We start from the raw sequence: 113083 nt of genomic DNA, 5'->3' as shown, positions 1-113083 counted from the left end.
CACGCCACCAGATTCGGATCGCGGTAGTCCTGGTACATGTACTCCGCAGGCAACAGCCGGAGAAACACAATCGCCCAATAGACGATGAACGCCACATCGGTCAGCCAGAAAAACACGAACAGCCTGGGCGCAGTTCTGCTCATTCGGCCGTCATTCCCGCGTCTTGCTGCGCTTTTGCAGGCTGCTGGGCATGGGCGCCGTCACCGAGATTCAGCAGGACGCAGCCCACGATAATCAGCGCGACCGCCACCACCTTTTTCACGGTAAACGCATCCTTGAAGACGATGACGCCGATCAAAGCGATCATCGCCGTTCCCAGCCCGGACCAGATCGCATACGCGGTGCCCACTTCCATTTCTTTCAGCGCCAGGCTCAGCGAGGAAAAGCACAGCACGTAAAACACAAACATCAACACAGTCGGAATCGGCCTGCTCAGCCCTTCCGACAGCTTCATCGAAGTTGTTCCCGCCACCTCCAGCAAAATCGCCAGCAGCAAATACACCCAACTCATTTTCCCGTTTCCCCTCTCGTCGCTGGCGCAGCCAATACGCCGCCGAGCAAAATATCAATCATCGCGTCCAGCGCCTCCCCGATCGTCATCTGATGCCGACCGGACAATTGCTGGTCAATCAGTTGATCGAGCGCTCCCGTGTACATCAAAATCAAAATCGGAAGCTGAACCGGGCGAAACACGCCAGCTTCGACGCCCTGCTCAAGCAGCACGCGGACATGCTCCCACTCTTCCTGGTAGACTTCCTCCACCATTTTCCACTGCGCGGGATAATAGCGCTTCAACTCGTACCAGACGCGCAAATCCGTCCGGGCAAAGCCGCTCGGCACCAATGCCAGCAGCTCGCGCATCTTTTCCGTCAAATCCAGGTTCGGATCATGCAAAATCCGGTCTTCGCTCGCCTTCAATTCCTCGATGCTGTCGGCAATGAGCCTGGCGATGAGCACCTCTTTGGAAGGAAAGCTCGCGTACAACGTTTTCGTGCTGATCCCCGCCCGCCGAGCCAAATCCGCCATCGTAAAGCGAATGCCTCGCGTCTCGATCTCCTGTTGGGCGCATTGCAAAATTCGCTCCTGCATTTCCGCGTGAACCCCCTCGCACTCGTAAAACAAGGAAAATATTTTGTTTTCTATATTTTCCTATGGCTACAAATAGCATACTCACCTGCTCCCCTGATGTCAACTGCCCTCAAACCAGGCTTGGTGCAAAGCCGCAATTCCCGGCTCGATCTGGTCGAGCGCAATGCCGGAAAAGCCGAGAAAAAACTCCTTGGGCATCTCCGCTGGCGGCGTAAGCCACGTAAAAGCCGCAGACGATGCGCGAATCCCCGCCTGAATCGCCAGCCGCTTCAACTCTTCCTCCGGGCGCTCGCTGTACACGCGCAGCAAGACGTGAAAGCCCGCATCCGCCCCGATCACGGACGCCCGCTCGCCGAAATGCTTATGGACCGCCGCCAGCAAGGCGTCGTGCTTTTTGCGATACAGGCTGCGCATTTTGCGGACGTGCTTTTCCAGGTGGCCTTTTTGCATAAAAATCTCCATCGTCCGCTGATGCAGCCGCGACGCGGATTGTTCCAGCAACGTGTCGTGCAGCAGGGTGAAATACGCGTCCAGCAAGGAAGGCGGCAGCACCATGTACCAGATGCCGAGCGCCGGAGCCATCACCTGCGCGAAGCCGCCCATGTAAATGACATTGGTCTGCGGCAACAGCCCTTGCAGGGCGGGAATCGGCCTGCCGTGGTAGCGAAACTCGCCATCGTAGTCGTCCTCGACGATGTAGCCGCCGACGCTTTGCGCCCAGTCCAAAAGCTGCAACCGCTTGGATACAGGCATAATCATCCCGCGCGGAAATTGGTGCGAGGGCGACATGACGGCAAGGCGCACCCCTGATTCGTACAGCTCGTCTACGCAGATTCCGTCTGCTGCAAGCGAGATCGGCACCACTTCATACCCGTGCTGGCGAAACGTATTGGCATACAGCAAATAGCCCGGATTTTCCACCGCGATCCGCTGAAGCTGCGGCCGCAGCATCAGACAGATCAGCGACAGCAGCCCAAACTGGTCCGCGCCAATGACGATCTGATCCGGCGTGCAGACGACGCCGCGGTACCTGCGCACATAATCGGCAATTTGCTGGCGCAATCCCGGCTCGCCCTGCGGATCGCCGTAAAAAAGCTCCTCCTGCCGCTCGCCGCCAAGCACCTGATTGTACAGCCGCCGCCAGAGCGTGTGCGGAAACAGCGAAAAATCGTTTTGCGACATGTGAAAATCGTATCGGTACTTGCGGTTGTCACGCAGGAGCGGTCTGCTCCATTCGGGCTGTTCGGACACCCCTTGCCCTTTTGGCGTAAGCTCGGGGTCAGGCAGCTTCTCCACGAAGTAGCCGCTGCGCGGCCTGCTTCGGATGAACCCTTCGGCCAAAAGCTGCTGGTACGCCATTTCCACAGGCGTCGTGCTCAAGCCAAGAGCATCTGCCAGCTTGCGCACGGACGGCAGCCGCGTTTTTTCTGCCAGCCTGCCTGCAATGATTTCGTTTTTGAGGAACGTGTACAGTTGCACGTATTGCGGTTCGTTTCCGTTTTCGTCCCATTTGGGCGTCAAGAGCATCGGTCATCTGTCCTTTTGATTTTAGCAAAACTGTGCATTTTCAAGTATACACTTGTTCGCTATGCTGGTGAAAAATGAAATCTGACAGGGAGGACACAAACGATGTCTACTCATCGAGAGCACCATGCTTCCGTCCGTTTTTTGCAGGGAGAACGCGTCTATCTGCGCCCGCTCGGACAGGACGATGTCGACTTTTACTACCAATCGCTCTACCACCCGGAAACGCGCAAACTGACAGGAACGCAAAAGCACTACACCCGCGAGCAAATCGCGCAATATCTGGCAAGCAAAGCACAGGATTCGTCCAGCGTGCTGTTGGCAATCGCCTTGTGCGAAAACGATCAGCTGATCGGCGACGTGCAGATCGGCGGCATCGACACGTACAACCGCAACGCTTTCATCCGCATTGCCATCCATCAGCCTGCGTATCAGAGCAAAGGGTACGGCAGTGAAGCGCTGCTGTTGATGCTCGACTACGGCTTCGGCATTCTCAACCTGCACCGCATCGAGCTGAACGTGTTCGCTTACAATGAACGTGCGATACGCGCTTATGAAAAGCTCGGCTTCCAGCGGGAGGGAGTGCAGCGGCAGGCGCTTTATTACGATCATCGTTATCATGATTCGATTCTGATGTCGATGCTGGCTGGTGAGTATCGGGAGAAGTATGGGAAGTAGAAGGCAGGGGAGACGTCCAAGAAGTACGGGTTCCACTAGTGTTTTATAATCGGAAGCTTGGCTATATCAACGTTTCTGACAGACAAAAGGGGCGTCTCGAAGTCGAAATAGCGACTTTTGAGACAACCCCTTTTCTCGTTTGTATCTTAGTGGATTGTTGGATTTACAAGTGAAGTTTGTCCCCATTTCGTCCCCCATTCCTGGATTTGTTCGAGAAATGCTCTCCCCGTCTTAATACACCACTTTCTTGCAAGAGTTACAGCTATCTATATTTAGGACTATTTGTCAACTTTCCCCATCAGGTCCTCTTAAGCTTACTAGCCACTCGCCTGATACTTTTTTCACCATGAAAGTTTGTTCTTTTTCTCTTATGATTTTCTGGACGCTGTTTTTCAGACTAGTATAGCTTATTAATACTTTCACCTCGGTTTCCGTATCATTTATTGCAGTTGCTTCATCAATTTTAAAATCGACTATTCTCGAATCCGCAACCGAACGTAAAAAATCCTCGCGCTCTGGGTAATAGCTATCAGCGTTCTTATAAACATACTCATATGCTGGCTCGCCTTGTTTATTTTTGATTAGAGTTAAATAACGTTCAATTGTATTTTCCGGTGTATTGTACCAAAAAAAATAGTATGCAAGAGATGCAAGCAGTAAAGCAATGCCGGTAATTGAAAAAAATATTAAATTGATTTTTTTCATCATATTGGAATTTGATGTATTTTTTTGCGAACTCAAGGAAATCCACCTCTTCCATTTATTTATAATATTGTAATATAATTCTAGTATACTATTTTATTTGAAAAGGAGATAGGATTAAATGAAATTTGTCAAAAAAGCAAAGATGGCTACTTTAACAACCCTATCCATACTTGCCCTTGTCATGCCTGTTGACGGTGCTCTTGCAAAAGGTGGAAAAGACCACAAAGAAGAAACAACCACCTCGAAAAGCATCGTAAAACCTATGATGTCAGAAATATATCAGTGGTCAGCTGATTTTGAGGTACGTAGTTACTTTCAAATTAAAAAAACGCTGGTGTTAGATTATAGAGAACGTGGATTGAAAGTTGAAGCCAACGCAACTACAACAGGCTTGTGGGATTCTTACGAAGTTCATGTCGAAGAATTCGATGAAGATACAGGAGATTGGTTCGTTGTTGACACCGTAGACTTAAGCGACGGAAGAGACACCGCCTATTTTGCTGATCTTGAGCAGGCTACTAAATATCGTATAAGTATTGAAGGATCTGTTGAAGGGACCGTATGGGTATATAAATTAGTCGATTAAATTATCGACTATCGCGCTGTATCGCGACGCATTAATTAGGCTACACATTCTACTTAAAAACTTTCGTGGAAGTTGAGTTGCCGAAATCCCCCCTTCTTGCTAGCCCTGATTGCCGGGGGCTACATTATTTCACGACTATATGCGACTATGGGTACACCGATATATCGTGTTCAAATATGAAAACTTGCTATGAAGAGCTTGCCGAGAGGTTAACAATCTGCTTTAAGAAATTGCGAGTTGCCCATCGTTGACTTGAAGCGGCTCGACAGCCAGACGTTGGAAGTCTCGTACCATTACTCCTGATTTTCGCACGAAACGGTCAAGGGGCTGTCTCAAAAGTCGATGTATCGACTTAGAGATGCCCCTTTTGAATTTCAAAAACCTTGACAAACCAATGTTGCCATTTTGGTGCCTCTGGCATATTGGGACTTTTTGGACAGCCCCATCTTTTTTCCCGTGCCCTACTCATCCGCCCAATCGAAAAACCCGGACAACAAACTCTCCTGCCCGGCACTACCCATAACCTTCGCTTCCAGCCGAACTATCCGCTTTTGATACGCCTGCGCCTCGGCCTTGGAACGGTTGCGCAAGAGCGTGCCCCGCTTTTTCCACTGCTCGTAGGCTTGCCGCGTATAGCGGAGCGCCTTTTCCGCGTCGCCGAGCTGGTGCTCGCACAGCTTGGCGGCCTCGATGTAAACCTCTTCGGGGACATAGCCGGACGATGCCATGCACGACTCCCAGACATGCAAAGCCTGCCGCCAGTCCTTCTGCTTTTTGTACAGGTGGCCGATGGCAAGCCTTGCCCGATTGCTCCAGGCATGGCCGCTGTCCGCTACGAAGCGGTAGCCTGCCAGCGCTGCTTCCTGGTCGCCCAGCGCGTCGTACCATCTGGCAATTTCAAAGCGTTCCTCCGGGGAGGCGGCCACGTCGGGCTGATCCGTCAGCAGCCGGGTCATATGGATGTAGAGCGTAATGAGTGAGAGGACGTCTGTCTCGTTATGCCGCAGCACCCCTGCGATCACGTCAGGGTCCTGCGAGTGCAAAAAATCGAAGTAGCGCACAGGCGCGAGGTAGCCGGGCAAATCGTCCTCGCGGAAAACGTCCAGCTTTTCCTGTTCGATGATTCCAAGGCGGCACGATTCCAGTTCGGCCTTCCACAGTCGGCGCGCACCGTGCAACAGGTCCAGGTGACCAAAGACAGGCAAGGCCGGAACCTGGTCGCGCACCAGCGTATGCCTTGTCCGCACCTGCGGCCAGTCGAACGACTTTCCGTTGAACGTTACGAGATGCGACGATTTTTCCGCCTGCGCGAGAAACGACTGGTACAAGGTCGCTTCCGCATGGGGGGCAGGCAAAAAATGCTGGCGCACGACAACCTCTTCTCCCTCCAGGCGGCTGTAGCCCAGCAGGAAAACAGCGTTGCCCGCTCCACCGGACAGCCCGGTCGTCTCCGTGTCAAAAAACAGCAACTCTTCTGCCTTCCTGCCCGCCGCCGACAGCGGATGCTCCCTGCCGGACGCCTCCCAGATAGCGATTGCCTCGTGCAACTGGGCAAAGCTGTAGGCGCCGTGCCGCTGGCTGATCGGGTAGCGCACCTCGCGAATCATGACGTGCTCTTCGTCCCAAAAGTAGGGGGCCGCCTGCAAGGACTGCCATCTGTCCGCAAAGGGAATGGGCGGTTTTTCGGGTTCGGACGGCATAGGCGCGGGCTGTTCCGACGGCTGTCCTGCCGAATGTCCGGCCGGCTGCTCGGCCTGCTCTCCTGCCGCGGCAGGCTCGTTCGCCACCTTGCCTGCGTCCAGCGACATGTGCCCCTTCATCCGTTGCAGCCTGGATTTAAGAGACATGAACGCTTCCCCCTTGGGCGACGCGCAGCAAGGTCATGGCCAGTTCCTTGCTGCCGTCGTCGGTCGCGCCGACGCACGACGGACAGCCTGACGCACACGGGCAAGAGCTGATGAGCCGCTCTGCCTGGGTGAGAATCGTCTCCATTTCCTTGTACACTTGCTCCGACAGGCCGATGCCGCCCGGATAGCGGTCGTACAGGAAAATCGTCGGCTCCTGCGAGTGGACGGCCTTGCGCTGGGGAATGACGTGCAGGTCCAGCGGGTCGCACATGACAAACAGCGGGGCCACGTGCTGGAGCACATGCGCGAGGCCGACCAGCCCCCGCTCCACGTCCTCTGTGCCGATCTCCTCCAGAAGCGAATCGGAAAAGCCGATCCATGCCGCGTTCGTGTGCAGCTCCTCCTCCGGCAGATGAATCGGACCGGAGCCGATGTTTTCATGCGTCTCGAACTTGATCTTTTTGAAAATCGTCGCCATCGCGTGCACGGAAACTTCCCCGTAGGCGAAAGCGCTCTGCCCGTGGCGGCGGGTCTGGTCCTGCTCCAGCACCTTGAGCTGGACGGCGAGGTTCGCATCGGTGTAATAGTCGACCTGCACTTCCCGGACGTACGCCTTCTTTTCCTCGTAGTCGAGCTTCTCGACCTGGTACTGCGTCCCTTGGTGCAAGTAAATAGCTTCCTCGTGCAACAGCGTCATCGAGCTGAAGCGGTCCATTTCCCCGATGACCCGCTCGTTGCCCCGCTCGCTGATGTCGATGATAACCACGTTTTCCTGCGAGGCCGACCGCAGGCTGATGTTGTGCGCCGGGAATGAATCGTTCATCCAGAACCATTTGCCGCGCGAATAGTGCAGCACTTGCTCCTCGGTCAAAAACTCCAAGACTTCCGTAATTTCCGCACGGCCAAACGTGTCGCCTTCGCGAAACGGCAGCTCGTACGCCGCGCATTTCAGATGGTCGACCAAAATGATGAGGTTGTCGGGGTTGATCCGCGCCGTCTCCGGACTGCGGTCAAAAAAGTACTCCGGGTGGGCGATCACGTACTGATCCAGCGGCGTCGAGCTGCCGACCATGACGACGACCGACTCGCCCTGACGGCGGCCTGCCCGGCCCGCCTGCTGCCACGTGCTGGCGACAGAGCCGGGATACCCGGTAATGACGCACGCCTGCAATTGTCCGATGTCTACGCCCAACTCCAACGCGTTCGTGCTGACTACGCCCATGATGTCGCCGCTCCGCAAGCCGCGCTCGATCTCCCTGCGCTGGCTCGGCAAATAGCCGCCGCGATATCCTTGAATCGTCTTCGGGCCGAGCTTGCGCTTAATCAGCTCCTGCAAGTACGTCAGCAAAATTTCCACGCGGACGCGGCTTCGCGCAAACAGGATCGTCTGAATGCCGTTGGTCAAAAACTGCTCGGTAATGTCCCGCGCCTCCAGCGTGGCGCTGCGCCGGATGTTGAGCTGGCGGTTGACCACAGGCGGGTTGTAGAAGACGAAATGCTTGACGCCGGACGGCGCTCCGTTGTTGTCGACCAGCTCTACCTGTTCCTCCGTCAGCGCTTCCGCCAGTTCGCGCGGGTTGGCGATCGTCGCCGAGGTGCAGATGAACTGCGGCGCGCTGCCGTAAAAGGCGCAAATCCGCTTGAGGCGGCGTATCACATTGGCGACGTGGCTGCCAAAGACGCCGCGGTATGTATGCAGCTCGTCGATGACGATGTATTTCAAATGCTCGAAAAACGAAACCCATTTGGTGTGGTGCGGCAAAATGGCGGAGTGCAGCATGTCCGGGTTGGTGATGACGATATTGCCCGCCTTGCGCACCATTTGCCGGATGTTGGCCGGAGTGTCGCCATCGTACGTTTCCGATTTGATCGACAGCCCCATTTCGGTAATCAGCTCGTGCAGCTCTGCTTTCTGGTCCTGCGCCAACGCCTTGGTCGGAAACAGGTAGAGCGCGCGCGCCTGCGTATCCTCTGCCAGCGTCTGGAGAATCGGCAGATGGTAGCACATGCTTTTCCCGGAGGCAGTCGGCGTGACCGCGACGATATGCTTGCCCGCTCGCACATGGCGAAAAGACGTTTCCTGGTGCGTGTACAAAGAGGCAATTCCTCTTCGCGTCAGCGCTTCCCGGATGCGCGCATCCATCTCCTGCGGAAACGGAACCGTTTTGGCCTCGCGGGCCGGAATGACCCGCCAGTGGGCGATATTGTCGCGAAAACGCTCGTCTGTTTTCAAATGCTCCAAAATACTTGCCATGTCTTTTTTCATCTTCACCAGGCTCACCTTCTTGCCCTTATTCTACGAATGGACGTTCGGGTTGTAAACCCCTTCGGACGTTTTGGCCAAAGCGACTTTTCCCGGGAGACAGGCCAGGTGAGACGATGGCTTGGCCCGTCCAAAAGAAAAAGCCGCCAGATAAGCCTGGCAGCTTCTTTTCTTGCCCCTTTATTTCTTCGCTTCGCCGAGAATTTCAAAGATCACTTCCGCATTGTGCGTATTGTCGATCAGGCCGGAAAATCTTTCTTTCCATGGACCGTACGCGTACACGTTGACGTCCTCGCCTGTGTGGCCGCCCGTTGTCCAGCCGGTGAAGGAGCGTTTGTCAAAAATCGCTTCGATTGCGTTGTCGATCTCGACTTGCTTCTTCGTTTCCGCCGCCTTTTTCACGGAAGCGATCTCCTCTGGCGTCAGTTGCAGGTCGATGTACTTTTTCAACGTTTCTTCCACGCTCGCGCCTTTGGCGATTCCCGCGGCGATGAAGTCAGGCGTGCGCTTCGCCGCCTTGATTGGCGCGACGAGGAAGTTGTACTCTTCCTTCGCCCCGACAGACAGCCCGCCCGTGGAGTGGTCCGCTGTCGCGACAACGAGCGTGTTTCCATCCTTTTTCGCGAAGTCAATGGCAGCCTTGAACGCCTTCTCGAAGTCTTCCATCTCGCTCATCGCCGCCACGATGTCGTTGTCGTGACCAGCCCAGTCGATCTGGCTGCCTTCCACCATCAAAAAGAAGCCTTCCTTGTTCTTGCTCAACCGCTCAATCGCGGCCTTTGTCATGTCTTCCAGGGACGGGGTTTTGTCCGTGCGGTCGATCATTTTGTCCATTCCGCCTGCTGCGAACAGACCGAGAATTTTGTCATTTTTGTCGCTCAGCAGTTCCTGCTTGCTCGTGACGTAGCTGTAGCCGTCTTTTTTGAATTCTTCCGTCAGATTGCGGTCCTTGCGCACGAAGTTGTTCAGGCCGCCGCCCAGCAAGACGTCGACGGAATGCTTGCCGTCAATGCGCAAGTCGTAGTAGTCGTCGGCAATCGCGTCCATGTTTTTGCGGCTCTCATCGTGCGCGCCGAACGAAGCCGGGGTCGCGTGCGTAATTTCCGAAGTAGCCACCAGGCCAGTCGATTTGCCGACTTTTTTGGCCCGCTCCAGTACTGTCTCTACCTCTGATTTGTCGTTGTCGACCGCAATCGCGTTGTTGTACGTCTTCACGCCGGAAGACATGGCGGTCGCCGCAGAGGCGGAGTCGGTGATGTTTTGCTTTTCGTCTTCGGCATAGGTCATTTGCGCCCCGACCAAATATTTGTCAAACTCGGTCGGCTCCATGACAGGAGTCGCCGGGTCGTCTTTCATGTAACGGTAAGCCGTTGTATAGGACGTGCCCATGCCGTCGCCGATCAGGAAGATGATGTTTTTGACCTGGGCGTTGCCCGCTTTATTTTCTGCCGCCTTGACCAGACCGGAATTTCCGCCAAACAGCGCCGTCGTCAGGGCCAGGGAAGAGATGACAGCTACTGGGACAAGCTTTTTCGGGAATGTGCGAAACATTTTGTACCTCCTGCAAATAGGAATGTTCATAAGCATGTCACCAATCATACTCTTCTTCTGTTGAGCTCGGACGGGCTTTGTGTAAAGAAATGTAAGCGATTGGTAAAGGCGGCGTTAACAAACGGGCTGCGCCTGGTCTTGGCGAAAACGCCGCTGTTCGTCCACGAACTCGACGCTGTACGTTTGCGCCGCGCGCGGAACATACAGCTCGATGCTGTCCGGCTGCACAAGTCTGTAGCCGCTTTTGGAATAGAGCGAGCCGGAAAACGCGTCCGACACTGCCTCCAGCCGGAAGTCTGCCTCGTTCTGCGGTTCCAGGCCCATTTGCCTTGCCAGCGCCTGGTAGGCATAAAAAGCGCCCTTCGTCGACCAGTAGTAGAGCGCCTGGTCGTCCATGAAGCCTTGTCCCGCAAAACCGGACATCGCCCGCTAGAACTGCCAGGCCACAGGCAGGCTCTCGCATTCGAAAAATACCCCGCCGATCAGTACGACCACAAGCGTGTAGATGTGGCCGACAGCGGCATGCGCCTTTTGCAGCAAGCCCAGGCAGCCATTTTTCCAAGATGATGAACTGCCATCTGCGCCAAAACTCCGAAATGCTTTTGGACATGTACGGATAGCGGAAGTTTTCCATAAAGTCAAAGCCGAACATTTTCCCCAGTCCGCGCGCCATGTCCGAGTAGCCGCTGAAGTCAAAGTAAAGCTGGAAGGCAAATGCCACAATGCCGAGCCAGGCGAGAAAAGTCGTCAGCTCGTCGGTCGGCGTCGCTTTCACGTCGGACCACAGCAGCCCGATGTTATTGGCGAGCAGCACTTTTTTCGCCAGTCCTCTGACCAACAGCGCCGCCCCTTCGCCGAATGGCCCGATTGTCGCCATGCGGGCGACGAGCTGCCTCGCGATATCGCCGATTCTCTCCCTCGCTTTTTGGAAACGACTCGCAATGCAATCCTTGCCTACCTAAAGAGCGTACAGGGCCGAGATCAAGATCAGATGCAGAACGAATCGACACGGCGTAAAAAATGCATAAAAACGACCAGACAAAAAAAAGCGCAGAAACGTGTTCTGCGCTTGAATGCTATTCGTTTTTCGGAAGCTGGAAAAAAAGCTCGACGCCTTCTTCCATATTGCACACGCCGAACGGCACGTCATGCAATATTTTTTTGCAGATAGCCAGCTCGAGGCCGGTTCCTCCCGTGGAACGCTGGCGAGACGGCTCTCCGCGGAAAAAGTGGCCCTATATTTTTCTGTATTTTTCCGGATGCTCCTCGGGAATACGGGCGCCTTTGTTCTCGATGCTGACTCGTGCCATCTTGCCTTCGTCGCGGATGGAGACGACGATCGCTTCCAGCACCGCATAACCTTCGTTTTCGAAGTAATCCTTCATGATTTCCCGCAAAATCGGTTCGTCCTCGACTATCAGGATGTTTTTGTTCATGTCTGTTCTCCCCGTGTCATGTTTACCTGACATGGCTCAGTCTTTCTCTGCGATCAGCGCCGACAAGTGATGGATCAGCACGCGCTCTACCTTCGGCCCGTCCAGGCGCTTCGGCTCGAGATAGGCGTGCAGCGCAAGCCCGTCGACCAAGGCGTAAAGCCGCTCTGTCTCCAGCTCCTTGTCCGTGTTTGCAGGCAGCAGTCCGGACTGTTCGGCATAGTCCATGAGCTTTTGCAGGCCAGGGTAAATGCCGTCGTACTGCGCATCCAGACCGCCCGGCTTATGGCGGAAGTAGGCGGTAAAGGCGAACCAGACCTCCATTTCCGCCATCTTTTCCCGATTGGTAGGCACAAGTTCCAGAATCGTCTTGATAAACTTCTCTCGCGGCGGCAAATCAAGCGAAATAATCTCGCGGATGCGAGCCGTCGCCCTCTCCTTCACGAGCTTCATCGAATACGCCAGCAGCTCGTCCTGTGTGCTGAAATAATGCCGCAGCGCCCCTAGCGACAGCCCTGCCTCTGCCGCGATATTGCGAACCGTCGCTCCCTCCATTCCCCGCTCGCTGATGACCCGCCAGGTCGCTTCGGCTATTTGTTCTCTTCGTTTTTCATGATCGATTTGTTTTGGCATAGCTGTATTTTACCAAGCCCGAACGGGACGAGCAATTAAATAATACACTTGTATTAAATAAAAACAGATGATAAAATCTTTTTACAATACATCTGTATTAAAAAAGGAGAGCGTAAACGTGAACTGGATCGCGTGGATGATCGTTGCCTGTGAAATTGGTTTTTGGGTCGTGATTGCTCTGGGGTTGGCCGTGCGGTATGGCTTGGGAAAAGAGCGGCTGGGGCTTTTTATCCTGGCGCTGACTCCCCTGGTCGACCTTGTTTTGCTGGCCGTGACCAGCGTGGACTTGTACCGGGGCGCAACCGCGACCATGGCTCATGCGCTGGCTGCTGTCTATATCGGCGTGTCGATCGCTTTTGGCAAAGGCATGATTCGCTGGGCGGACGACAAGTTTTTGTACTATGTGAAAAAACAGCCACTGGCGAAAAAGCCGAAGCTGTACGGGATGGCTTACGCCAGGTCGTATGCCAAAGGCTGGTTCAAGCACGTTTTCGCCTACCTCATCGGGGCGGGACTGCTGCTCGCGATGATCTTTTTTGTCGGGGATGCCTCGCGGACCGGGGCTTTGGAGCGGGCGATGCTGCAATGGGCGGTTGTGCTCGGCATTGACCTTTTGATTACCGTCAGCTTTTTTGTCTGGCCCAAACGGAGCAAAAGCGCCAGCTCTTGACGGTATAACCGTCGACGTCCAGACAAAGCCAAAGCCAGGCTGGCACAAATACGATGATGCAGGAACAGCGAAACCAGTGTGCGCGCGGCACAGGGACGCTGTTCCTTTTTTGCATAAAAGCCAAGCCAGCGGCCATACACATGGTGAGTGGCTGCGCCAAAAGCAGACGAAACTTGTCGTAAAGATGAGGGAGGTTGGTCGGAAATGACCTCACACAAAAAGGGAGAGCGCATCCCGGAGCCGATGCGGGGAGACGGTACGGGGTGGGTCGATCTCGGGCCGCGCAACATCGAGCGGGATCGGCAAAATCCGAACATGCTCGTGCCGCCCGTCACCGATGCAGGCTTGCTGCCGAATTTGAAGTTTTCCTTCTCCGACGCCACGATGACGCTGAATCACGGCGGCTGGTCGCGCGAAGTCACCGTGCGCGAGCTGCCGGTTGCCACTACGCTCGCTGGCGTGAACATGGCTCTGACGCCAGGCGGTGTGCGCGAGTGGCAATACTACATTTCCGGCCAGGCTCGCATGACCGTTTTTGCCGGAAATGGAACAGCCCGCACGTTTGACTACCGGGCGGGCGATGTCGGCTATGTGCCCTTTGCGACAGGGCATTACATTCAAAATACGGGAAACGAGACAGTCTGGTTTTTGGAAATGTTCAAAAGCGACCGCTTCGTCGACGTCTCGCTCAACCAGTGGATGGCGCTCACGCCGCACGAGTTGGTCGCTTCCAATCTGAACGTAGGCCCGGAGTTGCTGGACGCCTTGCGCAAGCAAAAATGGCCCGTCGTCAAATACCCGGGGTACGGCTACGATCCGGACAGGGGGTGAGCCTCGCTTTAGACGGCCGGATTCGGCCGGATGTCCGGCCCGCTCACATATTCAGTACGCCCATGGATTGGATATGCTGCTTCGTCTCCTCTGTTCCGCATTCGTAAATGGCGCTGTATATTTGCTTCAGGCAGTTGTCGTATTGATCGTTTTCCTCGTCAAAATGATAAGGAATCGCGACGACATGCCCGCGCAAAAAGGTGCCAAACTCATACTCGGTCCTTTCCTCAAACAAGCTTTTCAGCGCGTGAACCTGGCGATCCGTCGCTTCAATCTCGAACTCGTACCCGGAGTCGCCCTGATTTTCCATGATCGTCCCTGCCTGAACAGATACGTAATACCTTTTTTTGTCCATTGTGTTACTCTCGCCTCCCCAACGCTAATATACGAGTACGGAGATCAGCAATATCGCGAGCAGCACCGCAAACGCCCCCAAGTAAAACAGCATCCCCACATTCCCGAGAACTTTGTGCTTGACGGTCGTCTGACTGATGTTGTTGTCCACTTCCTTCGTCTCCTGGCGTTTGGCGTAGCGGATGGTCAAAAACAGCCCTACCAAAAAAATCAGGCCAAAAATCGCATAGTAAATGCCTGGATAGTGGAGCATTTCCCTTCCCCGCTTCCTCTTCTGATGATTGTTTATAGTTTGCGAGAGTCCGGGTTTTTTATGCATGCGGGCGGGAAATGCCGTCTCAGTCTTACCGCATGAGCTGCTGCACGCCTTTTATCAGGCGCCAAATTTCCTCTTCTGTGTTGTACGGAGCGATTCCGGCGCGAATCCAGCCGCCGCTGTGCGCAATTCCGGCCAACTCCGCCAGGCGGGAGGCGTAAAAATCGCCGCTCGCGATAAAGACGCTGTGCTGCTCGGCCATTTGCAGGCATGCTTCTTCCGGCGCGAGCTTGTCCAGACGAAAGGCGACAGTCGGCGTTTTCGCCACGCCAGCGGCTGCCTGATAGAGCGTTACGCCTGCGATTTGTCGCAGCTCGTTGCGCATCAGCTCAGCCAGACGGTTTTCGTACTGCTCCAGGTTGGCAAAAGCGGAAACGAGCCGCTCGCGGCGATTGCTCCCTGTCCCGAGCGAGGCGATAAAGTCGATGGCGGGCGCGATTCCTGCAATGCCTTCATGGTTTTGCGTCCCCGTTTCCAGCTTGTCCGGGATATAAGTTGGGGCTTTGGCCTCCTTCTCATTGCGTTTTTCCTCTGTTTTCGTCTGCGTGAGGCCGTCACTTGCGGCTTAGCTTTTGCAAGCGTCTGTACAGCGTAGCGACGCTGATGCCCAAAAACTCGGCGGCCTTGCGCTTGCCCTCGGTGCTTTTTCCGAAACGCTGCACCGCCTGCAAAATGAGCTGTTCCTCGGTTTTTTCCAGGGAAAGCTCTGCCGCCTGTGGCGCCGGAGTGGCAGAAGCAAGCGGTGCAGATGGCGTTGCCTGGCTCTGCGACTGTGTAGCCAGCCCTTCCTCGCTCGTCCGGCTTCCGCGAATGATCGCAGGCAGGCTGCTGATCGTCACGAGGTCGCCAATCTCCAGATTCACGATGTACTCCAGCGTGTTTTCCAGCTCGCGTATATTGCCGGGCCAATGGTAGTCGATCAGGCATTTCAGCGCCTGCGCCGAAAAGAGCTTCGGCTCTTTGCCGAGCTTGTCCGCGAACAGCTTCAAATAGTAGTGGATCAGGTCGTACAAGTCTTCTTTGCGCTCGCGCAATGGCGGGACGTACAGCGGAATGACGTGCAGCCGATAGTACAAATCTTCGCGAAACTGGCCGCTGACGATCATCGCGTCGAGGTCCTTGTGCGTCGCGGCAATCAGCCGGACATCGACCGGGATGCTTTCCGAGCCGCCCACCCGCTCGATGCGCCGCTCCTGCAGGACGCGGAGCAATTTGGCTTGCAAAAACGGCGGCATGTCGCCAATCTCATCGAGAAACAGCGTGCCGTTCAAGGCCAGCTCGAACCGCCCTGCCTTGCCGCCTTTTTTCGCCCCCGTAAACGCCCCTTCCTCGTAGCCAAACAGCTCGCTTTCCAGCAACGCCTCCGGTATCGCTGCGCAGTTGATCGCGACAAACGGCCCGTCGCTACGCGAGCTGGCCTGGTGGATCGACTGGGCGAGCACTTCCTTTCCGGTGCCGCTCTCCCCGCGAATGAGCACGGTCGAGTCGCTTTTCGCGATTTTTCTGGCCGAGTCTTTCAAGGCGATAATCGCCTCGCTGTTCCCGCGAATGTCCGCAAACGTATAGCGCGTGACGTATTTGCGGTTTTTTTCCTGCTCCGTCTCCATCTGCTGCCGCGTGAACTGCAAGATCGCGCCCTCCGGCTTTTGGTCGATGTACAGCGGGTGCAGCCGACAAAGACACGGAAGGCGTTTGCCGCTCCCGTCCACGATCTCGACCGGAAAATCGCGCAGCGGCTTGCCTTTTTTGACGAACCCGAGCAGCTTGGACGTAGCGACGAACGCCTGCAAGCTTTTCGTCAGGAGAACAGCCAAAGAACGCTGCCAGACGTGCTCAGCCGCCTGATTGGCGTGGATGACATGCCCCGTCGCATCGACGACGAGAATCGGCACAGTGATGAGCGACAGCAGCCCTTCTACCTCTTGCAAAAGCAGTTTTCTCTCTTTGCTCTCCTGTTCTGTCATGGCTATGTTCCCCGTTCTTGCTAATTTTCAGATTTATTATACAGAATAGCTTATACCGTTCGCTCGTACCAGTGGAAGTGTGAGACAACAAGCATGGTGCAGGTCGTCATCGCCGCGCTGCTTGTATTTTTCATTTCCATTTTCCGCTTATTTCATTTTTTTCGGAACTGGAAAAGCACCGCCACTAGGCGGTGCTTTCCCATTATTCCATCCGAAAAACCGGGCCTCTCGGCACAAACGGCAAATGTTTTCCTTTTGGCAGCATGAAAGCATGGCTGCGCGTGATGCGGAGCCGATCGCACTCCCCGTCCGTGATGACGAGGATCGGGCCGTCCTTCGGGAAATCGGCGGCCTTCTCCAACAGGTCGATGCCTGGCTGCAAAACGGTTCCGCCGCGCCCTTTGACGCTGACGCGCTCCGCGATATCGTCCGGGGAGAGGTAGCCGGCATCGTAAGCCTGTGCGTCGCAGAACACAACACGCGCATACGGAACGTCGCGAGCCTCGCTGTAGCTCGCAATCGCTCCCAGCGCCTTGCCGAGCAGCTTGCTGTCCATCGAGCCGGACGTGTCAATGACGACGCCGAACGTGCGCGCGAGCTGGTCCGTCTCCAGATGCGCCCAGGCAGGACGGGCGATGTCCGGCGTCGACGATTGCCTGCGGCTGGCGCGGGCATACGTGCGTCTTTTTTCCAGCGGCGGAAAATGCTCGTCGAACCAGCGCGCGAGCTGCACATCCCACGGGATCGGCGGCTGGCCGAGAGCGCGAATTTCTTCCACCAAGCCGGCCGGCAAAAGCCCGCGGCCCCGCTCCTGGTGATAGATCAAGCCTTGCGACATCGCGCTGCGGTAAAAGTCGTCCAGCGTCGTCCCCGGTCCCTTTTCCCAAAAGCGCGGGTCGTCCCCGTCCAACATATCGCCCATGCCGATTCCTCTGAGCGTGTACAGCTTGCGGTACGTCCGCATATCGGTCACGATCCGGTCGTAGATGGCCTCTGCCGACAAACCCTTCAAATCGGGATCGTACAGACCGCCAATCTGCGGAAAGCGCCCGACGCCAAGCTCCATCAGCCATTGATTGATGACGTAGTCGCAGCTCACGTTCCAGTAGTACGGGTCCCGTCCCTGGCAGCGCTCATGGTGCCGCAAGCCCGCATGCAGCAGCTCGTGGGCCATCACGAACTTGCATTCCTCTTCGTCCAGCCCTGCCGCCGGGTTGATAAAAATCTCCTGCGAGGTCACATCAATGGCGGCCACCGATATTTGCAGCCGCTGGCAAATGAGCGAATCCTCAATGATCGTGAAGTGGCTGGCGAGGGAAGCGAGCAGCGGGTAGTGATTGATGAACCAGCGCTTCGCCTTTTGCGCGTCCGACAGCTTGCTTTCCTCATTCCCCAGCGCATCCGCATACCCGCCCGCCACGCTGACCGCGCTCTGCACGGCCTGCGACAGCCCGATGCCCAGGAGCCGTTCCCAGTTCACGTCCCGCTTGTAGCTGTAGCGGACGTATTTGTCGGAAAACAGCATATCCGGCTGTCTTTCTCCGCCTGTTCCAAACAGCTTCATCTGCTCGGGCACGCCGTGCTCGACAAACCACTTGTACAGCTCCTCTTCGCTTTTTCCCGCCAGTTCCAGCGCGTACGCCATCTCAGCGGGAGGCTTGCCCAGCTTCATGTCCTTCAAAAAGCGGGTGACGTAGTAGTCGCAGGCGATATTCCACAGCGCGGGCTGCTCTTTTTCCACAAAGTGCCCAAACCCTAGGTGCAGCAAGGCATGTGCGAGAACGTAAATCCATTCCTCCACCGCTCCCCTGCGCTTGGGGTGTACGTGAATGCTTCCGCTCGCGGTCACGACGGCCCAGCCGTTCTCCGGGCACAAGTTGTTTTCCGCGCGAAAAAAATGGGCACGGGAGCAAAGCGGCCCAAACATCGGGTGATGCGCCAAAAACTGCACTGCCTGCTGGTAGTTTTGCGTCGCCGAGTCGCTCTGCCCTCTCTGTACTTTGGCCATCGGCTACTTGCCCTTTCTGTCCATCGCCAGCCGCGGCAAGTCGCGAATGACCTCGACGACAAACCAGTCCGGCAAGCCGTCCCCGTCCTCGTGCCGGGCGACGACCATCTGCGCCATTTCCAGCGAGATCGCAGACAAGTCTTTGAGCAGAGCCTTGGCCCGATGCGCAAACCGCTTGTGCCCATCGCTCACGGAAGCTTTGTCTGGCGGCAGCTCTTTTTTGATCTGGGCGCGGAACGAATCGGCGAGGAAATACAGCACGTCCCGGTCCTCCGGCGCACTCGGGAACGACGCCTCGCCCTCCAGAATGCGGTTGAGCTGGTACTTGCCCTGAAGGTTTTTGTGAAAAGCCTTGAACTGTGCGGCATGCTGCGGCGTCAGGCAGCCGTAGGCGAGCACCCCGACGATCTCGCTGGTCAGCCCTTCGCCAAATTCGTGCAGCGCATCCGAGAGCATATGCCAGGAGCGCGGCGTGGAAAACGGCTCCTCCGTCTTGGGCGGCTGCGACCACAAATAGTCGGGACGCACCTGCAAAAATTGCAGCACGTACGGATGAATCCCGTTGGCGTACGCCCAACTCAGCCACTGCTCATGGGAGACGAGAAGCTGCACATGGAACATCCGGTTGATGAGCGCGGACGACATCGGCTTGACAATCGCGCTGTCCTGGGCGCGGTTCCCCGCCCCGATCACAATCGAGCCTTCCGGCAAGTGGTAATCCCCGATTCTGCGCTCGTGAATCAGACTGTAAAACGCTTTTTGCACCTCTTGCGAACACGCATTCAGCTCGTCGAGAAACAGGCAGTACGGCTCTTCCCGCGCGATTTGCGTCGGCGGGCAAAACCTGCTTTTTCCCTCCACGATCTGCGGAACGCCGATAATGTCCTCCGGCGCCAACTGACTCCCCAAAAGGGAGACGCAGGGCAAGCCTACCTGCTGGGCGAACGCTTCGACAAGGGCAGATTTTCCGATCCCCGGCGCTCCCCAAATAAAGACGGGACGCGCCACGGCTACGTTGAGCAGCACGTCCATTAGCTGATGTTGCGTTACGTTAATAGCTAAATTCATGTAAGTACCTCTCTTGTTTGTGTAATCGTAGCGGCAATCGACCTCTTTTCCTCGTTTTTTTCCATTGACTATAAGCGACCGTCACACCACAAAGATTTCCTAATTTTACAAGATATTTGAACAGCGGGCAAGAAAAAACTACGCCTGATAAGCCTCGACCAAAATGCTCATGTAATCGTCCGCCGTAATCGTGCGGACGTTGCTTGGCGTCGAGCCGTTTTGCATCGACAGCTCCACGATGCGGGGGAAGTCTTCTTCGCGCACGCCGGGCAAGTCTTTCAGCTTGGGGATGTGCAAGCTGCTTGTCCACTCGGCAATGCCCGCGATCAGCTTGTCTACTGCAACCTCTTCGCTGTCGGCATCTGCGGCAAAGCCCATGTAGCGGGCGAGATCCGCGTGCATCGGCTTGTTTTCCGCAGCATTGAAGCGCAGGACGTGCGGCAAAAAGACGGAGTTTGCCACTCCATGCGGCGTATCGTACAACCCGCCTAACGCTTCGGCCAGGCAGTGAACAGCCGCCACATCCGCAGAGCCAAAGCACAGTCCCGCAAGCAGGCTGCCTTCGAGCATCGCGTGCCGGGCCGCTTCGTTTTGCCCGTCTGCGTAGGCTGCGGGCAGAGCGGACACAATCGTCTGCATCGCTTTGGCCCCGAGCGCTTGCGAGATCGGATTCGTCACCTTGCACGTGTAGCCTTCGATGGCGTGAACGAGCGCGTCGACTCCGGTAGCAGCGGTGACGGCAGCAGGCACGCTGTACGTCAAAGCCGGGTCGAGCACGGCCAGGACTGGCCGCAGCGCTGCGTGCTTGAGCGTCATTTTCCGGTGCGTGGCAGCCTCCGTAATTACGGCAGAGCGCGTCACTTCCGAGCCAGTTCCCGCTGTCGTCGGGACGCAGATGATCGGCGCGATGTTTTCATAGGCCAGTCGCCCGTCTGCGTAGTCGGCGGGCGTTCCGCCGTTTGGCCCGCACAGCGCAATCGTTTTGCCCGTATCCATCGCGCTGCCGCCCCCAATCGCTACGACCATGTCGGCGGCTGTGTCGCGAAACAGGACTGCCCCTTCCAGACATTCCGTATCGCGCGGATTTTGGCTGAGCCGATCAAACAGCGTCACTTGAAAACCGGCTGCCGTCAGCGCCTCCTGGATCGGCGCGACCAGCCCTGCCTTGATGACCCCCGGATCGCTGACCAGCAGGACAGACGTGCCTTTTTGCAGATCGTGCAAAAGCTTCGGCAGCTCCCCAGCTTTGCCTGTCCCCATTTCGATGCGTGTAGAGCAATAATAGCTGTATGCGTTCATCGTATCGCCTCCCTTTTCCCCATCATACTAGCTGAAAGAGCCGCGAGCCAGAAAATCGCAAAAAGATTCGCGCAATAAGGCCGCAGCGACTGTAACGTTCCTTTTTTTTCCACGTCTCATAGGCAAAAGGGGGAATAGACAGATGAAAAACATCGTAAAGGCAAGTGGCATGACCGTTTTGGTTGCAGCCTTGATCGGCTGCAGCTCGACTGGGCAGCGCGCCGCGGAAAACAACGGGTCCCATCCGCAGACGGCGGCAAGCCCGCAACAAGCGGCGAGCGAATCATCCGCGCTCAGCCGTACCATGCAAGATGCTTCGCTCCCAACTCCAATCCCGTCGCGCACAGATGATATGTATTTTCAAAACTACGGCGCAAACCCGTTCGTCTCCGCCGCAGAAGACCGTCTCTCTACGTTTGCCGCAGACGTAGACACCGGCTCCTACACCGTCATGCGCCGCTACATCCACGAAGGCACCTTGCCGCCGCCGGACGCTGTTCGCGTGGAGGAATTTATCAACTACTTCCCCGTCGCTTATCCGGCTCCCACAGACCGCACGTTTTCCATCGTCACAGACGGCGGGCCATCGCCTTTCCATCCCGGTCACCAGCTCGTCCGCATCGGGATCAAAGGCAAGGAAATCGCAAGCGACGACCGCAAACCCGCCCGGCTCGTCTTCGTCATCGACGTCTCCGGCTCGATGGCGCGGAAAACCGCCTGGAACTGGTGAAAAAAAGCTTGAACGTCCTGGTCGACCAGCTCCAGCCAGACGATACGGTCGGCATCGTCGTCTACGGCTCAAACGGGCGGGTCGTGCTTCCCCCGACTTCCGCCAAGCAGCGGCCAGCGATTTTGTCCGCGATTGCCGAGCTGAAACCCGAAGGCTCCACCAATGCCGAAGAAGGACTGCTGCTCGGCTATGAGCTGGCCTCCCGCTCCTTTGAACGCGGAGCGATCAATCGCGTCATCCTCTGCTCCGACGGGGTAGCCAACGTGGGCGAGACGGGCGCGGAAGGAATCTTGCGTTCTATCGAGGACTTTTCCCGCAAAGAGATTTATTTGAGCACCTTTGGCTTCGGGATGGGCAATTACAACGATGTGCTGATGGAGCAGCTCGCCGACAAAGGCGAAGGCAACTACGCTTACATCGATTCCTTTTCCGAGGCCAAACGGGTGTTTACGGAAGCGCTGACAGGCAAGCTGCAGACGATCGCCCGCGATGTCAAAATCCAGGTGGAGTTCGATCCGGCCAAGGTCGACTCGTATCGCCTGCTCGGCTATGAAAACCGCGACGTCCGCGATGAAGATTTTCGCAACGACAAAACAGACGCGGGCGAAGTAGGAGCTGGCCATACCGTCACCGCGCTTTACGAGATCAAGCCAAAAAAGGCGGCGGATACGGCCCCGCTGGGCACCGTGCGCATCCGCCACCACGACGTAGCGACCAATCGCGTAGAAGAAACCAGTCAGCCCGTGCAGGTGCAGACGACATTGTCGCCCGAGTTGAAATTTCTCGCTTCTGTCGCCGAGTTTGCCGAGATTCTTCGCGAAAGCCCCTGGTCAGAACGAAGCTCTCTGCACGATGTGCTGGAGCTGGCAAAGGCAAACGCCTCCGGCGAGGAGCAGCGCGAATTTGTCCGGCTCGTTGAAAGCAGCCTGGCTCTCCCCAAACATTAAAGCGAAACGACGCCCGTCATCCCGGAACGGAGGTCGCCTTTTGGATTGTCCACGAGAATTTTCACCGTGTACGTATTCGTGCCAGCATCTGCCTTTGGGCTGATCCGCGCTACCTTGCCCGGAACGTGGCGCTGAAGCACTTCGACGAATACATCGGCTTTCTTGTTCAGGGAAAAACGGGCGAGCTCTGCCTCCGATACGCCGATCACGACATACAGTTGGTCTGTGTTCACCACGCTCATGACAGGCATGCTCGCGTTTGCCAGCTCGCCCGGCTGGATGCTTTTCATGCTGATGTAGCCTTTGATTGGGCTTTTCAGCGTTGCATTGTCCAGTTGATACTGGGCATTTTGGACAGCGGCCCGCGCCTTTTGGACACCCGCCTCATACTGGGCGAGCTGTTCCTTCGTCGGGCCGTTTTTCGTCTTGTCGTACAGCGCCTTCATCTGCTCGACATTGGCTGCGAGCGATTGCAGCGTCGGCTGCGTCACTCCTTGCCGGGCCAGCCTCAGCTCCTCCTGGGCACGGACGTACTGGGCTTCTGCCTGCGCCAACGCTGTCTGTGCGTCCTCCAGGCTTTGGCTGGAAAGCCCCCCTTGATCGTAGAGCGTCTTTGCCCGGGCCTGCTTCGCTTTGGCGGCATCGTAGACCGATTTCGCCGATTGCGCCGCCGCTGCCAGTTGCGCAAGCTCCTCCGGCCGCTTGCCGTTTTTGACGTCCTCGTACTTGCTTTGCGCCTGCTGCCAGCCCGCTTTGGCGTACTGCAAGTCTTCCACCCGCGCTCCTGCCTTCGCTTCCTCCCATTTTGCCTGCGCCGAGGCGAGTTCGGCTTTTGCCATTTGCAGGCTCGCTTCCAGCTCGACCGTCTCCAGCGCCAAAAGCGGCGTGCCCGCTTCTACCCGATCGCCCGTATCGCGGAAGACGGCGGCCACTCGCCCTGCCGTCTTGGGATAAATCGTGACTTCCTCGATGCCGACCATTTTCCCGCTGAACGAGTGCGTACCCGCTTCCTCCCCTGCTGCCTCTTGAGCAGAGGCTGGCGTTGCAGGTGTTAAGGCTGTGGGCTGCACCGAGCCGCAGCCTGCCAGGCAAGCAATCGCCGTACTTCCTGCCAACGCCGCCATCCATTTGCGCCAATTCATGCTGAAACCCTCCTGATTTATGATATGGGGAAAAATCGCTTTAATCCGGTACTGCGGACTTTGCCGCCTCCTTGCCTGCTTGCATGGCTGCCTTGTTTTCTTTTACGGTCAGCATGGTCAAAAACGCCGCCACCAGCACGAGCACGGCCATAAGCAAGCTGTCCTGCAGCGCGGCGACTGCCGCGTATTTTTTTACGAGCTGGCCGAATAGCCCGCTGGCCGCAGCATACGCCTCCGTCCACGACAGCCCTTTGGCCGCGTACATTTGCTGCCACTGGGACAACGCCTCCAGCACAGGCTGCCGTGTGGCCGTCACTTGCTCGCTCATCTGTGCCGCATGCACCGCGCCTCTGCGGGAAAACAGGGAAATAAGTCCGGCAATCCCGATCGAGGTCGCGACCTGCCGGGAAATATTCGTGATGACCGAAGCCGCAGGCACTCGCGCTGGCTCGGACACGGCCACCAGCGGAATTTGCATGGACGTCATCAGACACATGCCCAGTCCGGCCCCGCGCAAGGCGAGCAGCCAATGAATCGTCGTCACATTCGTGTCCAGATCGACCTGGCTGAGAAAATAGCCGGGCACGATGCACAGCACAAGCCCGCCGACAATCAGCGGCTTCAGACCGATGCGCGTCGCCAGCATGCCGCATAGCGGCGTCACCACCCCGGAAGCGAGCGCCTGCGGCAGCATCATCAGCCCGGTATCCATCGCCGTTTTGCCGAGCATGTTCTCCGAATAGATCGGCAGCAGGTAGATCACACCGAAATTGCCGACCATAATCAGACTGTTCACCAACAGCCCGAGCGTAAACGGACGGTTGGCAAACAGGCGGACATCGACCAGCGGATGAGCAGTCGACAGCTCGCGCATGACGAACAGGCAGCCGCCTAGCAAAGCACTCATCAACAAGGAGACGATGTAAAACGAGTCCCAGCCCTTTTCCTCTCCTTTGGTGACGGCGAGCAGCAGGCTGACCAACGCAATCGCCGACCAGACGAAGCCCGCCAGATCAAACGGCTGCTTGCGGTTCGCTTCGCTTTCCTGCAAAAAACGCCAGACCAGAAGCATCGCCAACATCCCGAACGGAATGTTCACCGTAAAAATGAAACGCCAGTCGAGCTGCTCCACGAAATACCCGCTGAGCGTCGGCCCGACAGCGGGAGCGACGAAAACCGAGATGCCGAACACTCCCATCGCTGGCCCCATTTTTTCCCGCGGCACGACAAGCTCGATCATCGACTGACCGATCGTCATCATCAGTCCGCCGCCCGCCGCCTGGATGATCCGTGCGGCGATCATCGTGGCGTTGCTGACCGCCAGGCCGCACAACAGCGAGCCGAGCGTGAACAAAAACAGGCTGGCGAGGTAGCTTTTTTTGATCCCGAACCGGATGCCGAGAAAGCCTGCCAGCGGAATGACGGCGGCCATCGTCAATGTGTAGCTGGTCACGACCCATTGGATTTCTTCCGTCGACGCCCCGAACACGTTCATCATTTCCGGAATCGCTATGTTGACGATGCTCGTATCCAGCACCGCCATGAACGTGCCCAGCACAATCGCAAAAACGCCCGGCCAAAAATTTTCCTGTGGACTCATCAGCTACACATCCTTATCGCACATGGATGGACACATGGGCATTCAAGCCTGGCTGAAAATCGTACGGTCCTTCGTCAAACGTGATTTTCACGGCAATGCGCTGGCTCACCTTCGTAAAATTGCCGCTCGCATTCACCGGGGGCAGCAGAGAAAACGTCGACTGCGTCGCTTCGCCAATCCGGTTGACGGTCCCGCGAAACCGCTGGCCCGGGTACTTATCCAGCTCGATGTCCACTTGTTGCCCGACCTGGACATAACCTGCCTCTGCTTCCTCCACGTGCGCCTCCACGTACAGTTGCCGTTTGTCTACGACCAGCGCCACGGTGTTGCCTGCGCCCACCACTTCGCCTTCCTTGGCGACTTTTTGCAAGATCACCCCGCTGATCGGCGAGCGGATCATCAAGCTTTCCACCTGGGTAGGGCTGGCGGCGTTGAGCTGCTCCTGTTCTGCCACGATCTGCTCCTTCTCGACCTGGCTGCCCACATCCACGCGCACGTTTGTCAGCTTTCCGGCCTGCTTGGACGCGATCTTGTATATCTCTCCAGTGACTACCGCATCCTCCGTCTTGACGTAAAAATAGCTCTGGTAGCCGTAGTAACCCACGACCGCCGCCACGATCAAACAAACGACGGCCACGATTGCTTTTGGATTCAGCTTTTTCTTCTCCATGTCTGCTTTCTTCCTTTCAGATTTCACAACAAACCGACTGTCGGTTTGCAGTAGAGCAAAATAGCAGGCATACACACCATTGTGCTGCCCTCTTTTGTTAACCTTGCTTTTTCAAAAAGTAATGCTTCACAACGGGACGGACAAAAATAGTCGCGGCAAGCCCGATGATGTTCCAGATGTTGACCAGCATGACGCCCGTATCTCCGGAAATGACAGCGAGCGCAAACAGCACGGAGCAAATGAGCGACAGCCCGAACGCGACTGCCCAAATCAACGTCAGCCAAAAGTTGGAGGCCAGAAACAGCGGATGCGAAGTAAACTCGGCGGGCACCACTTTTTTTGCATATTGCAGCGTAAACGGCTTTTTGATGCACAACGACCAGGTGGCTGCCACAGCGAGGATGGCGTACATGAACAGTTGGGTAAAATCAAACAGGTGAAACGCAGGGAACAAGAGGGCAATCCAGAAACCGCAAAAGAAGTAAAACACCTTGATCGCAATGATCGTCGTTACTTCGCCAAACTTCTTTTTCTGAAACAGGTAGATCAACAGCGCGAGCACAAACCCGATGGCGAAGCCGAGCGCAGGCGGCTGCACCTGAAATGCGACGAAGAAAGGAATCAGGTCAACAAAAATCCAGAACAAGGTCATGAACACGGGACAACTCTCCTTATGAATGTAGGATGAAAAGCATCATGATGGCTTGCTGATGATCTAATAATAAAAACCGACCGTCGGTTTGTAAAGAACTTTTTTCCAACTTTTTCTCCCGCTCATGTTTTCAGGCTCTGTCTGTACTTCACCAGCAAATAAGCGGCGATGCCGACCGCGCAGCCGATCAGCAAAAACGTCAAGCCGTAATGCCGGATGTAGACGACTACCTTGTACCACTCCCGCTCCAACATTTTTCCCAGCAGCAAATAAGTCAGGCTCCACAGCAGCGCTCCCGTGTAGGCAAAAGCGGCAAACTTGCCGTACTTCATCGCAGACATCCCCGCCAGGTAAGCCGTGATGTGGCGCACGCCCGGCAAAAAGTAGCCGACGATCAGCAAAAAGGGACCGTACTTGGCGAACAGCTTTTGCGTCGACTCGATTTTTTTCGGGGTGATGTAAAGATTCGGCCCCACTTTGAGCAGAAGCGGCAGTCCCCATTTGCAGGCGATCGCGTAGCTGATCGTGATGCCTGCCGCCGCGCCAAAAAAAGCGCTCAGCACAGCAAACGGCATCAGCAGCATTCCCCGCGATACCGCGTACCCTGTGTACGTCATCAGCACTTCATCGGGAATCGGCAGCCCGATTACGCCAAGCGCAAGCGAGAAAAAGACGCCCACATATCCGTACTTCATCACAAAAAGGTCCAGATGATGTTCCACGGCTACCTCCACAAAACGTTTTCCTCTTCCATTGTATTCTCCCCCTACTGCTTGTCATTCTGGCTTTTTTTCCTCGGCTCGACTTGGCGCGGCACGACACGGCTCGGCTTTTTCCCCGTAGAAAAAGACAGCCTGTTTCCGCTCGCTCGTTTGCGCAGGATTCGGCTGTCTCTTCTTTCTATATTTCCTATTCTATGCCCAACTCATCAGGCGGACGGCTTTTCCTCGTCCGAATCGGCAGGCGGCTGGCCGTTTTTCTTTTTGTTCAACAGCTTTTTCACCAGGCCGCCCAGCGCTCCCAATGCGACCACAATCAAAATCCAGCCTTTTTTCGCAAACGCCAGAATCAACGCCAAAAGCCCCAGCTTCTTCGCGGCGGCTACGCCCAGTCCGCCGAGAATCAAGCCTGTCAGCCCAAACTCGGCGACCTTGTCCGTCTCCGCGTTAAAGTCGGTGTAGCGATGCCCTTCCTTGACCACGAAGTTTTTCAAGATTTTGTCCCGCAACGTCTGCTTGTCCTGCACGAGAGACGGAACATCGGTGACCAGAATGAAGGAGACATGGCCCGTTCTCGTCAACACTTGCAGCTTGTAGTTCAAAAACTGATCTTTTTGCGCGGTCTCGGCCAGCATCGAGTATTCCAGCTCGTGTGTGGCGGCATTGTAGGACGGCTTTACGTTCCAGCCGATGACGTGGAACTGCTCCTCCGGCTTGCGCTGCTTGTTTCCCTCTTCTGTGCCGTCCTTGTAGCTTTGCAGCAGCGCTTCGGCATCAATCTCATTTTGCTCGTCGTCGCTGATGTGTCCCGTGTCCTCGTATTCGATGAACAAGGCCCAATTCTGATTATCTTCAATCGGGTGGACGCTCCCGATCTCGTTCATGGTCGGGATGTCCCCATGCTCCTGCTCCATTTTGATCGTGTCGTCTTTGTTGAGAAAAATCATGTTTTCCGGAACCGTGAAGGAAAACTTCCCTTCCATCTCGACCTTCGTTCCGCTTTCCACAATATTGTAGTTCCCTGCTGCACTCGCAGGGAGCACGGCCGCAAAAGCGAACATGCATGCAAATAAAGATGATAGCCAGGCTTGTCTTCTCATGCTAAACCCCTCAATCTTTTTTTTCACGAACCCCCTCATTTTACCGGGATTATTTTCCTATTACAAAGATGATTTAGAAATTACAGGGAAAAATGAATCGTATTTCCTGGATATAAATGGTTAATGATTTGTTTTTTTATTACTTTCGCCTCAACTTTTGTAGGGCGGATTGCGTGCAGGCAGACCGCTCCTGTCTGTCCCCGGGCAAAGGCGCAAGACGGCTTTTTGTCCTCGTATAAAACAGCCGTCCCGCGAAGAAAAATAGCACTATTCACCAGATTGCCCGCTCGCCGACAGGAGGATAAGCATGCTTCGTTCCGCGAGAAAAATCGTTCCCTGCTCGTTTCGTTTCTGTTATGTTGGCCGAGCCTGCCAATCCGCAAAACCGCTATTTTACCGTGCAAATGCTGGATGTGTACACGAATACGTTTCGCAACGTCTCCAACCGCTCAACCCGGCAAGAGGCAGCACGCTACTTGCTCGTGGGTCCGAACTGGATAGGAAATCCTCCGCCGCATACGCCCGTGATTACGATCCCGCCAGCTTCCGCAAGCAGCAAGTCTGGCCAGCTATTGAACAAACGAAGACTTTGGAGCGTTGAGCAGCAAATCAGGTTTGCGTTCAGCCTGAACAGCGAAAAGGCATTGTCTCTCTTCCGCCGACAATGCCTTTTGCTTATATAATGAATGGATTTAGTAATGGGCAATTCCCAAGGAGCGGTCATCGCTTTCGATACAGTACTGAAACGCCCTGTCCGGATTAGGGGTATTGTACGTAGTCAGCAAATCCTGGTAGGAGCCTGCATACTTCACATTCCCCGCATGAAGAATGAAAATTTTGCAATCGATAAATTCCAGCTCCTGCAATTGATGAGTCGACATCATAACGGTGTGCCCGGCTTTTTTGGCTATGCCCGCAATCTTGTTCAATATTTTTAATCTGGCCGAAGGGTCAACCCCACTCGTAGGCTCATCAAACAAATAGAAGCTTTTGTTGATCTCGGCAAACAAGGTGACGAGCAGCCACTTCCTTTCGCCAACAGACATTTGCCCAAACTTCCGATTCCAAAGCTCCCTGACCAGTTCTCTTTCTCGGTCATCCAGCAGAGACAAACACATCTCCGGATTTTTATCGAACGCTCTGTCCGCTATATGTAAAATAAGTCGCGCAATGTCCCTGCCTTTCAAAATGGGGGAAAAGTACAAGCTTTGCGTTTGATATACGATTTCTTTCGCTTGAGGGATTCCATCAATCGCGCCTTCCTGAATCGCTAACACTCCCGTCAGCAAATCAAAAAGCGTTGTTTTCCCTGCCCCATTCAGGCCAATGACCACATTGACCTTATCTGCCTCCAGTTTCATATTCAGTTGATTGATCGCTTTCTTTTCACTCTTCGGGTAGGAAAACGATATATTTTTTAATTCGATCATCTGTTCTCCACTCTTTCCTGTTTTAGATTAGGTTCTTCTTACGGTTGAAGCGATTTTTATTTTCGACCATGCAATGACCCCAATCGCGATGTAGACCAGCGAAATGACCAAAAGAAACAGGTGGTTACTATTCAGGTGAAGGTTATTGGTCAATGCATCATAGGTAAACACGGAAAAGCGAAACACATATTCAACCGGATTTAAATAGTAAAGGATAGTAGTAAAAAAATCGGTAGACTCGCCACGATAGATAGCCAAATACGTCGCCGGAAAAATCAGCATATTGACAAGCGTATAGGCAGATGAAGCCCTTACCGACAAGCTTGCAATCGAGAGAGACAACATAAAAAGCGGGAGTAAAACGACCAAATAGGTACACGTAGCAGTGAAAAACAGAAGAAAAATAGGGTAATCAAAGACGATGGAAATAACAACCGTAAACAAAGCGAGACTAACCAGCCCAAAAACAATTTGACTGAGTAAAAGTCCCACGATAATAGGAACTTTTGAGCCGCAGATGAAGACAAAGCTTTTCAGGATGCCTAACTCTCGAAAATCGGTTAATCTTAGCCCAATCCCGTTAAACACTACCAGCACTGCAGAGAAGGCCCAAAAACTGGCGTAGTAATAAACAGCTTTCGAAACATCCGGCTTGGCGTGGAACCAACTGTAATTGATAGAAAAAAACAACAACAGAGGCAACAGGATCGACCAGGCTAACGCAATTTTTTCATCGATCATCGACTTGATAAATACGATAAAAAATTCGTATGATTTTCTAAGCATTCGGTTCCTTTTCCTTTCTCTTTTTGATTTTTTTACATTTTCAGGCGTAATGAATCCTTTAGCAAACCATGTAAGTGTTTCTTATGGGAACGGTATCAGCTTGTTCAGGTTTTTATATATAGATCGATCAAATTTTCTGGAGAAGCGATATTCTTGTGGATCAAGTAAGGCAGTATTCATATGCGGATAACAATCAGGTGAGAATACTTTAACAACCTTTGTGTTGAATTCCATTGTTTCAGGAACACACGTTGCGTAAACAGAAATATCTAGATCATTTACCACTCTTTGAACTCTTTCAATGAACGTGTCTTTTTGAGATGTTTTCGTTAAGGGAATATTCTCCTCAAGCTGCCTTTTATTATCAGTCAAGAATGCGTATTCTTCTCGAAATTTCTCTGGGCTTAATGAGTTACAAAAGTCATAATACAAGTCGCCGTCTATACTTTCCCCCTCGTTCTCCCTTCCCCAAAAACCAGTCATAAATTGAAAATACTCATTCATGGCTCGATTAACCGCATCTAACAGATTCCAATGTGCCCCTGCCCCAATACTGAAAGACTCTTTTCCAAAACCTAAAGCTAGTACGACATGGACGTCATCCGTTATTGAAATATCAACCAAGTAAAACTCCTGAATTCCTTTATATGTCTTGCTCATTTGTATAATATTGTAAACACTTTGTTTTTCCAATAATTTTAATGATAGTAATCTTCCTGCTTTCTTAGTTAACCATGTATGTATTAGCGACTGTCTTTCGATAAATTCTAAAAATGCTGCTTCTATTGCATAAGCACTGGAAGTATGTGAAGCTACTCCACAAGTATCACTGAAAGAGCTATGCATATCTTTATCTTTAAAAACCGGATGGCCATACTCTAAAATGACAAAATCCAAAGGTATTTTTATTGTATCTCCAGTTATTAAATTAAAGGCTTCTGTGCTGGCGCTACCATTTTCCTGAATTGCCTTCATCCTTGGGGCAAAAAGCGCTAGCCTTTCAAGGTGTTCCCCAATTGCAGCAGCCATTGCTTTCCTGGTGTTATTCTTCACTGAATTTCCATAGGCAGCTTTGTGTATTGCACAATCTACATAACAATTGGAATACCCGCACTGAAATATTCCTTTGTTTATCCATATTCGATTTGCCACAAAAGCATGTCCATGATTGGGACTATTCGTTACATAATACATGGAAAAGCTCCTTTATAATATTGGACACGTTGGTATATGATTCAAAGTATCCTGAGTTAAATTAACTGTATACCTGTTCACATCTCTATCAAGATCAATATACGTTTTCAGTGCAACATGATTATAGAGATTAGGCGAATATGCTTTAATGATAATTAGATTTTTATTTACGGTTTGATATAAAACTGTAGTGTGCAACTCTTTGACCCAAACTGGTAAATTTTTCACAATCAGATCAGTTTCTACCTCGGCTTCAGACAGCGTGATATCTTCGTCCACTTCTTGATAAGTATCCAGCTTGTTGAACAGTTCAAGGTGTTTTAGACATTCGCTATCAGTTTGGGCTTTTAGGACAATCGCCGTGTACGAACTCGGTTCAAGCCCTTCTAGTTGGTATCTATAAAAATAGTCATCATAAACGTTTTTTAGTAAATATGCTTCTGACAAGCCCTTGTGAATAGCATTCGAAAGAGAAATACTTGAGCCTACTCCTGTCATAAAAGTAAAGGGAGTAATGTGATTTGCATTCTTTGCAAAAACAAATACTACTTTTAATGGTTTAAATGTCTCTTCTACGTATGCTTGTACTTGATATCCTTCTGCTTGAAAAAGACTAACGTATATAGAATAGTGTTGAGATAAATCAATTTTTTTCCCTTGTCTCCCATACCAAAAAAGAAACGTTGAATTTTTCTCTAATAATTCTTTAATTGCATTTGATTGAGCCAACTTACTATTAAAGTGTGCTGCTGTACCCGTGGTATCACAAACGATAGAATCTTCCTTGCATAGTTGCGTAAATCGTCTAGGAATCTTTGCAACCTTACTATTCATTATGTCAAACGATTCTGCCAAACCCTCAATGGCGTCCCCTCTAGCTCCAATTACTAATGCTCTGCGCTCTATTGATTCAGAAAACGCCTTTAAAACTGACTTTCTTTTTCTTTGAGAAATAGCGCCACAATCTACTGGTCCTATTCCACCGTCTTCCCTCCTGAATGTTCCGATTCTTGAAGTCGCTAAATAAACTGGTCTATTGTTGAAGAGTGAGTCCTTATAACCAAAGTTTCTTTTCGACACATCAAATATCATTTCTTTCACCAAACCACTGAATTAATGTTACTGGCGCTAATCTTGCGTTTAAGCCAGATAAATGAGTCAAGGCATTGTCATTAAACCCCGCAAAACAAAATTCACCTAAGCTACTGTCAAACCTACTTAATGTCTCCCTGAAACTCTGACACATTGCGCCAATTTCAATTAATGCGTATCTGTACCCTCGTTTTCTGTATTTGGTGATAGCTCTTTTTAAATCAATGGCATAGCCAATAGCGATTTTAGAAAATAAACTTCGGTCAGAAGGGTTAATTTGATTGATTACTAAATTTAAAAGTTCCTCATCGTATTCTTTAAGTAAAATCAGTTCATTTTTCGAGGAATGAAACAAATAGCATCCTTTAACAGAAATCCCTTTTAAGACACCTTCGTCAAATACATATACGAGCGGTAAAACCGGATACAAGCCTCCAGCAGAAGGATAGTTCTTGGTTAAAGTGTTGGAAAATCTGCCGAATGAGTCTCGAAGGATGATCCCAAAATCATCCGTATTTATGTTCCAATTCTCTTTAAATGTTCGGCAGCTCCTAGTACGTTCAACAGTTTTTTGTTCGATTTTAAATTGGAATGATTTTTCGTAATACTCCGGTATAATATCTGTAAATTCCACTAATTCCATCCACTCTAGTAGCTCTTCCTCATATTCATACATTATTTCTGATATCCAGCATCCTTCCTGATGCATCTTAACAACTTGATCCAATAAACTATTAGAGAGAACTTCTGCTTGTAAATGATTCGCAAAATCATTCTTTCTTCTCTGCTCTACTAATAAATCTTCACTTATGTTATTCATAACAATCACACAACTCCCAATGAATCGAAGTATCTTCATATATTTTAAAATTATCCAGTTTCATGACCATCGCTCTATTAATATCTTCATGATGAATTTTTGAGTAAGTAAAATCATGAAAAAGTAATTGCATACGCTTAATCAAACATGATGCAATAATAACTCGTTGGCTATTGGTTAAAGGAACGCCGATTTTGATGTCTTCCTCCAGAGAATAAAGCATGTCAATGACTTGCTGATAAGTTAAATTATCAGCACTTCCAATTCTCATATGCGATTCAATATGACCTATATGGCAACAATGACATGGATTAACCCAATTACGGTTATAAAGCGAGTCCATATAAAATTTATTGTTGTATATATAACTCATCAATAAATAAGAGTTGCTTGATTCCATATGTCTATCCCTGATTCTTTTTCCTAAACTTTTGTTATAGGGATTTAGAAATACAAGGGATAATTCATTTTCCTCGCAAGGCTGCATGTCATCAACTGAAAGTGACGTGATTGCCAGATTCTCTTGAAAATCTTCAACTAATGTATTCATTAATATTGACCTTAAAAAATCATCATTGGTCATAATAGTAACGGAATCTATTCGGAGCATTTTTTCTTTCACTGTACGTATTAACCCATTGCTTGCTAGAAAACCAATAACCTCCTCTTTTTCTTCTTTGAAAATTTGTTCAAGCACAGACTCTGAAATTTCTTTCTTGCCCGTTCGATCCCACGATTGAATTAAATCAATGAGATCTTTATCATGAATCTTCATTACTCCATTTGCAGTTTGAACTACTACATCTCCATTCTGTAAGGAATGACACAGAAATCTGTTGATCCGATAATTAGAAGTCATATTAATTCACCATCATTTTATTTTTTGTTCTACTCTTTTAAAAGTTATGTAGATAGCCAAATTCAAAATAGCGGGTAACTATTGTTGTCAATAAGCTCCATTTTGAATTTGGCTTAATAAACTTCATGTGGAAACGATGTCTTCCCCAGTAAAATAAGAATTATCGGTTATTTTTACCGATAGTGGCAGCACCACTACTTGAAGAAGAGGAAGAAGCGCACAATCGGCCCCCCTTATTTTTATCTGTCAGAGATTGAATAGTATTGAAATTTGAACCAACCCCAAACTTCGAAATTCCTAACATGCCTCCATCCCCAATGATTTCCTTGTTTGCTCCGCGAACAATTTCTTTCTCCACGCTTCTTACACCCCTAATAAAAGTTATTGATGGATAAAAATACCACCAACTAAATAGTAAAAAAATACTCTCTTTTTGTCAATAAAAGAAAAATAAATTAATAATTGATTCATCACCATAACCCGTGCTAGACATTGAAAAAACGCAGATGTTCCTTTATCGTGGGAGTTGTCGAGACAACCACTGAAAAGGAGGAAATCTGCGTTGTGCCTTGATTTTAGCACAGACTTTATCAGACTTCCATCATTCCATCTCACACATTGGGAAAAAACAAAGGAAACGGATTGGATCGCTGTTCTGGAACCGCATTCTGCCTGTCATCTTTGTCCGATCTGCCTCGGAGCCAGTACCAACCATGCACGTCCTGGACGGCGTATTCTTCGTCATCGTTTCGTTCCTGCTTGGGGGACCGTCTGGGTATCCGTTCCCGTGTATCGCCAGCGCTGTGCGAGTTGTGGGCTTACATGGACAGTGGAATGGAACGGTATCCCGCCTCGAGGATCCGTCACCTCTGCTTTTCAAGAGATGGCGGTGGATATGTGCCACAGTCGGGATTTGCTCTCGGTTGCCAAGCAATTGAGTGTGGCCTACTCGACACTTGAACGCTGGTACTACCAACTGGCCCCCCAACGCCTTGCTCAACCAAAAGAACATGAAGCTCCTGAAGTGGTCTGTCTGGATGAGTTTGCTCTGCAAAAAGGACATAAGTATGGCGTGAACCTCATGGATGCTCAAACCGGTCATATCTGGCAAGTCACAGAAGGACGTTCACGTGAACAAGTACGAAACGCGCTGCAGCAATGGCCTTTTCGTAAGGTTCCCCAGGTAGTTGTCACGGATTTGGCTCCAGGAATGGCTGAAACCGTACGCCAGGTCTGGAAGCATACCCTTGTGGTAGCAGATAAATTTCACGTGATCCAGCTTTTCTCTAAAGCGTTGGAAGCTACCCGAAAACGCACTCATGCTCGTGGAACACATCGTCGGGGCAGACATGAGCAACGCCTGCTCCATACGATCCCTGACAAGCTGAAGCCCGAAGAGCTTCAGGAACTGAAGATTTGGTTAGCAGAAGATCCACATCTGGAACGACTCTACTTTGCGCTTCAAGACATAAGAACCGTGTATGCCGTTGAAACCCAAGAGGCAGGGGAGGAAGCGCTTCAGAAATGGATTGTCGACCATCTCTATTCTCCGACTCCTGCGGTTCGTTCCATTGCCAAAACGATTGTCCAGTGGCAAGAGCCCATTCAGCATTATTTTTCCTTTCGGGTAACGAATGCCAAGATTGAAGGGACACACAACAAAGTGAAGGTAATCAAACGAAGAGCCTACGGCTACCGCAATCTAGAGAGATTCAAGATTCGCATTAGACTGGAGTGTAAACCGGCTACATAACTACGAAAAACTGCGATAGAGGGAGATCAAGCACGTTTTATGGTGAAGAGCTTAATAATTACAAATTTTTAACTCACCTTTCTTCTTACATAAAAACAGCCAGCCTCGCAGGAATGACTCCCCTGCGACGCTGGCTTTCTTCGTTACTTCTTCAAATCCTCAATCGACGTAATATCCATATAAGTCGGCACGGCCAGGCCCAGCTTGGTTCCTTCCAGGTTTGGTCCGAGGTCCTCTACGTCTTTGCCGAGCTTCTCCATGTAGTCCGCATGTGTCGTTGGCAGCCATGCGGCAACCATGCCGTCCACGTCGCCGTTCGCTACGCCTACCCACATCGGGCCTGCTTCGACCTGGCTCAGCTCCACTTTATAGTTCAGCTTTTGCTCCAGGACAGTTTTCACCACGTTCGTGCTGGCGATCTCGGAATCCCAGGCTACATAGGCAAGCGTCAGCTTTTGGCCGTTGACAGGCTGAACGCCCTCGACCCATTTGTTTACGGTCGCCTCGTTGTTTTTCACCCACTCGGCTGCTGCTTCCTCCGGCTTTTTGCCGTTTTCGATGTCCAGCATGACTTTTTCCATGTCAGCAGGCGTCCAGGCAAACTTGTCGAGGAAAGCGTAGGCGCTCGGCTGTTCTTCCTTCAAGCCTTTGCGCACGATCGTGTGGATTTGCTCGTCTTGTCCGTAAATGCCTTTCGGGTCTTCCAGGTACTTCATCTCGAACTTGGAGAACATCCAGTGCGGTGTCCAGCCCGTGACGATAATCGGCTTCTTGTCCTTGTACGCTTGCGTCAGGGCAGCCGTCATCGCGGCACTGGAGCCTTCCACCAGCTCCCAGTCTTTCAGCTCGTATTCGCTGAGGACTTTTTCCGTCGCCTTCATCAGTCCGGCACCCGGGTCGATCCCGATAATTTTATGGTCGACAGTCGCTCCTACGCTGCCGGATGCTGCCGAGCCAGTGTCGCCGCCGGATGGTTCATTGCCTTGTGGAGTTCCAGCGCTTGAGCAGCCCGCCATCACCATACTGAGTCCCAGTGCGACGGCCAATCCTTTCCAGGTTGCTTTTTTCATGAAAACCCCTCCTACGCTTTTTTTCTCTTTCCTACCCCTTGCGTGATGCGGTCCAGCAAAATCGCCATAATGACGATCGCCAGTCCCGCCTCGAAGCCTTCTCCGATCTTGATCTGCGTCACGGCGCGATAGACGTCCGCGCCAAGTCCTTTCGCTCCAATCATCGAAGCGATGACGACCATGGACAGCGCCAGCATGATGCTTTGGTTGACCCCCGCCATGATCGTCGTTTTCGCGATCGGCAACTGCACCTTCGTCAGCTTTTGCCAATAGGTCGAACCGAACGCCTCTGTCGCCTCAATCAAGTCCGCCGGCACCTGGCGAATACCCAGGTTGGTCAGGCGGATCGTCGGCGGCATCGCGAAAATGACCGAAGCGATAACACCCGGCACCTTTCCCAGACCGAAGAAAAAGATCGCGGGAATCAAGTACACAAATGCAGGCATCGTCTGCATAAAATCGAGCAACGGCGTCACGACTCTTTGCACGGATTCACTCTTCGCGCACCAGATTCCCACGGGAATCCCGATGATGATCGAGATGAGCCCGGCGGTCAGCACCAGCGCAAGTGTTTCCATTGAATGCTCCCAATAACCCAGGTTTTGAATCAAGAGAAGTCCAATGAAAGTAAAAAGAGCGATAGACAGCTTCCCGGCGCGGTACGCCAGCAACGTCAGCAAAATGATAATCACCCAGAACGGCAGTCCAGTCAAAATCAGATTGAAGAAATCGACCGTCCCGCCAATGCATGTCGAAATAAAATCGAACAAAAAGCCCAAATGCTCATCCAGTCCGTCTACGATGGTTTCTACCCAGCTATCGAGGGGCAGCTTCGGAAAAAGTTGATCCATCATTCATCCACCTGCCCTTCTTCATTTGCCGGCAGCGGCGATTCCTGGTTCACTTTTCCTGCCAAACCGCCCAGTACGGCGCCTTTTACGATGACGCCCAAAAGGCGATCCTGTTCACCTGTCACCGCCACCGGAATATCGGAAAAAGCAACCAGGTCAAACAGTTCATTGAGCAGCGTCTGCGGGCCGACTTTCGGCACTTCTGTGCGCAGTACGCCTTCCAGCGATTTTCCTTGTGCCTTCGCTTCGCTGACGGCGTCTGCGGTCAACACGCCCAGGAGCGTTTTCTTCCTGTCGACCACGTACAGGCTGGATACGCCGCGGTCCCGCATCATCTGCAAGGCGACGCGCGGCCCTTTGTCCAGGGTGATCGTCTCTGCCCGCTTCATGACGTTCTCCGCAGACAACACCTTGGAGCGGTCGACGTCTTCCACGAAGCGCTCCACGTATTCGTTGGCCGGATTGGTCATGATTTCTTCCGGCGTGCCGATCTGCACGATGGCGCCGTCCTTCATCAAGGCGATCCGGTCCCCGATCTTCAGCGCTTCATCGAGGTCGTGCGTAATGAAAATAATCGTTTTTTGCATCGTGCTTTGCAATTCCAGCAGCTCATCCTGCATGTCCTTGCGAATAAGCGGGTCCAGTGCGCTGAATGCTTCGTCCATCAGAAGCACATCCGGCTCATTGGCAAGTGCACGCGCCAGACCGACGCGCTGCTGCATTCCCCCACTGAGTTGATCGGGATAGCTTGCTTCCCAGCCTGCCAGACCGACCAACTCCAGTGACGCTTTTGCCTTGGCTTCGCGCTCAGCTTTGGGCATTCCCTGGATTTCCAGGCCATACGCTGCGTTTTCCAGGACGGTCCTGTGCGGAAACAGGGCAAACTTTTGAAACACCATCCCGAGCTTCTTTCTTCTGACCTGCTGCAACTGCTCTGTGTTCATGCTGACGATATCCGTACCGTCAATCAGGATTCTGCCTTCTGTCGGCTCAATCAGCCGGTTCAAGAGTCGAACCAGCGTCGACTTCCCGCTACCCGAAAGCCCCATGATGACGAAAATTTCGCCGGCATGCACCTCAAAACTCGCTTGGTTCACCCCAAGGGTAAGACCCGTTTCCTTCAATATTTCCTGTTTGGTCTTCCCCTGTTTCACCTGGGGCAGTGCGCGTTGGGGCTGTCGTCCAAAGATTTTGGTCAAATTCTCTACTTTGATCTTGGGCATATGGTCACCTCCAACTGTTACGCCCGTATCCGGACTGTTCATTACCCTTACAATTGTAACCAGCCCTGTTTTTTACCTCAAACTGGATGAGACTCGATAATCGGGCATTTTCAGCGTTCAGAAAAAACTTTACGTACTTTTCTTTCTGTATTCGCAGTATATCTCGTATATACTGTTTGATATCTCCATTTACTTTTTGCTTGCGGAAACGTACAATTCTAGTCAGGTAAAATGACTAGAGGAGCTGCTTTTTTCAAAATGGAAACGAATCAGGAAAAAATCCTCGAAAAGGCTCAGGAACGCGTGATTGAAACGTTGGCCCGCAACATGGATTTGTACGGCATCACGATGTCGACCGGGCTGTTGTATGGCACGCTGCTGTTTCAGGACAAGTCAATGACGCTGGATGAGATGGGAGAAGCGCTGGGAATGAGCAAGACCAGCATGAGCACCGGCGTTCGCACCTTGATGGACTTAAATATGGTAGAAAAGATATGGAAAAAAGGAACGCGCAAAGACCACTACGAAGTCAATCTGGACTGGTACCAAAACTTCATTGATCTGTTCTCCGTGAAGTGGCGCCATGCCAGCGAGCAAAACGTGCACAGCCTGAAAAAATCGCTACACGAGCTGCGCACCCTCCAGCAGTCCGAGGATTTGTCCGATGAGCTGAGGGCGCGCGTCGAGCTGAGCATCAGCCGGATTGAAAACGGCCTGGAGTATTACTTGTGGCTGTCGCGACTGATTGACGCCTTTGAATCCCACGATATTTTTCAGTTTGTACCAAAAAAAGAAAGCGATTCGTAAAGCAGCTTGGCGCAGCGAAAAAGACTCATTCCTTGACTGGCAGTCAGTAAGGGGTGAGTCTTTTTTTGATGTGACCGATGGAAAAATCTGAATATTGGCAGCGGTTGTGTTACAATGACGAAAGCGGGCACGACGCAAATGACTGGCCCAGCCTGACTCCGAGAAAGGAGCGGATCGTGATGAACAAGCAAACAAAGCGACTTTTTCATACATGCACGAAAAAAACAAACGTGGAAATGGGGGGTCTGCTTCGTTAGCCCCCCGTTATTTTGAGGAGGAACAGGATGATTCGCAAAACAGCGCTTCTGATTGTTGATGCACAGACAGGGATTGTCGATGGCCCGGCGATTGGCCCCGTTTTTCAAAACGCCGCGCTCGTCACGACGATCAAAAAGGTCAGGAAGGAAGCGTGGAAGCGGGCGATTCCGGTCCTGTACGTGCAGGATACCGATGTCGCCGAAGCCGGGGCTGACGCTTTCGCCATCCACCCGGAGCTGGCGCCGCTCCCGACCGAAACAGTCGTCCTGAAGCAATCCACGGATGCTTTTCACGGAACCGATCTGCATGACCAGTTGCAGCTTCTCGAAATCAACCATCTCGTCATTACGGGTTGCAAAACGGAGTATTGTGTCGACAGCGCCTGCCGCAGAGCGACGACGCTCGGCTATGACGTCACGCTCGTCCGGGACGGGCACTCGACGACTGACAATGCCGTATTGGCCGCCGAGCAAATCATCGCCCACCACAACGCCTGCCTGCATGGCCTCGGGAACATTGACCCGTTCATTTTGGTGCGCGATTCCACGGAGGACCTGTTTACTCCTACGCACGATACGTACCGCTAGCCACTCCTGGCTACGCCGAAGAAACCGTCCGGACAGGACGGTTTTTTTTGCTTGCTTTCCGGCTGCGGCAACTAACAGGCTCAGCAGCCCCGCTTCGATGGAGGCAGTGAATCATGATAATTATAGAAGAAACAAATACGCTCTATCCCAAAGGAGGACTCCCCCTTGTCTACGTCACTTCTGGTTTCTCATGAAGTCGTCATTCATGCCGCGCCCGAAAAAGTCTGGGAAGTCTTGATTCATCCGCATTTTATCAGGCAGTGGGACGACGTACCGGAAGACTTCGGACAAGCGCCGCTGACGCTCGGAAGCGTCATGGAATGGCCGGCTATGCCAAATTGACCGTCGCCGAATTTGAACTGGCCGAGCGCAGCTAGACTGGCCTGTCCTTTCGGCGCGAACTCGTTGCAAATAAAAAAACGGGCGCGCCCTTGTGGCTGCATCCCGTCTTTTGGCCCTTACTCCCCTTTGCGGATAATCTCCTGCACTCTGCCGACTTGTCCATCGGTCAGGCGCACCTTGATGCCGTGCGGATGCGTACTCGAATTTGTCAGGATGTCCTTGACGATTCCGCGCGTCCGCTTGCCTGTGCGCTGATCCTGCTTCAACACGATGTCGACCTCCAGGCCAGGGGCAATGTCTTTGCGGTTTTTCCCGTTCATGGCAGTCCCTCCTTTCCTCGTTCGATGACTTTTTCGTTCTTTGTCCCACCTATGATATAATCGACAAACAAAACTTTTCTCATCGGAGGAATCCATGCTTACTTTTGAAGAAAAACTGGCGATCATTGAATCATTTCCACAACTGACCCGAAACAACGTCTCGCTCAAGCGGGTCAATTTTCACTACGAGGCAAGTCTTCACGACAAAAAGACAGTCGTTTACCATCTGCATCCGAATGGCAACGGCTTCGTATTCGCAGGCTTTTTGAAGGGCTATCCCAAAGACGACAAAGGCTACGTCAACATTCGCGACTTCTCCGCAGAGGAATTGCGCACGATCATCGAGGCTTCCATCCAGTCGCTCTCTGTCAAACGCGAGCCGCAGCCAAAGGCGGAAGCAAACGAGCCACTCGAGCAAACCTGGGTCGACAAGCAAAATCGCACGCTGCTTCTGCAGCAGGAAGACACGCTGTGGAACGTCTACCACGGCATGAACCTGGAGGCTTCCTTCGAGTCTTACGTAGAAGCCGAACAGTATCTGAAAGAAGAAGGCTTTTCCTTGCGCAACTAGCTTGTAACAGAGTTGTCACGGCCTGCCCTTTTCCTTCCTCCAAACGCAATCCTTTCATTGGAGAACCCCTCCTGATATGGTACACTTCCACCTAGTTAGATGTACAATACCTTTTATGAGCCTGGCCCGACAGTCTTTGCGACTGGCTCGGGCCTTCCCGAAAAACAGGGGGATAATGCGGCATGATGAAGTATAGAGACACACTTCTTTTTCAAGTCCACAAGCAGTTTGAAGCCTGGCTCGCACAGGAGGGGCCGGTCTCCCACGAAGAGCTGTACCGCTTTGTTCACTCGTTGAGAGGCACAGCCGGAACGATCGGTCTTGCCGATTTGTCCGAGCTGGCGCAGACGCTGTTGGAGCAGTTGGACCAGCAGGATGCGAAACCTTGGCCAACGCACGAGTGGCGTGACTTTTTGCAAGAGCTCATCGCCTTGTGTTACGAGCATCGTCCCGAGCAGGAAATTCTTTTGGAGGACCCCACGCTACCGCAAGAGTCTACCTACGACAATCAGCCTCTCCTGCTCATTTTAGACGACGACGTGACGTTGCTGATGTACCTAAAAGAATATTTGGAGAAGCAAAACTGGTCCGTCATCGCTACTGTTTATCCTCACAAGGCACTCGACTACTTCCACGACCTCAACCCGGATTGCCTGATTCTCGACCTGAACATTCCCGAAACAGGCGGCTTTCAAGTCATGCAAACGCTCAGTGAAAAAATTAAAAAGCAATACGTCCCGACGACGATTATCAGCATTGACTGCGATCGGGAAACGCGCCTGCGCGCTTATCGGCTGGGTGCCGACGATGTCATGTGCAAGCCGCTTGACCTGGAAGAACTAACCGTCCGGCTGGAAAGACAGCTCAGAAGAAAACGGTGGATGGATAAAATTTTGTTTCTCGATGAATTGACCGGCGTGTACAACCGCAATTGCCTCGCGGATACGTACCAGAAGCTGCTTGCGGATTCCATGCGGAGCCACGCGCCCTTTTCGCTGGCCTTTCTGGACATCGATCATTTCAAAAAGGTCAATGACACTTACGGGCACCTGGTAGGCGACGTCGTACTGAGCCGCTTCGCCGCGTTCATCCGGGGAAGCGCGGAGAAGCAGGACGTCTTTTTCCGGTATGGCGGGGAAGAATTTATTCTGCTCATGCCGCGGACGTCGGTACAGGAAGCACAGTTGCGGCTGGAACGAATGCTGCGCGATTTTCGCGACCTCTCCTTCGAAGCTTCCGAAGGGACGTTTTCGCTGAGCTTTTCCGCTGGCGTCGTGCAAATTGAGGATGCGCAAAAGCCGCTCGCCTACTGGATCGACGCTGCGGATACGGCGTTATACTCTGCCAAAAATGCGGGGCGCTGCCGGATTGAAGCGGCTGTGCGCAGCGCTGATCCGGATACGCGCACGGTGAAGCTGAAAGTCGCCATTATTGACGATGATCCGCTGATCTGCGCCGTCCTCGCCGACTCGGCGCGGGCAAGCCTGGACGGCTGGATTCACTCGGACATCCGGACGTACCACGAAGGGGCTGCCTTTTTTGCATCTTCCTGGCATCAGGGGCCGGAAGCGTATCTCATCATTTTGGACGGGATCATGCCGCAAATGGACGGGCTGGACGTTCTGCGGCGCATCCGCAACCTGCCGAACAGCAAGCAGTACACGGTGCTCATGCTGACAGGCCGCAGCGGCGAACAAGATATTGCCCAAGCCCTGCAGCTCGGCGCTGACGACTACATGACGAAGCCTTTCAGCACGAAAGAGCTGGAAGCGCGCATCAAGCGGCTAGTCAAGCGAATGATGTAGGCAATATCAGATGGAGGAAGAAAAAATGGCAATGATATTACTGGCTGAAGATGAAGCCGTACTGCGGATGCTCATTGGCGATACGCTGGAGGATGAAGGGCATCTGCTCGACATCGCCTGCGACGGTGAGGAAGCGCTGCAAAAAATCAGCCACAATCAGTACGATTACTCATTTTGGATTACATGATGCCCAAGCTGACCGGCTTTGAGGTGTTGACCCGGATGAAGCAGATGACGGACAAGCAAGCGGTGAAGGTTCTCATTCTTTCCGCGGAAAGCCAGCATGCGGAACAGGAAAAAATGCGCGCCGCCGGAGCCGATGACTTCATGCCCAAGCCGTTCAGCCCGCTGGAGCTCGTCCGCAAGGTGGGGGACATGCTCGCATGACTCGGCTTCGGAAATACGTCCGTGAAAGCATCACGCGCCGATCGAATCGTTTGTCGCCAATTTTTTCAGCAATCTGTTCCCGACCGCTTTGCTCAGGGAGAAACGCCGCAGTTGAACGGCCTGGAACGGGCGGATGAGATCGGCAAGCTCTCCCGCTCGCTCGACTACATGATGCGGCAGATTCAGCACAAGGAAGAAGCGCTGATGGCGCAAAACGAAGAGTTGCACGCCCAGCAAGACGAGCTGATGATGCAGCAGGAGGAACTGCAGGAAGCTCTGTCCAAAATGGCGGAAAACGAGCACTATCTGGAGAAAAAGAACCGCTTTGTTCTCGCGCTCACCAGTACATGGGACAAAGGGAGCTTTTGTCGAGCATTATTTCGAACACCGTAGAAATCATGGAAGCAGACAAAGGCGTCATCGTGCTGTTGGACGCGGATCGCGGCTGCGCCAGCTTCGGCATTTCCCGGCAAGGGCTTGACCAGTTGCTGCAAGGGATCGAGGACGGGCCTTTTGTCCGCATCAAGGAAACCGGGCTGCCATTTGTCGTCAACCGTGAAAGTACAGTGGGCGAGCGCGGCTTCCACCCTGCTCGTTCCCGCACTTACGAGTTGTATCTCCCGGTACTGGATTCGCACAGGGAGGTCGTGGCTTGCATCATTCTCGCCCGCATCGACCGCAGGTTCTCCGAGCACGAGCAGCACATCTTGATCGGCATGGCCAAGCAAGTCTCGCTCGCCCTGGACAAGCTCGCCATGTTTGAGGAAACGAAAAGGCAGCGGCAAATTACGCAGGAAATGCTCGACTCCGTGCAGGGGGCATACAGTTGCTTTCTCTCAACGGCGGAACGATCCAGGTGAGCAGCACGTTTTGCGAGCTGCTTGGCTGCAATCGCGAGCAGGCCGTATCGGACTTTGACATCGACGCGTTTTTCGCCCATCTGCAAAGCTGCACGGCAGAGCCTAACCGTCTCATCCCGTACATCAAAGCAGTCGCGCTGGGCGAAGGCGATGCGCAAGAGGACAGCATCGTCTTTGAACTGACCTCTCCTGTCAAACGGTACATCCAACTCTACGCGGAGCCTTTGTACCGCAACCAGCGGAAGTGGAGCACGCTGCTGGTTTACCGGGACATCACGAAGGAATACGAGATTGACCAGATGAAATCCGAATTTGTCAGCACCGTGAGCCACGAGTTGCGCACCCCGCTGGCGAGCGTGCTGGGCTTTGCAGTCTATCCTTTTTCCACGGCACAGGAGACGCTCGACGCCATTTACCGCCTGCGTCCGGATGCGGTCGTGCTCGACCTGATTTTGCAAGATGGCGAGAGCGGCTGGAAGGTCATCGAGGCGATGCAGGAAAACCCGGAGCTGAAGACGATCCCGATCGTCATTTCCAGCGCGTTTGAGGAAAAGAAAAAAGCGTTTGATTTGGGAGCAAAGGGCTATTTGCTAAAGCCTTACCATCCCGACACTTTGTTGAAGGCGATCTTGCTCGCCGTCACCAGCCACGAATCGGCCGGACAAATTTTAATTCCCGATCAGTTGTGACCCCTCTTTTGCCAAAAAGGCAGCGGACGATGCTCCGTTGCCTTTTTTTGCGGGACGTTCGCGCGCCTGTTGGCTGGCCAGGAAGCTTTTTGCGCAGACAGAAAATCTTGGTATATTCACGGGCCTTCCATCACACATTAATAGAGGTTGCTGTAAAGCACGATGCCCCGCAAAGGAGGAGTTCATGTGTATTTCTCGAAGAAAGCAGTTGTTCCGGTCGAAGAAGAGGAAACAGATGTGTGGACGTGCAGCAATGATGGGTGTACGTGCTGGATGAGAGATAACTTTTCCTTTGACGAGAGCCCGAGCTGCCCCTTTTGCCATTCGCAAATGGTAAAGGATACCCGGGTGCTTCCGGTTCTGACCAATCACAGCAAGCGAAACTCATGATACTGCCCTTCTTTTTTCTTGCGGGCATTCGTCCTCTTCTCTACAATTAAGCACAAGACACGCACGATTGTTAGAGGAGATGCCCATGAACCGAAAAGAGATGGAAGAACAAGTCATCCAGGCTTATCAGCGCGATGAGGGAATGATGATCCTCGTCTTTGCCCAGTGGTGCGTCAACCACGGCTTGGATGCGCGCGAGCTGTACGCCCAAGCCTATCCCGCCCAAGGGGAAAACCAACTGCTGGCCCAAATGCTTGAAAATACGGTTCCCAAAGAGGAAGCAGAGGAAATCCCTGACGCCACTATCCTTGGCGTCCTGTCGCTGTTTGGCAACGACGATTTGGCCTTCGTGGTCAGCCAGGCGATCGAGGAGAGGAACAAATCCAAAAAATAATGCCAAAAGCCGCACATTGCTGTGTGGCTTTTTTCCTGCCTGCCAAACATTGGCTGCTCGCCGTGCGGCTTATCAAATCTTATTCAAAAATTCATTTTTTAAGATAGGGGCAATTCGCTTTTTTATTGTTTTGGCTTCTCGGATTTTGGACGACTTCACAAGCCGACAAACAAGGAAAAGAGGAATGCCTATGTACACCGATTCAAAAATTTTGAAATCGCTTTTTTACATCCAACTATTCTCCAGCTTTTTGGTTGTGGTCGGTCATTTCACGGCATCGGTGCTTTACTTCAACGATCCTTTCTGGGTTGTCGCCCTCAATCAGATCAGCCGCTACGGCACCGTGCTGCTGACGATCGCGACCGGCTATTTGACCGCCTATTCTTTTGAAGCGAAAAGCCCGGCGTTCCGCGAGTTTTTTACGGGCAAGCTCGTGTACATTTTTCTGCCTTACCTCGTTTCCGGCATTTTGTATCACTATTTGCTGAAAAAGGACATGCCTCACACCGCTGAGGACTACGCCAACATTTTCATGGGGAAAACGGGCGATCACCTGTACTTCGTGTTCATGATTTGCCAGTATTACGTGTTTGCCTACTTTTTCCGCAAGTGGATTACGAAACAGAACATTTTGTACGTCATCTGGATTCTGCTTGCGGTGCAATACGTCTACATCAACTACTTGCACAAAGGCTGGCTTGGGCTGTCCACCCGCCATATGCTGCCAAGCTGGATTTTCACGCTCTACATGGGGCATCTGCTGTACTGGTACCGAGAAGCCATTCTGTCTTTTTTGCGCAACAACCGCTCCATCCTGATGCTCTTGACGGGCATCGCTACAGCCGCGGCCATGTTTTTTGTCGTCTCAAGCAAGCTGTACGTGGCGGTGCACCTGAGCTTCGTTTTCGCGACACTGCTGTCTTTTCTCGTGCTCATGGTCTTCTTTCTGGAACTGGTGGATCACCTTCGTCTCAAGTTCCGCAAAGGCTTGACCTACTTCATTTTCCTGTTTCACTCCGCCTTTTTGATCCTGTTCAAAGACTTTTTGTTTGAGCAATACGGAGAGGTCGCCTGGGTTTTTCAAAACACGTGGTACTCGCTGTTGTACCTGGGCCTGATCTTCGGATGCAGTTGCCTGCTGTCGCTGCTATTGGTCTATCTGGTGCGAGGGCTGGAGCAACTGGGGAAAATGCTTGGGAGAGGACGGCGGGAGCGGCTGCAATAAAACTGCTCGGCGCTGCCAACAAAGAACGACCTGCTGACTTTCGTTACGAAAGCGCAGGTCGTTCTTTGTTTTTGGCGTTTGGGGGCTGGATACACGGGATGATGCCCGGCTAGGAATCCCGGAAGTACATGGAAAATACCGTCTGCTGGTCAGATGACTCGCACTTAATCACCCCGCCGTGCCGCTCGATAATTTCCTTGCAGACGTACAGCCCGATGCCCGTCCCCAGCTCTTTGGTGGTAAAAAACGGCTCGAAAATGACCGACAGCAGATCTGGCGGGATCGGCGCGCCATTGTTGGAAATCGTGATCGCTGTCATCTCGTCGGTGCGAAACCCTTGGATCGCAATTTCTTTGTCGCTGTTTTTGCGCTGCAGGGCATCGAGCGCATTCGAAATAATGTTGATGAACACTTGCCTCATCTCATCCCGGTACCCGTCCAAAAGGAGCAGCGGATCGATCGTACACGAAATATGCGCGTTCACGTCCACGATGTTCGGATAGAGAAAGGAGAGTATTTCTTCAAATAGTAAAGCGATGCTAAACACTTCTTTTTTCTTATGTACGGCTCCCTTTTTGGAAACCAGCAAAAACTGAGAGACGCGGTAATTCAACTGATGCAGCTCATTTTCGATAATGTCCACGTACGGCAAGTTCGGATAGTCTTCTTTTAACAATCGGGAGAATCCCATAATCGAGGTCAGCGGATTGCGAAATTCATGTACAAAGCTCGATGCCATCTGCCCCAAGATCGTCAGCCTGTCCTTGTGCGACCGCTCAATAAACAGCTTTTTCTCTTCCAGATCGCTGTCTTTCAGCTCCGTGTACCTGGACACGGCGTGCACGAGAAAAACGTCGAAGCATTCGTTTATTTTAAGCAAGGCTGGCAGCAGAACATCGGGTGGAAAGGGCCCTTTTTGCAGAACGTCGAGCATCAGCTCCCGGCCCATGCAAACATTGAAAACGAAATCGCCGATGTTGATCTCGGCCTGATTCCGTTCGTGCGCTACTTTATATGCAAGCTGTTTGATATCCTCATGCGTAATCTTCGAACGGAGATAGTCGGCCACCATGCGGTACATGGCTTGTCCGTTCAGATGAATAATTCCGTTGAACTGGTCGTGCTCAGACACCATGATCCGTTTCCTGAACTCTTCTACCGCTGCTTCCTCATGCTCGTCCAAAAAAAGTGCCAAGTCGTCCATTGCCACCTGTCCCCACTCCGAATGATCGGCATACTTATTCCGATAATATTATACTATCATCCAAGATTTATTAACGAAATATTTTTACTACTCCCCCATTGTACACCGTCCGCGCACGAATTACATTTGAAAGTCCATCTAAAATGTAAACTGTCTCTCGCCAAAAGAAAGAGGCAAAGGGACAGCGCGTACGCAACCCCTTTGCCCGTGCGGTTTGTAGTCGATTTTAGTTCAGTCTTACGATAGTCAACGTCGCCCCGGCGCCTGTCAGCAAAGTAGCCGCTCCCAGCAGGCCGAAGAGCTGCAGTGTGATTGTCGCCACCGCGCCTAGCGGAGCGATTACGGTGTTGTGGAAGGAGGAAAGCGATAACGCTGGTGATGCTACCGAAACAGCCGCGTGCTGACTGCCAGAGCGGCGGTTGTGTTGACGGAGTACGAGATCAGGTAGTTGCCTGCGGATGGAACGGTAAAGGTTGTGTTGCCGCCTCCGACGGTAATGCCGTTGAGCACCTGGTTGTTGGGCAGAGGCACGTTGGTCCCTCCCAAAATAACGGCGATCACGGCACCTCCCGTGTTGGCGGCGAAGGCGTTGATGTTTGTAAAGACGGTTCCGGTGGGGCCTGTGGGGCCTGTTGCTCCAGTAGCTCCAGTTTCTCCTGTCACTCCAGTAGCTCCCGTGGCCCCGGTGGCTCCTGTCACTCCGGTTGGCCCCGTGGCCCCTGTCACTTCAGTGGAGCCAGTCGCTCCCGTTGCCCCAGTCGCTCCCGTCACTCCCTCCCCCGCCCCCGTAGCTCCGGTGGCTCCGGTCGGACCTGTTGGACCAGTCGGCCCCTGCATGGTAGAGGCGTTTAGCACTGCCTGCAGCTTGGCCTGCAGTACCATCTCCTTCCTGATCGTTGCATCGACCATTTCCCTTACACTTCGGTCAATCGCCAGCAAATCGTCAATCGTGGCTGCCGGCGCTCCGCTTACACCGGTGAGCGTGCCGAGCACGTACTGAATTTTTTCCCCTTCTGCGTCCAATATATGGCTTAGTCCCAGCTCCTCCATCGCGATCGAAGTCAAAAGCAGGTTGATCGCATCCTCGCGCGTAATCGCGATAGTCGGACTGATATTTGGGATATTCGGAAATGACATAACTCCCCACCTTCCCGTGAAAAACGTAACCTCCCCTTCATCCGTAATTCAGCTAGCGAAAAGCCGTTTGCCCCCACACTTTACGGCTGCTTCTTCCACTTTTTCGCTTGCCCCACGACCTTGTGGCTCTTGGTTCTCCCTGGAAAAACCTCCCGATTCAGCCAAGGAGCCTGATAATTGCCGTGAGTCTGTACAACGGAACGAACAGGCCCTCCAGGTTCACCGTACTTTTTCAAGGGGAGTATCGAATCTTTCAGCCTTTGTTTAAAAGCCGTTGAAAACGCGGCGGAGGGAGAACAGTAGCCTTCCAACTGGTTCAAAGACGAATGGAGCACGAAACGGGAAAGGTCGTCCAACAGTTCAAGCACCTGGATGACTTGCTGTTCGGCCAGACGCCGATCGGGCGATGGGCGGCGGAGATTCGCCATCTCTAGCATGAGCTGCTCCGTTAACTCAAGAAAAGCGAGCGCCAGCGAGTACATCGCCGTCCAGAAATGCCTGTATGCCTCGACTGCCTGAACAGCCTGCTCCGGCTTTTTTGCCAGGTCATTCTCCCATGACGAATTGTCAAGACAAGTGCGACAGAGCTTCCATGAATGATTCGTAAGCGGTCTTCCAACCCAGACATTTTCTTGGCCGATTGTTAATGAGCTCCAAGGCCTGAATCAGTTCCTCCTCGGAGACTTCGGCAAAATCCTTGCCTTTGGGAAAAAATTCTCGCAGAAGGCCATTTGCGTTCTCGTTCGTGCCCCTTTGCCAGGAAGAGTAGGGATCGGCAAAGTAAATGTTTACGCCATGTGCTGACTCCAGCCGTTCGTAACAGGCAAACTCTTTGCCACGGTCAACGGTAGCTGTTTGAAACGATCCTTTCGGTAACGACTCAGCAACGAAACCAAAGGCCTTTTCCATGGAAGCCGAGGTACGATCAGGCATCTTTACGGCAAGGTAAAAGCGTGTCTTGCGCTCAGCGAACGTCGCGACACACGCCTTACTTTTTCCACGGCTGGAAACAACCGTATCCCGTTCCCAATGACCAAAGCTCTCACGCTTTCGTACTTCCTTGGGTCGCTGCCGAATGGACTTTCCTACGTTGAAACGACCACGTGTTTCGATTGGTCTCCGGCGTTTCCCTTTGTGGCGCAGAACGGTGGTATCTCCTTTAACCAAAAAGCCCTGATACAGCCAGCGATACATCGTTTTAAACGACACTTTCTGTTCGGGGCATTCCTGACTCATCCGTCCGGCAATCTGCTCGGGAGACCAGGTCTGCGCCAGCTTACTGGCAATGTAATGCTCACGTTCAGGAGTCCGCTTGCCTCTGGGAACAGACCGTTCGCGACGTTTCTCGTAAACCTCATGCGCGGCTTCTGCCTGATATTCCCCTGCCTTACAACCCCGTTTTAACTCACGGGCAATGGTAGCATGATGCCGTTTGAGTTCTCTGGCAATGGCGCGGGCAGACCAACCCAACCGATGAAGGAGTGCTAGCTCACTACGCTCTGTTATGCTAAGATGTGTATAACTCATGATTGATTCTCCTGTGTAAATGGTGTTGTCGTGACTTCATTTTACACGAATCAATCATGGGCCGTTTTTTTATCTAGGTGTCGCACTTGATATTACAATCTGTCGTCAGTGGCAGGCGGATCGCTTTTTTTCTCGATCGACTCTGCCTCTTTTTCTTTTTCCTTGTTCGCCTTCAGTTGCAGATCCAAAATGTTGTTGATGCGAATTTGCAGGTCGACGTGCTTGAAGGCGACGACCAAGACGAGAAAACAGACAACAGCAGCGAGCACCTGTACATAGTCCATCGACATCATCGGCCGCTCGCTCCATGCTGAGTTTCTTTCGGCATCATTGCTTTCTTGCCTCGAATGCTTGCCGCCCCAGCTCTTCTGCCATAAAAGGCGAGACTCTCCTTGGCGGGGAGCAAAAAGCCGAGGACAGTGAGTACCGCCTGGCGTCTCCCTCGCTGCGCCTTTGGCAGAACGCTGCCAGACGATTCGTTTTCGCGGCGGCCTGTAAACCGGGCTGGTTGCTTTTGCATATACTCACTCCTTCTCTGGTTCCGTGTTTAAATCAGGACTGCTTCGCTTCCCCAGCAGGATTAATAGGAACGTTTGTTCTGTTTTGTAGTACAAGTATCTCATACAAAACTCGAAAGTTCAAGTTATTTCCAATCATTTTTTCCAGCTAATTTTGCCGAACAAAAATGTACATTTTCTTGATTAGAAAACGTAGTTGCCAAGCTTTTGGCAGAGTATCGGCTCTGCGCCTGTGCTGGACAAGGAACCTTCTCCATTTTTATCTGTACAAAAAAGCGCGTTCTGCCTGAACAGAATCGCGCTTGTGGGTAGACCCGACAATTTCATTACAATTCGCCTTGCTGCCTAAAAAGTACACCGTTCTCATACTCCAGAACATTTCCATCTGCTGTCGGTTGACGGATTTCTTGAAATGTACTTCTAACAGTCGGTAGGAAGGTTGGGGCTAAGGCGTGAGGGTGGGCGTGAGGCTAGGGAAGGGCTTGGGCGAAGGCCGGGGCAAGTAGCTCGGTGAGGGCCGAGACGAGAAGCTGAAAAAGTCGGGGCTAAGGGCTGGACAATGTTTGGACGAGAAGCTACACGAAGTTTAGACAAGAAGCCGAACAAGGCCGAGGCTAAGGGCTGGGCACAGACTTGCGCGAGAGGCTGGGCGAAAGTTTGGGCAAAAGCGAGAACACCCCCCTTACCAAAAAACACCAAAAGCCAGCCCCTCCCCAATCTGGCAAAGGTCCTGGCTCTTGGCTCTTATCGAATTTCCTCGTGGGCGTTCATCAGATCAGTCCCAAATGTTCGGCCGCTTGACACCCATCGTTCTCATATAATCGAGAAGCTGGCCGGTATGGACGGACTCGTGATAGGCGATCCGCAGCAGCATGTCCCCTAGTGTTCTGACGTACCCGACATCGGAGCGGTCGATGCGAATGCTCTCCAGGTCGCTTTTGTCCAGCCCTTTGACAAAGGCGAGAAACTGTTCCCGGTACGGCTGCGCAAACGCCAAATCTTCCTCGACGGTCGTGAACGGCTTGGTTTCATACGGATTCGGGAGAGCAGACAGAGCGGCGCTGCCTCGCTGAATCAAAATCTGGTGATACAAAAATTCGCCCTCGATGACATGCCGAATCATTTGTGCGCAGGTAAACGCTTTGTCGTCGGGCTTCCAGTTCAGCCTGTCGTCTGGAATCGCCCGCCATACTTTGATGCTTCGGCGTCTGACTTCCTCGAAATTCAGAATCAGCAGATCGTTCGCGTTCATGTCGCTTCCCCCTCTCTCCCTGTTCCAGCCTGATTAGTCTTTTTGATACAGATCGCACGTCGCCACGTGGTCGTTCACCATGCCTACTGCCTGCATGAACGCGTAGCAGATCGTCGAACCGACAAACGTGAAGCCGCGCTTTTTCAAATCCTTGCTCATCTTGTCGCTGATTTCGGTGGAGGCAGGTACGTCCCTAAGCTCCTGAAAGTGGTTGTGGATCGGCTTGCCGCCGACGAACGACCAGATGTAGCTGGAAAAGGAGCCGAACTCCTCCACGACTTTGAGATAGGCGTGAGCGTTTTTGACGACGCCTCTGATTTTCAGCTTGTTCCGCACGATGCCCTCATCCTGCAAAAGCTGTTCGATCTTTTCCTCGTCGTACTGCACGATCTTTTCCGCTTCAAAGTTGTCAAAAGCCCGGCGGTAGTTCTCCCGCTTTTTCAGGATCGTGTACCAGCTCAGCCCCGCCTGCGCGCCCTCCAGATTCAAATATTCAAAGAGCAGCCGGTCATCGTAGACAGGCACGCCCCACTCCCGGTCGTGATAATCCAAATACAACGGGTCCTGATTCACCCAGCCACATCGATTCATCGGAAAAGACCTCCCGTAAATACGAACATGTATTCTTATATAGAGAATATACAATCTTTGGCTGTTCTGCAAGTTATTCTTGCCCATTCTCGCAACTTTTCTCGCACAACAAAAAGACCCTATCAGCGCAATAGGGCCTCTCTCTTTTTTCACGATCGCAAAAACACCGCGCGCAAAAACGCGAAAAAAAAAAAGATTAAGCCGTCAAAATAATCGGCTTGCCGCGCGTTATGACGACGGTGTGCTCGTACTGGGCGACGTAGCTTCTGTCCGGCGTCACCAAAGCCCAGCCGTCTGCCCCATCCTTCACATACTCCGTTCCAGTGGAAATAAACGTTTCGACAGCGAGCACCAGCCCGTCCGTAAGCAGCCGTTTGTCCCATTTGTCGTAGTAGTTCAGGACGTGCGCCGGCTCCTCGTGCAAGCTTTTGCCGATGCCGTGGCCTGTGAGATTTTTGACGACCGTAAATCCTTTTGCCTTCGCTTCATTGTGGACGATGCGCCCGATCTGGCTCAACTTGGAGCCAGCCTTGGCCGAATCCAGCGCCTTGTACAGCGATTCCTCTGCGCATTTGCACAGCGCCTGCTTCACAGGCTCTCCCTGTCCCACGACAACCGAAGCGCCTGTATCGGCAAAATAACCGTCCAGCTCTGCGGAGACGTCGACGTTGACGACATCGCCTTCCTTCAACACGGTTCCGTCGGGAATCCCGTGCGCCACAACGTGATTCACGCTGATGCACGTCTGCCCGGGGAAGTCGTACGTCACCTGTGGAGCCGAGCGCGCACCGTACTTCGCCAAAATATCGCCGCCGATACGATCCAGCTCTTTTGTCGTGATGCCCGCCCGGACGGCCTTCAGCATCGCTTCTCTAGCTTCTGCCACAATTCTCCCGATCCGCTGCAAAGCGAGCAAGTCGTGTTCATTTTGAATCGACATGCCGTGTCCTCCTTCGCTGAAAATGTATGCCAAAACCAAATCCGAACCCGCTCCATTTATTGGAACACATTTCTGTTCAAATCGCAAACGCAAAGCCTGGCAGCCAAACGCACAAGCTAAGCGGGGCTTACCTCGTACCGTCCATCCCCCGTCTGCTCGCGGATAAATCCGATCGAAATCCGGTTAAACTCTTCCGGCTGATCGACATTGACCACGTGGCCGCAGTTCATCAAAAGGCGCAACTGCGCATACTGTCTCTGACTCACACACGCTTGAACCGCGGGCAAAAACATGTAGTCTTCGTCGCCCATCACAAACAGGGCCGGAATCGGAGGCTCCTTCGCCAGCAGGCTGCATAAAAACGCATTGATGCCGTGCGTCAGCGAAAACCAGCGCTTGAACTCTTTTTGACAAAGCTTTTGCGCTTCTCTGACAAATAACGACCGGGATTCGCGATGGCGCGCCCGCGGCATGATGACCCAGGCAAACAGTTTGTACAGCCACATGTACGGCACGATGTGCTTGACGAGATTGCCGAGCGCAATCAGCACCTGCGAACGCAAATTCAGCCGGGTCACGGCTCCCGCCAAAACCATCGAGCGTATTTTGTGCGGCTCCAGCTCTGCTATGATCTGCACGATGATCGTCCCGAGCGAAACCGCGACAAAATGGCTGGAAGCGATGTTCTCGTGCTTCATCACCTCGATAATGTCGCGGCTCACGTCCTCGAACGTGTATTTCGGCCGCCGCTTCCCCAGATGCTGCTTCGACCTGCCATGACCGCGCAAATCGACGAGGAGAATATTAAAATGTTCTTTGTAAGCTTTGATCTGTTTATACCAGATGGATGAGCTGCCGCCCGCGCCGTGGACGAAGGTCACCCATTCATAACCCTCACCGCGTATGTACGTCTTATAATGAATCACTTATATCCCCCCAGAGGTATTATAGCGGAGGGATGTTCTGTGTGAAACTATTACCATTTTCTTGCATGAGAAAACTTGGCTGCGCCGAGCCAATGGCGAAGCCTTCACGTACCTAGCGGGCATCAGTCTTGCTCTATCGTTTCGTTCGAAGTCTCGTTATGTTGCTGCACTTATGCTTTGATAAGAGTCTTATCCATTCTTATCTGTTACAAAAAGGATTGGAACTATAAAAAATTGTTTGCAGTGTAGTGGCGTGATGAGCCGAACATGATGCTGTGGGGTTGGTTGGGTTTTTAAAGCTCCTTTATCGGCGCTTTTGGTGTGGCGAGAAAAGAGACGAAATCGCTGTAACTTCTTGGGCTCCCTGCTGGGGGTATCACTGCCCGGCTCCGGGGAAAAAGACACTACAAAAAAGAAAGCTTGCGGTGGGATTGTCGTCTTTCTTGAGAGCTATTAATGCTAGCCTCCCTGACGATACAACATGCATGCTTTTAGAAAAACCGCTTCCTTGTCTTAAGCACTTTGCTTCCTGATCTACAACCCAAAATCACCCCCGAACGACAGAAACAGCTCGTAGAGGAAACAGGAGAAAGCAGCGAAGGTCTTTGGGACTCCTACCCAGCCTCCGCTCCCCCGCTAGAGGCCCAAGTACCTGTAGCGCTTTCTCCTGTTTCCTCTCACCACTACCGCGACGATCAACCGTTTTCCAAGCAGCCAGTCCGCCTTGATCCCACGGCTCGCAATAAAAACCACATTCTCGCCTAAACTAACCTAAACTACCTTGACTGCACCAAGTCGCCAAGCAATCGAAAAAAAACCTCCGTCCCAAAAAGGCACAACTCTTGCTTTCCCCGCCTTCGCAGCCTCGCCATGCTGCACGTACACTGATAAGAATCGTACCCACTCTTCTTCTGCCCAACAAAAACAGGCCGCCAGCTTCTCCCTGACGACCTGCCTTGCACGCGCGAACGCAAACACCTCTACGCTTTTCTTTTCCGCCGAAGCTGGTAATACGTCACAGCCAACGCCAGCGCCAATACCGTCCCTTTGATAATATCGTAGGCGTAGTACGGCAGGTTGAGCATCGTCATGCCGTTGAGCAGCACCCCGATCAGGATTGCGCCGACGAACGTCCCGAACACATTCGGCTTGCCCGCGCCGAATACAGAGAAGCCGACAAACGCCGCTGCCACTGCATCCATCAGCATCGAGCCGCCGCTGCTCACCTGGCCTGTCCCGATCCGCGCCGCCAAGAGCATCCCGCCCAAGCCGGCAAACAGCGCGGATAACACGTAGGCGAGCGTGCGGTAGCGATTGACCGGAATGCCTGACAAGCGCGCGGCTTCCAGATTGCCGCCCGTCATGTACAGCATCCGTCCTTGTCTGGTGTAGGTCAGGTAGATGTGCGTGACCGCGACCAGCAAAAAGGTCAGGATAACTGGCACAGGCAGCGAGAAAATTTTGCCTTGGCCAAGCCACAAAAACCACTCCTGGAATTTCCCCGGAGCCATCGAACCGTCTTCCATCGGCATGTTGGCGTAGATCGAGTAGCCTTTGGAATACGTCATGTGCAGCCCGTTGACGATGTAGAGCATCGCGAGCGTCGCCAGCAGGTCGGGAATCCGGATTTTGACGACCAGAAACGCGTTGACCAGCCCGACGATCAGGCTGAGCGCAATCGGAACGACCAGTGTGGCGAACACGCCCTGCTCGTACCAGACCATCATCGAGGCCGAGACGACGGTAGTCAGCGACACCGTCGAACCGACAGACAGGTCAAAGCCCCCGACAATCAAGGAAAACGTAACGCCGATGGCGACAAACGTCACGATCGAGATCGAGCGCAAAATGTCCGTAATGTTGTCATACGTAAAAAAATACGGGTTGGTCAAACTGAATAACAGCATAACGATAACAATAACCGCAACCGTTCCGTATTTGTAAATAAAATCAAACAGGCTGAATTTTTTACCTTCCACGTTACTCACCTCCGCTTGCATAATACATAATCCGCTCCTGCGTCGCTTCCGCCCGGCTCAGCTCCCGGACGATTTTCCCTTCGAACATGACCAGAATCCGGTCCGCGATGCCCAGCACCTCCGCAAACTCGCAGGAAAAGTACAAAACGCCCTTGCGCTGCTCCGCCAGCTTTCCGATCAGGCGGTAAATATCGCTTTTCGCGCCGATGTCCACGCCTTTGGTCGGTTCGTCAAACATGAAAATTTGCGCATCCGTATCAAGCCATTTGCCGATTGCGACCTTTTGCTGGTTCCCCCCGCTGAGGTGGCCGACGAACTGGCCGATGTCCGCTGTCTTCACACCCAGCCGCTGCACCAGCTCCCGCGCTTGCCCCGCCTCGACTCCCCTGCGGACAAACCCGAGGCGCGACCATTTCCACAAAGTCGAGACAGACAAATTGTTTTTCACCGACTCCTCGACAAAAATGCCTTCTTTTCGCCGCTCCTCCGGGACGAGGACGATCCCTGCATCCACGGCTTCCTTTGGCGAGCGCAGGCGTACCGCCTTGCCTTTCAGCCTGATCTCGCCAGCTTCGGCCGCATCCGCTCCGAACAGCAGCCGGGCCAGCTCCGTCTTCCCTGCCCCGACAAGTCCTACGACGCCTACGATCTCGCCCTCGCGAACGCTCACATCCGCACCGCGCACCTTGCCGCCAGCCACTCCGGCCGCTTCCAGGATCACTTCGCCAATCGGCAGCTCCACTTTCGGGAACTCTTCCTCGAAGCTTTTGCCCAGCATGTTCCCGATGACTTCATCCATCGTAGTAGCGGCCGTCTCGCTCGTGGCAATCAGTTGACCGTCGCGCATGACCGTGATCCGGTCGCAGATTTCGAAAATTTCCGGCAGCCGATGGGAAATGTAGATGATCCCGACGCCTGCTTTTTTCAACTGGTCGATAATGAGAAACAGCCGCTCGCTCTCCTTCGTGCTCAACGGGGCTGTCGGTTCGTCAAAAATGACGTACTTCGCTTTTTGCACGGTCGCGCGGGCAATCAAGATCAGTTGCTTTTCGGACAGCGTACATTCCTCGACGAGCATGCGCACAGGGATGGAAAAGCCGAAGCTTTGCAAAATGCTCTCCGCTTCCTTGTGCAGCCCTTGCCAGTTCATGAGTCCCTTGCTGCTTTTGGACACGATCTGGTCGAGCAAAATGTTTTCCGTCACGCTCAAATACGGGATCAGCGCCGTATCGACTTCCTGGTAGACGCACTGGATGCCCAACGCTTTCGCATCCTGCGGCGATTGGATCGAGACGTCCTTGCCGTCAATCGCGATGCTGCCGCCATCCGGCTGATACGCGCCTGTAAGAATTTTCATCAGCGTGCTTTTTCCCGCTCCGTTCGCTCCGAGCAGCGCGTGCACCTCGCCAGCCTTGACTTCAAAATCGACGGAGCGCAACGCAGGCACGCCGGAAAACTGCTTCACAATCCCTTTCATCTGCAAGCTGGACACTTTTCGCACCCCCTAAATAAACAAGATTCCCGTTGACAAAAGCAACGGGAATAGCCAAACCAACCAGCTCTATTTGCTTACTTGCCCCACTCTTGTACGTATTGGGACAGATCGCCCATCGTTACTTTTTTATCCTTTGGCAAGTCTTCCTGTTTGACCAGCACCGGATTCAGCTTCACGCTGTCTGGCACTTGCTCGCCTTTCATTTTTTGGAAAACGGTCTGCGCGTGAATGCGTCCGATATTCGACGGATCTACCGCTGCTGTCGCGACCCAAGGAGAGTTTGGCTCCTGGATCAGTTGCAAGTCTTCGTCGCTCAGGTCGATGCCGTACACCTTGATCTCGGTGCGTCCTGCTTGCTGGATCGCACGGGTTGCCCCTTTGGCAAATTCATCCCACGATGCCCATACGGCTGTAATGTCGCCTTTGTTCGGATACTTTTTCAAAATCGCTTCCATCTGCGCTTGCGTATCCAGCGCGGTGTTGTTCGTTGCCGAGCCAAACGCGGCGATTTCCTTGATATCCGGGTATTTTTTCAGGAATGCTTCATACGTTACCTGGCGCTTTTCCATCGGCGCAAAGCCCGCTACCCAAATTTTCACGATGTTGCCTTTGCCGCCCGTATCGGCAGCCAGCTTTTCCAGGCTCAACTCGGCCAGCTTGTTGTCATCTTGCTCGACGACAGGGACGCCCGGCAGCTTGATATCGGTGTCGAACAGCACAACCGGGATCTTTTTGTCGACCGCTTTTTGCGTGCCTTGCTGCAGCGCTTCCGCCGTACCGTGGTCAATCAGGATGCCGTCAAAATTTTGGTTCACCGCAGCATCGAGGTTGGAGGCCATTTTCGACAAATCGGTATCTGCGTTGAATACGGTCAGCTCGCCGCCGTTTTTCTCGACTTCCTGCTTCACGCCGTTAATGTATTGGGCAGAAAACGTGCCGACGTTTTGGCGCATAATCAAGGCAATGCGCTTCGCCTTCTCGCCGCCGGAAGCGCCGCTTCCCGCCTGATTTTGGGTGTCCGCTCCCCCGCCGCAAGCGGTCAAGGCCAGCGACGCAGCCAGTACGATTGATGTGACAAGACCCAGTTTCTTTTTCATCGAAAAATCCCCCTTTTTCTTTCTTCCTGCTGAGCTTCAAGCTGAGGAGGCGACGACCTTCCAATAGGAAAAGCCTCTTTCAACAGATGAAAGAGGCTTGATCGACAAGATTCGCGCCTCTTATCTGTCAGGTATCGCTACCTGTTGGAGTTAGCACCTTGGCTCGCAAGACGGTGATCTTGCCAGCTAGGTTGCCGGGCATCATAGGGCCATTCCCTCAGCCTTCTCTGGATAAGAGTAGTTTTTATTTTCGCAACGTTTGTATTAATATATACAGACTATAATCCTTGTTTTACCCATCTGTCAACTAGGTTTTTGAAGCTTTTGTCCTCCAAAATAATCCCAACTCGATGTCCAAATTTTGGAGGAATTATGTAAGGTCTTGTCGAAACCTTGTAGATTGAAGCAAAAGCCATGCAAATTTGCGATGGGGATGTCTAATGAGTCTACTAAAAGAACTAATCTTGCAAATGTTTTTTGCCTTGACACCGTTTGTTTTGTTCAACATCTATTACCGCGACCGGATGCGTAACTATAGCCGTTGCTTTATTCTCGTAACCAGCTCTGTCTGCATGTTTCTGGCGATGACCTTCGCTTCGAGCGTCAACGAAGGAATCATTTTCGACATCAGGCACGTCATCGTCTTTTTCGCTCTGATCTACGGCGGAGTACGAATCGCCTTGATCGTGCTGATCGAATCAGCGCTGTACCGCTTTTATCTGGGCGGCGAAGGCACCTGGGTCGCCATGCTCGTAATGGCCGCCACGTTTGCAATCTCCCTCCTGATATATCAACGCTACAAAGCCAGTTATCGGAAAACACTGTTTACTCTTTTGACGGGTGCGCTTTTTTCCCTGATAGATTTGGGGTTGACCTATTTCAATTTTCCCACCTATGTATCCCATCAGCTTCCCTATCATGTGCTTGTGATTCCCGTTCAAAATTTTGTCGGCATCTGGCTGTTGATGTCGTTATTTAGCAAATGCGTATCAGACAAGGAATTGTTCATTCGCCATGCCCAAAACGAAAAAATCGAGACGATGAGCCACGTCGCCGCTTCACTGGCGCACGAGGTGCGAAACCCGCTCACGGCCGTCAAAGGATTTTTGCGCCTGATCCAGGAGGACCCGGGAAACATTGCGAAAACCGATCAGTACATTCGCATCAGCATGGACGAGATTCAGCGCACGGAAGCGATTTTGACGGAGTACCTGGCGCTGTCCAAGCCGCTCAAGGAGCGCACCGAGCTGATCGACGTATGCGAGCAGCTCCATGTCGTCCGCGAGGTCATGCTGCCGTTTGCCAACATGAACAACGTCGAGTTGGAGCTGCAAGCTTATGAAAAGCCCGTCACGATCATGGCCAATCCCGACGAGTTCAAGCAGGTGCTGGTCAACTTTATCAAAAACGCCATCGAGGCATGCGCGGAGACGGCCAAAGGGAAAGTCTCCCTGTCGTTGTTCATCGAAAAAAACAACGCCCTGCTCGTCATCAAGGACAACGGCATCGGGATGGACGAGGGCCAGATCAGACGACTTGGCACGATCTATTTTTCTACCAAAACGAGCGGGACCGGACTCGGCCTGACTTATTCCTATCACGTCATTCACACGTTTGGCGGTTCTGTGAGCGTGTCGAGCAAGCCGAAGGTCGGCACCAAGTTCACGATTACGTTTCCGTACCATCAGCCGCAGTAGCAGCTAGGCGAGTGGCCTGGTCATGAAAACCTGCTCGGCCAGCGTGGAAAAGCCCGCACTTTGCAAAATTCGGGTGGTTGCCTCATTTGCGACGGGCAAATTGACGGTGAGGCGATGAAGCTCCTGGTCCAGCGGAGCAAACACATGGGCCAGTGCGCTTGCGACAATCGCCTCCCGGTCTGCTCGTCCGGGACTGGCTTCACACTGAAACAGCAAGGCAGTCGTTTGCCTTCCCTGTTCATCAAAAATCCGCCTGTACAGCGCGTAGCCGCCCGCCTGCACGTTCTCGAGATGGCGACCAGCGCCGCAAGCTCCACGCCCTGCTCGCGGTAAATCTGCAACGTCGCTTCGATCAACGCTTGCCCGACTCCGCTGCGCCTGTGCTTCGGCGCCACCCCTGTCCCTCCGTTCCAGCCGATTTTTCGCCCGCCTCTGTTCCATATCCCGTTCAGCACGATTCCGGCCGGCTCGCCATTACAAACGCAACCAGCGAATGCGCAGGCGAAAGTTCCTCCTTCCCCATTTTCCAGATAAGCGTGTCCGGCGTTTTGGACTGGTCGAAAAAATAGCCGGAAAACCCTCTGTTGTAGGCCAAAACGGCCTCCGCCACCGAGCATTGCTCCATCGCCTTGAAAACAAGCATGGTCATTCCTCCCTAATTGAGATGACAACCACACTTATCCTCTAAAATGATTTTTAATTGATAAAATATTTTTTAATAAATGAAATCGGCAAAATACACGCTTCCTTGAATGATAGCCTGGCGCGCCTGTACGCTGCATGCTGTCTGCCTTCCTCTCAATGCTGAACGGGCGGAACCCGCTGCGGATTGTCCGGATGTTTCTCAAAAAACAGCAAGTCGTTTTGCCGATTCAATGTGGCGAGAAAAACCTGCTCGATGGCGACGCCGCTTTTTTTCAGCTCCTGCAAAAGCCAGCCTTCGTCCCGTTCGCGGTACTTCAGCGCCTCTTTACATATTTTCCCTTCGACGATCACAGGCAGGGAGAGGCCCGTCGAGGCAGTCCGGATTTGCAGGTCTTGTCTCGTCACTGGCTGCTGCGCAGATTTTTTCAGGACAGTCAGCCGGCCATTGGCCTCGATGATCGCCATCTCAATCTCCGACAGGTCAAAAATGTCTTTTTCCCGCAGCATTTGCAGTACGTTATCGAGCGAATAGCGTATCTTTTTCAGTTGAGGGACGAGAAACTCTCCGTTGTAAAAAAACGACCGTTGGCTCAAACGTGACCATTTTGCCGAAGCGCCTGGACACAATCGACCACTGGGACACGACGCGTTGCAGCCCCCCAAGCGCCACAATCGCTACCGCAATGGGAATGTGGTGGACATTCGGCTCGGCAATATCGGCCCCGGTCACGGAGCCTAGCGTGATGATAATCATGAAATCAAAGACAGGCAGCTCGCCAATCGAACGCTTTCCCATGAACAGCGTCACGATCAACAGCAGCGGCAAAATCGTAAATACACGCCCGACTACAATCAAGCTCTCACTGAACAGTTCCACGCAAAAACGCCTCCTGCCCCAACCGTTTCCTCCTGTTACTATGTAAAGTTTTGGCAGTAATTATGCGAAAAGCTTTGCCCGTAAAGCACAAACCGTCACTGGCCCCAAAAAGACTGCCCCCGATCATTCGGGCTGACAGTCTCGCCAGGAGCTTTCGACCATATTTTTCATATAGCAGAAAAATTTCCAGCATATAGACATCGCAAAGCTACATCTTCCCCAGCCGCTGCGACGTTTTGCGGGCGACGTCCTTCACGCGCTCGATCAAATAATTCAACCGCTCTTCTTTCAAATCGAAGGTGACGATGCCGATGCTCAAAGCGCCGATTACTTTTTGCGTGTAATCAAAAACAGGTGCCGCGACCGAAGCCGTATTTTCCGTCCGTTCCGCGAAGCTGACGGCATAGCCGACTTTGCGGATTTCGGCCAGCTTTTCCATGAAAGCGGGCGTCTCCTCCTCGCCGACGAGCTGCAACACGATTTGCCGCGCTTCTTCTGCCGGCATGTGCGCCAAAACAACCTTGTTTGCCGCGCCGATGTGCATCGGGATGCGCAAACCAAGCTGGTCGTAGATGCGAATGTTGTGCTGGCTGTCCACGCGATCGATCACAATCGACTCCAGGCCGCTCGGCTGGCTGAAGTAAACGCTTTCTTCCACCTCTCTGGCAAGCTCCTCGATCATCGGCTTGATGACTTTGCGGTAATCAATCCGGTCGAGCACGCGCAGGCCGAACTCCATCCATTTGATCCCCAGTGTGTACTGCTTGGTAGCTGCATCCTGCTCCACCAGCCCGTGCTTCATCAGCGTGTACAACAAGCGGTAGATCGTACTCACCGGGAGCTGACATTCTTTCGCCAAATCGTTGATGGTCCACCACTTTCTATGCTCGTCCGACGCAAGTGCCGTCGCAATCGCCATCGCCCGATCAAACGATTGAATCACAGTCATTTCCCCTTTTTCCTCATGTCTCGTCTACCTCATCTTAAATGATTTGCCGTAATTTTGTGAATCGCAAAAAACTTCCCGCGATAGCCGCTGCAAGCCCGGAATAACGATTGACAGTGCAAAATCAGAATGTGTACACTGAAAATAAATTTTCGAAATATGAACAATATTCTACAATGCGGAATAAAAGGAGGCAACCATGTTCCAAGGCAGCCAATCCATGGTCAAAAAGCTGAAAACCGTCATCATCAAGCATCCCCGCGAAGCGTTTATCAGCCAGGCCCATCTCGACGCATCCTGGAAAACTTTTCACTATACAGACTGCCCTGACTGGGACAAAGCTTTGCAGGAGTACGAAAAATTCGAAGCGATCCTCCGCGAGCACGTAGCCAACGTGCTGTACCTCCCGCAATCGGACAAAACCGGGCTCGACTCCCTCTACGCCCATGATCCGGTAAAGTTCACGTCCAAAGGCGCGATCATCCTCAAATCCGGCAAAGAGCTGCGCCAAGGCGAAGCGGAAGTGTACAAGGAGTTTTTGCAAGCAAACAACATCCCGATCCTGGGACAACTGACAGGCGATGCGCAGGCAGACGGCGGCGACCTCGTCTGGCTGGATGAAAAAACGTTGGCGATCGGGCTTGGCTTCCGCACCAATCAGGCGGCGATCGCCCAGATTAAGGAGATGGTCAAGGACTTCACGGAAGAAGTCATCGTCGTACCGCTGCCATATGACCGCGGCCCGGCCGAGTGCCTGCATCTGATGTCGATTATCAGCCTCGTCGACCACGATCTCGCTGTCGTCTACTCCAAGCTGATGCCTGTGTTTTTCCGCCAACTGCTCGTCGACAGAGGCATCGAACTGATCGAAGTGCCCGATCGCGAATACGAAAACCTCGGCAGCAACGTCCTCGCGCTCGCCCCGCGCGTGTGCATGGTCGTGGCGGGCAATCCGGTCACGAAGGAGCGGCTGGAAAAAGCAGGCGCTACCGTGTACGAATACGAAGGCGAAGAAATCTCCTACAAAGGCACGGGCGGCCCGACTTGCCTGACTTCTCCGGTGGAGCGTGTGTAGCTTCCTACAGACAAAAAGCCACGTGGACAGTGGCATTTTGTCTTGAGTGGGCCGACCAGTCTTCACCACTTCGTACATGGCTTGCTCTTTTCCATCTTTGGAAGCACGTCGAAGAAAAGAGCAGCTCTTCTTGAGCTGCCTGGTCATAGCCCCGTCAAGTAGACACTAAAAAAAGACGCTATCTTAAGCGGCGATCGATTCCCGGTATTGGACTGGGGAGAGGTCGCCGAGTTTTTTCTGGAACCGTTCTGTATTGTAGAATTCGATGTATTCAGCGATCAGTTTGCGAGCGTGAGCTATATCTCTTGGTTTCTCCAGATACAACTTTTCCGTCTTCAGGTGTGAAAAAAACGATTCAACACAAGCGTTGTCGAAGCAGTTCCCCCGTCTGGAATGGCTTCCGGTTAGCCCTTGTTCTTGCAACAGATTTGCGTATGTCTTGGTAGTGTACTGGAATCCTTGGTCGGAGTGCAGGATCGCATCTCCATTACCCAGTTGCTTCACCGTAGACAGCACAAGATCAAGATCGTTTCTCTCCGACACTTCCCAAGCAACCGTTTCGTTATTATACAGATCCAGGACCACGGACAGATAAATGAAGTCATCGACGACTCGAATATAGGTAATATCGGTTACATATTTCTTTCTAGCCTCGTCCGCAGCGAACTGGCGATTAAGGACATTGTTGAACACGATGGAGGGCTTGCGGCCGGCAAATGGACGCTTTTTGCGGATCACTGAGCGGATGCCCAATTCTCGCATCAGTCGGCGAACTTTCTTCGTATTTACTTGTAGTCCCTCTTTGCGTAGAGCCGTGCGCATTCGTTTATACCCAAAGTATGGGCGAATGCGGTGAATTGCCAGTATATGTTCCTTTAGGTCGGCATCCTGCTCCACACGTACCTTACGAACCTTCTCCGTCGCCTTCCACTTGTAGTAGCCCGCCCGGGAGACCTCCGCTATTTCGCATAGCATGACCACAGCGTACTTGCGACTCATTTCTTCGATCGTCCTAAACCGGGTTTGCTTATCCAACTTCCCTCCCCGTGTAGATTTGGATTGAGCTTTTTTAGGTATTCGACCTGCGCTTTCAAGTAGTTGTTCTCTTCCTCTAGACTGCTGAAATACTTCTTGATCCATCGCCCTCTATAGTCTTCAAACGTTTCACCGTTTTGCCGTTTCTGTACCCACTCCCGAATCTGCGTCTTACTTTTAATGCCTAATTTCTCCATTATCATTGGGTAGCTCCAATGCTCCTCAACCCGCAAACGTACTGCTTCGCTCTTCGTTGCTTCGTCATATTGCTGCTGTTTTTGCCCTTTACGTGGCGGCATAAGAAAATCCCCTCCGGTCAACAGTGTTGATCTCATCATACCATGAGGTCTTTTTTCACTGTCTACCATGAGGGGATAATACCATACAACGAAGGCTTTTAAAGGATACTTGCTAATTAGTTGCATTCCATTCACTATTAAACCACTGTCTTTGTGTCAACCAATAATGTGAGGCTTTTTGAGCATGTTCAACAAAGGTTGTAAGATCAATATCTAACGGATAGATCCTTCCATCAGTGTATTGATCTGAAAAAACATACATTCCATGCCAACCATTATTTACATATTCCGTTGTTCCACCGTTGACCATTGCTTTGAATTTTGGTAGCTTCAAAAAATCTCCATCTAACACAATCGCTGTTGACCAAAAAAATGCTTCCATTGCATGCATCGAAGGTTCTCTATCCCGTGTAACTCTATCACGGATGCTCGTTTTACTTTGTATACAACCAAAAACATATCTTTTGTTATCTTTGAGTACAGAAATATACAGGTCAAATACGCTTGATGTTATCTGCTCTTTTAACCAACTAATATCTCTTACCTCATTATGAATTTCCTTGTCTCTGATTAAATGGTTTAATTCTTTCTGTAGATGTATGGTTATTCCTTTATCCTCTAAGACCAAGTTACCTAAGAGTTTAATCATTTCTTCAAATGCATGTCCACTTGACTTTTTCCAACTATTCTCGGCTGATACAATTTGTTTTATTACTTCTGTATCAACAATTCCTGATTTTCTGTGAATATGTGCAGTGTACACAGCTTTCCAAATTTCCGCTGGCTCAACATGCTGAAAAGTCCTCATTGCTTCAATAGTTGAATCCCTAATTGCCTTTTTTTGTGCAAAACTCTCATCTTTACCAGCTTTTATTTCCGCTAAAAATATATCATTGTACTTCTGAATACAATAATCCACATGATTCGATATCATTCTTCGCCTTCTCCTTTAAGATTTCTTGGATAGTTTTCCCCCAGTGATATGCTAACAGCGGAGGAACAGCATCACCTATTTGTTCATATTTATCTTGCGTTTCATAAATATGAGGGCAAATAAAAGGGCCGCCTCTGAAGTCATAGTTATCTGGAAAACCCTGAAGGCGTGCAACTTCCCTAACAGTTAATGAGCGATTTTCAAATGGATGTAACAATTCATCGAGGCAATGAGATGTTACAGTAACGCTTGGCTGATCAGCTTTTAATCTTCTATTCCTCTGGATATACCATTTTTTCGGCAACACCCGCTCGCCTTGAAGCTTTTCAATCTCCTCTGGCGACAGTTTATCAAACAAATCTTTAAGACCTTCCCCCTGATTTATCATTGAGAACCGTCTAAGTGTACCTTCACGATGATTCGGAGGTAAATGGTAAGTGATTTCTGTAACGGGTTGATCAAGTTTCCAAAAATTATTATCCTTCATAAGTCTGGTGTATGCCGAATCTATATTCAGATAGTTTTTCGCTTCCTTCTTTGAATTTGCCTCAACACTTGGGAGATCTATCAAAGCTTCTTTTACAGTAACATGACCTTGCATCAATGGAGCTGGCACATGCAAGTCTTTTTTTAGCTTACTTGCCAAAATAAAATATCGTTCCCTATATTGTGGAACACCAAAATCTGCTGAATTCAATATCACATCAATATGATATTTGTATCCATGCTTTTCAAGCTGTTCAAAAATTTCCTGAACAATTAATTTCTCGCCGTTTTTTTCAATTTTTTTGGTTGTAATCGCAGGTACATTCTCAAATAATATCATTTTTGCATTAACAATTTCTGCAATTCTAATTGCTTCCATAAACAAAAATTGCCTATGATCGTAAAAACTTCTCGATTTTGACCCTGCGGTACTAAAAGTTTCACAAGGCATACCAGAAGTCAGTATATCCACTTCTCCTTTTACAAACTGCCTAATATCTTGTTCTGTAACCTCACGAATGTCTTTGTGAATAACTGGTACAGAGTGATTAGCTGTATACGTTTCAACACAGCTTTCAACTTTTTCAATTGCTAATACAGTTTTTATCCCAGAAGCTCTAAAACCTGTACAGATGCCACCTGGACCAGAAAAACAATCAATGTGAGTTATAGTTTTCATGTTATCCACCTTGTCCTTCCCAATATCAATAGTTTATTATCAATGCTTACATTCTGCAATCGTAGATAACTTACAATAACAGAAACATATGTTCTTACTCAGATCATACTACAAGATAATGGATACCACAAAGAAACTACCATTGTTAAAATGGATTAATGGAAATATTCCATATCATAGTTTAGAAGTGAAATAAAATCCCAAGCCACTTTACTACTTTACTGTACTAAACCTCAGAGCGGATAGACCCGATTTTCTAACTACAAGAGCTTGTTTTTTTCTTATACTTGACTCATAAAGCAAAAGAAAAATCAATATACAAAAATAGAGAGGGTCATGAATTTATGGAAAGAAACTTGAACTTACTTACAGTTGAAGAGGCAAGAAGCATTTTAAGAGTTGGGAGAAACGTCATGTATGATCTGATCAAAAATGGCGTTCCACATATTAAAGTAGGAAAACAAATCCGTATACCTTACGATGGACTTATTGCCTGGATAAATCAACAAACCATTGCTTCTTAAAGAGAAACCTCCTGCGAGACGACTTGCAGGAGGTTTCTCTTTATTTTAATGCCTCACTGATGGCAGTGACAGTTTTCATATGGTTTATGTCAAATCTATGTGCATAGATTTTGTTTGTTGTTCCCAAGTCCGAATGACCGAGAGCTTCAGATATTGCCTTTAGATCAACTCCTGCATCATATAAGATGCTGGCAAAAGTGTGTCTCAGATCATGTAACCTAATTTTTGGTAAATCATGAATTTCAAGGAATTCCCTGAATTGATCTGTAATATAATTGACCTTATACGGTTTTCCATTTTCCTTCGCATAAATATACCCTGTATCATCAAATTCACTGCCGAGAATTTTTTTATATTCATCGTATCTGGCTTTGTTCTTAATTAAAATATCGTATAACTCATCGGTTATATACAATGTCCTTTGACTCTTCTCAGTTTTTGGGCTTTTGACTATGGTTCTATTGCCCGCACTAACCCGAACTTCATTTATATGGATGATTCGTTGCGTGAAGTCAATATTCTTCCATCGCAAACCACATATTTCCTCACGTCTCAATCCCAAATATCCTGCAAGATATACAGGAAGTTCTATTTTGGTATCCGTTACTTTCTCAAGCAAAATTCTTAACTGCTCTCTTGTATAGGACTTTCCTTCAAATTTTTTCTTTCGTGGTAACGATACTGCATCAGCTACATTTCTATAAACTAACTGCTGTTTCAAGCCGTAATCAAGTGCTTTACGGATAGTTGCATGATGCTTATGGACTGTATTCGGTGATAGTCCCGTATTATCCATCAAATGCTTGTAGTATTGTTGTATATGTGCTGGCTGAAGTTTTTGTAATTCAACATTTCCCATAAATGGAGTAAGATGTTTGTTGATAATATTTCTATAGCCATAAGCAGTGGTTTCTTCACAATTGTATTTCACATCACTAGCGTTGCATTAATCTTTTCCCATCATTCAAAATACACATAATCTTTGGTATTTGGTTGTCTAGGGAACAAAAAAATCCTTTACACTGGAAAGGTCAGGTAGTTCCTGTCCAAATCCAACGCAAAGGATAGCTCATGGACAAGAATACCCTATTTTCTTCATTTGGTAAATGGGTTGCACCCATCAATATTATGAAACTTCAACAACGAATTGACGAAACGGATCAAGACAAGTACGTGAAGAAGCTGACGACAAAAGCGTATCTTCTCCTATTTTTACATGCCCAACTTCAGCAACGCGAAGGGCTTCGAGCCATTGCTGACGATGTTCTATCAAAGAAATTTCAGCAAGAATTAGGACTGTCATCGATCAGCCCCGCACAGCTTAGTCGAAAAAACAATCGGGTAGAACCTGCTTTGCTTGAAGAAGTTTTTGTCGACCTTGTCCAGCAAATTCAACGCGTTTCTGGAAAAGCCTGCTCTCTTCGAAAACACATAAAGATCATTGATTCCACTACAATTGGATTATGTTTGCAAAAGTATAAGTGGGCAACCTTTCGCGAAACAAAGGCAGGAATCAAAATTCATCTTCGTCTCGTTTTCGCAAGCCAGGAGGATGTCTATCCTGAAAAGATTTCCCTAACTTGTGCCAAATCCAATGACCGCACCCAAATGGAGTCGCTGATTGATGAGATCGGAGCCATGTACGTCTTTGATCGAGGGTACGTGGATTATGAAAAGTTCGATGAGTATACCGATCAGGGCATCTTTTTTGCTTCACGTCTCAAGGATAACGCGGAAACTCGTCATTTGTATACTTTCAAAGTACCACCAGAAAGCTCCGTTTTATCTGACTCCATGATCCTTCTTGGAACGCCACAAAAACGGGTGGATAATGTGTTACGACTGATTGAAACGCATGATTCGAAAGGAAATCGTATTCGAATCATCACCAATCGGTTCGACTTAGAAGCAGAAGAATTGAGCGACATCTACCGTTGGCGCTGGCAAATAGAACTGTTTTTCAAATGGATGAAACAACACGCAAAGATCAAGACGTTCTATGGAACAAGTGAAAATGCGGTCTGGAATCAAGTTTTTCTCGCTCTCATTGCTTACTGCTTGTTGCTTCTTGTAAAGCTGGAAAGAAACAGTCAGCACAGTCTGCTGCAAATCAGTAGATGGCTCAAAGTGTTTCTCTGGCAGACCTTTGAACAATGGATAGGCAGAATGGATTACCAATCCAAACGAACATCCAGAGGGCGACAGAAAAGGAAGTAAGTGTTGTTTGTTGTTGTCGATGTTGTAATAAATGTATAAAACTACCAAATGGATAGTGGCTACCTTTTGCTTGGCTGTTCTCGTTTTTGGTTGTGAAGTTGAAAATGTCATTCAGAATAATTTGACAATAGATGGATTCATTTTTTATGCAACGCTAATGATTTCACATAATTGTCCATCCAGTGTTCAAGGAACTCAGCCAGTGTCATCTTGCTGTTTTGTACAAGTAAATTTCTTTGCTGATTATACTCAAATTCATTAAGTAGTTTTTTTGCTTCTGCTTCGGTAGAGACGTTTTTATTTTTTCTTACTCTCTCACCGTTTATAATTCCATAGTCCATCGTTACCCTATACTTTCCACTCTCAAGCTTTATATAGTGTCCTGCCATTTGTATTCACGCTCCTTAAACTTACGAGGGGAGTTTTCGCCTACTAATACAAGATAACACGATCTAACATTAAATAACAAGCAAAAACCCAGTAGTCATAAGGGCTACTGGGGTAACTCAATAATTATATTAAAAAACCTATCGGCTACAAATCGGCTACTTTTTCTTATCTAATACACCGAAATCCCTTGGCATATCAAGTATGTATTGGTGGAGGCGGGGGGATTCGAACCCCCGTCCGAAAACAGCGATACATGAGCATCTCCGAGCGCAGTCACTCGTTTAGAGTTTCGGTGACAGATTCGCGGAGTGACGCGCTGACCTGGCACCTAGCCTGATTGGTCTTCTTCCTTTGGCTCCAGGCGGAAGCCTCCGGCGTAGCCCGTTAAAGTTGAGCCCTATCCACGGCACACGGGCCGATGCAGTGGGAGAGCCTCACTGGTTATTAAGCAGCGAGAGAAAGTTGTTTGTTGCCAGTTAATGGCGTTTGCGTTGGTGACGAGGTCCGCAACCCCCCGGCTCGCTTCTCATGCTCTACCATCCCCGTCGAATCCAGAACGCCCCCATGGTATAAGGTGAGAAAAAGCCTAGGTGAAGAGCCATTGATCCGCACCTAGACTGTTGTGTACAAAATGGTGTATTGCTTGCTGCCTATTTAATATAGCACAAGCGGCAGGCAAAACTCAACGTCGATTGCTGCCAGGCCTGCCAAAGCAAACCAGTTAGGCAGCGCTCAGGCCTTTTGGCGTTCGCGCAGGGCGCGCTCGACTTCGCGGGCAGCGTCCTTTTTCTTGAGGTCTTCGCGCTTGTCGTAGTTCTTCTTCCCTTTGACGAGTGCGAGCTCGACTTTGGCCCAGCCGCCTTTCAAATAAATGCTCAGCGGGACCAGCGAGTAGCCTCTTTCGCGAATCAGGCCGTTCAGCTTGAGGATTTCCAGCCGTCTCATCAACAGCTTGCGGGTACGCTCCGGCTCGTGGTTGAAACGGTTGCCCTGCTCGTACGGGCTGATGTGCACGTTGTACAGAAGCAGCTCGCCGTTTTGTACGCGAGCGAAGCTGTCCTTGAGCTGGACACGCGCGGCACGCACCGACTTGATCTCCGTACCGGTCAGGGCAATCCCTGCTTCGAATACTTGCTCGATGTGGTAATCGTGGCGCGCTTTTCGGTTTTGGGCGACTGTCTTGGTTCCGGCTTTATCTTTTGACATGGAGATCACCTCGCTTGTACGTACTGCGTTTCGTAACAGTTAGTCTAGCAAATTTTGCCCGCTGTGGCAAGACATTTGCCGGGTAACTGCCGTGTTTGCCGCGTCCCCCCGATCGCAAACAGGAAGTCTCCTCCCTGTTCAAGCTCGTCTCTGCCTGCTTGCCGGGGCCTCCCCTGTACGGAAAGCCCCTTACACAACCGTTTAATTAACGCCGCTTCCGTTTCGCCTGGCTGACTACATTCTTGCGGCTTTTCTTTTTGGAGCGGACAAAATCTTCCCAGAAGCCCTTCTGCTGCTCCCCTTGGGCCTCTTCTCCACCCTGCCCAATCGGCAGGACGTCTTTGTTTCCAGTTGCTGGACCGGAAGCTGGGCCGCGCGAAGCTTTGTTCCCTTCGCCTTTGCGGCGATCCTTGTACTTCTGGCGGATTTCCGCCGGGTGCTTTTTGGCCTTTTGGCGATCTGGCCGCTCGGGACGGCCACCGCGGGAGCGATCCTGCTTGCCGCGAGTCGGCTTGCGACCTGTGCCCCGGCCGTCGATGACGCGCGGCGTGCGCTCGCGGCTGCCGCGGAATCCGGCTGCCTTGGTCATGCCGACGATCTCGAAGTCGATGGTGCGCTCATCCACGTTGACGTTCGCCACGCGGACCTGCACTACATCCCCGATGCGGTACTGCTTGCCCGTCCGCTCGCCTACCAGCGCGTACATTTTTTCGTGGTAATGATAGTAGTCGTCGGTCAGGAAGCTGATGTGCACCAGGCCCTCGATCGTGTTGGGCAGCTCCACAAACAGCCCGAACGAGGTCACACTGGAAATGACGCCCTCGAACTCCTCTCCGACGCGCTCCTTCATGAACTCGGCTTTTTTCAGGTCGTCTGTCTCGCGCTCGGCATCTACCGCCAGCCGCTCGCGCTGGGAGGCGTGCTCGGCGATAATCGGCATCTGCTCGGCCCAGTACGCCAGGCGCTTCTCCGACAGGTTGTTGCCCTGCTCGATCCACTCGCGAATGCGGCGGTGGACGATGAGGTCGGGGTAGCGGCGAATCGGCGACGTAAAGTGCGTGTAAAACTCGGTGGACAAGCCGTAGTGACCCAGACTTTCCGCGTCGTAGCGCGCTTGCTTCATGGAACGTAGCATGACCGTGCTGATGATAATCTCTTCCGGCGTGCCTTTTACCTCTTCCAAAAGCTGCTGCAGGGCGCGCGGGTGGACGGAGTTGCCCTTGCCGCGGATCGAGTAGCCGAAGTTGGTGATGAACTCCATGAAGGCCATCAGCTTTTCGGCGTTCGGGTCTTCGTGAATCCGGTACATAAACGGCTGCTTCATCCAGTGGAAATGCTCGGCCACTGTTTCGTTGGCCGCCAGCATAAATTCCTCAATGATCTGCTCCGCGATGGAGCGCGTGCGGAACCCGATGTCTGTCGGGGTGCCCTCATCGTTGACGTAAATTTTCGCTTCGCGGAAATCGAAGTCGATTGCGCCGCGCTGCATCCGTTTGGAACGCAACTTCAACGCCAGCTTCTCCATCTCCTGGAACATCGGGACGAGCTCGCTGTACTTCTCGATCAAGGCTTCGTCCTTGTCTTCCAGGATGCTGCGCACATCGGCATACGTCATGCGTTCGTTCGTGCGAATCACGCTGAGAAAAATATCGTACTTCACGAGTTGCGCGTTTTGGTCCATCTCCATGTCGCAGGAGATCGTCAGTCGGTCTACCTTTGGATTCAGACTGCATATCCCGTTGGACAAACGGTGCGGCAGCATCGGGATGACGCGGTCGACCAGATAGACGCTCGTGCCCCGGCGATACGCTTCGTTATCCAGAGCCGATTTTTCGCGGACGTAATAGCTGACGTCGGCAATATGCACACCGAGCCTGACATTGCCGTTTTCCAGCACTTCGAGCGAAACGGCGTCGTCCAGGTCCTTGGCGTCTGCTCCGTCGATGGTGACCATCATCCGGTCGCGCAGGTCGCGGCGTCCCTTGATCTCCTCTTCCGAAATCTCGTCCGGCGCCGCTTCTGCCTCGGCCAGCACATCCTCCGGAAATGCTTCCGGCAGGTTGAACTTGCGGATGATGGACAAAATGTCCACACCCGGATCGTTTTTATGCCCCAGAATTTCTACGATCTCTCCCTCGGGATTGACCCGTCCTTCCGGGTAGCGGACGATGTTGGCGACGACCTTGTGGCCGTCTACCGCTCCGTTATATGCGTTTTTCGGGATAAAAATATCTTTGCCGATCCGTTTCTCATCCGGAATCACAAACGCGTAGTACGTCTCATCCTTGAACGTCCCCACAACCTGGGTCATGCCCCGTTCGACGACGCGAATAATTCGCCCTTCCAGGCGATTGCCGCCCGCTTCCTTCTCGACACGCACGAGCACGGTGTCGCCGTGAATCGCTCCATTCATGTCGTTGGCGTGGACGTATATATCTTCCATGTCAGGCGTTTCCGGAATAATAAATCCGAAGCCTTTTGGATGGCTTTGCAGACGCCCGCGCACCAGGTTCATTTTTTCCGGCACGCCGTATCGGTTCGCACGCGTGCGAATTACCTCGCCGCTCGCTTCCAGTGCGTTCAGCGTTTTCACCAGCTCCTTGAAGGAAGCCGAGTCCTTGAGCTCAAACGCTTCCTCCAGCTCCTTCACCGTCATAGGGTGATAAGCTTGCTCCCGCATGAACGCGAGTATCTTTTCTTGATCTGTCATTCACAAACCTCCTTTTTTCGCGTGGCTCTACCGCGCTCCTCCATTTATCCATTACTATGTAGTATTCACCGTTCATCTACATCGCAATCGGAATAGCGAAAAAGACAGCAAGTCGCACTCGCTGTCTTTCGGCTATTCGTCTATTACGCTCCTGTTTTCAAGAAATATCCGAGCAAAATCGCAAAAATCATGAAAGCAACCGCAAACACAACGGTCAGTTTCCCTAAAAGTGCGTCAATCCCACGGGCTTTTTGCTTGCCCATCAGTTGCTCTGCACCGCCACCAATCGCTCCCGAAAGGCCGGCACTTTTTCCAGATTGCAGCAACACGACGATAATTAAGCCAATACTTGCGATCACAAGTAAAATTTTCGCAGCCAATGCCATCTTCATTCACCTCAAAACGGATTTCCAAGGCGGTAAAAAACCAATATAAACACTTTATCATACTTGTCAGGTAACAGCAACCCGCTATCCCTTCCATTATATATAAACCAAACTACCGTGAAATAATATTTGCCTGTTTTACGCACAATATAAGCGACAATACTAGAAAAGATTGTTTACACAAAATTGGCAAATTGTGTACTTTCTTTGTCTGTTTGGCCGTCGCCTTGCAACTGTCAAGATTTTGCCGTAAAATTGCAGTTGAACCTTTATTATTTGCTTCGGGAGGTCTTTGTCAATGGCTGGGTCCAACAAAAAAGACATGAATCAAAACGACGTAATTGATTCCGCGAAGGCCTTTTTCACTTCGTTTGGTATCTTGTTTCTAGTTTTTCTCATTGCACTCGTAGGATCGATTATTTTCCCACCAAAACATGGAGAAGAAGCGCAAGGTGGCGGTGCACCTACTGCCAACATTGATGCTGAAGCTATTTTCAAGCAAAACTGTGCTTCCTGTCATGGACAAAATCTGGAGGGGATCGCTGGTCCGAACCTGACTAAAGTCGGGGCAACTCTCAGCGCTGAAGACATCGCCAAAATTATCAAAGAAGGTAAAGGCGGCATGCCTCCAGGAATGCTGAAAAAACAACCGGAAATTCAAGCGGTTGCACAATGGCTGTCGGAGCATAAATAAGTACATAGATAGCCTGTATTGGAGAAACACCGGAGACTCGTCCTCTTCGGTGTTTTCCCGTTGATGGGAGGATTTTTGCATGAGTACCGTCATGGAGATTGAAGCTTTGGGCAAAAAAGTCCTCTCGCCCTCCGGCCACTGGCTTTTCCACGACCTGAACGCGATCATCCCGGAACCTGCCATTATCGGAATCCTTGGAAAATCGGGGCAGGGAAAAAGCACGCTGCTGCGCATTCTCGGTCGTCTTTTGCCGCCAGACAGCGGTACGGTCCGGCTCGCGCAAAAAGAAATGACCCAGTGGGAGAGCGGCGCCTGGCGCATGAAAGTGAGCTACGTCGCTCAGCAGGCGATCATGCTGCCGGGCACAGTGGAAGACAATTTGCGTACCGTAAGCGTGCTGCATCAGCGCTCATTCGATGAAAAGCTCGCTCGCGCCCTGTGCGAGCAGCTTCATTTGGAGCAGGTCGACTGGTCAAAGCCGGCCGACCAGCTTTCTGGCGGAGAAAAGCAACGGCTTGCCCTTATCCGCACCTTGCTACTGCAGCCGGACGTCCTTTTGCTGGACGAAGTGACGGCCTCGCTCGATACGGCCAGCAAACAGGCCACGGAGCAGTTGCTCGTCGATTTGCATGAGCAGTCAGGCACGACCATTCTCTGGGTCACGCATGATCTGGAGGAGGCCCGCAGCCGTTGTCAGCGCATCTGGTTTCTGGCGGAGCACCAACTACAGGCTGACCTGCCCAGCCACTCCTTTTTCCACGCGCCGCCCACGATACAAGCCCGCGACTTTTTGCAAAGCGCGCATGCGCACACAGCGAGAGAGGTGCACTCATGACCTATACATCCATCTGGATCGCCTTTGCCTTCGTATTGATCGCCCTCCTCCTCTCTCTATGGCAAAGGCTTGGGCTGGAAAAAGAAATCGCCATCGGCACGGTCCGTTCCACCTTGCAGTTGCTGGTCATCGGCTACGTGCTGCAGTTTGTTTTCCACGCGGACAGCCTGCTGTTCATCCTCTTGATTATCGCCATGATGATTGCGGTCGCCTCCTGGAACGCCGCCAGCAAAGGGAAAAAGCTGCGCGGCATTTTTTGGCGGATCGCGATTTCGCTTTCGATCACGGAGCTGGTCACCATGGGACTGCTGGTAACACTCGGACTGGTCACGCCTACGCCCCAGTACCTCATTCCCATGAGCGGCATGATTATCGGTAGCTCCATGATCGTTTGCAGCTTGTTCCTCTCCCATATGAACCGCGAAGTGGAAACTTCCCGTGGCGAGATCGAGACGCTGCTCTGCCTGGGTGCGACTCCCCGCCAGGCCGTTCAAGCGGTATTGAAGCGCGCCGTCAAAGCGAGCATGATCCCTACGTTTGACACGATGAAAACAATCGGGCTCGTTCAGCTTCCCGGAATGATGACCGGCATGATTATCGCCGGCGCAAGCCCGGTCGAAGCCGTCCGCTACCAAATTCTCATCATGCTCAGCTTCAGTTCCTCTGCCGCTGTCTCTGCTGTCCTCATCAGCATGCTGAGCTATCGGCTCTGGTTTACCCGCGACGCCATGCTTCACCACTAACTAAAAAAACGAATTTCCAGAAACTGTCGGTCATAATTCCGGCAGTTTTTTTCGTCTTTTGTAATGAAAGCGCACCTTGGTCGTCAAATTACAAGTAGAAAGCAAAAAGGTGGTTCAGCTATGGACAAAAACAACATCATTGAGCAATGGTTTCTGCGCTATAGCGACGACATCTACAAGTTTCTCGTCTACTATACCGGAAACAAAGACGTGGAAGATCTCGTCCAGGATGTATTCCTCAAGGCGCTGCGGTCACTGGAAACGTTTGAAGGCAGATCGCAACCGAAGACATGGCTGCTCACCATCGCCAGGCATACGGCAATCGACTTCGCCAGAAAACAACGATTTCGCAACTGGCTGCCGGACAAATGGCTCGCCAAAGTTCAATCCGAAGAAAAGACGCCAGAGGAGATTTTGCATTTGCACGACGAACAGCAAGCGCTGTACCATGCGCTGCGGCAAATGAAGCCCACCTATCGCGAGGTACTGATCCTTCGCGGGATCAAGGGACTATCCTCCAAGGAAACCGCTGAAATATTGGATTGGTCGGAAAGCAAGGTCAACGTCACCATGCATCGGGCCATGAAGGCGGTAAAAGAGCAGCTTTTGCAGGAAAGAAAGGGGATGGTAGGCGATGCGATTTAAAACAGATGAACAACTTTTAGAAGAAATGAAAGGACTGCCTGACATGAAAATGACCGAAGGAAAAAAACAAGCGATTTTGTCTACGATTCGTTCCACCGACGCGCATTCGCGCACTCAATCCGAACCAGTTGTGTCTGCCCGCCGCTTTTCCGGGCTGGGAAAAGGCTTGGCGATCTGCTCCGTGCTTGCCGCGACGATCTGGATGGGAGCAACCCTCATCAGCAACAATCAGCAGAGCGCACTGCCAGATCCGACCAACCAGACGCCCGGCTCGACATCTGCTTCGCCAGGGCCTGAAGCCGGCAAAGGAAATGCCGTAAACCCTGCACCTGTCACGCCACAATCCGAGCAGTTGCTGCCGCTGATCCGCACGGAAGCGGAAAAAGGCAAAGGGTTTACCGCACCGTACACCGTGGAAAACACCGTCTTCGACCAAGTCGAAAAAGACTGGGGCAAGCCAGACTATACCGATCAAGCCAACGGACTCACCTACTCCACCTATACGAAGCGCGGCGTCGTGTTCGGCTACAACAAAGGCATGCAGCTTGTCGACATCCGCACGACCGATCCCCGCTTGCATCAAATCCATTTGTCCGAAGTGGAAAAAGCGTGGGGCAAACCGAACCGCGTCAGCGAATTTGGCAATCAGACCATTTACACCTACGACGTGACGAGCAAATACCAGGTGAAGTTCATCTTCCAGGGCTTGAAGAGCGCAGGTGACACGAACCTCGTTCTCGTGAGATACAACGTCTACTACCCGCAAGGCAACAAAAACCTGATGCTGTACGGAAGCAACATCGACATGCTGCAAGACTTGCGCGAGCTGGCCAAAAACGGGCAGACGCTCGGCAGCGAGTATCGGGTAGAAAAAGACGTCTTTGACGAAATCGAAAAACAAATCGGCAAGCCTGATGTCGTCTCCTACGTCAACGGACTCACATACAATACGTACCAGAATCGCGGACTGGTCTTCGCCTTTAACAAAGGCATGCAAGTCGTCGATATTCGTTCCTACGACCCTCGCCTGCAAGCGATCACGCAAGCAGAGGTTTTGCAAGCATTGGGCAAGCCGACAAGCACCGCGACCGCAGCCGGGCAAACCATTTACACGTACAAGGTCACGCCGGACTACGAGCTGAAAATCGTCTTTTCCGGAACTGCGGGCAAACCGGAGAGCCTCTACATCGATCACGTGAACATTTACTACCCGCGGGGCACCGTCAACAACATGGCAGGGTAACCTCACAGACCGCAGCAGCGCATGCAAACAGGCAAAAAGACAGGAGCAACTCGCCCCTGTCTTTTTTGTCTCTGCGCTTATTTGCCGATGATGTAGCCTTCCAGCTCATCCAGCACTTTGTTTGCCGCGATGACACCGCCGGAAGTGTTCCAGATCGTATCATCCACTTTGAACGCTTTGCCTGCTTTTACTACGTTCAGGTTTTTCCACAGAGGGTCGTTTGTCCATTCTTGCTCGATCTTGGACGCTTCGCCTTTTCCTGTCTCATACGTGAAGTAGAACATGATGTCGCCGTCCATCTCTGGAATGCGCTCTTTGGTTACTTCTGCTGCAAACTCTTCTTTGTCTTGGGAAGCTGGACGAGCCAGACCCAGGTCTTTGAAGATCGCGCCAGTGAAGGTGTCTTTATAGTAGATGCGAACTTTACCAGGCATGAAACGCACGACGGATACTTGCGTTTTCAGCTTGTCGCCTGCTTTTTCCTTGAACTCGGCTACACGTTTTTCCCAGTCAGCGATGATTTTTTCGCCTTCCGCCTTTTTGTTTACCGCTTCTGCATACAGGCTGAAGTTTGCTTTCCAGTCGCCGCGTGGCTCTTCTACGAACACGGTCGGAGCGATTGCGGACAGTTGTTGATAAATTTTTTCATGACGGAATTTCATACCGAGAATCAGATCAGGCTTCAGGGCAGCGATTGCTTCCAGGTTTGGCTGACCTTCTGTACCAACAGACTTGGTGCCTTCCAGGAAGGACTTGGTGAAATCGTAGAATTGAGTCGGATCATGAGCGGCACCAACAGCACCTACTGGCTTCACGCCAAGTGCCATCAAGGTTTCTGTCCCTTGGTTGGTCAGCATGACTACGCGCTGTGGTGTACCTTTAATGATGGTTTCGCCCATCGCGTGTTTGACTGTATAAGATTGCTCGGAACCTGCGGAATTGCCTGTAGCTTGTTCAGCAGGTTGTTGTTGTTCTGCAGGTTTTTGCTCAGTCGCCTGTTGATTGCCGCAACCAGTGACAATCAGCAAAAGCGCCATCAGCACGGCGAAGAACACTTTACCGCCTGCCGTACGGTATGTACGAGAAAACATGGTGCAAGGACCCCCTTACCTATTTGGCTAATTGAGAATGTAAATCAATAACACTGACTATCCTACCTTCATGCGAGGGTGATCGTCAAGTATAAATTGATAATGACTCTCAAAATCATTGACACATAGTCAGGCCGGCTCTACACTTACTATAGGGCAGGGTACGAAATGCCTACAGAACAACATGCATAGATAAGGATGTAGCCCTCATGAATGCTTTACTAGCAAGCCGTTTTCGCAAAATTCTAGGAGTGGCTATCGCCATTCTGCTGCTGGTTTACCTCAGCTATGCCAGTCTTGTGTTTGGCGTGATTGATACGAGCTGGCAAACAGCCATTGACGCCTATACCCATTTTAACGGAACAAACGAACATATTGTCATTAAAGAAGTTCGGGTGCCGCGCGTGCTGAATGCGCTGACGGTCGGCTTTTGTCTCGGCCTTGCAGGTACCCTGCTGCAATCGCTGACGAGAAACCCTGTGGCAGATGTTGAGCTGTTTGGACTGAACGCAGGCGCTTCTCTCTTTGTCGTTTTCGCCGTTACGTTTGTCGGAATCAGCTCGCTTACGGAGTTTACGTGGATTTCCTTTTTCGGAGCTGCCGTAGCCGGGTTCATCGTCTACCTGCTCGGCTCATTCGGCAGAGATGGCCTTACTCCCGTCAAGCTGGTGCTTGCAGGGGCAGCGATTACTGCCTTGGCTGCTTCCATCCGCCACGCGATGATGGTACTCAACGAAAAAGCTGCCGACGAGGTGCTTTTCTGGCTTGCTGGCTCTGTCGGCGGAAGAAAGCTGGAGTATTTGGCTACAGTCTTTCCATATATGATCTTCGCCTGGATCGCCGCTTTCCTGCTGGCCCGCCCCATTCAAACGCTGCTCATGGGCGACGATGTGGCAAAAGGTCTCGGCCAGCGCACTTTGCTCGTCAAGCTCTCAATCGGTGTCGTGATCGTCCTGCTCTCCGGCTGCGCAGTAGCTGTCGCTGGCCCGATCGGCTTCGTCGGACTGGTCACGCCGCATCTGGCCCGTTATCTTGTCGGAATCGAAACGCATTGGGTGCTGTTGTACAGCGGACTGCTCGGTTCGATCCTTTTGCTTTTGGCCGATATCGGCGCACGCTTTATCGCCATGCCTGCCGAAGTGCCAATTGGCGTCATGACCGCCCTGATCGGTGTTCCGTTCTTCATCTATGTCGCACGAAAGGGGCTGGATAAATAATGAAGCCATACCTGCCTCTGCGCTTTGGCAAACGGTTTTCTTTTCAGCTACATAAAAAAACGCTGCTGTATACAACCATCGCGCTGCTGCTTGCCCTGGCTGTGGCAGTCGTCAGTCTCGGAATGGGCGAGATGAAAATTGCGCCGCTGGATGTCGTCAAAGTCCTGCTCGGAATCGGTTCGGAAGAAAATGCGTTGGTTGTCCAGCAATTCCGGCTTCCGCGCATCCTGATTGCCGTCCTGGTGGGAGCAGCTTTGGCAGCGGCGGGCGCGATCATGCAAGGGATTATTCGCAACCCGCTCGCTTCGCCTGACGTGCTTGGCGTAGCCGGAGGCGCTTCGGTTGCCGCCGTAGGCTTTTTGCTTCTCTTTGAAACAGCGAGCATCAAATGGCTGCCTCCTACTGCCTTTTTGGGAGCAATGCTGACGACGTTTCTGCTGTACGCCCTGTCGTGGAAAAAAGGCGTCACGCCGCTGCGTCTCGTCATGATCGGTGTCGGAATCAAGATCGCTGCGGGTGCGCTTGTCACCATTTTGATTATGTTCAGCCCGTTTTTGCTGCAAAACAAAGCCTTGCTCTGGTTGACGGGAAGCATCTACGGCGTCGACTGGAACGATGTGTTCATGATCTTGCCGTGGGTCGTCATCCTGATTGCAGTCGCTGCCGTTCTCGCCCGCAGAGTCAACATCCAGCAGCTCGGCGACGATGTCGCGACGAGCCTGGGCAGCGCGCTGCAATGGGATCGTTTCCTTCTGCTCATGATCTGCGCCGCGTTGACCGGAACAGCCGTGTCCGTCGGAGGAGACATCAGCTTCGTCGCTTTGCTCGCGCCGCACATCGCCAAACAGCTAATCGGCCCGTCCTTTGGCGGTGCGCTCCCGCTGTCGGCGTTTCTCGGCGCCATCATCGTGCTCGCTGCCGATTTGATCGCGCGCACGGCCTTTTCTCCGATCGAGGTGCCTGTCGGGGTCTTCACCTCTGCGATCGGTGCTCCGTTTTTCATCTATTTGCTGTACAAAAACCGAAATCGCTAGCGAAAGGAGTTCTGCCCTCATGCAAGCTTTGGAAACCCGCAACCTCACCTTGTCCTACGGGGAACGCAACATCATCGAAGCACTCAACCTGAATATCCCGCGTGGAAAAATCACGGTTTTCATCGGCAGCAACGGCAGCGGCAAATCGACACTGCTGCGCTCGCTGGCTCGCCTGCTGAAGCCGAAGGAAGGAGCCATTTTGCTAGAGGGTGAATCAATCGCCAAGCGGTCTACGAAGGAAGTAGCAAAACGTCTGGCTATCCTCCCGCAAGGCCCAACCGCCCCGGAAGGCTTGACGATTCAGCAACTGGTCAAGCAGGGACGCTACCCTTATCAAAACTGGCTGCAGCAATGGTCAGAGGAAGACGAGCAAATGGTCGCAAAAGCACTGGCCGCTACCCAGCTTACCGAGCTGGCCAACCGCTCTGTCGACAGCCTCTCCGGAGGTCAGCGCCAGCGGGCCTGGATCGCCATGACACTGGCGCAAGGGACCGAAACGATTCTGCTCGACGAACCGACGACGTATCTGGACATGTCGCACCAGATTGAAATATTGGACCTGTTGTATGAGCTGAATGAAATGGAACAACGCACCATCGTCATGGTCCTCCACGACTTGAATCTCGCTTGCCGCTACGCGCACCATATCGTCGCCGTGCACAACCAGACAGTCGTGGCCGAGGGCGCGCCGGAAGAAATCCTGACGACCGACCTCGTGCGCACCGTGTTTGATATGGACTGCCAGATCACACTGGACCCGCTGTACGGCACGCCGATGTGCATTCCTTACAGCAAGTGCCGGATTGGCTCTGGCAGCGTGAAGACAAAAGAAAAAGCAGTCGCGATGTCGTAAAACGGCAGCCGCTCCACAAGGACTGAACCTCTCGCACAGGCTCAGTCCTTTTTTATGTCAAAAGCAAAACATCCGCAGATGCCTATTGCCCGCATCGCCCATAGTATGTAGAAACGACACGCATTGCCATGCGGAAGGGAGAGAGCCAGCTTGCCATATACGATACGCGAACAGTACATTCACCTGCCAAAACTGTACGATTGGGTGTTCGTCACGAGCTATTGCCGCGCCCGGCTCCCTGTCCCCGCGCCTTTGCGCTCATCCCTGCACGACAGACTGCGTGCCGGGCTGCCGCTATCTGTACAATGTCTGCCTCCTGACCACCCTTGTTCCTGCTTGCCTGTCTCCTGCCGCCTGCTGCCTCCCGTCCGGCAAGCTGTTCACATGGCAGGCAGCCAGCGCGTGCCGATCGCGATTGCCCGCTTCATTGTCGAGGCAACGCTCAGCGTGCTTTTTTTCGTCGATGGCGATTTGCTGTTCGAGCTTCCCGCGCCGCTCTGCCTGGAGGAAGAAGTAGCGCTCAGCCTGCCACAGCCGTTGGACCACGAAAACATCACATGCCGGCTCGCCGCTGTGGAATGCCGTCCGAATCCTGCGCTGTTGCAGCAGACGGGTGCAGTTGAGCTGGATGTCTTCCTCTGCCTGGAGATTCTCGTCGAGGCGCCTGTCGTCTTAGAGGTCATAGGCCGGATGTGTGCGCCGCGCCCCGCTTCCATCCCCGTTCCCCCTCGCAAGCTCGCTTTGGACTGCACCCCTTTTCGCCTGCCGCCAAACTGTCCCAGGCTACAGTAGCGATCTCTCTGCGCATGAGAAAACTTGGCTGCGTCGAGCCTTTGGCGCAGCCTTAGTTGCACTTATACTGGATAAGAATCTTATCTCTATGAAAAAAGCGGCCCTTACGCATCGTCTGCGCAGGTACCGCTTCTTTTTGCTGGCCGATGGCCTTATTTTTTCAGGTTGTAAAATGCAGCGCGTCCGCCAAAACGGGAAGTGTCAGCCAGTTCGTCCTCGATGCGCAGCAATTGGTTGTACTTCGCCACGCGGTCGGTACGGGAAGGCGCACCTGTCTTGATTTGTCCCGCATTGGTAGCTACCGCGATATCGGAGATGGTGGAGTCTTCGGTTTCGCCGGAGCGGTGGGAAATAACCGCTGTGTAGCCTGCGCGCTTCGCCATTTCGATCGCTTCAAACGTCTCTGTCAGGGTACCGATCTGGTTTACTTTTACCAGGATGGAGTTGCCTGTGGAAGACTCGATACCGCGCGCCAGACGCTCGGTGTTGGTCACGAACAGGTCGTCGCCCACGAGCTGTACTTTGCTGCCCAGCTTGTCAGTCAGCGCTTTCCAGCCATCCCAGTCGTCTTCGGACAAGCCGTCTTCGATGGAGATGATCGGGTATTTGTTTACCAGGTCTTCGTAGAACGCGATCATTTCTTCGGTTGTTTTCACAACGCCTTCACCTTCGAAGTGGTATTTGCCGTCTTTGAACATTTCGGTCGCTGCTACGTCCAGCGCGAGGAACACGTCTTTGCCCGGCTCGTAGCCAGCAGCCTTGATCGCATCCAGAATGGTCGTGATCGCTTCTTCGTTGGACTTCAGGTTTGGAGCGAAGCCGCCCTCATCGCCTACTGCTGTGCTCAGACCTTTGTCATGCAGCACTTTTTTCAGGGAGTGGAAAATTTCCGCGCCCATGCGCAGCGCTTCCTTGAAAGACTCTGCGCCTACTGGCATAACCATAAATTCCTGGATGTCTACTGTGTTGTCTGCGTGCTTGCCGCCGTTTAAGATGTTCATCATCGGAACTGGCAATGTTCTTGCGTTGAAGCCGCCCAAGTAGTTGTAGAGAGGCACTCCGAGGGAGTCAGCAGCAGCGCGTGCTACCGCCATGGAGACGCCGAGGATCGCGTTTGCGCCCAGCTTGCCTTTGTTGTGCGTGCCGTCGAGCTGGATCATCGCCATGTCGATGCCGACTTGATCCAGAGCATCCATGCCGATCAGCTCAGGAGCAATGATTTCGTTGACGTTTTCTACGGCTTTCAGTACGCCTTTGCCCAGGTAGCGGGCTTTGTCGCCATCGCGAAGCTCAACCGCTTCATAGGCACCTGTGGACGCTCCGGATGGAACTGCTGCACGGCCCATCGAGCCGTCTTCGAGATATACTTCCACTTCCACGGTTGGATTACCGCGGGAGTCCATAATTTCGCGTGCATAAATGTCAGTAATCATTGCCATTTCTCGATCCATCTCCTTTTAGTATGCGAGGTGCCCCGCAAGTATTTGTATGGCATCTAGTCACCTATCAGTGTGTCCTAGAGCGGGCTATTTTGCAAGTAACGATTTGCCTGTCATTTCCACTGGCTGCTCGGCTCCCAGCAGGTCGAGCAAGGTCGGAGCCAGATCGGCCAAAATACCGTCTTCTCGCAGCTTCTCTCCTGCTTTGGTCACAATCACAGGCACGGGATACGTGCTGTGCGAGGTGATCGGACGCCCTTCCTCATCCAGCATCAGATCGGCATTGCCGTGGTCTGCTGTGATGACAGCCACGCCGCCTTTGGCGAGAATCGCGTCAACCACGCGGCCCAGGCATGCGTCAACGGTTTCGACGGCCTTGATCGTCGGCTCCATTTTCCCGGAGTGGCCGACCATGTCGCAGTTGGCGAAGTTGAGAATGATCGCGTCGAAGTTCTCCGCTTCAATCTCTGCGACAACCGCATCGGTCAGCTCGGGAGCGCTCATTTCCGGCTGAAGGTCGTAGGTTGCCACTTTTGGCGAAGGAATCAGGATGCGGGTCTCGCCTGGGAACTCCTGCTCGCGCCCGCCGCTAAAGAAGAAAGTCACGTGCGGATATTTCTCCGTCTCGGCGATGCGCAGTTGCTTCAATCCGTGCTGCGAAAGCACTTCTCCCAATGTGTTGTCCAGGTTGGAAGGCTTGTAGGCCACGTATCCGTTCACCGTCTCGGAAAAATGGGTCAGGCAGACAAAGTGCAGATCGCGCGGGCGTCCCTCGCCGCGATCAAAGCCGCGGAAGTCCTCGTTCGTAAATGCTTGCGAAATTTGGATCGCCCGGTCAGGACGGAAGTTGTAAAAGATGATCGAGTCGCCGCTTTCGATCTTCGCCACCGGCTTGTCGTCGTCGCCGACAATCACTGTCGGCATGACAAATTCGTCCATGATCGACTTTTCGTAGGACTCTTTGACCGCCTGGATCGGATCGCGGTAAGCGGGAGCATCCGCATACACCATGGCGCGATACGCTTTTTCGATGCGCTCCCAGCGTTTGTCCCGGTCCATCGCGTAGTAGCGGCCCTGCACCGTTGCGATTTTGCCTACGCCGATTTCCGCAATCTTCGCTTGCAGTTGCTCAATGTAGCCAACGGCGCTGTCCGGCGATACGTCGCGGCCGTCGAGAAAGCCGTGAATGTAGACGCGGCCAAAATCTTGCCGCTTGGCCAGCTCCAAAATCGCGTACAAATGCTCGATATGGCTGTGCACGCCGCCGTCGGACAAAAGCCCGAACAGGTGGAGCTGCTTGTTGTTTTGCTTCGCGTGCTCGAAGGCAGCTACCAATGTTTCGTTTTCAAAAAAGGCGCCTTCGCGAATCGACTTGGTGATGCGTGTCAAATCTTGATAGACGACACGGCCTGCACCGATGTTCAGATGTCCTACCTCGGAGTTCCCCATTTGCCCTTCCGGCAATCCGACAGCCAGTCCACTCGCTTCCAGCGTCGCATGGGGGTATTCGTTCCAGAAACGGTCAAAGTTCGGTTTGTTCGCTTGCGCTACCGCGTTGCCGTACGTTTCGCTGCGCAAGGCAAAGCCATCCAGAATCAACAGCGCTACCGGCTTTGGTCTTTGTGCCATCTGTTTCTCCTCCTCCTATCGCTTGGCCGCACCTGCCACAAGCTGCAAGTAGCTGTCCGCAGCCAGGCTCGCTCCGCCGACCAGCGCACCGTCGATATCCGGCTGCGCCATGTAGCTGGCGATGTTTTCCGGCTTGACGCTGCCGCCGTACTGAATACGCACGGCTTCCGCTGTCGCCTGGCCGAAGCGCTCCGCGACCACGCTGCGGATCAACGAAATCGTCTCGTTGGCATCCTCGGCAGTCGAGGACTTGCCTGTGCCAATCGCCCAGATCGGTTCGTAGGCGATGATGCTTTTTCCCACCTGCTCGGCTGTCAGGCCCGCAAACGCCCCTTCCGTCTGCGTGCGCACAACTTGAGCAGTTTCGCCTGCTTCCCGCTGCTCCAGGCTTTCGCCGACACACACGATCGGCACCAGACCTGCCGCAAGCGCAGCTACGACTTTTTGATTCACGCTCTCATCTGTTTCATTGAAGTATTGGCGACGCTCGGAATGGCCGAGAATCACGTACTCCACGCCGATTTCCTTCAGCATCGCCGCGCTGATTTCCCCGGTGTATGCACCCTGCTCGGCAAAATGCATGTTTTGCGCGCCAACGGCAATATCTGTGCCGGCAAACGCCTCTTTCAAGGCAGCCAAAGCTGTAAATGGCGCGCAAATGACTTTTTGTACCCCGGAAGTGCTGTTGCCAGCCTTGGCTTCTTCCGCAAACGCCTTCGCCTCGGCAATCGTCTTGAACATCTTCCAGTTCCCCGCGATAATTGGTGTCCGCATGCAAACTCCCCCGCTTCGCTCTTATTCGTGATCTGCCAGCACAGCTACGCCTGGCAGCTCCTTGCCTTCCATAAATTCCAGCGACGCCCCGCCACCTGTAGAAATGTGGGTCATCTGCTCGGCTACGCCCGCTTTTTCCACCGCAGCCACGGAGTCTCCGCCGCCGATGATGGTCGTACCCGCGCACGCTTCCATCGCTTTGGCGACGCCGATTGTGCCTTCTGCAAAAGCGTCCATTTCAAACACGCCCATCGGTCCGTTCCAAACGACCGTTTTGGACTCGACAATCACGCTACGGTATTGTTCCACTGTTTTTGGCCCGATATCGAGCGCCATCCAGCCATCCGGAATCGCATCGATGGAAACGACTTTTTTCTCCGCGTCAGCCGCAAAGCGGTCTGCCACAACGACGTCGACTGGCATCAAAAGCTCGACGCCGCGCTCTTTTGCCTGCTCCATCAAGCTACGAGCCAGATCGAGCTTGTCATCCTCGCACAGCGATGCGCCGATGCCATAGCCTTGTGCCTTGAGGAATGTATTTGCCATGCCGCCGCCGATAATCAAGTGGTCAACCTTGGTCAACAAGTTCTCAATCACAGCAATTTTATCTTTTACTTTTGCGCCGCCGACGATTGCCGTAAATGGACGCTCTGGCTTGGACAAGGCTCCGCCCAGGAAGCGAATTTCCTTTTCCATCAACAGCCCCGCTACAGCCGGTATGTATTGGGCAATTCCCGCTGTGGAAGCGTGTGCCCGGTGTGCTGCCCCAAAAGCGTCATTGACAAACAGATCGGCCAGCGCCGCAAAGCGTTTTGCCAGTTCCGGATCGTTCTTTTCTTCTCCCGCATGGAAGCGCACGTTTTCGAGCAGGATCACGTCTCCGTTTTCCATGCGCCCGACTGCCGCTTCTACGTCTGCCCCTATGGAATCATCCAGCTTGCGCACTTCCTTGTCCAAAAGCGAAGACAGGTGGGAAGCGACAGGAGTAAGACGCATCTCTTCCACTACTTGCCCCTTCGGACGGCCAAAATGGCTTGCCAGAATTACTTTGGCCCCTTTTTCCATCAGGAAACGGATAGTTGGCACAGCAGCGCGAATGCGAGTATCATCGGTAATTTTCCCGTCCTGCATCGGCACGTTAAAGTCGACACGGCAAAATACGCGCTTGCCTGCCAGCTCAACATCGCGGATAGATTTCTTGTTCATGAACGATCCTCCCAAATCATTGGCTTTTTATTCGGAAAAAACATATGGGAAAAGGGAGATTGCTCTCCCTTTTTCACAACAGTTCTATTTTACGTGTTACAAGCCGCGCTGTGCAACAAAATGACACAAGTCTACGACACGATTGGAATAACCCCACTCGTTATCGTACCAGGAAACGACTTTCACCATGTTTCCTTCCAGGACCATCGTGGACAGCGCATCGATTGTGGAGGACGCCGGGTTGCCGTTGTAGTCGGAAGAGACGAGCGGAGCTTCGGAGTAGCCCAGGATGTTTTTCATCGGACCCTCTGCCGCTTCCTTCAGCGCGTTGTTGATCTCTTCTACCGTAACATCGGTTTTCAGCTCGGCTACCAGGTCGACAACCGACACGTTTGGAGTCGGTACGCGCATCGCGAAGCCGTTCAGCTTGCCTTTCAGCTCAGGCAGCACGAGTGCCACTGCTTTTGCTGCCCCTGTGGAGGTAGGGATAATGTTTTCCGCAGCAGCGCGGGCACGGCGCAAGTCTTTGTGCGGCAGGTCGAGAATTTGCTGGTCGTTGGTGTAGGAATGCACGGTGGTCATCAGACCGCGCACGATTCCGAACTTGTCGTTCAGCACTTTGGCAAACGGCGCCAGGCAGTTGGTTGTGCAGGACGCGTTGGAGATGACGGTGTGCTTCGCCGGATCGTATTTGTCCTCGTTTACGCCCATGACGATCGTAATGTCTTCATTCGTAGCAGGAGCAGAAATGATGACTTTTTTCGCTCCGCCCTCCAGGTGCTTCGCCGCATCTTCGCGCTTGGTGAATCGGCCTGTAGACTCAACGACGATCTCTACTCCGTAGTCGGCCCATTTCAGTTGGGCAGGATCGCGCTCAGCGAGAACCTTGATTTCTTTTCCGCCCACGATCAGCGTGTTTTCGCCCGCTTCTACAGGCAGGTCCAGCACACCGTGCACGGAATCGTATTTGAGCAGATGAGCGAGCGTTTGCGCGTCAGTCAAATCGTTTACGGCTACGATTTCTACATTCGGATTGCTGAGTGCTGCGCGGAACACGTTGCGACCAATTCGTCCAAAACCGTTAATCCCTACTTTTACCATGAGAAAAAACCTCCTGCTCGTTAGCTAGCTTTATTCTTTGTGGCTATAAACCCACCTTCCGGCGAAAAGCCTCGGGTGGAGAGAATCGTGACAATCGGCAATACAATGCTGAAAAACACGAAGGGCAACGTCTGTACAGTAGGAACGCCGAGCGTCAAAGCCATCACCATCGACAGGCCGTTCCACGGGATCAGCACAGGCATGACAACCGTGGAGTCCAGCATCGTTTTGCCCAGCAGCTCGCGTCCGCCGGTCCATTGCGAGAACCGTTCGAGAAGCGTCGAGCCAAGCACCAGAATCGGAATGGTCTGGTTGCAACTGATAATGACGACCAAAAGTGACAACGCTGCCGCTTTTGCTACCAGTACGGTCGGATTTTTCGTATTGCCCATCAATTTGTCGACAATCGGAGTAAGTATGTTGGCCTGGTTCAAAATGCCGTTCAAAAAGCCTGCCAGGACAATCAGCAGCAGAACGTTCAAAATGGCAACCATCCCGCCGCCGTGCACAAGCTGATCGAGCGGTGTGCCCGAGTGCAGCTCGTATCCGTACAGCATGGCGGAAAAAAACGTCTTGGCGTCAAGCTGTCCGTGAATGCCCACCATGACGGCGCTGACCACGATTCCGTACAAAAGCGCGGTCACGGCCTTTACTCGCAGGGCGAAAGACCCGATCAGGACAATCAGCGGCAGCATGAGCAACCCATTTAGCGAAAAGTGGCTGGACAACAGCCCTTGATACAACGAAATCATCTCGCCGGAACCGGTCTGTGTGCGAAACAGATCCATGAGGAGAAACAGCACGGCGCATATGCCTGTCGCGAGCATGGCAGGACGCCTGGTTCGCCTGTCCTGTTCTTCTGTCATTCCGACATTGGACAGGACGAGCAGCCGGCTGCTGGAAATCGGCGAAAACCGCTCTCCCACCATCGCTCCGGAGATCAACGCGCCACCGACAATCGCTGGCGAAATGCCTGCCGCATGGGCAATCCCCATCAGCGACAGGCCGATGGTACTCAAGGTGCCAACAGAGGTCCCCAGCAGATAACTGACCGCTCCTGTCAGCAAAAAGGAGAGAACAAACAAATAGTCGACGTTGACGATGGACAACCCGTAGTAAATGATCGCGGGTATGGTTCCTCCCATCATCAAAAGCGGAATCAACACGCCCACCAAGAAGAGGATCATGAGAACCGGCTTCGTCTTCTTGACGCCTTCCCAGCCAAACGAGAATTGCTGCTTCAAGGAATAGCCCAGTTTGCTCACACTAACCAGTGTGACCAGGATCGCAAAAACAATCCCCAGCGCAATCGGAAAACCGAGTGACAAACTGAACACAATTCCTGCAATCATCGCCAGGATGGGCATAACCTGCGCCATAGACATACGATCAGCTTCCTTCCGTTACAATCGTGCGGACAACAAGGCTCTTGCAGCCCCTTCATCCGTAATGAGTACATTCTGACACGATTGTTTGGCAAAGGAAAGAATCGCTTTTGCCTTGCTTTCGCCCCCCGCTATGGAGAGTACCGTTTCAGCTTTGTGCACTTCCTCCAGTTGCAGCCCGATCGTCGGCATCCGGTGGACGATTTCGCCCGCTTCATTAAAGTAGTAGCCGAAGGACTCAGACACCGCCCCGGCTTCTGCCAAATCAGCGAGCTCCTCTTCCGAATAATTGCGGCGGCGAGCCATTGCGAGGGCGTCGCCGATGCCGTGCAGCACGATGCGCGTATCCCGCAAAAGCGAGAGCACATCTTGCACCTGCGGCTCCTTGAGCAGCGTCTGCAAGGCTTCCGGATGCAGGCGATCCGGCACGTGAAGCAGCCGGTAAGTAGCGCCAGTCTTTGCAGCCATGGCAGCGGCAAGCGAGTTGGCTTGCAGCTCCACTCTCTCGCCCAGGCCGCCGCGTGCGGGCACAAACTGCACATTTTTGAACGAAGCGGAAGGCGTCAAGTGGTTGGCTACGCTTGCGATGGAGGTGCCGCCTGTCACGGCGACAATATCTCCCTCCTGAACGACCTGCTTCAGCACTCTCGCTCCTACGCGCCCCAGCTCATCCTTGACCCACGGCGACTGGTCTGCGTCGCCCTGCACCACGATCACTTCCGGGATGCCGAGCTTCTTTTGCAGACCTTCTGCCAAGTCTGTAAGGCCAAACAGTTCGCCTACGAGCGGCTCCATGTCATCCAGCACCTGCTGCCCCTCTCCGCTCAGGTGCATCCCTGCGGCGGTAACCGTCAACAGCCCTGTCTCCTTCAACAGCTCGACTTCCGCCCGCAAAATACGCTCTGTCGTATTCATCGCTTGCGCAAGCCCTCTGCGTCCGATCGGCTGCAAGTGGTAGATCGACCGGAGCAGCATATACCTCTCGCGCAAGACCTGAGTCAGATCAGGCAGCAGCTTTTGCTGCAGTTCCAGTAATCGTCGCATGTGCTTACATCCTTGGCTGTAAAATTGATCGGGACGTTTTTTGTCCCTGTATATACATTTTTTGTCCCGATTGGTGCAAAAAAAAGATCACTTGCTTCACCTTGAATGTAGCATATCGGCGAAAAACATGCAAGCTCCCCCTAGCCCAATCTTGGCAGGGGGAGCTTTTCTTCCATTCAACTGGTCAACTGGCGCTTCCGAAACTCAGCCCGCAGCTCCTCGATCGTCACTACATGCGTAATCGAACGGAACACTACTTCTCCGTCGATCGCCACTACCGGAATCACCAGCATCATTTCTTCGTGAAGCTGTGCGTCGCTCTCAATGTCCACGATGTGCAGTTGCAACGGAAACTCTTCCGCCAGACTGCGGATGGCAAGCTCCACATCGTCGCACAAATGGCATTTTTTCCGTCCGTACAGGACGACCTCAAGCTGCTTGTTGTTCATTGTCGTTTAAAACCTCTTTCGTTTTGCAGAGGACGGGATCAGCATTTCTTCGCGGTACTTGGCGACCGTGCGGCGAGAAATTTCGATTCCTTCCGCAAGCAGCATTTCCCCCAGCTTCTGGTCAGACAGCGGCGCCTTGCGATCCTCCTGCTCAATCAACGCCTTGATTCTGCGTTTGACGCTCTCCGAGGATGTCGCAGACCCGCTGGAAGTGGTGAGGGCGGAAGTAAAGAAGTATTTCAGCTCAAAAATGCCCCGCGGAGTCTGCACGTATTTGTTGCTGGTCGCACGGCTGATCGTCGATTCGTGCAAGCCGACCCGCTCGGCGATCTCCTTTTGCGTCATCGGCTTCAAGTAATGGATGCCGCGGTCGAAAAAGTCGCGCTGCATGTCCACGATCGCCTGGGTGACGCGCATCAGCGTCAGACGGCGCTGTTCCAGGCTTTTCGCCAGCCACATCGCAGCGTTAAGCTTGTCGTGGATAAACTGCTTCGCCTCTTCCTGGCTTTTTTGCTGACTAAGCATTTTCTCATAAAAGCTGTTGATTTTCAAACGCGGCGCCGCCACATCGTTGACGAGCACGACGTACTCGCTCCCGACCTTTTCCACCGTCACGTCCGGGATGACGTATCTCGTCTCCGCCTGGGAAAACTGGGCGCCGGGCCTTGGATTCAGCGTGCGGACCAAATCCGCCATCGTCTGCACTTCCTGCGGCGTGCAGCCCACTTTGTCGGCAATGCGCTGGTAGCGGTTGTCGGCGAGGTCTTGCAGATGGTTGCGCACGACCAGGACGATCTTTTCGTCGTCGAGGGCCAGGTGCTCCAACTGCAAGAGCAAACATTCCTCCAGACTACGCGCCGCCACGCCTACCGGATCAAAATGCTGCAACACCGACAGCACATCCTCAATCTCCGGCACGTCTACCCCGAGATTGCGGCTCGCTTCCTCCAGCGTAATTTCCAGATAGCCTTTTTCGTCCAAATTTCCGATCAAAAACAGTGCGATTCGCTTTTGCAGAGGCGAGAAGCCTTTTACATAGCCAAGCTGCCGCTCCAGATGCTCATACAAGTTTTCGTTGCCTTGCTGCACGTAATCCAGCGGGTTGTAAGTGCTTTCATTTTTTGCCGGAGAATAATCGCCTGTCGCGCGGTTTCCGACGATTTCCTTCCAGTCGATTTCCGGCGCCGGCTTTTCTGCTTTTGCCGTAGCCACTTCCGCTGCCACTTCCAGGTCAAATACAGGATTTTCGTTGGCCTGATCCTGCAAATAGGAGATCAGATCAACAGCAGAGTATTGCAATATAGTAATGGCCTGACGCAACTCCGGCGTCATCACAAGTTTCAGCGTCTGTTCCTGATACAAACCCAATCCCATGTTCATGAAGCTCGCCCCCTTCCCACTGCTTCTTGCGAATGTCTCTTTAATTTTCATTATATTCGTTCTCTCTTGCAATTTTCCTGCCAATTTTTGAAGAGCGTACACAAAAAATTGAGATTGCTTCCTGTTCACACTCATGAAAAAAAATCACACAAAATCTCGTTTTTCGTTTGCATTTTTCCCCGTGGATGACTTATAATTAATTAGTGTCAACCATTATATTGCACGCCTGTAGCTCAGTGGATAGAGCAATGGTCTCCGGAACCATGTGCGGGGGTTCGATTCCCTTCAGGCGTACCATACGAAAAAGACTGGATGCATTCCAGTCTTTTTTCTGTTTACAGCCCTGTTTTTCGCGCCAAAAAAGCCTGCGCAGCGCCATCCTCGCCGCAGGCTTGATTTTTTCCGCTCTACTGATCCAGCTCTTTGCTCGCCGCGTCTTTCCCCGGCAGCGGATCAATCTGCTCCGGTTTCCGGGAATAAGCTTTATTCGTAACCAAAATCGTGGCCCCGATGATAAGAACAAACGTCAGGACAAGAACGATGATAAACCCCGTGCTCATGCATACACCCCCGCCAGTTTTTGCTCCCTACATTATAGCCTATTTTTTCGGCGCTTTTGAACCTTCAACCGTTTACCAACGATAAATTACCAGCCAATCCCACTATATTCTAATTTTGGCGATAGGAAAACACCGTCAACAACACGAATACTATCTCGACACGACTATCCAAATAATTGAACCGCAAGGCAGGATATTTATGACAGATCAGCTAAAGCCCACGTTTACGTGGAAAAAGAAGCATGTTCCGCGCCAGATGACGAGTCTCCTCTTTCCCGACCAGATTTTGAAAGCGTTTTTTCACTATACGACAGATGCCATCTCCATCAGCAACATGGACAACCGCATCGTGCTGGTCAATCAAGCGTTTGAGCAATATTACGGGTGGTCGCTGGAGGAGCTTGACGCTTCTCCGTACTGTTTTATCCCGGACGAGCTCGTCAACGAAACGAGACAACTGTTTGACGCCGTCAGGAGCATGGGCGTTCATTTGACCAACTACGAGACGGTGCGAAAGCGCAAAGACGGGACACTCGTAGAAGTTACGCTGTCCGCAACCCCCATCCGGGACGAAAATGGCACCATTATCGCGGCCTCCTGCGTCACGCGCGATATCTCCGACCGCAAGCGGATCGAAAAAGCGCTGCGCCAGACCGAAACCAAGTATCGGCTGTTGATTGACCATACCCAGGACCTTGTGACGATTTTCGACGAGACGCTGCAGCGGATATACGTCTCTCCATCCATCGAGCAGCAGCTCGGCTACTCGCCTGCCGAGCTCGTCTCTCCGGGCAGCCTGGAAATCACTCATCCCGAAGACTTCCCTCTGCTCCTGGCCAAACAGCGGGAAATTTTCCAAACCAAACAGCCCGTCTTCCTCGAGCTTCGTTCCCGGCATAAAAACGGCGCGTGGATCTCCTTCGAGACGCGCGGCATTCCCATGGTCCAGGAAGACGGGACCGTCAAAAACATCATGTTTGTGTCCCGCAACGTCACGGAACGCAAAGTTTCCGAGGCGGCTTTGTCCCGCATCAAAAAGGAAAGCAAAATCATTGCCGAGCATACCGACGATTTGATTTTGATTACCGACAAGCATGGCGAGATCGTGCACCTCTCGCCTTCCTATGAGCGGGTCACAGGGACGAGCCAGCACGCCGGGCCAATGTGCTTCCAATGCGTTCACCCGGAAGACGTCGAGCGTGTCCGCGAGCAATTTCACGATCTGGTCCGGACGCTGGAGCCTCGCACCTGCGAATTTCGCTACCGGAGCGCGCATGGCGACTGGATCGTTCTGGAGGCAAAAGGCGCGCCGATTTTGACCGACTGCGGCGAGTGCGACGGCTTTATCATCGTGTCCCGCGACATTACTGAGCGCCGCAACAACGAGCTGCTGCTCCGCCAGGCCGAGAAGCTCTCGGTGATCGGCGAGCTGGCCGCGGGCATCGCGCACGAGATTCGCAATCCGCTCACTTCGCTGAAAGGCTTTATCCAGCTTTTGAAGCCGACGCTGAGCGAGCAACAAATGTACGCGGACATCATGCTCTCGGAGCTGGACCGGATCAACTTCATCGTCAGCGAGCTGCTCGTGCTTTCCAAGCCGCACAACGTCCAGATCAAGTCGCTTTCCCTCGTCTCCTTGCTGGAAAACGTCTTGACCTTGCTGGCATCGGAATCGAACCTGAAAAACATTCCGATTCACACGTCTTTTGAGTATGCCCCCGTTATTTCCGGCGAAGAAAACCAGTTGAAGCAAGTGTTTATCAACATCGTCAAAAATGCGCTCGAAGCGATTGACGGACACGGCGAGATCATGCTAGCCACCAGCGCAAAGGCCGATCAGGAGGTACTGATTACGATCGCGGACAACGGCTGCGGAATACCGGAAGAGCTGATTCCGAAGCTGGGCGATCCTTTTTTCACTACAAAGGAAAACGGAACCGGCCTGGGCCTGATGATTAGCAGCAAAATCATCAAAGACCACGGAGGCCACCTGGAAATCGCCAGCAAACGCAATGAGGGCACGACTGTAAAAATTACGCTCCCGATTGCGCACGAGCAAAAAGGGCCATCCTAAAAAGGCGTCAAGCCAAACAGCGTGGAAGATGGAGGTGCCCTATGGACTTTACCAAAATGAGCACGAGCGAGTTCGTCGCCAAAATTCGCGAATCGCAGGCGAAAAATCTGAGAAGCCGCAAGCACCAAGGCTACGGCCACCCGGAAAAACGGCTGCCGAGCAAGCAAGGAATCTGGTAAGATCGCAAAAGCCCACCCAGGAGCGTCAAGCTCGCTTGGGTGGGCTTTTTGCTTTTCGCTTATTGCGGGTCTTGCTTGTTCAGGTTGCGATCTCGTTCGGACTTTTGCTTCTGGGTATCCTGGGTCTTGCTGCTGTGCCCTTGATTGCCGCCGTTTTTCGTATTGCGATTGTTTGACATGCGAATGCCTCCTTCTAGCTGGTCTTCGTGCCAAACGTAGTATGTCCCAAACGGCTCGTTCCTACCGACCGATTACTTCGCTTCGCCGATGTAAACTTTTTTCCCGTCTTCGTATTTGTACACGTAGACGGACGCGAACTCGTTGTCGCCTTTGTCGTTGAAGGTCACGTTTACGAATTTGCCTTTGTAGTCTTTTGTTTTGTGCACGGCTTCCAGCACTTGCTCACGGGTTGGCTTTTTGCCGCCGTTCGCTTTGATCGCTTCTTCCAGACCGTTGAGCATTACGCCCATGGAATCATAACCGAAAGATGTGAAGATCCCCACTTTGTTGCCAGTCGATTTTTCGAAGTCTTCGATCCATTTCTTGCCTTCTTCTGTAGCGCCTACGTCACCGACAGTCGAGGTGAAGACGACGTTGTTCGCATTTTCAGCGCCGGCGATTTTCACCAGGTCAGCGGAGTCGTAGCCGTCTCCACCCATGAAGATGCCTTTGAAGCCTTTTTCGCGCGCCTGCTTGACGATGATACCAGCATCGGAGTAGTAGCCGCCGAAGTAGATCATTTCCGGATTTTTCGACACGATCTGGTTGATGACCGCGCTGTAATCTTTCTCGCCTGCGGTTACGCCTTCGAAGCCGACGATTTGCACGCCGTCTGCTTCAAACTGCTTTTTCACTTCTTCCGCAAGACCTTGGCCGTAAGCAGCCTTGTCGTGCATGATGAACGCCGATTTTACACCGAGCTGGTTTTTCGCGTAGATGGCTGCCTTGGAGCCTTGCTGGTCATCACGCGCACAGATGCGGTGTACGATCTTTTTGCCTTGCTCAGTCAGGTCAGAACCTGTTGCGGATGGAGATACCATCACGAGCTTTTCTTGATCGTATTGGGCAGCGGCAGTAATCGAGGCACCAGTTGTTGCGTGGCCGACGACACCTACCACATCAGGGTTGGAAATCAACATTTGGGCGACGGCTACCCCTTGTTTCGGGTCAGCCTGGTCGTCTTGTGCGGAAAGCTGTACGTCAAAGCCGAGCGCCTTGAACGCCTCCTGCTTTTCCTTCAGGGCGTATTCCGCACCTGCTTTGGCTGTGCTTCCATAATCGGAATATTGGCCGGACATCGGACCGACTACGGCGATAACCAGCTTCTCCCCTGCTCCGCCGCCACTGGTGCTTCCGCCTCCGCTGTTCGATTGTGGGGCGCTGGATTGACCGCCGCCGCAACCTGCAAGCAATGTCCCCAGTGCTACCGTAGCAGCCAGAATTGACAGTGATTTCTGTTTTTTCATAGCAAAACATCCCCCTCTTTATTTACGAACAAACTATGATGCACTCTTTCATTGTAGGATATTTTAGAAAATTTGCAATAGAAATGATAATATTTCTCCTGTTTTATTACCTTGGTTTATATTTCCGTGCAGTATATTTTCAGAAAATTAAATAAAAACAACCACATCCCGCAAGAGTGGTCGTTTTTATGGAAAAATATTATTACTCTTTGTATTTTTGGGAATACGCTTTGCACGTAACGTATATGGCCAATACTACAAAGCCAACCAGCATCGCTACACTGGCAAACGTGGTTCCTTGCATGAGTGTAAGTCCCCTCTCGATTGCGCCTGCTTTTTCTCTATTATACGAGAAGCGCGAAGGCAATCACAACGGAGGAATCATCCAAAAGGTTACGAATTGATCTCGGTTGTCAGCTTGTAGGTGAGTGTTTTCGCATCGTAAGTCACTTTGGCACCCAGCTCTTGTGCGATGTACACCAATGGTACCAGCACAGCTCCGGTAGTTGCACGCGGCGGGTTCGGCACGCGGATTTCCTTGCCGTTTTTGTAAGCAAACGTGCTGTTTTCATACATGCGCAGGCCGTACTTGTTATCTTTGGAAACCAGAAGCGATTTGGTCATGGTATCCCATGCTGCTGCGCCTCCGAGTGCCAATGCCAACGTACTTGCGTTTACATAAGCCACTCCGTTTTCAGTTACGATGTCTTGAGGAAACGGCAGCTCTTTGCCATTCAGCTCAACTTTGATTTTCAGTTGTTGCTGTGCAGGTGCCTGTTGGGCAAAAGCAGCAGTCGCTGCAACACTTCCTGTCAGCAAAGCGGCTGTAAGCATCAATGTGGAAAACTTGCGAAGCATACTAAACACCCCTCGATTTTTATGAAATGAATTCCAATTTTATCATTTTCGACACATATCTGCTTTTTCCTCTTTTTCATTCCATACTTTTCCTATGTTAACGAGACGCCAAATATGCCAAAACTATGGAAATCAGGCGTGCTATCCCGCGAACAAATGTTTTTGTGCACAACCTGTTGATAAAACTGTGGATAACTTTGCTTGAACGGAGGAAGCTTTCATGGCGAGCGATCGTTTTTTTCTGATTTACCAGGAAGCCAGCGATGAAGAATGTTTGCTGACCATCCAGCCGTACAAAAATCAGCAGGAGCTGGCAGAGGCCATCAATCAGCTTTCGGCCAAGCAGGTGGAGGAATATACGATCATCAAGGGGAAAAAGATGAAGGCGACGCTCAAGCTGGCTGTCGACCTGACGGAAGCAGACGACGCGGAAGAAGAATGAATGCTTTCCTTTTGCCATAGGTTTAGGGAGAGGCAAAATGGCAAACATGGTAGTGAGGGCGTGCACTTATGTGTTTGACCTTCATTGACCTTTTGTGTATGATAATCTTACAAAGAGAGGAGGAAGACGAGATGCACATGAATTTGATTCCAACTGTCATTGAACAGACCAACCGCGGTGAACGTGCTTACGATATTTATTCGCGCCTGCTCAAAGACCGCATCATCTTTCTGGGAACCCCCATCAATGACACGGTAGCCAACATTGTGGTGGCCCAACTGTTGTTCCTTCAGGCGGAAGATCCGGAGAAAGACATTCATCTGTACATAAACAGTCCTGGCGGTTCCATCACTGCCGGAATGGCGATTTACGATACGATGCACTTCATCAAGCCAGACGTCTCCACCATTTGTATCGGAATGGCCGCTTCGATGGGCGCTTTCCTGCTCGCTGCCGGAACAAAAGGCAAACGCTATGCGCTGCCAAACAGCGAAGTGATGATTCACCAGCCATTGGGCGGTGCACAAGGTCAGGCAAGCGATATCGAAATCGCGGCGAAACGCATTTTGAAAATGCGCGACCACCTGAACACCATCCTGGCTGAGCGTACAGGACAGCCGCTGGAGCGCATCCAGAAGGATACGGATCGCGACAACTTCCTCTCTGCCCAAGAAGCAGTAGAGTACGGATTGATCGACAAAGTCATTACTTCCGAGCCTTCTTCGAAAAAGTAACGTCTGCGTCAAAAAACACTCGTGCCCATCGAATTGTTGGCACGAGTGTTTTTTTATAGGGCGCTGTATGTGCCTCGGTGGTCCCCTGTCGGCACGCCCTTATCATTCGCTGACAAAGCAGCCGTGAAAACGCCAGGACGTCCCGCGCTCGGCTTGCCAGCTACGCTTTTGTTTCGTTTGCGAGGGTAGACTTAGACTTCTTCCAACTGACTGACGTACACAGTCAAGCTGTTGCCGGGGTTTCTTTCCTGATGAATGCGCGCGGTAGACGTCTTCTCGTCGACTGCATCGATCCACACCGACTCGCCTTGGTATTCTACCTTGATTTTTTCAGGAGAATAAAGAATAGCCTGCGCTCTTGTCAGATCCATAGGTTCTTCCCTCTTATCGCTCGTCGTCTAAGGCTTGCTGCGCGGAGCTTGCCCCTGTCATCGTATCCACGCTCGTTTCCTCGATCAAGCCGTTCTGATCGGAAACGATTCCGCCGCCAAGTCCTTCATTTATCATCCGGTCGATGTCCATGTCGTATGCATCCCGACCTTCGTTGCAGCTATCCCGACACGTGTCACGATTGCTCATGAGTCATTCCTCCTTTATTGCGCTCTACATTGTTTAGCAATACCCTGCGCCACGCAAAATGATGCATGGACGCAAAAAAAGACACCCCCGATTAAGGGACAGTGTCTTTCGTCCATCGTTTTCTACTCTTCTTTGCTTACCAGATTGGAAAGGCTCAAAACTGCCTGGGAGGCATCCGGCCCTTCTGCCAAGATGGTAATCTCCGTTCCCGAGCTGATGGCGAGGCTCATGATACCCATGATGCTTTTCGCGTTGACCTTTTTGTTGCCTTTTTCTACGAATACTTCCGATACAAAACGGTTGGCCTCTTGTACGAAAAAGGCAGCCGGACGAGCCTGCAAACCGGTCTTCAACTGAACCACAACCTGCTGTTGAACCATGAATGGACCTCCTAACCTTGTAGACTATTATCCTTTAGTATATCATGCATCTACAACGAAAGATTTTGTTTTTCACGTATTTTGTCAGCGATTTCGTTAATTTTTCGCAAGCGGTGATTAATTCCCGATTTGCTGACAACTCCGCTTGGGACCATTTCCCCCAGTTCTTTCAAATTGATGTCGGGGTGTGCCACACGAAGTTCGGCTACCTCACGCAGACGTCTGGGCAAGTTCTCCAGCCCGATTTCCTGGTCGATGAGCTGAATGTTTTCCATTTGTCTTGTGGCAGCGTTTACCGTTTTGTTGATGTTGGCAATCTCGCAATTGTGCAAACGGTTCACAGAGTTGCGCATGTCCTTTACGATCCGGACGTCCTCAAAATACAACAGAGCCTGGTGTGCTCCGATCAGGCTCAAAAACTCCGTGATTTTCTCGCCTTCTTTAATGTAGAGGACGTACCCCTTTTTCCGCTCGATGCACTTGGCATTTAGTTTATACCGATTGGCGATCTTGGTCAATGCTTCGCAAAAATCCTGATAGGAGGTGAATATCTCCAGATGATAGCTGGATGCCTCCGGATGGTTGACCGAACCGCCTGCCAGAAAAGCACCGCGCAGGTAGGCAGCCCGGCAGCACGACTTTTTCACAATCTCGGGAGCGATCCCGGGTACGAACGACAGGCTGCTGTCCATGATCGCCAGGTCTTGCAAAATTTCATTGGCCTGGTTAGGTATTCGCACGATGTAGACGTTGTTCTTTTTCAGCCGCATCTTTTTGCGAACGAGCAGCTCGCAGTGCGTCTGAAACAGCTTTTTAATCAAGGTGTAAATCCTTCTGGCAATCGCCGCATTTTCCGTCGTCACATCCAGCACCAGGCGTCCTGCTCCGAACTGCAAGCTCCCGTTCATACGGATCAAGGCAGACAATTCGGCCTTGCTACAGCAGTCGGCGCCCTCCATCATGGTCAGTTCTTTTTTGGTATGCGCGGCGAATGACATCGAACCTCACTACTCCTTCTCTATCTTCAGCACCCTCCGTCTGCGCTTGACGAGTGAAACGACTTGCTTGCTCACGGCATGCGCATCGTGACGCAGGTAACCATCCTCAAATGTAACCAACGGCTTTGCGACAATATGCAAGCCGAGCTGACGCAGCTTTTTCAGGTCACAGGGGACAGGAGCCGCTCCTTTCTCCGCGTATTTTTCCAACACGTGGTTCGGCAGCTCGGCTGAATTGACAATGATCGTATCCAGAAATGATTCTTTTACATGATCGTACATGACCTGCACATGCTTCGAGGCGGTGAAACCGTCCGTCTCTCCTGGCTGTGTCATTACGTTGCAAATATAAATCTTCGGGGCCGTTGAGCGCTTGATCGCAGCAAACAGACCGCGCACCAGCAAATTGGGCAGTATGCTCGTGTACAAACTGCCCGGTCCAATCAAAATGGCATCCGCCTCAGCAATGGCCAAAAGCGCCTCGCTCAGCGGCACAGCGTCTGCCGGATCAAGGAAAACCCGTCTGATTTCCTTGCCTGTCAGCGGTATTTGGGATTCTCCGATCACGATTGAGCCATCCGTCATTTCGGCTTTCAGACGAATGGATTGCGTGGACGCAGGCAGCACATCTCCACGCACCGCCAAAACTCCGCTCAATGTTTTGACTGCGGTGACAAAATCTCCCGTGATTTCGTTCATTGCGGCAAGTAATAGATTTCCCAAATTATGCCCTGCTAATCCCGTGCCTGAGGAAAAACGGTACTGCATGACTTTTTCCATCAACGGCTCCGTATCGGCCAAAGCAGTCAGCACATTGCGAATATCTCCGGGCGGCAGCATATCCATTTCCTCGCGCAGACGTCCCGAGCTTCCCCCATCGTCTGCTACGGTTACAATCGCTGTAATATGCACCGGCTCATGCTTCAAACCGCGCAAAAGGACGGACAGACCCGTTCCTCCGCCAATGACGACAATTCGTAATGGCCTTGACTGCAGCCTCCCCATTCCCTTAGTAGGCATATGTCACCTCATTATTTCTGATACAAATAAACAGGTGGCGTTCTCTTGCGGATGACCTAACGTTTTTCTTCCTGCCATCCTATGCTCACTTGTTCTTTTCCATGTCTCGATGACTGACGCGGATGGTAAAATCTTTTCCGAAGGTCTGGCCCAGATGCTCTGCAATCGCGACCGAGCGGTGTTTTCCGCCCGTACAGCCGATTCCGATCACAAGCTGGCTTTTGCCTTCGCGCTGGTAATGAGGCAAGGTGTACGCCAAAAAGTCCGTCAGCTTCTCGATGAACTCTTTGGTTTCCTTGTGCTTCATCACGTAATCAGCCACCTCTGGATCGCATCCGGTCTTGGGCCGCAACTCGTCTACATAATGCGGATTCGGCAAAAACCGGACATCAAACATCAAGTCCGCGTCAATCGGCGTACCGTATTTAAAGCCAAACGACAATACATTGATCGTAAGGGGTGATCCTTGTTGTGCGTATTGGTTGATGATTTTTTCCCGAAGCTGCGCTGGCTTCATTTGACTCGTATCGATAATCTGATGCGCCCAGCCCTTCATTTCCTGCAACAGACGGCGCTCAGCATGAATTCCTTCCAGAGGGGAACCGTTCGGTGAAAGCGGATGTCTGCGACGAGTTTCCTTGTAACGGGAAACCAGCGTTTGGTCGTTCGCATCGAGGTAGAGGATGTGATACGACAATCCCTCCATCTGATCCAGGCTCTCGATCGTCACGGAGAGACTTTCGAAAAACTCCCGTCCACGCAAGTCGATCACCAAAGCGACACGCTCAATACTCCCGCCAGACTGTTTGACCAACTCGGCAAATTTGGGAATCAGTACTGGGGGCAGGTTGTCAACGCAAAAATAACCCAGGTCCTCCAAGCTTTGTACAGCAACTGTTTTTCCCGCACCTGACATTCCGGTAATAATCAGGAGATTAATGGCCTTGTCGTTTCCCAATTCCGTCACGCAACTCGCCTCCTACGATTCTGACAATAGCATACCATACTCGCGCCCCTATTCGCACCTTTTTGGGCGCTTCCCCACTTTTCCCAGCTTTCGTTTCCGCTCGCGAACAAGCTGTTTTTGGACAAAAAAAGATGCGCGACTGAAATGCCAGCCACGCAACAATGTTTATATAGATAAGGGGGTCAATTCATTGTCTTTATCTTACCCTTGAATTATTTCACTCATGTTACAAGCACGTTAAGAGATTGTGACATTTTGTTCCTTTAGCTTTTCGTTCAGCTCTTCCACGTAGTGTTGAGCCGATTGGGCCGCAATGGAACCGTCTCCGGTTGCTGTCACGACCTGGCGCAGCATTTTTTCCCGAACGTCACCGGCTGCGAACACGCCTTTTACTTTGGTTTGCATTTTTTCGTCGGTGAGGATGTACCCTGCGTCATTGGTAATGCCCAACGAACGCACGCTTTCAGTCAACGGGTCCATACCTACGTAGATGAACACGCCGTCTGTCGCAAACTCTCGCTGCTCGCCAGTCTTGGTGTTTTCCAGGAGGACGGACTGCACTTTGCCTTCTCCGCGAATTTCTTTTACAGCGGAATCCCAGATCACTTCGATCTTTTCGTTTTCAAAAGCGCGTTTTTGCAAGATTTTTTGCGCGCGGAACTGATCGCGACGGTGGACGATCGTCACTTTGGAAGCGAAGCGGGTAAGGAAAACGGCTTCCTCTACCGCGGAGTCGCCGCCGCCTACGACAACCAGCTCTTTGTTGCGGAAGAAAGCGCCATCGCACACAGCGCAGTAGGAAACGCCACGGCCGGACAGCTCTTTTTCCCCTGGTACTCCGAGCAAGCGATGCTCGGCACCTGTTGCAACGATTACCGCTTTGGCCAAGTATTCCTTGTCCCCAGTGATTACGCGTTTGTACGGTTCTTCATCGCGAATTTCCTTGATCTCGCCGTAGGCGTACTCTGCACCGAACTGCTGCGCATGCTCGAACATTTTGGTGGAGAGGTCAGGACCGAGAATGGAAGTGAAGCCTGGATAGTTTTCGATTTCCTCCGTATTGGCCATCTGGCCGCCAGGAATACCTCTCTCCAGCATCAGAGTGCTCATGTTGGCGCGGGAAGTATATACAGCAGCCGTCATACCAGCAGGGCCGGCTCCGGCGATGATAACGTCATAAACTTTTTGCTCGCTCATATCTGTTGCCTCCTCGTCTGACACGCTTCTTTTATTTAAAATTATTATAATGTAATAATCTATTTAAAATCAAGTGTCGACAATACTTTGACGCATTTTGCTACGGTTGCCGTGGAGATCCCGTATTTCTCGGCCAGATACGCTTGCGATTTTTTGTTGTTCCCTATTGTTCCGTATACATATTCTAATGCAGCGATCCATGCAACTGCTTTCCGCACTTGTACTTGGCTTTGTGCGTATTTCTGATGCTTTTCCCAGACGCGCAGGCACCATTCTCCGGCCTCTTGCTGTCCTTCTGCGAGCAGGTAGCGGTGAATCCCTTCTTCTACGCTCATCTCAGCCTGAACGGCACTGCTTTGGTGCCCTTTTACAGCCGATTTGGGCGCATCCTCGGGCATGGCCGCTCCCATGTCTGCCAGCGCCAGCAGAGCCAGCTTTTGCAGTTGGGGATTGTCGGTCTGGTAGTAAAATTGGCGAACAGCGTGCTCAGCCTCATCATCGCCAATCAACGACAAAGTTTGCAGAACGGCAAATTTGACTTCGTCGCGTCCATGCTGCAAGGCCCACAAAAGCGATGCGCGAATCATCGGATCGTTTTTGAAGTCCTCTACTCCGGTAAACGGCGCCTTTTCCCAGGACACGTCGCGTTGCGGCGGGTTGTACTGGTACGGAATCGGCTTTATAGTTTCCCCTTCTTGCTCGTTTTTTACCATCTGGATGTACTGGTCGGCAATTCCGGATTCCGGGTCCATCTGCTTGGCTTTTTGCCACCAGCGCAAAGCCTGGTCTTTTCGCCCGCTCAAGTACGCGGAGATCGCCGCATAGTGGTAGGTGCAGGCTTCGTGCGGACGGCCCGCCCGCAGCATCCGCTGGTAGTGGAAGTACGCCTCGTCATGCTGTCCAAGCACTCCCATGGTCGTTGCCAGCTTGTACGTGTTTTCCGGGTGAAACGGAACGACCTTTTTTAGCATGTCCATCAACGCCAGCAGTTCTACTGTATGGTTGTGATGGGAGAGCAAAACGGCGAGGTTGCACAGCGCATGCAAGTTGCCGTGCTCCTTCTCCAGCGTCTTGTCGATCGTCTCCATCGCTTTTTGGAAATCGCCCACATAGTAATAGGCGAGCGACAAGTTGTTCCAGGCCGGCAAAAAGTCGGGGTCGGCTTCCACGATTTCTTTCAATATATCCAGCGCTTCCAGGAAGCGGCCTTCCTCCAGACTGCGGCGTGCACGCTCATGCTTGCTGTACACATCCTCGTTTTCACTCGGCTGGAAGTGGCGCGGCGGCAAGTCCAGCTCGAAGTAAATGTAATCGAGCAGTTCTTCCGCTTCCTCGCGGTAATGCCCGTTGCCCGCCTCTTGCAGATAACGGACGGCCATTTCTTCTGCCATCTGGTAGTCTTCCAGATTGGCGTAGTTGTTCGCCATATAGAAGTACACTTCTACCATGGACGGGTCCCATTTTTCTATAATCTCGTACAGGACTTCATTCGATGCTTCAAACTGTCCGGTTTCGGCGAGGGCACTGGCCAGGTGGCAATGGCATTCCACATTGGCAGGCTCCATCTCAACGGCGCGCCGAAACGACCGCAGTGCTTTTTCATAGTCGTACCGGTTCAAAAAGCGCATTCCCCGGTCGACAAAAAAAGCGGCATCTTGCTTGAAGTCGACGACAGTTGTTTTTTTCAAAATACTTTTGTTATGTTTCATAAAACCTCCAACATCATAGGAGCAGCACTTCAAGTATCGTACCAGAAGCGGTGCCAGCCTACAAGCTGACTCGTCTTTTAAAGTGTGTATTTTACAGTTGAGACTCCCACGGCTAAAGCCGCAAGCCTTCCACCTTGCGGTGTACGGGTGGGATTCTTGAATGACTAAGCGTTCGCAGTCCATTTCTGTTTTGAACAGCCTTCAAGATGAGGGCATCTCATTGCCCCTCCTAAGACAGTGCATATAGCATCTTAGGCTGATTGACTGTTACCATCAATCACAGGTGCATATCGAATGTTCATAGCACCGACTAAATCACGATGTTTTTCGAATCCACATTTGCATTTATACTTACGGTCTTGTGCCTTATTCTTCTCAGAGCATTTAGGGCATGTCTGACTTGTGTATGCAGGATTCACATGCTCAACTCTAATACCAACTAAATTCGCTTTATATTCAATGAACTGAGACAGGCGATAAAATGACCAAGTATGCAGATTCTTTTCGTTTTTACGGCTTGTTCTTGCCGTCTGTCTAATATTCGCCAGTTGTTCCAAGCGAATGACAGAAATTTTATTGTCTTTTGCAAAATTTACGATAGCACGACTAACCTTATGGTCTTGGTCTTTCATCCAACGTTGTTCTTTATCTTTTGAACTACGAATCGCATTTACCTTTTTCTTTTTGCCTAATGCTTTGCGTTCAGAACGGAACTTACGCTTCATGTACTTATTTTGTCTGCCATTCCCAAAGAAACGTACCTTTTCATCATCTGTTACAGCAACGGCAGGAACTTTTAAACCCAAATCAACCCCCATGACTTTTACTCCTGTTCCTTCCATAGTAGGTATGGTGACAGAAATTTGGGCAATCCATTTATTTGCTTTCTGTGTGATTCGAAGCGTACCTAATTTGTGTTTTAGCAAAGCAAAGTTACGGTTGTCTTTATCAACTAACAAAGCACGGATAGGTGTTTTAGTTACCTTGCCGTCAATCATAATCGGCATGGAAATGTGCGTGAAATCAAACGAATAGTTTTGATTGTTCCAAATGCAGACAGGTTTCTTCAAAACAGGAACAGTAGTGAATTTGCTTTTCTTCGCTTTCTTAAACACACTTTTCGCGTCCTTGATAGCTTGATTTTTAACGGCACTTGGCAAAGAAGCAGAAATATCCTTACTCGACTTCTTTGTGCTTTTCTTTTCAGCAACCATTTCGGAAACGAGAGTATTGATAGTGGAGAGGTACGTTTGACTCATCTCACGCAAAATAGAAGCCTGTTCTTTTGTTGGAAGCAATTTCACTTTGACTGTGATGGTCTGCGACATGATTTTCACCCCCTTGTTTTCTGTTGTTCGACATATCGCTTTATCGTTTCACTTGCGGTAGAAACGAAGTATGAGCGTGTCCACAAACTCGGCAAATGCCGAAGATGTGGAAACTCTTCACGCAATTTCTTAGGGGGTGCTATCGCACCGTAGCGGGCTTTCTCGTTCGGAAAATCTGTAAAAGCAGGAAAACACCACTGGCGCATAGCAAGTGGTGTTTACGAACTGTAATGGAGCGGACGACGGGTCTCGAACCCGCGACCTTCGCCTTGGCAAGGCGACGCTCTACCAATTGAGCTACGTCCGCATATTGTATCATCTTTTCCCTGTTCAATTGTTTGTAAAAACTGGTGAGCCATGAAGGACTCGAACCTTCGACCCTCTGATTAAAAGTCAGATGCTCTACCAACTGAGCTAATGGCTCGTACATGGTGGCTCGGGACGGAATCGAACCGCCGACACGAGGATTTTCAGTCCTCTGCTCTACCGACTGAGCTACCGAGCCATGCTATTCCATTGCCATTTCTGACTTTTTCTTAGATAGAAATGGCGGAGCTGACGGGACTCGAACCCGCGACCTCCGGTGTGACAGACCGGCGTGAACTCCAACTTCACCACAGCTCCAATGTGGAAGGTTTGTTCCTTCAAAACTGAATACGCATGTTTGCTAAGAAATGTGTGGATAAGTCCTCGACCGATTAGTATTCGTCAGCTCCACGCGTTGCCGCGCTTCCACACCGAACCTATCAACCTCATCGTCTATGAGGGGTCTTACCAGCTTAACGCTGTGGGAAATCTCATCTTAAGGGGGGCTTCACGCTTAGATGCTTTCAGCGCTTATCCCTTCCATACATAGCTACCCAGCCGTGCTTCTGGCGAAACAACTGGTGCACCAGCGGTATGTCCACCCCGGTCCTCTCGTACTAAGGGCAGCTCCTTTCAAATTTCCTACGCCCGCGACAGATAGGGACCGAACTGTCTCACGACGTTCTGAACCCAGCTCGCGTACCGCTTTAATGGGCGAACAGCCCAACCCTTGGGACCTACTTCAGCCCCAGGATGCGATGAGCCGACATCGAGGTGCCAAACCTCCCCGTCGATGTGGACTCTTGGGGGAGATAAGCCTGTTATCCCCAGGGTAGCTTTTATCCGTTGAGCGATGGCCCTTCCATGCGGAACCACCGGATCACTAAGCCCGACTTTCGTCCCTGCTCGACTTGTAGGTCTCGCAGTCAAGCTCCCTTCTGCCTTTACACTCTACGAATGATTTCCGACCATTCTGAGGGAACCTTTGGGCGCCTCCGTTACCTTTTAGGAGGCGACCGCCCCAGTCAAACTGCCCACCTGGCATGGTCCTCTCGCCCGATGAGGGCGACGAGTTAGAAACTCCGTACATCAAGGGTGGTATCCCACCGACAGCTCCACAGAGGCTGGCGCCCCTGCTTCTCAGCTTCCCACCTATCCTGTACATGATGCACAAAGTTCCAATACCAGGCTACAGTAAAGCTCCATGGGGTCTTTCCGTCTTGTCGCGGGTAACCTGCATCTTCACAGGTATTATGATTTCACCGGGTCTCTTGCCGAGACAGCGCCCAAGTCGTTACGCCTTTCGTGCGGGTCGGAACTTACCCGACAAGGAATTTCGCTACCTTAGGACCGTTATAGTTACGGCCGCCGTTTACTGGGGCTTCGGTTCAAAGCTTCGCTTGCGCTAACTCATCCCCTTAACCTTCCAGCACCGGGCAGGCGTCAGCCCCTATACTTCGCCTTGCGGCTTCGCAGAGACCTGTGTTTTTGCTAAACAGTCGCTTGGGCCTTTTCACTGCGGCCCCCTCGGGCTCAGCCCACCCAACGCAAGCTTACGCTCACGTTGGGCGGGGACCCTCACCCTACCGGGGCGCCCCTTCTCCCGAAGTTACGGGGCCATTTTGCCGAGTTCCTTAGCAAGAGTTATCCCGCGCACCTTAGGATTCTCTCCTCGCCTACCTGTGTCGGTTTGCGGTACGGGCACCTTGTTCCTCGCTAGACGCTTTTCTTGGCAGTGTGAAATCAGGGACTTCGGTACTAAAATTTCCCTCGCCATCACAGCTTGCCCTTAGCGGTGTGCGGATTTGCCTACACACCAGGCTTACTGCTTGGACGGCCATCCAGTAGGCCGCTCACCCTATCCTCCT

At 52.0% G+C, this 113083-nt stretch carries 115 protein-coding genes, 5 tRNA genes, 1 rRNA gene, 1 other RNA gene, 5 pseudogenes and 1 riboswitch (2 of these 128 running past the window's edge); of the genes and pseudogenes, 39 read left to right on the top strand and 88 right to left on the bottom strand.

The features are described 5' to 3' along the window. The 4 genes from BA6348_RS06355 to pdxR all read right to left on the bottom strand — a co-directional run. A protein-coding gene (locus BA6348_RS06355) for a YvaD family protein (protein WP_005830647.1) crosses the window boundary here: on the bottom strand, positions 1-143 show its start. Its footprint begins 304 nt before the window's first position; 143 of the gene's 447 nt are visible here — the first part of the coding sequence; it begins with the start codon at positions 141-143; its stop codon lies off the left edge, out of view. Further along, positions 140-511 (bottom strand): DMT family transporter, encoded by a 372-nt coding sequence (locus tag BA6348_RS06350; RefSeq protein WP_005830646.1) that lies wholly within the window; start codon positions 509-511, stop codon positions 140-142. The genes BA6348_RS06355 and BA6348_RS06350 overlap by 4 nt, the downstream gene beginning before the upstream one ends. Next, positions 508-1089: a TetR/AcrR family transcriptional regulator gene (locus tag BA6348_RS06345; RefSeq protein WP_005830644.1), complete on the bottom strand. Its 582-nt coding sequence runs from the start codon at positions 1087-1089 to the stop codon at positions 508-510. The genes BA6348_RS06350 and BA6348_RS06345 overlap by 4 nt, the downstream gene beginning before the upstream one ends. 99 nt (positions 1090-1188) lie before the next feature. Further along, positions 1189-2616 carry a MocR-like pyridoxine biosynthesis transcription factor PdxR gene (gene pdxR, locus BA6348_RS06340; RefSeq protein ID WP_122952618.1) on the bottom strand — a complete coding sequence of 476 codons (1428 nt, stop codon included), beginning with the start codon at positions 2614-2616 and terminating at the stop codon, positions 1189-1191. A gap of 102 nt (positions 2617-2718) precedes the next feature. Here pdxR and BA6348_RS06335 point away from each other — a divergent pair, with 102 nt between their 5' ends. Continuing rightward, on the top strand, positions 2719-3291 hold the full coding sequence (locus tag BA6348_RS06335) for a GNAT family N-acetyltransferase (RefSeq protein WP_005829511.1): 573 nt from the start codon (positions 2719-2721) through the stop codon (positions 3289-3291). Positions 3292-3576: 285 nt separating this feature from the next. Here the strand turns inward: BA6348_RS06335 and BA6348_RS06330 are convergent, their stop codons facing one another. After that, the gene (locus BA6348_RS06330; RefSeq protein ID WP_007783002.1) at positions 3577-4032 is read right to left on the bottom strand and encodes a hypothetical protein; all 456 of its coding nucleotides are present in this window, start codon (positions 4030-4032) and stop codon (positions 3577-3579) included. 82 nt (positions 4033-4114) lie between these two features. On the opposite strand from BA6348_RS06330, the gene BA6348_RS06325 reads away from it, so the two are divergent. After that, entirely contained in the window at positions 4115-4582 is a 468-nt protein-coding gene (locus BA6348_RS06325; protein ID WP_005829507.1) for a hypothetical protein, read from the top strand. A gap of 461 nt (positions 4583-5043) precedes the next feature. On the opposite strand, the gene BA6348_RS06320 is transcribed toward BA6348_RS06325, so the two are convergent. From BA6348_RS06320 to BA6348_RS27640, 4 genes are all read right to left on the bottom strand, one after another. Beyond that, complete coding sequence (locus tag BA6348_RS06320; protein WP_122952619.1) at positions 5044-6429, bottom strand: ribonuclease H-like domain-containing protein; 1386 nt, start codon at positions 6427-6429, stop codon at positions 5044-5046. After that, positions 6419-8701 carry a DEAD/DEAH box helicase gene (locus tag BA6348_RS06315; RefSeq protein ID WP_122952620.1) on the bottom strand — a complete coding sequence of 761 codons (2283 nt, stop codon included), beginning with the start codon at positions 8699-8701 and terminating at the stop codon, positions 6419-6421. The genes BA6348_RS06320 and BA6348_RS06315 overlap by 11 nt, the downstream gene beginning before the upstream one ends. Positions 8702-8872: 171 nt before the next feature. Beyond that, on the bottom strand, positions 8873-10243 hold the full coding sequence (locus BA6348_RS06310; RefSeq protein ID WP_005829501.1) for an alkaline phosphatase: 1371 nt from the start codon (positions 10241-10243) through the stop codon (positions 8873-8875). A 114-nt stretch (positions 10244-10357) separates the two neighbouring features. Further along, positions 10358-10666, bottom strand: a complete 309-nt coding sequence (locus BA6348_RS27640; protein WP_174768832.1) for a DHHW family protein — start codon at positions 10664-10666, stop codon at positions 10358-10360. Positions 10667-10748: 82 nt separating this feature from the next. Here BA6348_RS27640 and BA6348_RS27635 point away from each other — a divergent pair, with 82 nt between their 5' ends. Then, positions 10749-11414, top strand: a complete 666-nt coding sequence (locus BA6348_RS27635; RefSeq protein WP_007783009.1) for a hypothetical protein — start codon at positions 10749-10751, stop codon at positions 11412-11414. A 166-nt stretch (positions 11415-11580) separates the two neighbouring features. Here BA6348_RS27635 and BA6348_RS27945 read toward each other — a convergent pair. Then, a pseudogene (locus tag BA6348_RS27945) lies at positions 11581-11679 on the bottom strand (two component transcriptional regulator); the annotation flags it as partial. A gap of 36 nt (positions 11680-11715) precedes the next feature. Then, positions 11716-12309 (bottom strand): TetR/AcrR family transcriptional regulator, encoded by a 594-nt coding sequence (locus tag BA6348_RS06295; RefSeq protein WP_005829495.1) that lies wholly within the window; start codon positions 12307-12309, stop codon positions 11716-11718. Positions 12310-12427: 118 nt separating this feature from the next. On the opposite strand from BA6348_RS06295, the gene BA6348_RS06290 reads away from it, so the two are divergent. Both BA6348_RS06290 and BA6348_RS06285 read left to right on the top strand, forming a co-directional pair. Next, positions 12428-12979 carry a hypothetical protein gene (locus tag BA6348_RS06290; RefSeq protein ID WP_005829493.1) on the top strand — a complete coding sequence of 184 codons (552 nt, stop codon included), beginning with the start codon at positions 12428-12430 and terminating at the stop codon, positions 12977-12979. Positions 12980-13183: 204 nt separating this feature from the next. Further along, entirely contained in the window at positions 13184-13810 is a 627-nt protein-coding gene (locus BA6348_RS06285; protein ID WP_122952621.1) for a cupin domain-containing protein, read from the top strand. A gap of 43 nt (positions 13811-13853) precedes the next feature. On the opposite strand, the gene BA6348_RS06280 is transcribed toward BA6348_RS06285, so the two are convergent. The 7 genes from BA6348_RS06280 to BA6348_RS06250 all read right to left on the bottom strand — a co-directional run bounded on the left by BA6348_RS06280 (position 13854) and on the right by BA6348_RS06250 (position 20819). Continuing rightward, entirely contained in the window at positions 13854-14165 is a 312-nt protein-coding gene (locus tag BA6348_RS06280; protein ID WP_005829490.1) for a hypothetical protein, read from the bottom strand. 24 nt (positions 14166-14189) lie between these two features. Next, positions 14190-14417: a hypothetical protein gene (locus BA6348_RS06275; protein WP_005829489.1), complete on the bottom strand. Its 228-nt coding sequence runs from the start codon at positions 14415-14417 to the stop codon at positions 14190-14192. Positions 14418-14508: 91 nt separating this feature from the next. Continuing rightward, the gene (locus BA6348_RS06270) at positions 14509-14919 is read right to left on the bottom strand and encodes an aminotransferase class V-fold PLP-dependent enzyme (protein ID WP_235694649.1); all 411 of its coding nucleotides are present in this window, start codon (positions 14917-14919) and stop codon (positions 14509-14511) included. A gap of 115 nt (positions 14920-15034) precedes the next feature. Further along, on the bottom strand, positions 15035-16444 hold the full coding sequence (locus BA6348_RS06265; protein WP_005829486.1) for a sigma-54 interaction domain-containing protein: 1410 nt from the start codon (positions 16442-16444) through the stop codon (positions 15035-15037). Positions 16445-16646: 202 nt separating this feature from the next. Beyond that, positions 16647-18452 carry a DUF2201 family putative metallopeptidase gene (locus BA6348_RS06260; RefSeq protein ID WP_122952622.1) on the bottom strand — a complete coding sequence of 602 codons (1806 nt, stop codon included), beginning with the start codon at positions 18450-18452 and terminating at the stop codon, positions 16647-16649. A gap of 3 nt (positions 18453-18455) precedes the next feature. Beyond that, entirely contained in the window at positions 18456-19520 is a 1065-nt protein-coding gene (locus BA6348_RS06255; RefSeq protein WP_122952623.1) for an AAA family ATPase, read from the bottom strand. A 138-nt stretch (positions 19521-19658) separates the two neighbouring features. After that, entirely contained in the window at positions 19659-20819 is a 1161-nt protein-coding gene (locus tag BA6348_RS06250; RefSeq protein ID WP_026558032.1) for an iron-containing alcohol dehydrogenase, read from the bottom strand. 142 nt (positions 20820-20961) lie between these two features. Here BA6348_RS06250 and BA6348_RS27185 point away from each other — a divergent pair, with 142 nt between their 5' ends. Together BA6348_RS27185 and BA6348_RS27180 are read left to right on the top strand one after the other, a co-directional pair. After that, positions 20962-21549 carry a von Willebrand factor type A domain-containing protein gene (locus BA6348_RS27185; protein WP_242507456.1) on the top strand — a complete coding sequence of 196 codons (588 nt, stop codon included), beginning with the start codon at positions 20962-20964 and terminating at the stop codon, positions 21547-21549. 8 nt (positions 21550-21557) lie between these two features. Next, a complete protein-coding gene (locus BA6348_RS27180; protein WP_242507455.1) occupies positions 21558-22496 on the top strand; it encodes a vWA domain-containing protein in 939 nt (312 codons plus the stop codon). On the opposite strand, the gene BA6348_RS06240 is transcribed toward BA6348_RS27180, so the two are convergent. The 6 genes from BA6348_RS06240 to BA6348_RS06215 all read right to left on the bottom strand — a co-directional run bounded on the left by BA6348_RS06240 (position 22493) and on the right by BA6348_RS06215 (position 28379). Then, complete coding sequence (locus tag BA6348_RS06240) at positions 22493-23638, bottom strand: HlyD family secretion protein (RefSeq protein WP_122952624.1); 1146 nt, start codon at positions 23636-23638, stop codon at positions 22493-22495. The genes BA6348_RS27180 and BA6348_RS06240 overlap by 4 nt on opposite strands. 40 nt (positions 23639-23678) lie before the next feature. Then, positions 23679-25238, bottom strand: a complete 1560-nt coding sequence (locus tag BA6348_RS06235) for a DHA2 family efflux MFS transporter permease subunit (RefSeq protein WP_005829476.1) — start codon at positions 25236-25238, stop codon at positions 23679-23681. A gap of 13 nt (positions 25239-25251) precedes the next feature. Beyond that, positions 25252-25908 (bottom strand): HlyD family secretion protein, encoded by a 657-nt coding sequence (locus BA6348_RS06230; protein ID WP_007783027.1) that lies wholly within the window; start codon positions 25906-25908, stop codon positions 25252-25254. A 97-nt stretch (positions 25909-26005) separates the two neighbouring features. Next, on the bottom strand, positions 26006-26560 hold the full coding sequence (locus BA6348_RS06225; RefSeq protein ID WP_238501632.1) for an amine oxidase: 555 nt from the start codon (positions 26558-26560) through the stop codon (positions 26006-26008). A gap of 122 nt (positions 26561-26682) precedes the next feature. Next, positions 26683-27294 (bottom strand): DedA family protein, encoded by a 612-nt coding sequence (locus tag BA6348_RS06220; RefSeq protein WP_005829471.1) that lies wholly within the window; start codon positions 27292-27294, stop codon positions 26683-26685. Between the two features lie 194 nt (positions 27295-27488). Next, a complete protein-coding gene (locus tag BA6348_RS06215; protein WP_025844796.1) occupies positions 27489-28379 on the bottom strand; it encodes a DUF2167 domain-containing protein in 891 nt (296 codons plus the stop codon). A 356-nt stretch (positions 28380-28735) separates the two neighbouring features. Between BA6348_RS06215 and BA6348_RS06210 the strand changes: the two genes are divergently transcribed. Further along, complete coding sequence (locus BA6348_RS06210) at positions 28736-29062, top strand: DUF1254 domain-containing protein (protein ID WP_005829467.1); 327 nt, start codon at positions 28736-28738, stop codon at positions 29060-29062. Between the two features lie 9 nt (positions 29063-29071). Here the strand turns inward: BA6348_RS06210 and BA6348_RS06205 are convergent, their stop codons facing one another. The 7 genes from BA6348_RS06205 to BA6348_RS06175 form a co-directional block, all read right to left on the bottom strand. Continuing rightward, complete coding sequence (locus BA6348_RS06205) at positions 29072-29809, bottom strand: ATP-binding cassette domain-containing protein (protein ID WP_005829466.1); 738 nt, start codon at positions 29807-29809, stop codon at positions 29072-29074. Positions 29810-29836: 27 nt separating this feature from the next. Next, positions 29837-30595 carry an ABC transporter permease gene (locus tag BA6348_RS06200; protein ID WP_005829464.1) on the bottom strand — a complete coding sequence of 253 codons (759 nt, stop codon included), beginning with the start codon at positions 30593-30595 and terminating at the stop codon, positions 29837-29839. Positions 30596-30676: 81 nt separating this feature from the next. After that, positions 30677-31789 carry a YcaO-like family protein gene (locus tag BA6348_RS06195; RefSeq protein ID WP_081592037.1) on the bottom strand — a complete coding sequence of 371 codons (1113 nt, stop codon included), beginning with the start codon at positions 31787-31789 and terminating at the stop codon, positions 30677-30679. A 12-nt stretch (positions 31790-31801) separates the two neighbouring features. Then, on the bottom strand, positions 31802-32881 hold the full coding sequence (locus BA6348_RS06190) for a YcaO-like family protein (protein WP_005829460.1): 1080 nt from the start codon (positions 32879-32881) through the stop codon (positions 31802-31804). Further along, positions 32871-33701, bottom strand: coding sequence for a SagB/ThcOx family dehydrogenase (locus BA6348_RS06185; protein ID WP_005829458.1), 831 nt, complete (start codon positions 33699-33701; stop codon positions 32871-32873). The genes BA6348_RS06190 and BA6348_RS06185 overlap by 11 nt, the downstream gene beginning before the upstream one ends. Then, a complete protein-coding gene (locus BA6348_RS06180; RefSeq protein ID WP_122952626.1) occupies positions 33694-34560 on the bottom strand; it encodes an McbB family protein in 867 nt (288 codons plus the stop codon). Before BA6348_RS06180 ends, BA6348_RS06185 begins: the two co-directional genes overlap by 8 nt. Positions 34561-34720: 160 nt before the next feature. Beyond that, the gene (locus BA6348_RS06175; RefSeq protein ID WP_129552174.1) at positions 34721-34918 is read right to left on the bottom strand and encodes a hypothetical protein; all 198 of its coding nucleotides are present in this window, start codon (positions 34916-34918) and stop codon (positions 34721-34723) included. Between the two features lie 204 nt (positions 34919-35122). Between BA6348_RS06175 and BA6348_RS06170 the strand changes: the two genes are divergently transcribed. Then, positions 35123-36313: an ISL3 family transposase gene (locus BA6348_RS06170; protein ID WP_129552170.1), complete on the top strand. Its 1191-nt coding sequence runs from the start codon at positions 35123-35125 to the stop codon at positions 36311-36313. 143 nt (positions 36314-36456) lie between these two features. Here BA6348_RS06170 and BA6348_RS06165 read toward each other — a convergent pair whose 3' ends face one another. From BA6348_RS06165 to proV, 3 genes are read right to left on the bottom strand one after another with little or no spacing between them, the layout of a single operon-like run. Beyond that, complete coding sequence (locus tag BA6348_RS06165; RefSeq protein WP_005833353.1) at positions 36457-37383, bottom strand: glycine betaine ABC transporter substrate-binding protein; 927 nt, start codon at positions 37381-37383, stop codon at positions 36457-36459. An 11-nt stretch (positions 37384-37394) separates the two neighbouring features. After that, complete coding sequence (locus tag BA6348_RS06160) at positions 37395-38234, bottom strand: ABC transporter permease (RefSeq protein ID WP_007783036.1); 840 nt, start codon at positions 38232-38234, stop codon at positions 37395-37397. Continuing rightward, positions 38234-39457 (bottom strand): glycine betaine/L-proline ABC transporter ATP-binding protein ProV, encoded by a 1224-nt coding sequence (gene proV, locus BA6348_RS06155; protein WP_005833350.1) that lies wholly within the window; start codon positions 39455-39457, stop codon positions 38234-38236. The genes BA6348_RS06160 and proV overlap by 1 nt, the downstream gene beginning before the upstream one ends. 258 nt (positions 39458-39715) lie before the next feature. Between proV and BA6348_RS06150 the strand changes: the two genes are divergently transcribed. The 3 genes from BA6348_RS06150 (at position 39716) to BA6348_RS26520 (ending at position 41451) form a co-directional block, all read left to right on the top strand. Further along, positions 39716-40264 (top strand): GbsR/MarR family transcriptional regulator, encoded by a 549-nt coding sequence (locus tag BA6348_RS06150; protein ID WP_005833348.1) that lies wholly within the window; start codon positions 39716-39718, stop codon positions 40262-40264. A 284-nt stretch (positions 40265-40548) separates the two neighbouring features. Beyond that, positions 40549-41109: an isochorismatase family protein gene (locus tag BA6348_RS06145; protein WP_122953515.1), complete on the top strand. Its 561-nt coding sequence runs from the start codon at positions 40549-40551 to the stop codon at positions 41107-41109. A gap of 165 nt (positions 41110-41274) precedes the next feature. Next, complete coding sequence (locus BA6348_RS26520; RefSeq protein ID WP_005833345.1) at positions 41275-41451, top strand: SRPBCC family protein; 177 nt, start codon at positions 41275-41277, stop codon at positions 41449-41451. Between the two features lie 116 nt (positions 41452-41567). Here BA6348_RS26520 and BA6348_RS06140 read toward each other — a convergent pair whose 3' ends face one another. Then, positions 41568-41771: a YwbE family protein gene (locus BA6348_RS06140; RefSeq protein WP_005833343.1), complete on the bottom strand. Its 204-nt coding sequence runs from the start codon at positions 41769-41771 to the stop codon at positions 41568-41570. Between the two features lie 94 nt (positions 41772-41865). Here BA6348_RS06140 and BA6348_RS06135 point away from each other — a divergent pair, with 94 nt between their 5' ends. From BA6348_RS06135 to BA6348_RS06105, 9 genes and pseudogenes are all read left to right on the top strand, one after another. Next, positions 41866-42342 (top strand): hypothetical protein, encoded by a 477-nt coding sequence (locus BA6348_RS06135; RefSeq protein ID WP_007783040.1) that lies wholly within the window; start codon positions 41866-41868, stop codon positions 42340-42342. A 182-nt stretch (positions 42343-42524) separates the two neighbouring features. Continuing rightward, complete coding sequence (locus BA6348_RS06130; RefSeq protein WP_005833340.1) at positions 42525-44147, top strand: diguanylate cyclase; 1623 nt, start codon at positions 42525-42527, stop codon at positions 44145-44147. Between the two features lie 25 nt (positions 44148-44172). Continuing rightward, a pseudogene (locus BA6348_RS06125) lies at positions 44173-44534 on the top strand (response regulator transcription factor). A gap of 21 nt (positions 44535-44555) precedes the next feature. After that, the gene (locus tag BA6348_RS27175; RefSeq protein ID WP_241752908.1) at positions 44556-44927 is read left to right on the top strand and encodes a hypothetical protein; all 372 of its coding nucleotides are present in this window, start codon (positions 44556-44558) and stop codon (positions 44925-44927) included. Next, complete coding sequence (locus BA6348_RS27170; protein ID WP_035317207.1) at positions 44900-45394, top strand: GAF domain-containing protein; 495 nt, start codon at positions 44900-44902, stop codon at positions 45392-45394. The genes BA6348_RS27175 and BA6348_RS27170 overlap by 28 nt, the downstream gene beginning before the upstream one ends. Continuing rightward, the gene (locus BA6348_RS27165) at positions 45361-46083 is read left to right on the top strand and encodes a response regulator (protein ID WP_007783050.1); all 723 of its coding nucleotides are present in this window, start codon (positions 45361-45363) and stop codon (positions 46081-46083) included. The genes BA6348_RS27170 and BA6348_RS27165 overlap by 34 nt, the downstream gene beginning before the upstream one ends. Before the next feature lie 186 nt (positions 46084-46269). Then, positions 46270-46473 (top strand): cold-shock protein, encoded by a 204-nt coding sequence (locus BA6348_RS06115; protein ID WP_005833334.1) that lies wholly within the window; start codon positions 46270-46272, stop codon positions 46471-46473. 85 nt (positions 46474-46558) lie between these two features. Beyond that, complete coding sequence (locus BA6348_RS06110) at positions 46559-46867, top strand: hypothetical protein (RefSeq protein ID WP_005833332.1); 309 nt, start codon at positions 46559-46561, stop codon at positions 46865-46867. Between the two features lie 190 nt (positions 46868-47057). Next, a complete protein-coding gene (locus BA6348_RS06105) occupies positions 47058-48092 on the top strand; it encodes an acyltransferase family protein (protein WP_007783053.1) in 1035 nt (344 codons plus the stop codon). Positions 48093-48201: 109 nt separating this feature from the next. Here BA6348_RS06105 and BA6348_RS06100 read toward each other — a convergent pair whose 3' ends face one another. The 12 genes and pseudogenes from BA6348_RS06100 to BA6348_RS06045 all read right to left on the bottom strand — a co-directional run bounded on the left by BA6348_RS06100 (position 48202) and on the right by BA6348_RS06045 (position 60758). Continuing rightward, on the bottom strand, positions 48202-49302 hold the full coding sequence (locus BA6348_RS06100) for a histidine kinase N-terminal domain-containing protein (RefSeq protein ID WP_025844775.1): 1101 nt from the start codon (positions 49300-49302) through the stop codon (positions 48202-48204). Between the two features lie 220 nt (positions 49303-49522). Then, a pseudogene (locus BA6348_RS06095) lies at positions 49523-50346 on the bottom strand (BclA C-terminal domain-containing protein). Positions 50347-51000: 654 nt separating this feature from the next. After that, entirely contained in the window at positions 51001-51960 is a 960-nt protein-coding gene (locus BA6348_RS06090; RefSeq protein ID WP_129552162.1) for an IS30 family transposase, read from the bottom strand. 92 nt (positions 51961-52052) lie between these two features. Continuing rightward, complete coding sequence (locus tag BA6348_RS06085; protein ID WP_007786004.1) at positions 52053-52253, bottom strand: hypothetical protein; 201 nt, start codon at positions 52251-52253, stop codon at positions 52053-52055. Next, positions 52250-52480, bottom strand: coding sequence for a hypothetical protein (locus BA6348_RS06080; protein ID WP_005834553.1), 231 nt, complete (start codon positions 52478-52480; stop codon positions 52250-52252). The genes BA6348_RS06085 and BA6348_RS06080 overlap by 4 nt, the downstream gene beginning before the upstream one ends. A 773-nt stretch (positions 52481-53253) precedes the next feature. After that, positions 53254-53730, bottom strand: coding sequence for a DinB family protein (locus BA6348_RS06075; protein ID WP_005834550.1), 477 nt, complete (start codon positions 53728-53730; stop codon positions 53254-53256). 33 nt (positions 53731-53763) lie between these two features. Further along, the gene (locus BA6348_RS06070; protein ID WP_005834549.1) at positions 53764-54321 is read right to left on the bottom strand and encodes a DNA-3-methyladenine glycosylase I; all 558 of its coding nucleotides are present in this window, start codon (positions 54319-54321) and stop codon (positions 53764-53766) included. A 196-nt stretch (positions 54322-54517) separates the two neighbouring features. Continuing rightward, positions 54518-55261 carry a type I methionyl aminopeptidase gene (gene map / locus BA6348_RS06065; RefSeq protein ID WP_007786001.1) on the bottom strand — a complete coding sequence of 248 codons (744 nt, stop codon included), beginning with the start codon at positions 55259-55261 and terminating at the stop codon, positions 54518-54520. A gap of 116 nt (positions 55262-55377) precedes the next feature. Further along, a complete protein-coding gene (locus tag BA6348_RS06060; protein ID WP_007785999.1) occupies positions 55378-56187 on the bottom strand; it encodes an alpha/beta fold hydrolase in 810 nt (269 codons plus the stop codon). A gap of 980 nt (positions 56188-57167) precedes the next feature. Next, the gene (locus BA6348_RS06055) at positions 57168-58166 is read right to left on the bottom strand and encodes an ABC transporter permease (protein ID WP_007785996.1); all 999 of its coding nucleotides are present in this window, start codon (positions 58164-58166) and stop codon (positions 57168-57170) included. Between the two features lies 1 nt (position 58167). Further along, positions 58168-59658, bottom strand: a complete 1491-nt coding sequence (locus BA6348_RS06050; RefSeq protein WP_122953469.1) for a sugar ABC transporter ATP-binding protein — start codon at positions 59656-59658, stop codon at positions 58168-58170. Between the two features lie 77 nt (positions 59659-59735). Continuing rightward, positions 59736-60758 carry a sugar ABC transporter substrate-binding protein gene (locus BA6348_RS06045; RefSeq protein WP_007785993.1) on the bottom strand — a complete coding sequence of 341 codons (1023 nt, stop codon included), beginning with the start codon at positions 60756-60758 and terminating at the stop codon, positions 59736-59738. A gap of 117 nt (positions 60759-60875) precedes the next feature. Next, positions 60876-60996: riboswitch (SAM riboswitch) on the bottom strand. 202 nt (positions 60997-61198) lie between these two features. On the opposite strand from BA6348_RS06045, the gene BA6348_RS06040 reads away from it, so the two are divergent. Beyond that, on the top strand, positions 61199-62455 hold the full coding sequence (locus BA6348_RS06040; RefSeq protein WP_007785991.1) for an ATP-binding protein: 1257 nt from the start codon (positions 61199-61201) through the stop codon (positions 62453-62455). 20 nt (positions 62456-62475) lie between these two features. Here the strand turns inward: BA6348_RS06040 and BA6348_RS06035 are convergent, their stop codons facing one another. The 4 genes and pseudogenes from BA6348_RS06035 to BA6348_RS06025 all read right to left on the bottom strand — a co-directional run bounded on the left by BA6348_RS06035 (position 62476) and on the right by BA6348_RS06025 (position 64920). Continuing rightward, a complete protein-coding gene (locus BA6348_RS06035) occupies positions 62476-62910 on the bottom strand; it encodes a GNAT family N-acetyltransferase (RefSeq protein ID WP_353505618.1) in 435 nt (144 codons plus the stop codon). Beyond that, entirely contained in the window at positions 62904-63098 is a 195-nt protein-coding gene (locus tag BA6348_RS27160; protein WP_026558049.1) for a hypothetical protein, read from the bottom strand. The genes BA6348_RS06035 and BA6348_RS27160 overlap by 7 nt, the downstream gene beginning before the upstream one ends. A 155-nt stretch (positions 63099-63253) precedes the next feature. Next, positions 63254-63977, bottom strand: a pseudogene (locus BA6348_RS06030) (DUF421 domain-containing protein). A gap of 208 nt (positions 63978-64185) precedes the next feature. Then, positions 64186-64920 (bottom strand): IclR family transcriptional regulator, encoded by a 735-nt coding sequence (locus BA6348_RS06025; protein ID WP_039971656.1) that lies wholly within the window; start codon positions 64918-64920, stop codon positions 64186-64188. Between the two features lie 202 nt (positions 64921-65122). Here BA6348_RS06025 and BA6348_RS06020 point away from each other — a divergent pair, with 202 nt between their 5' ends. Continuing rightward, positions 65123-65998, top strand: a complete 876-nt coding sequence (locus BA6348_RS06020) for a dimethylarginine dimethylaminohydrolase family protein (protein ID WP_005834529.1) — start codon at positions 65123-65125, stop codon at positions 65996-65998. Between the two features lie 183 nt (positions 65999-66181). Here the strand turns inward: BA6348_RS06020 and BA6348_RS06015 are convergent. From BA6348_RS06015 to BA6348_RS06005, 3 genes are all read right to left on the bottom strand, one after another. After that, a protein-coding gene (locus BA6348_RS06015; protein WP_369750415.1) for an IS3 family transposase occupies positions 66182-67332 on the bottom strand; the annotation gives its coding sequence in 2 pieces (ribosomal slippage) (positions 66182-67074 and positions 67074-67332; 1152 coding nt in all). A 112-nt stretch (positions 67333-67444) separates the two neighbouring features. Beyond that, positions 67445-68266, bottom strand: a complete 822-nt coding sequence (locus tag BA6348_RS06010; protein WP_005826969.1) for a BsaWI family type II restriction enzyme — start codon at positions 68264-68266, stop codon at positions 67445-67447. After that, positions 68223-69431, bottom strand: coding sequence for a DNA cytosine methyltransferase (locus BA6348_RS06005; protein WP_122953519.1), 1209 nt, complete (start codon positions 69429-69431; stop codon positions 68223-68225). Before BA6348_RS06005 ends, BA6348_RS06010 begins: the two co-directional genes overlap by 44 nt. Before the next feature lie 344 nt (positions 69432-69775). Here BA6348_RS06005 and BA6348_RS06000 point away from each other — a divergent pair, with 344 nt between their 5' ends. Beyond that, complete coding sequence (locus BA6348_RS06000; protein WP_122953520.1) at positions 69776-69955, top strand: helix-turn-helix domain-containing protein; 180 nt, start codon at positions 69776-69778, stop codon at positions 69953-69955. Positions 69956-69995: 40 nt separating this feature from the next. On the opposite strand, the gene BA6348_RS05995 is transcribed toward BA6348_RS06000, so the two are convergent. Next, positions 69996-70886, bottom strand: a complete 891-nt coding sequence (locus BA6348_RS05995) for a site-specific integrase (RefSeq protein ID WP_242507453.1) — start codon at positions 70884-70886, stop codon at positions 69996-69998. A gap of 140 nt (positions 70887-71026) precedes the next feature. On the opposite strand from BA6348_RS05995, the gene BA6348_RS05990 reads away from it, so the two are divergent. Beyond that, positions 71027-72172, top strand: a complete 1146-nt coding sequence (locus BA6348_RS05990) for an IS4 family transposase (RefSeq protein ID WP_025845287.1) — start codon at positions 71027-71029, stop codon at positions 72170-72172. Between the two features lie 137 nt (positions 72173-72309). On the opposite strand, the gene BA6348_RS05985 is transcribed toward BA6348_RS05990, so the two are convergent. From BA6348_RS05985 to secG, 5 genes are all read right to left on the bottom strand, one after another. Further along, positions 72310-72561 (bottom strand): hypothetical protein, encoded by a 252-nt coding sequence (locus BA6348_RS05985; protein ID WP_242507452.1) that lies wholly within the window; start codon positions 72559-72561, stop codon positions 72310-72312. A gap of 208 nt (positions 72562-72769) precedes the next feature. Continuing rightward, positions 72770-73126, bottom strand: a transfer-messenger RNA (tmRNA) gene (gene ssrA / locus BA6348_RS05980). 168 nt (positions 73127-73294) lie between these two features. After that, the gene (gene smpB / locus BA6348_RS05975) at positions 73295-73768 is read right to left on the bottom strand and encodes an SsrA-binding protein SmpB (protein WP_005826964.1); all 474 of its coding nucleotides are present in this window, start codon (positions 73766-73768) and stop codon (positions 73295-73297) included. A 205-nt stretch (positions 73769-73973) separates the two neighbouring features. Further along, positions 73974-76478 carry a ribonuclease R gene (gene rnr, locus BA6348_RS05970; protein WP_025849014.1) on the bottom strand — a complete coding sequence of 835 codons (2505 nt, stop codon included), beginning with the start codon at positions 76476-76478 and terminating at the stop codon, positions 73974-73976. A gap of 143 nt (positions 76479-76621) precedes the next feature. Beyond that, positions 76622-76864, bottom strand: coding sequence for a preprotein translocase subunit SecG (gene secG, locus BA6348_RS05965; RefSeq protein ID WP_003843341.1), 243 nt, complete (start codon positions 76862-76864; stop codon positions 76622-76624). 298 nt (positions 76865-77162) lie between these two features. Here secG and BA6348_RS05960 point away from each other — a divergent pair, with 298 nt between their 5' ends. The 5 genes from BA6348_RS05960 (at position 77163) to BA6348_RS05940 (ending at position 81024) form a co-directional block, all read left to right on the top strand. After that, positions 77163-77558, top strand: coding sequence for a YqzM family protein (locus tag BA6348_RS05960; protein WP_005826958.1), 396 nt, complete (start codon positions 77163-77165; stop codon positions 77556-77558). A gap of 79 nt (positions 77559-77637) precedes the next feature. Continuing rightward, positions 77638-78393 carry an ABC transporter ATP-binding protein gene (locus BA6348_RS05955; RefSeq protein WP_005826956.1) on the top strand — a complete coding sequence of 252 codons (756 nt, stop codon included), beginning with the start codon at positions 77638-77640 and terminating at the stop codon, positions 78391-78393. Next, entirely contained in the window at positions 78390-79136 is a 747-nt protein-coding gene (locus BA6348_RS05950) for an ABC transporter permease (protein WP_005826954.1), read from the top strand. The genes BA6348_RS05955 and BA6348_RS05950 overlap by 4 nt, the downstream gene beginning before the upstream one ends. A 120-nt stretch (positions 79137-79256) precedes the next feature. Beyond that, the gene (locus BA6348_RS05945; protein ID WP_122953384.1) at positions 79257-79781 is read left to right on the top strand and encodes an RNA polymerase sigma factor; all 525 of its coding nucleotides are present in this window, start codon (positions 79257-79259) and stop codon (positions 79779-79781) included. Beyond that, positions 79771-81024: a YjgB family protein gene (locus BA6348_RS05940; RefSeq protein ID WP_122953383.1), complete on the top strand. Its 1254-nt coding sequence runs from the start codon at positions 79771-79773 to the stop codon at positions 81022-81024. Before BA6348_RS05945 ends, BA6348_RS05940 begins: the two co-directional genes overlap by 11 nt. A gap of 77 nt (positions 81025-81101) precedes the next feature. On the opposite strand, the gene BA6348_RS05935 is transcribed toward BA6348_RS05940, so the two are convergent. After that, positions 81102-82115, bottom strand: a complete 1014-nt coding sequence (locus BA6348_RS05935) for an ABC transporter substrate-binding protein (RefSeq protein WP_122953382.1) — start codon at positions 82113-82115, stop codon at positions 81102-81104. A 209-nt stretch (positions 82116-82324) separates the two neighbouring features. Between BA6348_RS05935 and BA6348_RS05930 the strand changes: the two genes are divergently transcribed. From BA6348_RS05930 to BA6348_RS05915, 4 genes are all read left to right on the top strand, one after another. After that, on the top strand, positions 82325-83332 hold the full coding sequence (locus BA6348_RS05930) for a FecCD family ABC transporter permease (protein ID WP_005826946.1): 1008 nt from the start codon (positions 82325-82327) through the stop codon (positions 83330-83332). Beyond that, positions 83332-84366 carry a FecCD family ABC transporter permease gene (locus tag BA6348_RS05925; protein WP_005826945.1) on the top strand — a complete coding sequence of 345 codons (1035 nt, stop codon included), beginning with the start codon at positions 83332-83334 and terminating at the stop codon, positions 84364-84366. Before BA6348_RS05930 ends, BA6348_RS05925 begins: the two co-directional genes overlap by 1 nt. A 19-nt stretch (positions 84367-84385) precedes the next feature. Then, positions 84386-85219 (top strand): ABC transporter ATP-binding protein, encoded by an 834-nt coding sequence (locus tag BA6348_RS05920; RefSeq protein WP_007782211.1) that lies wholly within the window; start codon positions 84386-84388, stop codon positions 85217-85219. A gap of 150 nt (positions 85220-85369) precedes the next feature. Then, entirely contained in the window at positions 85370-86011 is a 642-nt protein-coding gene (locus BA6348_RS05915; protein WP_129552173.1) for a hypothetical protein, read from the top strand. 152 nt (positions 86012-86163) lie between these two features. Here the strand turns inward: BA6348_RS05915 and eno are convergent, their stop codons facing one another. From eno to rpoN, 9 genes are all read right to left on the bottom strand, one after another. Continuing rightward, positions 86164-87450 (bottom strand): phosphopyruvate hydratase, encoded by a 1287-nt coding sequence (eno, locus tag BA6348_RS05910; protein ID WP_007782208.1) that lies wholly within the window; start codon positions 87448-87450, stop codon positions 86164-86166. 87 nt (positions 87451-87537) lie between these two features. Further along, entirely contained in the window at positions 87538-89079 is a 1542-nt protein-coding gene (gpmI, locus tag BA6348_RS05905) for a 2,3-bisphosphoglycerate-independent phosphoglycerate mutase (protein ID WP_122953380.1), read from the bottom strand. Positions 89080-89094: 15 nt separating this feature from the next. After that, positions 89095-89853, bottom strand: coding sequence for a triose-phosphate isomerase (tpiA, locus tag BA6348_RS05900; RefSeq protein WP_005826937.1), 759 nt, complete (start codon positions 89851-89853; stop codon positions 89095-89097). A 21-nt stretch (positions 89854-89874) separates the two neighbouring features. Further along, on the bottom strand, positions 89875-91059 hold the full coding sequence (locus BA6348_RS05895) for a phosphoglycerate kinase (RefSeq protein ID WP_122953379.1): 1185 nt from the start codon (positions 91057-91059) through the stop codon (positions 89875-89877). 96 nt (positions 91060-91155) lie between these two features. Continuing rightward, positions 91156-92160, bottom strand: coding sequence for a type I glyceraldehyde-3-phosphate dehydrogenase (gene gap / locus BA6348_RS05890; protein ID WP_005826932.1), 1005 nt, complete (start codon positions 92158-92160; stop codon positions 91156-91158). A 20-nt stretch (positions 92161-92180) separates the two neighbouring features. After that, positions 92181-93545: a Na+/H+ antiporter NhaC family protein gene (locus BA6348_RS05885; protein WP_005826930.1), complete on the bottom strand. Its 1365-nt coding sequence runs from the start codon at positions 93543-93545 to the stop codon at positions 92181-92183. An 18-nt stretch (positions 93546-93563) separates the two neighbouring features. Continuing rightward, positions 93564-94589 (bottom strand): sugar-binding transcriptional regulator, encoded by a 1026-nt coding sequence (locus tag BA6348_RS05880; protein ID WP_005826928.1) that lies wholly within the window; start codon positions 94587-94589, stop codon positions 93564-93566. A gap of 176 nt (positions 94590-94765) precedes the next feature. Then, a complete protein-coding gene (locus tag BA6348_RS05875; RefSeq protein ID WP_005826926.1) occupies positions 94766-95038 on the bottom strand; it encodes a glutaredoxin family protein in 273 nt (90 codons plus the stop codon). Positions 95039-95044: 6 nt separating this feature from the next. Then, complete coding sequence (gene rpoN / locus BA6348_RS05870) at positions 95045-96418, bottom strand: RNA polymerase factor sigma-54 (RefSeq protein ID WP_007782190.1); 1374 nt, start codon at positions 96416-96418, stop codon at positions 95045-95047. A gap of 222 nt (positions 96419-96640) precedes the next feature. Between rpoN and BA6348_RS05865 the strand changes: the two genes are divergently transcribed. Continuing rightward, a tRNA-Arg gene (locus BA6348_RS05865) sits at positions 96641-96715 on the top strand. A gap of 110 nt (positions 96716-96825) precedes the next feature. On the opposite strand, the gene BA6348_RS26515 is transcribed toward BA6348_RS05865, so the two are convergent. Beyond that, entirely contained in the window at positions 96826-96978 is a 153-nt protein-coding gene (locus BA6348_RS26515; protein ID WP_005826922.1) for a hypothetical protein, read from the bottom strand. Positions 96979-97177: 199 nt separating this feature from the next. Between BA6348_RS26515 and BA6348_RS05860 the strand changes: the two genes are divergently transcribed. Then, the gene (locus tag BA6348_RS05860; RefSeq protein ID WP_005826920.1) at positions 97178-99052 is read left to right on the top strand and encodes a PAS domain-containing sensor histidine kinase; all 1875 of its coding nucleotides are present in this window, start codon (positions 97178-97180) and stop codon (positions 99050-99052) included. Between the two features lie 41 nt (positions 99053-99093). Next, on the top strand, positions 99094-99231 hold the full coding sequence (locus BA6348_RS05855) for a DUF4023 domain-containing protein (protein ID WP_005826919.1): 138 nt from the start codon (positions 99094-99096) through the stop codon (positions 99229-99231). Positions 99232-99482: 251 nt separating this feature from the next. Here BA6348_RS05855 and BA6348_RS05850 read toward each other — a convergent pair whose 3' ends face one another. Together BA6348_RS05850 and BA6348_RS05845 are read right to left on the bottom strand one after the other, a co-directional pair. Beyond that, positions 99483-100697 carry a branched-chain amino acid ABC transporter substrate-binding protein gene (locus tag BA6348_RS05850; protein WP_005826917.1) on the bottom strand — a complete coding sequence of 405 codons (1215 nt, stop codon included), beginning with the start codon at positions 100695-100697 and terminating at the stop codon, positions 99483-99485. Between the two features lie 393 nt (positions 100698-101090). Beyond that, positions 101091-101555, bottom strand: coding sequence for a copper amine oxidase N-terminal domain-containing protein (locus BA6348_RS05845; RefSeq protein WP_005826915.1), 465 nt, complete (start codon positions 101553-101555; stop codon positions 101091-101093). Between the two features lie 220 nt (positions 101556-101775). Between BA6348_RS05845 and BA6348_RS05840 the strand changes: the two genes are divergently transcribed. Together BA6348_RS05840 and clpP are read left to right on the top strand one after the other, a co-directional pair. Beyond that, positions 101776-101997, top strand: coding sequence for a hypothetical protein (locus BA6348_RS05840; protein WP_005826913.1), 222 nt, complete (start codon positions 101776-101778; stop codon positions 101995-101997). A 131-nt stretch (positions 101998-102128) separates the two neighbouring features. Then, positions 102129-102731, top strand: a complete 603-nt coding sequence (clpP, locus tag BA6348_RS05835; protein WP_007782171.1) for an ATP-dependent Clp endopeptidase proteolytic subunit ClpP — start codon at positions 102129-102131, stop codon at positions 102729-102731. A 191-nt stretch (positions 102732-102922) separates the two neighbouring features. Here clpP and BA6348_RS05830 read toward each other — a convergent pair whose 3' ends face one another. From BA6348_RS05830 to BA6348_RS05760, 15 genes and pseudogenes are all read right to left on the bottom strand, one after another. Further along, entirely contained in the window at positions 102923-103102 is a 180-nt protein-coding gene (locus tag BA6348_RS05830; protein WP_005826910.1) for an H-type small acid-soluble spore protein, read from the bottom strand. Between the two features lie 13 nt (positions 103103-103115). Then, positions 103116-103310: a hypothetical protein gene (locus BA6348_RS05825; protein ID WP_005826908.1), complete on the bottom strand. Its 195-nt coding sequence runs from the start codon at positions 103308-103310 to the stop codon at positions 103116-103118. Positions 103311-103432: 122 nt separating this feature from the next. Further along, a complete protein-coding gene (locus BA6348_RS05820; RefSeq protein WP_122953378.1) occupies positions 103433-103690 on the bottom strand; it encodes an HPr family phosphocarrier protein in 258 nt (85 codons plus the stop codon). Positions 103691-103740: 50 nt separating this feature from the next. Next, positions 103741-104688: a DNA-binding protein WhiA gene (whiA, locus tag BA6348_RS05815; protein ID WP_005826906.1), complete on the bottom strand. Its 948-nt coding sequence runs from the start codon at positions 104686-104688 to the stop codon at positions 103741-103743. Positions 104689-104697: 9 nt separating this feature from the next. Continuing rightward, positions 104698-105708 (bottom strand): gluconeogenesis factor YvcK family protein, encoded by a 1011-nt coding sequence (locus tag BA6348_RS05810; RefSeq protein WP_025848983.1) that lies wholly within the window; start codon positions 105706-105708, stop codon positions 104698-104700. Between the two features lie 85 nt (positions 105709-105793). Continuing rightward, a complete protein-coding gene (gene rapZ, locus BA6348_RS05805; protein ID WP_007782163.1) occupies positions 105794-106675 on the bottom strand; it encodes an RNase adapter RapZ in 882 nt (293 codons plus the stop codon). A 237-nt stretch (positions 106676-106912) separates the two neighbouring features. Beyond that, positions 106913-107872 carry a thioredoxin-disulfide reductase gene (gene trxB, locus BA6348_RS05800; protein WP_122953377.1) on the bottom strand — a complete coding sequence of 320 codons (960 nt, stop codon included), beginning with the start codon at positions 107870-107872 and terminating at the stop codon, positions 106913-106915. A 59-nt stretch (positions 107873-107931) separates the two neighbouring features. Continuing rightward, entirely contained in the window at positions 107932-109581 is a 1650-nt protein-coding gene (locus BA6348_RS05795; protein ID WP_005826902.1) for a tetratricopeptide repeat protein, read from the bottom strand. A 251-nt stretch (positions 109582-109832) separates the two neighbouring features. Next, positions 109833-110909 (bottom strand): RNA-guided endonuclease InsQ/TnpB family protein, encoded by a 1077-nt coding sequence (locus tag BA6348_RS05790; RefSeq protein ID WP_007784978.1) that lies wholly within the window; start codon positions 110907-110909, stop codon positions 109833-109835. Between the two features lie 5 nt (positions 110910-110914). After that, positions 110915-111040, bottom strand: a pseudogene (locus BA6348_RS05785) (transposase); the annotation flags it as partial. 100 nt (positions 111041-111140) lie between these two features. After that, a tRNA-Gly gene (locus tag BA6348_RS05780) sits at positions 111141-111216 on the bottom strand. A gap of 41 nt (positions 111217-111257) precedes the next feature. After that, positions 111258-111333, bottom strand: a tRNA-Lys gene (locus BA6348_RS05775). 5 nt (positions 111334-111338) lie between these two features. After that, a tRNA-Phe gene (locus BA6348_RS05770) sits at positions 111339-111414 on the bottom strand. A gap of 42 nt (positions 111415-111456) precedes the next feature. Further along, positions 111457-111533, bottom strand: a tRNA-Asp gene (locus BA6348_RS05765). Between the two features lie 54 nt (positions 111534-111587). After that, positions 111588-113083, bottom strand: a 23S ribosomal RNA gene (locus BA6348_RS05760); it runs 1523 nt beyond the window's last position.

Source organism: Brevibacillus agri, from assembly GCF_004117055.1.
Taxonomy (GTDB): Bacteria; Bacillota; Bacilli; order Brevibacillales; family Brevibacillaceae; genus Brevibacillus; species Brevibacillus agri.
The sequence above is the reverse complement of the archived record's forward strand: the minus strand, read 5'-3'. Positions and strand labels throughout refer to the sequence as shown.

Coding starts and splice junctions, on each gene's coding strand:
- BA6348_RS06350 (WP_005830646.1), bottom strand. CDS start 511: ATGAGTTGGGTGTATTTGCTGCTGGCGATTTTGCTGGAGGTGGCGGGA.
- BA6348_RS06345 (WP_005830644.1), bottom strand. CDS start 1,089: ATGCAGGAGCGAATTTTGCAATGCGCCCAACAGGAGATCGAGACGCGA.
- pdxR (WP_122952618.1), bottom strand. CDS start 2,616: ATGCTCTTGACGCCCAAATGGGACGAAAACGGAAACGAACCGCAATAC.
- BA6348_RS06335 (WP_005829511.1), top strand. CDS start 2,719: ATGTCTACTCATCGAGAGCACCATGCTTCCGTCCGTTTTTTGCAGGGA.
- BA6348_RS06325 (WP_005829507.1), top strand. CDS start 4,115: ATGAAATTTGTCAAAAAAGCAAAGATGGCTACTTTAACAACCCTATCC.
- BA6348_RS06320 (WP_122952619.1), bottom strand. CDS start 6,429: ATGTCTCTTAAATCCAGGCTGCAACGGATGAAGGGGCACATGTCGCTG.
- BA6348_RS06310 (WP_005829501.1), bottom strand. CDS start 10,243: ATGTTTCGCACATTCCCGAAAAAGCTTGTCCCAGTAGCTGTCATCTCT.
- BA6348_RS27640 (WP_174768832.1), bottom strand. CDS start 10,666: ATGTCCGGTTTTGCGGGACAAGGCTTCATGGACGACCAGGCGCTCTAC.
- BA6348_RS27635 (WP_007783009.1), top strand. CDS start 10,749: ATGTGGCCGACAGCGGCATGCGCCTTTTGCAGCAAGCCCAGGCAGCCA.
- BA6348_RS06295 (WP_005829495.1), bottom strand. CDS start 12,309: ATGCCAAAACAAATCGATCATGAAAAACGAAGAGAACAAATAGCCGAA.
- BA6348_RS06285 (WP_122952621.1), top strand. CDS start 13,184: ATGACCTCACACAAAAAGGGAGAGCGCATCCCGGAGCCGATGCGGGGA.
- BA6348_RS06280 (WP_005829490.1), bottom strand. CDS start 14,165: ATGGACAAAAAAAGGTATTACGTATCTGTTCAGGCAGGGACGATCATG.
- BA6348_RS06275 (WP_005829489.1), bottom strand. CDS start 14,417: ATGCTCCACTATCCAGGCATTTACTATGCGATTTTTGGCCTGATTTTT.
- BA6348_RS06265 (WP_005829486.1), bottom strand. CDS start 16,444: ATGACAGAACAGGAGAGCAAAGAGAGAAAACTGCTTTTGCAAGAGGTA.
- BA6348_RS06260 (WP_122952622.1), bottom strand. CDS start 18,452: ATGGCCAAAGTACAGAGAGGGCAGAGCGACTCGGCGACGCAAAACTAC.
- BA6348_RS06255 (WP_122952623.1), bottom strand. CDS start 19,520: ATGAATTTAGCTATTAACGTAACGCAACATCAGCTAATGGACGTGCTG.
- BA6348_RS06250 (WP_026558032.1), bottom strand. CDS start 20,819: ATGAACGCATACAGCTATTATTGCTCTACACGCATCGAAATGGGGACA.
- BA6348_RS27185 (WP_242507456.1), top strand. CDS start 20,962: ATGAAAAACATCGTAAAGGCAAGTGGCATGACCGTTTTGGTTGCAGCC.
- BA6348_RS06240 (WP_122952624.1), bottom strand. CDS start 23,638: ATGAATTGGCGCAAATGGATGGCGGCGTTGGCAGGAAGTACGGCGATT.
- BA6348_RS06235 (WP_005829476.1), bottom strand. CDS start 25,238: ATGAGTCCACAGGAAAATTTTTGGCCGGGCGTTTTTGCGATTGTGCTG.
- BA6348_RS06230 (WP_007783027.1), bottom strand. CDS start 25,908: ATGGAGAAGAAAAAGCTGAATCCAAAAGCAATCGTGGCCGTCGTTTGT.
- BA6348_RS06225 (WP_238501632.1), bottom strand. CDS start 26,560: ATGACCTTGTTCTGGATTTTTGTTGACCTGATTCCTTTCTTCGTCGCA.
- BA6348_RS06215 (WP_025844796.1), bottom strand. CDS start 28,379: ATGAGAAGACAAGCCTGGCTATCATCTTTATTTGCATGCATGTTCGCT.
- BA6348_RS06210 (WP_005829467.1), top strand. CDS start 28,736: ATGTTGGCCGAGCCTGCCAATCCGCAAAACCGCTATTTTACCGTGCAA.
- BA6348_RS06205 (WP_005829466.1), bottom strand. CDS start 29,809: ATGATCGAATTAAAAAATATATCGTTTTCCTACCCGAAGAGTGAAAAG.
- BA6348_RS06200 (WP_005829464.1), bottom strand. CDS start 30,595: ATGCTTAGAAAATCATACGAATTTTTTATCGTATTTATCAAGTCGATG.
- BA6348_RS06195 (WP_081592037.1), bottom strand. CDS start 31,789: ATGTATTATGTAACGAATAGTCCCAATCATGGACATGCTTTTGTGGCA.
- BA6348_RS06190 (WP_005829460.1), bottom strand. CDS start 32,881: ATGATATTTGATGTGTCGAAAAGAAACTTTGGTTATAAGGACTCACTC.
- BA6348_RS06185 (WP_005829458.1), bottom strand. CDS start 33,701: ATGAATAACATAAGTGAAGATTTATTAGTAGAGCAGAGAAGAAAGAAT.
- BA6348_RS06180 (WP_122952626.1), bottom strand. CDS start 34,560: ATGACTTCTAATTATCGGATCAACAGATTTCTGTGTCATTCCTTACAG.
- BA6348_RS06165 (WP_005833353.1), bottom strand. CDS start 37,383: ATGAAAAAAGCAACCTGGAAAGGATTGGCCGTCGCACTGGGACTCAGT.
- BA6348_RS06160 (WP_007783036.1), bottom strand. CDS start 38,234: ATGGATCAACTTTTTCCGAAGCTGCCCCTCGATAGCTGGGTAGAAACC.
- proV (WP_005833350.1), bottom strand. CDS start 39,457: ATGCCCAAGATCAAAGTAGAGAATTTGACCAAAATCTTTGGACGACAG.
- BA6348_RS06150 (WP_005833348.1), top strand. CDS start 39,716: ATGGAAACGAATCAGGAAAAAATCCTCGAAAAGGCTCAGGAACGCGTG.
- BA6348_RS06145 (WP_122953515.1), top strand. CDS start 40,549: ATGATTCGCAAAACAGCGCTTCTGATTGTTGATGCACAGACAGGGATT.
- BA6348_RS06140 (WP_005833343.1), bottom strand. CDS start 41,771: ATGAACGGGAAAAACCGCAAAGACATTGCCCCTGGCCTGGAGGTCGAC.
- BA6348_RS06135 (WP_007783040.1), top strand. CDS start 41,866: ATGCTTACTTTTGAAGAAAAACTGGCGATCATTGAATCATTTCCACAA.
- BA6348_RS06130 (WP_005833340.1), top strand. CDS start 42,525: ATGATGAAGTATAGAGACACACTTCTTTTTCAAGTCCACAAGCAGTTT.
- BA6348_RS06110 (WP_005833332.1), top strand. CDS start 46,559: ATGAACCGAAAAGAGATGGAAGAACAAGTCATCCAGGCTTATCAGCGC.
- BA6348_RS06105 (WP_007783053.1), top strand. CDS start 47,058: ATGTACACCGATTCAAAAATTTTGAAATCGCTTTTTTACATCCAACTA.
- BA6348_RS06090 (WP_129552162.1), bottom strand. CDS start 51,960: ATGAGTTATACACATCTTAGCATAACAGAGCGTAGTGAGCTAGCACTC.
- BA6348_RS06085 (WP_007786004.1), bottom strand. CDS start 52,253: ATGATGTCGATGGACTATGTACAGGTGCTCGCTGCTGTTGTCTGTTTT.
- BA6348_RS06080 (WP_005834553.1), bottom strand. CDS start 52,480: ATGCAAAAGCAACCAGCCCGGTTTACAGGCCGCCGCGAAAACGAATCG.
- BA6348_RS06075 (WP_005834550.1), bottom strand. CDS start 53,730: ATGAACGCGAACGATCTGCTGATTCTGAATTTCGAGGAAGTCAGACGC.
- BA6348_RS06070 (WP_005834549.1), bottom strand. CDS start 54,321: ATGAATCGATGTGGCTGGGTGAATCAGGACCCGTTGTATTTGGATTAT.
- map (WP_007786001.1), bottom strand. CDS start 55,261: ATGTCGATTCAAAATGAACACGACTTGCTCGCTTTGCAGCGGATCGGG.
- BA6348_RS06045 (WP_007785993.1), bottom strand. CDS start 60,758: ATGAAAAAGAAACTGGGTCTTGTCACATCAATCGTACTGGCTGCGTCG.
- BA6348_RS06040 (WP_007785991.1), top strand. CDS start 61,199: ATGAGTCTACTAAAAGAACTAATCTTGCAAATGTTTTTTGCCTTGACA.
- BA6348_RS27160 (WP_026558049.1), bottom strand. CDS start 63,098: ATGCTTGTTTTCAAGGCGATGGAGCAATGCTCGGTGGCGGAGGCCGTT.
- BA6348_RS06020 (WP_005834529.1), top strand. CDS start 65,123: ATGTTCCAAGGCAGCCAATCCATGGTCAAAAAGCTGAAAACCGTCATC.
- BA6348_RS06010 (WP_005826969.1), bottom strand. CDS start 68,266: ATGATATCGAATCATGTGGATTATTGTATTCAGAAGTACAATGATATA.
- BA6348_RS06005 (WP_122953519.1), bottom strand. CDS start 69,431: ATGAAAACTATAACTCACATTGATTGTTTTTCTGGTCCAGGTGGCATC.
- BA6348_RS06000 (WP_122953520.1), top strand. CDS start 69,776: ATGGAAAGAAACTTGAACTTACTTACAGTTGAAGAGGCAAGAAGCATT.
- BA6348_RS05990 (WP_025845287.1), top strand. CDS start 71,027: ATGGACAAGAATACCCTATTTTCTTCATTTGGTAAATGGGTTGCACCC.
- BA6348_RS05985 (WP_242507452.1), bottom strand. CDS start 72,561: ATGGCAGGACACTATATAAAGCTTGAGAGTGGAAAGTATAGGGTAACG.
- smpB (WP_005826964.1), bottom strand. CDS start 73,768: ATGTCAAAAGATAAAGCCGGAACCAAGACAGTCGCCCAAAACCGAAAA.
- rnr (WP_025849014.1), bottom strand. CDS start 76,478: ATGACAGATCAAGAAAAGATACTCGCGTTCATGCGGGAGCAAGCTTAT.
- secG (WP_003843341.1), bottom strand. CDS start 76,864: ATGGCATTGGCTGCGAAAATTTTACTTGTGATCGCAAGTATTGGCTTA.
- BA6348_RS05960 (WP_005826958.1), top strand. CDS start 77,163: ATGGCTGGGTCCAACAAAAAAGACATGAATCAAAACGACGTAATTGAT.
- BA6348_RS05955 (WP_005826956.1), top strand. CDS start 77,638: ATGAGTACCGTCATGGAGATTGAAGCTTTGGGCAAAAAAGTCCTCTCG.
- BA6348_RS05950 (WP_005826954.1), top strand. CDS start 78,390: ATGACCTATACATCCATCTGGATCGCCTTTGCCTTCGTATTGATCGCC.
- BA6348_RS05945 (WP_122953384.1), top strand. CDS start 79,257: ATGGACAAAAACAACATCATTGAGCAATGGTTTCTGCGCTATAGCGAC.
- BA6348_RS05940 (WP_122953383.1), top strand. CDS start 79,771: ATGCGATTTAAAACAGATGAACAACTTTTAGAAGAAATGAAAGGACTG.
- BA6348_RS05935 (WP_122953382.1), bottom strand. CDS start 82,115: ATGTTTTCTCGTACATACCGTACGGCAGGCGGTAAAGTGTTCTTCGCC.
- BA6348_RS05930 (WP_005826946.1), top strand. CDS start 82,325: ATGAATGCTTTACTAGCAAGCCGTTTTCGCAAAATTCTAGGAGTGGCT.
- BA6348_RS05925 (WP_005826945.1), top strand. CDS start 83,332: ATGAAGCCATACCTGCCTCTGCGCTTTGGCAAACGGTTTTCTTTTCAG.
- BA6348_RS05920 (WP_007782211.1), top strand. CDS start 84,386: ATGCAAGCTTTGGAAACCCGCAACCTCACCTTGTCCTACGGGGAACGC.
- eno (WP_007782208.1), bottom strand. CDS start 87,450: ATGGCAATGATTACTGACATTTATGCACGCGAAATTATGGACTCCCGC.
- gpmI (WP_122953380.1), bottom strand. CDS start 89,079: ATGGCACAAAGACCAAAGCCGGTAGCGCTGTTGATTCTGGATGGCTTT.
- tpiA (WP_005826937.1), bottom strand. CDS start 89,853: ATGCGGACACCAATTATCGCGGGGAACTGGAAGATGTTCAAGACGATT.
- BA6348_RS05895 (WP_122953379.1), bottom strand. CDS start 91,059: ATGAACAAGAAATCTATCCGCGATGTTGAGCTGGCAGGCAAGCGCGTA.
- gap (WP_005826932.1), bottom strand. CDS start 92,160: ATGGTAAAAGTAGGGATTAACGGTTTTGGACGAATTGGTCGCAACGTG.
- BA6348_RS05885 (WP_005826930.1), bottom strand. CDS start 93,545: ATGTCTATGGCGCAGGTTATGCCCATCCTGGCGATGATTGCAGGAATT.
- BA6348_RS05880 (WP_005826928.1), bottom strand. CDS start 94,589: ATGCGACGATTACTGGAACTGCAGCAAAAGCTGCTGCCTGATCTGACT.
- BA6348_RS05875 (WP_005826926.1), bottom strand. CDS start 95,038: ATGAACAACAAGCAGCTTGAGGTCGTCCTGTACGGACGGAAAAAATGC.
- rpoN (WP_007782190.1), bottom strand. CDS start 96,418: ATGAACATGGGATTGGGTTTGTATCAGGAACAGACGCTGAAACTTGTG.
- BA6348_RS26515 (WP_005826922.1), bottom strand. CDS start 96,978: ATGAGCACGGGGTTTATCATCGTTCTTGTCCTGACGTTTGTTCTTATC.
- BA6348_RS05860 (WP_005826920.1), top strand. CDS start 97,178: ATGACAGATCAGCTAAAGCCCACGTTTACGTGGAAAAAGAAGCATGTT.
- BA6348_RS05855 (WP_005826919.1), top strand. CDS start 99,094: ATGGACTTTACCAAAATGAGCACGAGCGAGTTCGTCGCCAAAATTCGC.
- BA6348_RS05850 (WP_005826917.1), bottom strand. CDS start 100,697: ATGAAAAAACAGAAATCACTGTCAATTCTGGCTGCTACGGTAGCACTG.
- BA6348_RS05845 (WP_005826915.1), bottom strand. CDS start 101,555: ATGCTTCGCAAGTTTTCCACATTGATGCTTACAGCCGCTTTGCTGACA.
- BA6348_RS05840 (WP_005826913.1), top strand. CDS start 101,776: ATGGCGAGCGATCGTTTTTTTCTGATTTACCAGGAAGCCAGCGATGAA.
- clpP (WP_007782171.1), top strand. CDS start 102,129: ATGCACATGAATTTGATTCCAACTGTCATTGAACAGACCAACCGCGGT.
- BA6348_RS05830 (WP_005826910.1), bottom strand. CDS start 103,102: ATGGATCTGACAAGAGCGCAGGCTATTCTTTATTCTCCTGAAAAAATC.
- BA6348_RS05825 (WP_005826908.1), bottom strand. CDS start 103,310: ATGAGCAATCGTGACACGTGTCGGGATAGCTGCAACGAAGGTCGGGAT.
- BA6348_RS05820 (WP_122953378.1), bottom strand. CDS start 103,690: ATGGTTCAACAGCAGGTTGTGGTTCAGTTGAAGACCGGTTTGCAGGCT.
- whiA (WP_005826906.1), bottom strand. CDS start 104,688: ATGTCATTCGCCGCGCATACCAAAAAAGAACTGACCATGATGGAGGGC.
- BA6348_RS05810 (WP_025848983.1), bottom strand. CDS start 105,708: ATGCCTACTAAGGGAATGGGGAGGCTGCAGTCAAGGCCATTACGAATT.
- trxB (WP_122953377.1), bottom strand. CDS start 107,872: ATGAGCGAGCAAAAAGTTTATGACGTTATCATCGCCGGAGCCGGCCCT.
- BA6348_RS05795 (WP_005826902.1), bottom strand. CDS start 109,581: ATGAAACATAACAAAAGTATTTTGAAAAAAACAACTGTCGTCGACTTC.
- BA6348_RS05790 (WP_007784978.1), bottom strand. CDS start 110,909: ATGTCGCAGACCATCACAGTCAAAGTGAAATTGCTTCCAACAAAAGAA.